The sequence below is a fragment of the Ruegeria sp. BHSC223 genome, from assembly GCF_059613025.1.
Window position 1 is genome coordinate 53,429 of sequence record NZ_JBXWRR010000003.1, and the last position, 110,247, is coordinate 163,675.

The 110,247-nt window shown below is 62.7% G+C and carries 111 protein-coding genes, 4 tRNA genes and 1 pseudogene (2 of these 116 only partly in view); 51 read left to right on the forward strand and 65 right to left on the reverse strand.

The annotated features are described in order from the left end of the window. From AC2FNY_RS07945 to AC2FNY_RS07965, 5 genes are all read left to right on the forward strand, one after another. A protein-coding gene (locus tag AC2FNY_RS07945; protein ID WP_234166965.1) for a hypothetical protein crosses the window boundary here: on the forward strand, positions 1-180 show its 3' end. The gene continues 879 nt to the left of window position 1, outside the view; only the last 180 of its 1,059 coding nucleotides appear in the window; its start codon lies off the left edge, out of view; the stop codon is at positions 178-180. A gap of 341 nt (positions 181-521) precedes the next feature. Continuing rightward, positions 522-1,589: a surface lipoprotein assembly modifier gene (locus AC2FNY_RS07950; protein WP_496802125.1), complete on the forward strand. Its 1,068-nt coding sequence runs from the start codon at positions 522-524 to the stop codon at positions 1,587-1,589. A gap of 66 nt (positions 1,590-1,655) precedes the next feature. Next, the gene (locus AC2FNY_RS07955) at positions 1,656-2,084 is read left to right on the forward strand and encodes a VOC family protein (RefSeq protein WP_011047011.1); all 429 of its coding nucleotides are present in this window, start codon (positions 1,656-1,658) and stop codon (positions 2,082-2,084) included. Continuing rightward, positions 2,084-2,773 carry a DUF1194 domain-containing protein gene (locus AC2FNY_RS07960; protein ID WP_496802126.1) on the forward strand — a complete coding sequence of 230 codons (690 nt, stop codon included), beginning with the start codon at positions 2,084-2,086 and terminating at the stop codon, positions 2,771-2,773. The genes AC2FNY_RS07955 and AC2FNY_RS07960 overlap by 1 nt, the downstream gene beginning before the upstream one ends. After that, positions 2,770-3,534: a DUF1194 domain-containing protein gene (locus AC2FNY_RS07965; protein ID WP_496802127.1), complete on the forward strand. Its 765-nt coding sequence runs from the start codon at positions 2,770-2,772 to the stop codon at positions 3,532-3,534. The genes AC2FNY_RS07960 and AC2FNY_RS07965 overlap by 4 nt, the downstream gene beginning before the upstream one ends. On the opposite strand, the gene AC2FNY_RS07970 is transcribed toward AC2FNY_RS07965, so the two are convergent. The 3 genes from AC2FNY_RS07970 to AC2FNY_RS07980 form a co-directional block, all read right to left on the reverse strand. After that, positions 3,528-4,019 (reverse strand): MarR family winged helix-turn-helix transcriptional regulator, encoded by a 492-nt coding sequence (locus AC2FNY_RS07970; protein WP_430539070.1) that lies wholly within the window; start codon positions 4,017-4,019, stop codon positions 3,528-3,530. The two genes, AC2FNY_RS07965 and AC2FNY_RS07970, sit on opposite strands and share 7 nt — an antisense overlap. A gap of 83 nt (positions 4,020-4,102) precedes the next feature. Next, positions 4,103-4,360 (reverse strand): succinate dehydrogenase assembly factor 2, encoded by a 258-nt coding sequence (locus AC2FNY_RS07975; protein WP_234137757.1) that lies wholly within the window; start codon positions 4,358-4,360, stop codon positions 4,103-4,105. Next, positions 4,357-4,749, reverse strand: a complete 393-nt coding sequence (locus tag AC2FNY_RS07980) for a helix-turn-helix domain-containing protein (protein ID WP_496802128.1) — start codon at positions 4,747-4,749, stop codon at positions 4,357-4,359. The genes AC2FNY_RS07975 and AC2FNY_RS07980 overlap by 4 nt, the downstream gene beginning before the upstream one ends. A gap of 92 nt (positions 4,750-4,841) precedes the next feature. On the opposite strand from AC2FNY_RS07980, the gene AC2FNY_RS07985 reads away from it, so the two are divergent. Continuing rightward, positions 4,842-6,044, forward strand: coding sequence for a pyridoxal phosphate-dependent aminotransferase (locus AC2FNY_RS07985; protein WP_234137755.1), 1,203 nt, complete (start codon positions 4,842-4,844; stop codon positions 6,042-6,044). 16 nt (positions 6,045-6,060) lie between these two features. Further along, entirely contained in the window at positions 6,061-6,462 is a 402-nt protein-coding gene (locus AC2FNY_RS07990; RefSeq protein ID WP_234166971.1) for a hypothetical protein, read from the forward strand. Between the two features lie 109 nt (positions 6,463-6,571). On the opposite strand, the gene AC2FNY_RS07995 is transcribed toward AC2FNY_RS07990, so the two are convergent. Next, positions 6,572-7,912: an MATE family efflux transporter gene (locus AC2FNY_RS07995; protein WP_496802129.1), complete on the reverse strand. Its 1,341-nt coding sequence runs from the start codon at positions 7,910-7,912 to the stop codon at positions 6,572-6,574. A gap of 122 nt (positions 7,913-8,034) precedes the next feature. Here AC2FNY_RS07995 and AC2FNY_RS08000 point away from each other — a divergent pair, with 122 nt between their 5' ends. The 3 genes from AC2FNY_RS08000 to AC2FNY_RS08010 are packed head-to-tail and all read left to right on the forward strand — an operon-like array spanning position 8,035 to position 10,174. After that, the gene (locus tag AC2FNY_RS08000) at positions 8,035-8,670 is read left to right on the forward strand and encodes a TIGR02453 family protein (protein WP_234166973.1); all 636 of its coding nucleotides are present in this window, start codon (positions 8,035-8,037) and stop codon (positions 8,668-8,670) included. Further along, the gene (locus tag AC2FNY_RS08005; RefSeq protein WP_496802130.1) at positions 8,667-9,566 is read left to right on the forward strand and encodes an alpha/beta fold hydrolase; all 900 of its coding nucleotides are present in this window, start codon (positions 8,667-8,669) and stop codon (positions 9,564-9,566) included. Before AC2FNY_RS08000 ends, AC2FNY_RS08005 begins: the two co-directional genes overlap by 4 nt. Continuing rightward, complete coding sequence (locus tag AC2FNY_RS08010) at positions 9,563-10,174, forward strand: glutathione S-transferase (protein WP_234166975.1); 612 nt, start codon at positions 9,563-9,565, stop codon at positions 10,172-10,174. The genes AC2FNY_RS08005 and AC2FNY_RS08010 overlap by 4 nt, the downstream gene beginning before the upstream one ends. 27 nt (positions 10,175-10,201) lie before the next feature. Here the strand turns inward: AC2FNY_RS08010 and ppk2 are convergent, their stop codons facing one another. Continuing rightward, entirely contained in the window at positions 10,202-11,098 is an 897-nt protein-coding gene (ppk2, locus tag AC2FNY_RS08015; protein ID WP_234167786.1) for a polyphosphate kinase 2, read from the reverse strand. A 345-nt stretch (positions 11,099-11,443) separates the two neighbouring features. Next, positions 11,444-12,052, reverse strand: coding sequence for a carboxymuconolactone decarboxylase family protein (locus AC2FNY_RS08020; protein ID WP_496802131.1), 609 nt, complete (start codon positions 12,050-12,052; stop codon positions 11,444-11,446). A gap of 151 nt (positions 12,053-12,203) precedes the next feature. Between AC2FNY_RS08020 and parE the strand changes: the two genes are divergently transcribed. The 3 genes from parE (at position 12,204) to AC2FNY_RS08035 (ending at position 15,563) form a co-directional block, all read left to right on the forward strand. Next, on the forward strand, positions 12,204-14,162 hold the full coding sequence (gene parE / locus AC2FNY_RS08025; protein ID WP_496802132.1) for a DNA topoisomerase IV subunit B: 1,959 nt from the start codon (positions 12,204-12,206) through the stop codon (positions 14,160-14,162). An 8-nt stretch (positions 14,163-14,170) separates the two neighbouring features. Continuing rightward, positions 14,171-15,136 carry an MrcB family domain-containing protein gene (locus tag AC2FNY_RS08030; RefSeq protein WP_496802133.1) on the forward strand — a complete coding sequence of 322 codons (966 nt, stop codon included), beginning with the start codon at positions 14,171-14,173 and terminating at the stop codon, positions 15,134-15,136. A 301-nt stretch (positions 15,137-15,437) separates the two neighbouring features. Continuing rightward, positions 15,438-15,563, forward strand: coding sequence for a hypothetical protein (locus tag AC2FNY_RS08035; RefSeq protein WP_255700019.1), 126 nt, complete (start codon positions 15,438-15,440; stop codon positions 15,561-15,563). 106 nt (positions 15,564-15,669) lie between these two features. On the opposite strand, the gene AC2FNY_RS08040 is transcribed toward AC2FNY_RS08035, so the two are convergent. After that, positions 15,670-16,398, reverse strand: a complete 729-nt coding sequence (locus tag AC2FNY_RS08040; RefSeq protein WP_234137747.1) for an FkbM family methyltransferase — start codon at positions 16,396-16,398, stop codon at positions 15,670-15,672. Between the two features lie 189 nt (positions 16,399-16,587). Between AC2FNY_RS08040 and AC2FNY_RS08045 the strand changes: the two genes are divergently transcribed. Beyond that, positions 16,588-17,331, forward strand: a complete 744-nt coding sequence (locus AC2FNY_RS08045; RefSeq protein ID WP_496802134.1) for a hypothetical protein — start codon at positions 16,588-16,590, stop codon at positions 17,329-17,331. Here AC2FNY_RS08045 and AC2FNY_RS08050 read toward each other — a convergent pair. Genes AC2FNY_RS08050 through AC2FNY_RS08070 form a run of 5 tightly spaced genes read right to left on the reverse strand, consistent with a single transcriptional unit; the run spans position 17,328 to position 22,302 of the window. Continuing rightward, on the reverse strand, positions 17,328-17,885 hold the full coding sequence (locus AC2FNY_RS08050) for a PqiC family protein (protein WP_234137745.1): 558 nt from the start codon (positions 17,883-17,885) through the stop codon (positions 17,328-17,330). The genes AC2FNY_RS08045 and AC2FNY_RS08050 overlap by 4 nt on opposite strands. A 3-nt stretch (positions 17,886-17,888) precedes the next feature. Continuing rightward, a complete protein-coding gene (locus AC2FNY_RS08055) occupies positions 17,889-20,303 on the reverse strand; it encodes an MlaD family protein (protein WP_496802135.1) in 2,415 nt (804 codons plus the stop codon). Next, positions 20,296-20,898, reverse strand: coding sequence for a paraquat-inducible protein A (locus AC2FNY_RS08060; RefSeq protein ID WP_234143384.1), 603 nt, complete (start codon positions 20,896-20,898; stop codon positions 20,296-20,298). Before AC2FNY_RS08060 ends, AC2FNY_RS08055 begins: the two co-directional genes overlap by 8 nt. Beyond that, on the reverse strand, positions 20,895-21,563 hold the full coding sequence (locus AC2FNY_RS08065; RefSeq protein ID WP_496802136.1) for a paraquat-inducible protein A: 669 nt from the start codon (positions 21,561-21,563) through the stop codon (positions 20,895-20,897). Before AC2FNY_RS08065 ends, AC2FNY_RS08060 begins: the two co-directional genes overlap by 4 nt. 58 nt (positions 21,564-21,621) lie before the next feature. Further along, positions 21,622-22,302: a TIGR04283 family arsenosugar biosynthesis glycosyltransferase gene (locus AC2FNY_RS08070; RefSeq protein WP_496802137.1), complete on the reverse strand. Its 681-nt coding sequence runs from the start codon at positions 22,300-22,302 to the stop codon at positions 21,622-21,624. 79 nt (positions 22,303-22,381) lie between these two features. On the opposite strand from AC2FNY_RS08070, the gene ygfZ reads away from it, so the two are divergent. After that, complete coding sequence (ygfZ, locus tag AC2FNY_RS08075; RefSeq protein ID WP_496802138.1) at positions 22,382-23,116, forward strand: CAF17-like 4Fe-4S cluster assembly/insertion protein YgfZ; 735 nt, start codon at positions 22,382-22,384, stop codon at positions 23,114-23,116. A gap of 55 nt (positions 23,117-23,171) precedes the next feature. Then, positions 23,172-24,077: an ABC transporter transmembrane domain-containing protein gene (locus AC2FNY_RS08080; RefSeq protein ID WP_234177164.1), complete on the forward strand. Its 906-nt coding sequence runs from the start codon at positions 23,172-23,174 to the stop codon at positions 24,075-24,077. Between the two features lie 60 nt (positions 24,078-24,137). Here the strand turns inward: AC2FNY_RS08080 and efp are convergent, their stop codons facing one another. Beyond that, on the reverse strand, positions 24,138-24,701 hold the full coding sequence (efp, locus tag AC2FNY_RS08085; RefSeq protein ID WP_234137738.1) for an elongation factor P: 564 nt from the start codon (positions 24,699-24,701) through the stop codon (positions 24,138-24,140). A 220-nt stretch (positions 24,702-24,921) separates the two neighbouring features. On the opposite strand from efp, the gene AC2FNY_RS08090 reads away from it, so the two are divergent. Together AC2FNY_RS08090 and AC2FNY_RS08095 are read left to right on the forward strand one after the other, a co-directional pair. Next, a complete protein-coding gene (locus AC2FNY_RS08090) occupies positions 24,922-25,239 on the forward strand; it encodes a DUF6280 family protein (RefSeq protein ID WP_044028028.1) in 318 nt (105 codons plus the stop codon). A 227-nt stretch (positions 25,240-25,466) separates the two neighbouring features. Next, the gene (locus AC2FNY_RS08095; protein ID WP_496802139.1) at positions 25,467-26,924 is read left to right on the forward strand and encodes a cobyric acid synthase; all 1,458 of its coding nucleotides are present in this window, start codon (positions 25,467-25,469) and stop codon (positions 26,922-26,924) included. Here the strand turns inward: AC2FNY_RS08095 and AC2FNY_RS08100 are convergent, their stop codons facing one another. The 3 genes from AC2FNY_RS08100 to AC2FNY_RS08110 form a co-directional block, all read right to left on the reverse strand. After that, on the reverse strand, positions 26,925-27,833 hold the full coding sequence (locus AC2FNY_RS08100; protein WP_496802140.1) for a hypothetical protein: 909 nt from the start codon (positions 27,831-27,833) through the stop codon (positions 26,925-26,927). It lies immediately after the preceding gene. Between the two features lie 75 nt (positions 27,834-27,908). Then, complete coding sequence (locus AC2FNY_RS08105) at positions 27,909-29,327, reverse strand: TolC family outer membrane protein (protein ID WP_496802141.1); 1,419 nt, start codon at positions 29,325-29,327, stop codon at positions 27,909-27,911. A gap of 97 nt (positions 29,328-29,424) precedes the next feature. After that, positions 29,425-30,078, reverse strand: coding sequence for a protein-L-isoaspartate O-methyltransferase family protein (locus AC2FNY_RS08110; protein WP_234137734.1), 654 nt, complete (start codon positions 30,076-30,078; stop codon positions 29,425-29,427). A 284-nt stretch (positions 30,079-30,362) separates the two neighbouring features. Here AC2FNY_RS08110 and AC2FNY_RS08115 point away from each other — a divergent pair. Both AC2FNY_RS08115 and AC2FNY_RS08120 read left to right on the forward strand, forming a co-directional pair. Then, a tRNA-Cys gene (locus AC2FNY_RS08115) sits at positions 30,363-30,436 on the forward strand. Positions 30,437-30,536: 100 nt separating this feature from the next. Then, entirely contained in the window at positions 30,537-31,742 is a 1,206-nt protein-coding gene (locus AC2FNY_RS08120) for a DUF6538 domain-containing protein (RefSeq protein ID WP_496802142.1), read from the forward strand. 79 nt (positions 31,743-31,821) lie between these two features. Here AC2FNY_RS08120 and AC2FNY_RS08125 read toward each other — a convergent pair whose 3' ends face one another. The 4 genes from AC2FNY_RS08125 to AC2FNY_RS08140 are packed head-to-tail and all read right to left on the reverse strand — an operon-like array spanning position 31,822 to position 38,103. Further along, positions 31,822-33,066, reverse strand: coding sequence for an HNH endonuclease family protein (locus AC2FNY_RS08125; protein ID WP_496802143.1), 1,245 nt, complete (start codon positions 33,064-33,066; stop codon positions 31,822-31,824). A 51-nt stretch (positions 33,067-33,117) separates the two neighbouring features. Further along, entirely contained in the window at positions 33,118-33,402 is a 285-nt protein-coding gene (locus AC2FNY_RS08130; protein ID WP_496802144.1) for a hypothetical protein, read from the reverse strand. A 54-nt stretch (positions 33,403-33,456) separates the two neighbouring features. Next, on the reverse strand, positions 33,457-37,680 hold the full coding sequence (locus AC2FNY_RS08135; protein ID WP_496802145.1) for an Eco57I restriction-modification methylase domain-containing protein: 4,224 nt from the start codon (positions 37,678-37,680) through the stop codon (positions 33,457-33,459). A 6-nt stretch (positions 37,681-37,686) separates the two neighbouring features. Beyond that, positions 37,687-38,103 carry a helix-turn-helix domain-containing protein gene (locus tag AC2FNY_RS08140; protein ID WP_496802146.1) on the reverse strand — a complete coding sequence of 139 codons (417 nt, stop codon included), beginning with the start codon at positions 38,101-38,103 and terminating at the stop codon, positions 37,687-37,689. A 340-nt stretch (positions 38,104-38,443) separates the two neighbouring features. Between AC2FNY_RS08140 and AC2FNY_RS08145 the strand changes: the two genes are divergently transcribed. Continuing rightward, positions 38,444-38,752 (forward strand): hypothetical protein, encoded by a 309-nt coding sequence (locus tag AC2FNY_RS08145; protein ID WP_496802147.1) that lies wholly within the window; start codon positions 38,444-38,446, stop codon positions 38,750-38,752. 333 nt (positions 38,753-39,085) lie between these two features. On the opposite strand, the gene AC2FNY_RS08150 is transcribed toward AC2FNY_RS08145, so the two are convergent. Further along, positions 39,086-39,253, reverse strand: a complete 168-nt coding sequence (locus AC2FNY_RS08150) for a hypothetical protein (protein ID WP_496802148.1) — start codon at positions 39,251-39,253, stop codon at positions 39,086-39,088. A gap of 232 nt (positions 39,254-39,485) precedes the next feature. Between AC2FNY_RS08150 and AC2FNY_RS08155 the strand changes: the two genes are divergently transcribed. Together AC2FNY_RS08155 and AC2FNY_RS08160 are read left to right on the forward strand one after the other, a co-directional pair. After that, entirely contained in the window at positions 39,486-41,066 is a 1,581-nt protein-coding gene (locus AC2FNY_RS08155) for a hypothetical protein (protein WP_496802149.1), read from the forward strand. A gap of 376 nt (positions 41,067-41,442) precedes the next feature. After that, positions 41,443-42,075, forward strand: coding sequence for a recombinase family protein (locus AC2FNY_RS08160; RefSeq protein ID WP_496802150.1), 633 nt, complete (start codon positions 41,443-41,445; stop codon positions 42,073-42,075). A 55-nt stretch (positions 42,076-42,130) separates the two neighbouring features. Here AC2FNY_RS08160 and AC2FNY_RS08165 read toward each other — a convergent pair whose 3' ends face one another. The 4 genes from AC2FNY_RS08165 to AC2FNY_RS08180 all read right to left on the reverse strand — a co-directional run bounded on the left by AC2FNY_RS08165 (position 42,131) and on the right by AC2FNY_RS08180 (position 46,290). After that, positions 42,131-43,249, reverse strand: a complete 1,119-nt coding sequence (locus AC2FNY_RS08165; protein ID WP_496802151.1) for a hypothetical protein — start codon at positions 43,247-43,249, stop codon at positions 42,131-42,133. A gap of 302 nt (positions 43,250-43,551) precedes the next feature. Further along, on the reverse strand, positions 43,552-44,577 hold the full coding sequence (locus AC2FNY_RS08170) for a CBASS cGAMP-activated phospholipase (protein WP_496802152.1): 1,026 nt from the start codon (positions 44,575-44,577) through the stop codon (positions 43,552-43,554). Then, positions 44,567-45,043 carry a type II CBASS E2 protein gene (locus tag AC2FNY_RS08175; RefSeq protein WP_496802153.1) on the reverse strand — a complete coding sequence of 159 codons (477 nt, stop codon included), beginning with the start codon at positions 45,041-45,043 and terminating at the stop codon, positions 44,567-44,569. Before AC2FNY_RS08175 ends, AC2FNY_RS08170 begins: the two co-directional genes overlap by 11 nt. Further along, on the reverse strand, positions 45,040-46,290 hold the full coding sequence (locus tag AC2FNY_RS08180; protein ID WP_496802154.1) for a nucleotidyltransferase domain-containing protein: 1,251 nt from the start codon (positions 46,288-46,290) through the stop codon (positions 45,040-45,042). Before AC2FNY_RS08180 ends, AC2FNY_RS08175 begins: the two co-directional genes overlap by 4 nt. Positions 46,291-46,485: 195 nt before the next feature. Between AC2FNY_RS08180 and AC2FNY_RS08185 the strand changes: the two genes are divergently transcribed. Both AC2FNY_RS08185 and AC2FNY_RS08190 read left to right on the forward strand, forming a co-directional pair. Further along, complete coding sequence (locus AC2FNY_RS08185; protein ID WP_496802155.1) at positions 46,486-46,806, forward strand: helix-turn-helix domain-containing protein; 321 nt, start codon at positions 46,486-46,488, stop codon at positions 46,804-46,806. Continuing rightward, positions 46,794-47,696, forward strand: coding sequence for an ImmA/IrrE family metallo-endopeptidase (locus AC2FNY_RS08190; RefSeq protein WP_496802156.1), 903 nt, complete (start codon positions 46,794-46,796; stop codon positions 47,694-47,696). The genes AC2FNY_RS08185 and AC2FNY_RS08190 overlap by 13 nt, the downstream gene beginning before the upstream one ends. Before the next feature lie 197 nt (positions 47,697-47,893). On the opposite strand, the gene AC2FNY_RS08195 is transcribed toward AC2FNY_RS08190, so the two are convergent. From AC2FNY_RS08195 to gstA, 21 genes are all read right to left on the reverse strand, one after another. Further along, positions 47,894-49,579, reverse strand: a complete 1,686-nt coding sequence (locus tag AC2FNY_RS08195) for a chloride channel protein (RefSeq protein ID WP_234137733.1) — start codon at positions 49,577-49,579, stop codon at positions 47,894-47,896. Between the two features lie 100 nt (positions 49,580-49,679). Beyond that, positions 49,680-51,329 carry a DNA repair protein RecN gene (gene recN, locus AC2FNY_RS08200; protein ID WP_496802157.1) on the reverse strand — a complete coding sequence of 550 codons (1,650 nt, stop codon included), beginning with the start codon at positions 51,327-51,329 and terminating at the stop codon, positions 49,680-49,682. Between the two features lie 39 nt (positions 51,330-51,368). Then, positions 51,369-52,223, reverse strand: a complete 855-nt coding sequence (locus AC2FNY_RS08205; protein ID WP_234137731.1) for an outer membrane protein assembly factor BamD — start codon at positions 52,221-52,223, stop codon at positions 51,369-51,371. Positions 52,224-52,373: 150 nt separating this feature from the next. Beyond that, entirely contained in the window at positions 52,374-53,294 is a 921-nt protein-coding gene (gene lpxC / locus AC2FNY_RS08210; RefSeq protein WP_234137730.1) for a UDP-3-O-acyl-N-acetylglucosamine deacetylase, read from the reverse strand. A 212-nt stretch (positions 53,295-53,506) separates the two neighbouring features. Continuing rightward, positions 53,507-55,138, reverse strand: coding sequence for a cell division protein FtsZ (gene ftsZ / locus AC2FNY_RS08215; RefSeq protein WP_234137729.1), 1,632 nt, complete (start codon positions 55,136-55,138; stop codon positions 53,507-53,509). A gap of 336 nt (positions 55,139-55,474) precedes the next feature. After that, positions 55,475-56,527, reverse strand: coding sequence for an acyltransferase family protein (locus AC2FNY_RS08220; protein ID WP_496802158.1), 1,053 nt, complete (start codon positions 56,525-56,527; stop codon positions 55,475-55,477). A 29-nt stretch (positions 56,528-56,556) separates the two neighbouring features. Then, positions 56,557-57,891 carry a cell division protein FtsA gene (gene ftsA, locus AC2FNY_RS08225; RefSeq protein ID WP_234138086.1) on the reverse strand — a complete coding sequence of 445 codons (1,335 nt, stop codon included), beginning with the start codon at positions 57,889-57,891 and terminating at the stop codon, positions 56,557-56,559. Between the two features lie 8 nt (positions 57,892-57,899). Then, positions 57,900-58,907, reverse strand: coding sequence for a cell division protein FtsQ/DivIB (locus tag AC2FNY_RS08230; protein WP_496802159.1), 1,008 nt, complete (start codon positions 58,905-58,907; stop codon positions 57,900-57,902). Next, positions 58,895-59,815: a D-alanine--D-alanine ligase gene (locus AC2FNY_RS08235; RefSeq protein WP_234143371.1), complete on the reverse strand. Its 921-nt coding sequence runs from the start codon at positions 59,813-59,815 to the stop codon at positions 58,895-58,897. The genes AC2FNY_RS08230 and AC2FNY_RS08235 overlap by 13 nt, the downstream gene beginning before the upstream one ends. A 109-nt stretch (positions 59,816-59,924) precedes the next feature. Continuing rightward, positions 59,925-60,842 carry a UDP-N-acetylmuramate dehydrogenase gene (gene murB / locus AC2FNY_RS08240; RefSeq protein WP_234166999.1) on the reverse strand — a complete coding sequence of 306 codons (918 nt, stop codon included), beginning with the start codon at positions 60,840-60,842 and terminating at the stop codon, positions 59,925-59,927. 68 nt (positions 60,843-60,910) lie between these two features. Next, positions 60,911-61,192 (reverse strand): hypothetical protein, encoded by a 282-nt coding sequence (locus AC2FNY_RS08245; RefSeq protein ID WP_496802160.1) that lies wholly within the window; start codon positions 61,190-61,192, stop codon positions 60,911-60,913. Further along, entirely contained in the window at positions 61,185-61,553 is a 369-nt protein-coding gene (locus AC2FNY_RS08250) for a hypothetical protein (RefSeq protein ID WP_496802161.1), read from the reverse strand. The genes AC2FNY_RS08245 and AC2FNY_RS08250 overlap by 8 nt, the downstream gene beginning before the upstream one ends. Then, positions 61,460-61,705, reverse strand: a complete 246-nt coding sequence (locus tag AC2FNY_RS08255; RefSeq protein WP_234137723.1) for a DUF2484 family protein — start codon at positions 61,703-61,705, stop codon at positions 61,460-61,462. Before AC2FNY_RS08255 ends, AC2FNY_RS08250 begins: the two co-directional genes overlap by 94 nt. Continuing rightward, positions 61,702-61,953, reverse strand: a complete 252-nt coding sequence (locus AC2FNY_RS08260; protein WP_496802162.1) for a DUF2484 family protein — start codon at positions 61,951-61,953, stop codon at positions 61,702-61,704. Before AC2FNY_RS08260 ends, AC2FNY_RS08255 begins: the two co-directional genes overlap by 4 nt. Continuing rightward, the gene (locus AC2FNY_RS08265; protein ID WP_496802163.1) at positions 61,950-63,137 is read right to left on the reverse strand and encodes an APC family permease; all 1,188 of its coding nucleotides are present in this window, start codon (positions 63,135-63,137) and stop codon (positions 61,950-61,952) included. The genes AC2FNY_RS08260 and AC2FNY_RS08265 overlap by 4 nt, the downstream gene beginning before the upstream one ends. A gap of 114 nt (positions 63,138-63,251) precedes the next feature. Then, a complete protein-coding gene (gene murC, locus AC2FNY_RS08270) occupies positions 63,252-64,649 on the reverse strand; it encodes a UDP-N-acetylmuramate--L-alanine ligase (RefSeq protein ID WP_234167004.1) in 1,398 nt (465 codons plus the stop codon). After that, the gene (locus tag AC2FNY_RS08275) at positions 64,646-65,743 is read right to left on the reverse strand and encodes a UDP-N-acetylglucosamine--N-acetylmuramyl-(pentapeptide) pyrophosphoryl-undecaprenol N-acetylglucosamine transferase (RefSeq protein ID WP_234143365.1); all 1,098 of its coding nucleotides are present in this window, start codon (positions 65,741-65,743) and stop codon (positions 64,646-64,648) included. Before AC2FNY_RS08275 ends, murC begins: the two co-directional genes overlap by 4 nt. A gap of 13 nt (positions 65,744-65,756) precedes the next feature. After that, entirely contained in the window at positions 65,757-66,920 is a 1,164-nt protein-coding gene (gene ftsW / locus AC2FNY_RS08280) for a putative lipid II flippase FtsW (RefSeq protein ID WP_496802164.1), read from the reverse strand. 166 nt (positions 66,921-67,086) lie between these two features. Continuing rightward, a complete protein-coding gene (locus AC2FNY_RS08285) occupies positions 67,087-67,293 on the reverse strand; it encodes a tautomerase family protein (protein ID WP_234137717.1) in 207 nt (68 codons plus the stop codon). A gap of 63 nt (positions 67,294-67,356) precedes the next feature. Beyond that, positions 67,357-67,743 (reverse strand): nuclear transport factor 2 family protein, encoded by a 387-nt coding sequence (locus AC2FNY_RS08290; protein WP_234137716.1) that lies wholly within the window; start codon positions 67,741-67,743, stop codon positions 67,357-67,359. After that, the gene (gene gstA, locus AC2FNY_RS08295) at positions 67,740-68,354 is read right to left on the reverse strand and encodes a glutathione transferase GstA (protein WP_234137715.1); all 615 of its coding nucleotides are present in this window, start codon (positions 68,352-68,354) and stop codon (positions 67,740-67,742) included. Before gstA ends, AC2FNY_RS08290 begins: the two co-directional genes overlap by 4 nt. Before the next feature lie 127 nt (positions 68,355-68,481). On the opposite strand from gstA, the gene AC2FNY_RS08300 reads away from it, so the two are divergent. From AC2FNY_RS08300 to AC2FNY_RS08310, 3 genes are all read left to right on the forward strand, one after another. Next, a complete protein-coding gene (locus tag AC2FNY_RS08300; RefSeq protein ID WP_234177124.1) occupies positions 68,482-68,844 on the forward strand; it encodes a winged helix-turn-helix transcriptional regulator in 363 nt (120 codons plus the stop codon). Positions 68,845-68,943: 99 nt separating this feature from the next. Further along, a complete protein-coding gene (locus AC2FNY_RS08305) occupies positions 68,944-69,828 on the forward strand; it encodes a DMT family transporter (RefSeq protein ID WP_234216298.1) in 885 nt (294 codons plus the stop codon). 53 nt (positions 69,829-69,881) lie between these two features. Beyond that, positions 69,882-71,066, forward strand: a complete 1,185-nt coding sequence (locus AC2FNY_RS08310; protein WP_234137712.1) for a BaiN/RdsA family NAD(P)/FAD-dependent oxidoreductase — start codon at positions 69,882-69,884, stop codon at positions 71,064-71,066. A 133-nt stretch (positions 71,067-71,199) separates the two neighbouring features. Here the strand turns inward: AC2FNY_RS08310 and murD are convergent, their stop codons facing one another. Both murD and AC2FNY_RS08320 read right to left on the reverse strand, forming a co-directional pair. Continuing rightward, positions 71,200-72,600 carry a UDP-N-acetylmuramoyl-L-alanine--D-glutamate ligase gene (murD, locus tag AC2FNY_RS08315; protein WP_496802165.1) on the reverse strand — a complete coding sequence of 467 codons (1,401 nt, stop codon included), beginning with the start codon at positions 72,598-72,600 and terminating at the stop codon, positions 71,200-71,202. A 66-nt stretch (positions 72,601-72,666) separates the two neighbouring features. Further along, positions 72,667-72,915, reverse strand: a complete 249-nt coding sequence (locus AC2FNY_RS08320; protein WP_496802166.1) for a tetratricopeptide repeat protein — start codon at positions 72,913-72,915, stop codon at positions 72,667-72,669. Between the two features lie 37 nt (positions 72,916-72,952). Between AC2FNY_RS08320 and AC2FNY_RS08325 the strand changes: the two genes are divergently transcribed. Continuing rightward, positions 72,953-74,131, forward strand: a complete 1,179-nt coding sequence (locus AC2FNY_RS08325; RefSeq protein WP_496802167.1) for a hypothetical protein — start codon at positions 72,953-72,955, stop codon at positions 74,129-74,131. 223 nt (positions 74,132-74,354) lie between these two features. On the opposite strand, the gene mraY is transcribed toward AC2FNY_RS08325, so the two are convergent. Genes mraY through mraZ form a run of 7 tightly spaced genes read right to left on the reverse strand, consistent with a single transcriptional unit; the run spans position 74,355 to position 81,996 of the window. Next, a complete protein-coding gene (gene mraY, locus AC2FNY_RS08330) occupies positions 74,355-75,437 on the reverse strand; it encodes a phospho-N-acetylmuramoyl-pentapeptide-transferase (protein ID WP_234137709.1) in 1,083 nt (360 codons plus the stop codon). Positions 75,438-75,452: 15 nt separating this feature from the next. After that, positions 75,453-76,847, reverse strand: coding sequence for a UDP-N-acetylmuramoyl-tripeptide--D-alanyl-D-alanine ligase (locus AC2FNY_RS08335; protein ID WP_496802168.1), 1,395 nt, complete (start codon positions 76,845-76,847; stop codon positions 75,453-75,455). Beyond that, entirely contained in the window at positions 76,844-78,325 is a 1,482-nt protein-coding gene (locus tag AC2FNY_RS08340; RefSeq protein ID WP_496802169.1) for a UDP-N-acetylmuramoyl-L-alanyl-D-glutamate--2,6-diaminopimelate ligase, read from the reverse strand. Before AC2FNY_RS08340 ends, AC2FNY_RS08335 begins: the two co-directional genes overlap by 4 nt. A gap of 18 nt (positions 78,326-78,343) precedes the next feature. Then, positions 78,344-80,131, reverse strand: a complete 1,788-nt coding sequence (locus tag AC2FNY_RS08345) for a peptidoglycan D,D-transpeptidase FtsI family protein (protein WP_496802170.1) — start codon at positions 80,129-80,131, stop codon at positions 78,344-78,346. After that, a complete protein-coding gene (gene ftsL, locus AC2FNY_RS08350) occupies positions 80,128-80,496 on the reverse strand; it encodes a cell division protein FtsL (RefSeq protein WP_234137705.1) in 369 nt (122 codons plus the stop codon). Before ftsL ends, AC2FNY_RS08345 begins: the two co-directional genes overlap by 4 nt. After that, entirely contained in the window at positions 80,493-81,488 is a 996-nt protein-coding gene (gene rsmH, locus AC2FNY_RS08355) for a 16S rRNA (cytosine(1402)-N(4))-methyltransferase RsmH (protein WP_496802171.1), read from the reverse strand. Before rsmH ends, ftsL begins: the two co-directional genes overlap by 4 nt. Positions 81,489-81,492: 4 nt before the next feature. After that, entirely contained in the window at positions 81,493-81,996 is a 504-nt protein-coding gene (mraZ, locus tag AC2FNY_RS08360; RefSeq protein WP_234137703.1) for a division/cell wall cluster transcriptional repressor MraZ, read from the reverse strand. A gap of 934 nt (positions 81,997-82,930) precedes the next feature. Between mraZ and AC2FNY_RS08365 the strand changes: the two genes are divergently transcribed. From AC2FNY_RS08365 to AC2FNY_RS08375, 3 genes are all read left to right on the forward strand, one after another. Continuing rightward, positions 82,931-83,155 (forward strand): DUF1127 domain-containing protein, encoded by a 225-nt coding sequence (locus AC2FNY_RS08365; RefSeq protein ID WP_234137702.1) that lies wholly within the window; start codon positions 82,931-82,933, stop codon positions 83,153-83,155. Between the two features lie 430 nt (positions 83,156-83,585). Next, positions 83,586-84,362: a phosphodiesterase gene (locus tag AC2FNY_RS08370; protein ID WP_234163000.1), complete on the forward strand. Its 777-nt coding sequence runs from the start codon at positions 83,586-83,588 to the stop codon at positions 84,360-84,362. Continuing rightward, positions 84,363-85,226: an EamA family transporter gene (locus AC2FNY_RS08375; protein ID WP_496802172.1), complete on the forward strand. Its 864-nt coding sequence runs from the start codon at positions 84,363-84,365 to the stop codon at positions 85,224-85,226. An 18-nt stretch (positions 85,227-85,244) separates the two neighbouring features. Here AC2FNY_RS08375 and AC2FNY_RS08380 read toward each other — a convergent pair whose 3' ends face one another. After that, positions 85,245-87,641: an ATP-dependent helicase gene (locus AC2FNY_RS08380; RefSeq protein ID WP_234143350.1), complete on the reverse strand. Its 2,397-nt coding sequence runs from the start codon at positions 87,639-87,641 to the stop codon at positions 85,245-85,247. Positions 87,642-87,899: 258 nt separating this feature from the next. On the opposite strand from AC2FNY_RS08380, the gene AC2FNY_RS08385 reads away from it, so the two are divergent. From AC2FNY_RS08385 to AC2FNY_RS08415, 7 genes are all read left to right on the forward strand, one after another. Beyond that, positions 87,900-89,642 carry a sensor domain-containing diguanylate cyclase gene (locus AC2FNY_RS08385; protein WP_496802244.1) on the forward strand — a complete coding sequence of 581 codons (1,743 nt, stop codon included), beginning with the start codon at positions 87,900-87,902 and terminating at the stop codon, positions 89,640-89,642. A gap of 96 nt (positions 89,643-89,738) precedes the next feature. Further along, positions 89,739-90,893 carry an alpha-hydroxy acid oxidase gene (locus tag AC2FNY_RS08390; RefSeq protein WP_496802173.1) on the forward strand — a complete coding sequence of 385 codons (1,155 nt, stop codon included), beginning with the start codon at positions 89,739-89,741 and terminating at the stop codon, positions 90,891-90,893. 137 nt (positions 90,894-91,030) lie between these two features. Continuing rightward, positions 91,031-94,468, forward strand: coding sequence for a pyruvate carboxylase (locus tag AC2FNY_RS08395; RefSeq protein ID WP_496802174.1), 3,438 nt, complete (start codon positions 91,031-91,033; stop codon positions 94,466-94,468). A gap of 174 nt (positions 94,469-94,642) precedes the next feature. Continuing rightward, positions 94,643-94,717 (forward strand) — tRNA-Gly (locus tag AC2FNY_RS08400). A 33-nt stretch (positions 94,718-94,750) separates the two neighbouring features. Further along, positions 94,751-94,825 (forward strand) — tRNA-Gly (locus AC2FNY_RS08405). Positions 94,826-94,986: 161 nt separating this feature from the next. Then, positions 94,987-96,339, forward strand: a complete 1,353-nt coding sequence (locus AC2FNY_RS08410; protein WP_234137696.1) for an aminotransferase — start codon at positions 94,987-94,989, stop codon at positions 96,337-96,339. 18 nt (positions 96,340-96,357) lie between these two features. After that, complete coding sequence (locus AC2FNY_RS08415) at positions 96,358-97,167, forward strand: vWA domain-containing protein (protein WP_496802175.1); 810 nt, start codon at positions 96,358-96,360, stop codon at positions 97,165-97,167. Here the strand turns inward: AC2FNY_RS08415 and AC2FNY_RS08420 are convergent. Beyond that, positions 97,154-97,393 carry an Lrp/AsnC ligand binding domain-containing protein gene (locus tag AC2FNY_RS08420; protein WP_234167790.1) on the reverse strand — a complete coding sequence of 80 codons (240 nt, stop codon included), beginning with the start codon at positions 97,391-97,393 and terminating at the stop codon, positions 97,154-97,156. The genes AC2FNY_RS08415 and AC2FNY_RS08420 overlap by 14 nt on opposite strands. A 160-nt stretch (positions 97,394-97,553) precedes the next feature. Between AC2FNY_RS08420 and hisB the strand changes: the two genes are divergently transcribed. Beyond that, complete coding sequence (gene hisB / locus AC2FNY_RS08425) at positions 97,554-98,141, forward strand: imidazoleglycerol-phosphate dehydratase HisB (RefSeq protein WP_234143345.1); 588 nt, start codon at positions 97,554-97,556, stop codon at positions 98,139-98,141. Further along, a complete protein-coding gene (gene hisH / locus AC2FNY_RS08430) occupies positions 98,141-98,779 on the forward strand; it encodes an imidazole glycerol phosphate synthase subunit HisH (RefSeq protein WP_234137693.1) in 639 nt (212 codons plus the stop codon). The genes hisB and hisH overlap by 1 nt, the downstream gene beginning before the upstream one ends. 88 nt (positions 98,780-98,867) lie before the next feature. Here the strand turns inward: hisH and AC2FNY_RS08435 are convergent, their stop codons facing one another. Then, a complete protein-coding gene (locus tag AC2FNY_RS08435) occupies positions 98,868-99,584 on the reverse strand; it encodes a helix-turn-helix transcriptional regulator (RefSeq protein ID WP_496802176.1) in 717 nt (238 codons plus the stop codon). A 93-nt stretch (positions 99,585-99,677) separates the two neighbouring features. Between AC2FNY_RS08435 and AC2FNY_RS08440 the strand changes: the two genes are divergently transcribed. Next, entirely contained in the window at positions 99,678-100,217 is a 540-nt protein-coding gene (locus AC2FNY_RS08440) for a peroxiredoxin-like family protein (RefSeq protein ID WP_496802177.1), read from the forward strand. A gap of 46 nt (positions 100,218-100,263) precedes the next feature. Here AC2FNY_RS08440 and AC2FNY_RS08445 read toward each other — a convergent pair whose 3' ends face one another. Further along, positions 100,264-100,662 carry a DUF2147 domain-containing protein gene (locus tag AC2FNY_RS08445; RefSeq protein WP_234137690.1) on the reverse strand — a complete coding sequence of 133 codons (399 nt, stop codon included), beginning with the start codon at positions 100,660-100,662 and terminating at the stop codon, positions 100,264-100,266. Positions 100,663-100,794: 132 nt separating this feature from the next. Between AC2FNY_RS08445 and hisA the strand changes: the two genes are divergently transcribed. From hisA to AC2FNY_RS08470, 5 genes are all read left to right on the forward strand, one after another. Further along, a complete protein-coding gene (hisA, locus tag AC2FNY_RS08450; RefSeq protein WP_234143342.1) occupies positions 100,795-101,517 on the forward strand; it encodes a 1-(5-phosphoribosyl)-5-[(5-phosphoribosylamino)methylideneamino]imidazole-4-carboxamide isomerase in 723 nt (240 codons plus the stop codon). A 76-nt stretch (positions 101,518-101,593) separates the two neighbouring features. Then, positions 101,594-102,088: a DUF2867 domain-containing protein gene (locus tag AC2FNY_RS08455; RefSeq protein ID WP_234137688.1), complete on the forward strand. Its 495-nt coding sequence runs from the start codon at positions 101,594-101,596 to the stop codon at positions 102,086-102,088. A gap of 33 nt (positions 102,089-102,121) precedes the next feature. Continuing rightward, on the forward strand, positions 102,122-102,883 hold the full coding sequence (gene hisF / locus AC2FNY_RS08460) for an imidazole glycerol phosphate synthase subunit HisF (RefSeq protein WP_011046902.1): 762 nt from the start codon (positions 102,122-102,124) through the stop codon (positions 102,881-102,883). Next, the gene (locus AC2FNY_RS08465) at positions 102,880-103,197 is read left to right on the forward strand and encodes a phosphoribosyl-ATP diphosphatase (RefSeq protein WP_234137687.1); all 318 of its coding nucleotides are present in this window, start codon (positions 102,880-102,882) and stop codon (positions 103,195-103,197) included. The genes hisF and AC2FNY_RS08465 overlap by 4 nt, the downstream gene beginning before the upstream one ends. A gap of 60 nt (positions 103,198-103,257) precedes the next feature. Beyond that, the gene (locus AC2FNY_RS08470) at positions 103,258-103,818 is read left to right on the forward strand and encodes a hypothetical protein (protein WP_234137686.1); all 561 of its coding nucleotides are present in this window, start codon (positions 103,258-103,260) and stop codon (positions 103,816-103,818) included. Here the strand turns inward: AC2FNY_RS08470 and AC2FNY_RS08475 are convergent. From AC2FNY_RS08475 to rlmB, 4 genes are all read right to left on the reverse strand, one after another. Beyond that, positions 103,815-104,285, reverse strand: a complete 471-nt coding sequence (locus AC2FNY_RS08475; protein WP_234137685.1) for a CoA-binding protein — start codon at positions 104,283-104,285, stop codon at positions 103,815-103,817. The genes AC2FNY_RS08470 and AC2FNY_RS08475 overlap by 4 nt on opposite strands. A 199-nt stretch (positions 104,286-104,484) precedes the next feature. Further along, positions 104,485-104,937, reverse strand: coding sequence for a YHS domain-containing (seleno)protein (locus AC2FNY_RS08480; RefSeq protein WP_234167030.1), 453 nt, complete (start codon positions 104,935-104,937; stop codon positions 104,485-104,487). A 96-nt stretch (positions 104,938-105,033) separates the two neighbouring features. Next, positions 105,034-105,267 carry a hypothetical protein gene (locus tag AC2FNY_RS08485; RefSeq protein WP_496802178.1) on the reverse strand — a complete coding sequence of 78 codons (234 nt, stop codon included), beginning with the start codon at positions 105,265-105,267 and terminating at the stop codon, positions 105,034-105,036. Between the two features lie 80 nt (positions 105,268-105,347). Beyond that, a complete protein-coding gene (gene rlmB / locus AC2FNY_RS08490) occupies positions 105,348-106,121 on the reverse strand; it encodes a 23S rRNA (guanosine(2251)-2'-O)-methyltransferase RlmB (protein ID WP_234167032.1) in 774 nt (257 codons plus the stop codon). 116 nt (positions 106,122-106,237) lie between these two features. Between rlmB and AC2FNY_RS08495 the strand changes: the two genes are divergently transcribed. Next, positions 106,238-106,321: transfer RNA gene (locus AC2FNY_RS08495), tRNA-Tyr, on the forward strand. A 68-nt stretch (positions 106,322-106,389) separates the two neighbouring features. Here the strand turns inward: AC2FNY_RS08495 and AC2FNY_RS08500 are convergent. Next, a pseudogene (locus AC2FNY_RS08500) lies at positions 106,390-107,322 on the reverse strand (IS5 family transposase). Between the two features lie 78 nt (positions 107,323-107,400). Next, on the reverse strand, positions 107,401-108,057 hold the full coding sequence (locus AC2FNY_RS08505; protein WP_496802179.1) for a GntR family transcriptional regulator: 657 nt from the start codon (positions 108,055-108,057) through the stop codon (positions 107,401-107,403). A 139-nt stretch (positions 108,058-108,196) separates the two neighbouring features. Here AC2FNY_RS08505 and dctP point away from each other — a divergent pair, with 139 nt between their 5' ends. The 3 genes from dctP to AC2FNY_RS08520 all read left to right on the forward strand — a co-directional run. Continuing rightward, positions 108,197-109,183 carry a TRAP transporter substrate-binding protein DctP gene (gene dctP / locus AC2FNY_RS08510; protein ID WP_234167035.1) on the forward strand — a complete coding sequence of 329 codons (987 nt, stop codon included), beginning with the start codon at positions 108,197-108,199 and terminating at the stop codon, positions 109,181-109,183. 65 nt (positions 109,184-109,248) lie between these two features. After that, a complete protein-coding gene (locus AC2FNY_RS08515) occupies positions 109,249-109,800 on the forward strand; it encodes a TRAP transporter small permease (protein ID WP_234167036.1) in 552 nt (183 codons plus the stop codon). Continuing rightward, on the forward strand, positions 109,800-110,247 hold the start of the coding sequence (locus AC2FNY_RS08520) for a TRAP transporter large permease (RefSeq protein WP_234167037.1). It continues 869 nt past the right edge of the window; the window shows 448 of its 1,317 coding nt (coding positions 1-448); the start codon lies at positions 109,800-109,802; the stop codon falls past the right edge of the window. The genes AC2FNY_RS08515 and AC2FNY_RS08520 overlap by 1 nt, the downstream gene beginning before the upstream one ends.

Genomic DNA, 110,247 nt, shown 5'->3' on the forward strand with positions numbered 1-110,247 from the left:
ATGACCAGCTATTACGTGGACAACGAAGGTAGAGCGCAGCTGTTCGAGGAAGGCAACTATTACGCCATCATCTCGGGCGACAACGCTGACGAAATCGTCGGGGTGGTCGTTCTGGAAACGAAGCGTGACCCGGTTGCTCCATCGGTCCGTGAAACCGGCGGCTTCATCGTCTACAACTGAGGCCGGTAATGCGGCTACCGCCAAAGATACGCCGCCCGGTTGCTGTTCTGGCCTTAATGGCTGGTTTTATCCAGGCACCTGCCCTTGCGCAGGGGCCCGCCCGGTTGAGCCCCGACGAATTGCGCGCCACCGCCGTTCAGGCGCTCCGCATCGGAGCACCTGAGCAGGCCTACAGCTATGCTAGAGCCTTGGTGCAACGGGATCCAGCGGACCGTCAAGCGCTGCTGGTGCATTCCCGTGCCGCGCGGTCTCTCGGCCGCTTTGACGAAGCCCGAGAATCTGCCCGGCAGGCTTGGCGACTATCCGAGACTGACGAGCAAAAATACGCAAGCTCGATGGTCATGGCTCAGGCACTGGCATCGGATGATCGGCGCACCCTGGCGCAATGGTGGCTGCGCCGCGCCGTCGAACATGCCCCCTCCGAGGAGTTGAGCCGGATTGCCGTGCGCGATTTCCGCTATGTGCGCGCTCGGAATCCGTGGCTGACGCGGCTGTCCTTTGCGATCACCCCGGACAGCAACATCAACAACGGCTCGTCACAACGATCCTCGTTTCTGAACTACAAACTGTCCGAAGTGCTCTATGGTCAGCCGGTGGAATATCAGCTGGGCGGATCGGCGCGGGCGTTGTCGGGGGTCGAATACGCGCTCGGGCTGACAACGCGATACCGATTTCGCGAGTTGCCGACCCGCGCGCATGACCTGATCCTGTCGGTCGATCTGCGCGCCTATTCGCTGTCTTCCGAGGCCAAGGCACTCGCCCCCACCGCCCGTGCCAGCGATTTTTCCTTCGCCTCCTACACGCTGGGCTATGGCCAGCGCGGCATCAATTTCGACCGGCGCGGCGAATACCGTTTCTTTGTCGATGTCGGGCAGAGCTGGTATGGCGGCAACGAATATGCCCGCTTTGCGCGGCTCAGCCTGGGGCAAAGCTACAAGCTGGACAGGGGGCGCCAGATCAACGCCCGCATCGCCACCGAACGGCAATGGGGTGTCACCCGCAGTGATCAGGACACGATACGCGCAGATCTGTCCTATACCCTGCCGCTCGCGGGGGGGACGACGCTGTGGACCAATCTGACCGGGGCGGTGGCGACCTCGAACCTGGCCGCAGACGAGTTCGACGAAATCGCGCTGCGGGCCCAGATCACCTTTGCCAAACCGATCCTTGGCGCCACCGCGCAACTGGGTCTCTGGGCCCGCAGCCGCGACTACGATGTCTCTCCGCATGATCGCAACGGCCGGCAGGAAGACAAGTACGAGGCGGATTTCACGCTGATCTTCAACAAGATAGACTATTACGGCTTCAACCCGACCATGCGCATCAGCGCCTCGCGCACCGAAAGCAACATCGCGCTTTATGATGCGCGCCGTTTCGGGGTGAATTTCGGCATCCAATCCGCGTTCTAGGCAGTCTCGACATTGCCGGCCACTGCGCTAGGCTTCGTCTCGACACCCAGCACAGGAAAACAAGCGATGCCGCTCAAATATCTGCATGTCATGGTCCGCGTGAAGGACCTGGAAAAATCCATGGCCTTCTACGAATTGCTCGGTCTGCGCGAAATCCGCCGCTACGACAGCGAAGAGGGGCGGTTTACCCTCGTCTATCTGGCCGCACCCGGGCAGGACGAGACGCCGCTGGAGCTGACCTATAACTGGGATGGTGACGACGGGCTGCCCAGCGACAGCCGCCATTTCGGGCATCTCGCCTATGGGGTCGACGACATCTATGCCACCTGCGCGATGCTGCAAGAGAACGGTATCACCATCAACCGGCCACCGCGCGACGGGCGCATGGCCTTTATCCGCTCGCCCGACAATATCTCGATCGAGCTGTTGCAGAACGGTGCCGCGCTGGACCCGGCCGAACCCTGGGTCAGCATGGACAGCACCGGCCACTGGTGATGCGCCGAGGCGCCGCTGCCTGTCTGCTTGCACTGCTGGCAACGCAGGCGTCGGCTGTGGAATGCCGCCTGGCCCTTGCCCTGGCGCTCGATGTATCGCGCTCGGTCGATGCCCGCGAGGATCGGTTGCAACGACAAGGGCTGGCGACGGCGTTGCTGGCCCCCGAAGTGGTGCGCGCGGCCTTGTCGACCCCGCAGCCGGTGGCACTTGCCGCCTATGAGTGGAGCGGGCCGACCGACCAGCACCTGCTGGTCGACTGGGTGCTGATCCGCTCGCGCGCCGATCTGGAGAGCGCCGCCGCCCTGATTGCGGCGTCTCAGCGCGCCACGACCGAGGCGCCCACCGCAATGGGACACGCACTGGCCTATGGCGCGGCGCTGCTGGCGGGCGGTCCCGACTGCCTGTTCCACACGATCGACCTGTCGGGCGATGGCGAGAATAACGAGGGCTTCGGCCCACGCGCGGCCTATGCCACACCAGCGTTTGACGGGATTACCGTGAACGGGCTGGCTATCAACGGGGCCGAATACGAGACCGAGATTCAGCTGATCCCCTATTTCGAGACCGAGGTGCTGCATGGCCCCGGTGCCTTTCTCGAGGTGGCGCAAGGCTTTGCCGATTTCGAACGCGCCATGCGGCGCAAGCTGGAACGGGAACTGTCCGGGCTGGTGATCGGGGGGCTGCGATGATCCGCGTGTTGACGCTTCTGGTCCTGCTGCTGCCCGCGCCCGGCTGGGCCGGGTGTCGGCAGGCGTTGGCACTGGGGCTCGACGTATCCGGCTCGGTCGATGCGCGCGAATACCGGTTGCAACTCGACGGGCTGGCCGCCGCACTGCTGTCGCCCGCGGTTCAGTCGCGCCTGCTGGCGATGCCCGGCCACCCGATCCGGCTGGCCGTCTATGAATGGAGCGAACCGGGGTTTCAGCGCCTGATCCTCCCCTGGCGGCAGATCGGCACCACAGCCGATCTGGAGGCGGTCGCGGCCACCCTGCGCGCCACCCGCAGAGCTGCGGCGCCGCCGGGCACGGCCGTCGGCCCCGCGATGCGATACGGGGCCACCCTGCTGGCCCAACAGCCCGATTGCTGGAAACGCACACTCGACCTGTCCGGCGATGGCAAGCACAACATGGGTCCGCATCCGCGCGCCGTAAAGGCCGCGCTGGAGGGCACCGACCTGACCGTCAACGCGCTGGTCATTGGCGCGGACAGCATGACCTCCACGGACCTCCGCCAGACCCAGATTGGAGAGCTGTCGGCCTATTACGGCGCCTGGGTGATCCTGGGACCCGGCGCCTTTGTCGAGGTGGCGCTGGGATATGACGATTATCAGGCCGCAATGGAGCGCAAACTGCGGCGCGAGCTGGAGGGGCTGGTTCTCTCTGCCCTTCCCGCCCGCACCGCGACGCAGCTACACGCGCCTGTTCTGCCTGGGCCTGTCCTGCCTCAATAAATGTACCGGATCTGATCGGTCCAGTACCGCTCCACCCGTTTCAGCGCCGAGGTGATCTCCTCGATTCCGTCGGGCCCCAGCACGCCCCGGCTTTGCAGCCCCTCGGCATGGCGCATGAACAGCTCGGCCACCACATCGCGGATCTCGCGCCCGCGCTGGGTCAGCCTGACCCGAACCGACCGGCGGTCGATCTCGCAGCGCTGGTGATGCATATAGCCCATCTCGACCAGTTTCTTGAGGTTGTAGCTGACATTGCTGCCCTGGTAATAGCCGCGGCTTTTCAATTCGCCCGCAGTCACCTCGTTATCGCCGATATTGAACAGCAAAAGCGCCTGTACCGCGTTGATTTCCAGCACGCCGACCCGCTCGAACTCGTCCTTGATGACGTCGAGCAGCAGCCGGTGCAACCGCTCGACCAGAGACAGCGCCTCCAGATAGTTTGCCATGAAGCCTTTGGCGCCGGCCTGGGCGATCTGCCTCTCCATACTCATCCGTCTCTCCGACTCGCTGCTGCTTGCCGAACACTCTGAGACGAAAACCCAAAGAATCAGTTAAGTTGAAAACTGTGTTATTTTTGAAACGTTTGCGAGATATCCGCGATCAGATCCCGATAGCGGTCCGGGGCAGAAACCTGCCCCGTGACCCATTGATAGAGATCCTGATCGTTCTCGTGCAGCAGCGCGTCGTAAAGATCGAGCGCGCCCGCATCCATCGCCTCGATATTGCGGTCGGCATAGGCGGACAGGATCAGATCCATCTCCTTGATCCCGCGCCGCATCGACCGCATGCGCATCCGTTTGATCCGGGTTTCGCGGCTTTCGCTCACTCGGTTTGCTCCATGATCTGGCGCAGCTGCTTCTCCAGCCGCGCGGCGCGTTGGCCGCTGGCCTGAAGATCAGCGCGAAGGCTGCGCAATTCGGTCAGCAAGGCCGCCATGTCGCGGGCGGTCTCGTCGGTCTCGGTCAACACCTCGCCGCCCTGCCCCTCGCCGGTGATCAGCCAGACGATCGAGACATTCAGCAGCCCCGCCAGCATCGACAGACGATTGGCGCGCGGCTCGGAGAGGTCGTTTTCCCAGCCGCTGATCGTGCTCTTTTTTACCCCAAGACGGCGGGCCAGTTGCGCCTGGGTCATGTCCGCGGCCTCGCGCGCCGCAGCCAGACGGTCGCCAAAGGTCGCGGCCTCGGGTCCGTACCAATCGGTTTCGTCGCTCATAGCGGTCCTTTCCGGTTGCCTCCGCAACCTGCTTGATCGTCGGTTGGGCGCACCCTATGACAGGGACGCGCAACATTCAAACCGAGGCCGCCATGAGTTTCCTGTCTGCGACATTGTCCCGCGTCAAACCCTCGCCCACCGTTGCCATGACGGCCAAGGCGGCCGAACTCAAGGCCGAAGGCCGCGACATCATCGGGCTGAGCGCGGGCGAGCCGGATTTCGACACGCCGCAGAACATCAAGGATGCCGCAACCGCCGCCATTGCGGCGGGCAAGACCAAATACACCGCACCCGATGGCATCATCGAGCTGAAACAGGCGATCTGTGCCAAGATGCAGCGCGATCACGGGCTGACCTATACCCCCGCCCAGGTCTCGGTCGGCAGCGGCGGCAAGCAGACCCTCTATAATGCCCTGATGGCGACACTGAACCCGGGTGACGAGGTGATCATCCCCGCCCCCTATTGGGTCAGCTATCCCGACATGGTGCTGCTGGGCGGCGGCACACCGGTGGTGGTGGAAACCGCGCTGGAGACCGCATTCAAGCTGACACCGGCGCAACTTGAGGCCGCAATCACGCCGCGCACGAAATGGTTCATCTTCAACTCGCCCTCGAACCCGACCGGCGCGGGCTACAGCCGGGACGAGTTGAAGGGGCTGACCGATGTGCTGATGCGTCACCCGCATGTCTGGGTGATGTCGGACGACATGTATGAACATCTCGCCTATGACGGGTTCGAATTCTGCACCCCCGCACAGGTGGAGCCGGGACTGTATGAGCGCACGCTGACCTGCAATGGCGTGTCCAAGGCCTATGCGATGACCGGTTGGCGCATCGGCTATGCGGCGGGCCCGGTCGAACTGATCGCGGCCATGCGCAAGATCCAGTCGCAATCCACCTCGAACCCCTGCACCATCAGCCAATGGGCAGCGGTCGAGGCGTTGAACGGCACGCAAGAATTCCTGGCCCCGAACGCAACGCTTTTCAAACGCCGCCGCGACCTGGTGATCTCGATGCTGAATGCCATCGACGGCATCGAATGCCCCACCCCCGAGGGCGCGTTTTATGTCTATCCCTCGATTGCCGGCCTGATCGGCAAGACCACGCCCAGCGGTACCGTGATCGACAGCGACGAGACCTTTTGCACTGCATTGCTGGAAGAGGCCGACGTGGCGGTGGTGTTTGGCGCGGCCTTCGGGCTTTCCCCGAATTTCCGCGTCAGCTACGCTGCCTCCGATGCGGCCCTGACCGAGGCCTGCACCCGCATCCAGCGCTTCTGCGCGTCACTGACCTGAAACGGGAGACACCGGAATGGGCGCCGAATTGCCAGACTATTACTTCCGGGTCCGGGAAAACGGCGCCTTTGTCTTTCGCGTCGACACGGAAAACCGCCAGCGCCGGATCGAGATGGATCACATTGCCGTCGTCAACGTCAAGAATGGCGATATAAAGCCCCAAGGCGGGCGCACGCTCAGCCCCGAGGATCTGCGCGAGATCAAGCGCTGGATGGCCGAGCGCACCAACCTGCTGGCGCGGCGCGATATCGACGATATCCACCGGGCGGTGGATTACCTGAACCTGACCACGCATTGGGTGCAATCCAAGGCGAGCGACGCGCAGCTGGAAGAGGTCACCGACGCCCTGTTACTGGCCATGCACGACCTGCGTTCGGTGCTCGTCCGTAAGAAGGCGGACCGGCTGATGAAGGGTTGAAGGTCGCCCCCTTTCGGCAAACAGAATTTCAAAGAAATTCTGCCAAAGAAAATCTCATTTTCTTTGGACATTTTCTTTGCAAGAAAATGTGCCTGAACCGCGCGTGCGGCTAGTTCAACAAGCGGATCGAGCGGCACCAGAACCGGGTCATCAGCAAGCTTCCCGCGCAAGCGAGCCCCAGGGAAAGGCCGGCCCAGACGCCGATCCCTTCCCAGTGCAGCACGAATCCCAGCATGTAAGAGGCCGGGATGCCGACCAGCCAGTAACTGACCGCGGCCATGATCATCGGCACGGTCGTATCCTGCACCCCGCGCAACAGGCCCAGCGCCATCACCTGTGCACCATCGACCAGCTGGAACAGCGCCGCCATCGCCAGCAGCCCGACTCCGATGGCCAGGATCTCGGGCCGGTTCGGGTCGTCCGGCTCCATGAAGAGCGAGATCAGCGGCTCGGCGCAGGTCAAGAACAGCGCGATCGTCACCAGGGACATCATCAGCGACATCGCGATCACCACCTTGCCGCCGCGCGCCATCCCTTCGCGGTCGCGCCGGCCATAGGCATTGCCCGCCCGGATAGTCGCGGCATTCGACAAGCCCAGATGCACCATGAACGTGGCCGCAGCCAACTGGATCGCGATCCCATGGGCGGCCAGCGGCACCGCCCCCAGCCAGCCCATCATCACGGCAGAGGCGGAAAACAGGCTCACCTCGGCCAAATTGGTCAGGGCAATTGGGACCCCCAGCCGCACCACGCGCCGGAACATCTCGCCATCCGGTCGCCAGAAGCGGCGGAACAGCGTGTGCTGCGGAAGGACCCACAGCGCATAGGCCACCACCGCCACCAGCGACACCATCTGGGTGCAGATCGAGGCAATCGCCGCCCCGGTTATTCCCAATTCCGGCGCCCCCCAATTGCCGAAGATCAGAGCATAGTTGGCAGCTGCGTTGGCAAAGACCGACAGGACCGTGATCCAAAACACGACCTGCGTCCGCTCCAGCGCCGCGAGATAGGATTTCAGAACCATCACCGTCAGCGCCGGCATCATACCCCAGCCCGCGACTCGCAGATACTCTGCCGCCATGGTGGCAATCTCGGGCTCCTGCCCCAACGCCAGCAGGATCGGCTGCGACCAGATCAACAGGGGCAAGGCCAGCACCGTAAAGATCAGCGAGGCCCAGAGCCCCATCCGAGTCGCCCGCCGGATGCTGGTCTCGTCCCGCTCGGCGGCAGCGGCGGCCACCATCGGCATCACCGCCCAGCCAAAGCCCGCGCCCATCAGGAACAGCACGAAGAAATAGCTGCTGCCCAGCGTCACCGCCGCCAGCGCCTCGACCCCATACCAGCCCAGCATGACCGTATCGGTCAGCCCGATGGCGAATTGCGCCAGATGCCCGCCGATCAGCGGCAGGCCCAGCACCGCGATTGCCCTTGCATGGCCGCGATATGTCATCACCTTGGTCATCCGGTCAGGCTTAGGTGCGGGCAGAGGTGAGGGCAAGTACCATCTTCGCCGTTTGCGCCACCGTCCTATCCTGATAGCCTGACAGAGTCTCCTCAACTAAAGAGGGTGCGATGCCAGACCCGTTCGACCGATTGATCCCCGAAGCCCGCGCCTTTTTGGCTGAGTTGGCGGCCAACAACAGCCGCGACTGGTTCACGGCGCGGAAAGCACGTTACGACGCAGAGCTGAAACGCCCTGCAGAGTTGTTGCTGGATCAGGTGGCGGCGCGATTGGGGCCGGGCACCGCGACCAAACTGTTCCGAACGCAGCGCGATGTGCGGTTTTCCAAGGACAAGACGCCCTATAACACCCATCTACACCTGCTCTGGACCACGCCGGAGGGGGCGCAATGGTTCTTTGGCGTCTCGCCCGACTATGTCACCGCAGGCGGCGGGCGGATGGGGTTCGACACGGCCACGCTGGCCCGCTATCGCGCCAGCCTGCCCGAGCGGGGCGAGGTGCTGCGCGCGGCACTCGCGGCGCTGATGGATCAGGGGCTGCGCCTGTCCGAACCGGAACTGAAACGGCCCGCGCCCCCAATCGCGCCCGGGGATGCGCTAGCCGATCTGGCCCGGCGCAAGTCGCTGACCGCCTGGATCGACCTGCCGCCCGAAGGGAGCGACCTGCTCGGGCGCATCGTGGTGGCATTTGACCGCCTACGCCCGATGCAGGCGGCAATGTCCCAGTTGCTGGAGACGAGCAAATGACAATGCAGACAGAGACGATTGATCTGAACGACAACCCGTTCTTTTTGCGCCGCTGGGGCGATCCGGCGCTGCCGCCGCTGCTGATGCTGCACGGCTTTCCAGAATTTGGCGGCGCCTGGGCCGACCTCGCGCCGCATCTGGCCCACCACTTCCACTGCATCGCCCCCGATCAGCGCGGTTATGGCCAGAGCTGGGCGCCCGAGGGCGTCGCGCATTACGCCACCTCACATCTGGTTGCGGACATGGCTGCGCTGGCCGAAACCCTCGGTGCGCCGCTCACCGTGCTGGGGCATGACTGGGGCGCGGCGGTGGCCTATGGGCTGGCCATGTTCCGCCCCGAACTGGTCGACCGCCTGATCATCGCCAATGGCGTTCACCCGGTGCCGTTCCAGCGCGCGCTGGCGGCGGGCGGCGCGCAATCGGCGGCCTCGCAATACATGAACGCCCTGCGCGCGCCCGAGGCGACCCAGCATTTCGCCGCCGATGACTACAAGGCACTGACCGGTTTCTTCACCCGCTACATGGGCGGGCAGGGCTGGCTTAGCCCCGCGCGGCTGGCGGACTACAAGGCCGAATGGGCACGCCCCGGCAGGCTCGACGCCATGCTCAACTGGTACCGCGCCTCGCCTCTGGTGATCGCCGCCCCCGGGCAACCGCGCACCGATCTGCCCGACCTGCCGCTCGACCGGTTACGGGTGCGCTGCCCGCATCTGCTGCTCTGGGGGCCGGACGACCGCGCGCTGTTGCCCGAGGCGACCGAGGGGCTCGAGGATTTCGCACCAAAGCTCACCCGCATCACCATCCCCGGCACCGACCACTGGCTGTGCCATCAGGCGCCCGACCGGGTTGCCGCCGCCATCCTGAACTGGATGCCCCAACCGGAGACCACCTCATGATCACCGTCCACCACCTCGCCCAATCCCGCTCGCTGCGCATCCTCTGGCTGCTCGAGGAGCTGGGCCTGCCCTACGACGTCATCCGGTACGAGCGCGACCCCAAGACCCGCCTCGCCCCGTCCGAACTGCGCGCCATCCACCCGCTGGGCAAATCGCCGGTGATCGAGACCGACGGTATCCGGCTGGCCGAATCCGGCGCCATCGTCGACTACCTCTGCACCCGCCACGCGCCGCAGATGATGCCGCCGCAGGACAGCCCCGCCTGGGCCGAACACTTGGAACTGATGCATTTCGCCGAAGGCTCGGTGATGACGCCGATCCTGCTCAATCTCTATGTAGGCCTGTTGGGCGAGGCAGGCGCGCCGCTGCATCCGCGCATCCAGTCGGAACTGACCAGCCATTTCCGCTTCATGGAAAAGAGCCTGCGCCCCTCGGGCCATTTCGTACTGGATGGGCTCAGCGCCGCCGACATCCTGCTCAGCTTTCCCGCCGGCGTGGTGGCGCGGCTGGGCCGTGCGGCAGAGTTTCCCCGGCTCGCCGAATTCGCCGCCACCATGGCCGCGCGCCCGGCCTTCCAGCGCGCGCTCGCCGCGGGCGGCGGCGACTAAAGCTCCCGCAGGTGGCGGCGACCGAGATCAGTCCTGCTTCGCCCGCTGGTCGGGGTGCAGGGCGGTGCCCAGGATATGCTCGGACTTGTGGATCACGTGATGCGCGTGGCCCACGATCAGCGGGTCAGGTGCGCCGACCACCTCGATATCCTTGCCAGGATAATCAAGGGTCGACAGGAAATGCCGCATGCAGTTCAGGCGGGCACGTTTCTTGTCGTTCGACTTGATGATGGTCCAGGGCGCATCGGCGGTGTCGGTGTAAAAGAACATCGCCTCCTTGGCCTCGGTATAATCGTCCCACTTGTCGAGGCTCGCCTTGTCGATCGGCGACAGTTTCCACTGTTTCAGCGGGTCGGTCTCGCGACTCTTGAAGCGGCGCTGCTGCTCGTCCTGAGTGACCGAGAACCAGTATTTGTAAAGCCGGATGCCCGAGCGCACCAGCATCCGCTCCAGGTCCGGCGTCTGGCGCATGAACTCCAGATACTCATTGGGCGTGCAAAAGCCCATTACCCGTTCGACACCCGCGCGGTTGTACCAGGAGCGGTCATAGAACACCATTTCACCCACCGTGGGCAGTTCCTGCACATAGCGCTGGTAGTACCACTGGCCCTTTTCCTCCCAGGTGGGCTTGTTCAGGGCGACCACGCGGGCCTGGCGCGGGTTCAGGTGTTCCATGAACCGTTTGATGGTGCCCCCCTTGCCGGCAGCATCGCGACCCTCAAACAACAGCACAAAGCGTTCGCCGGTTTCTTGCGCCCAGAGCTGAACCTTCAGCAACTCCGCCTGCAACATCGCCTTTTCCGCCTCGTAGGGGCGGCGGGACATCTTGCGGCTATAGGGATACTTGCCGCTTTCAAAGGCATGACGCACGCTCTCCGGGGTCGGCATCCGCCGGTTCCGCGCCGATCGCGGCCCCGCCTCCATCAAGGGCACGGCCACGGTTTCAACCTTGGCATCGGCAGCCGGGTCTTGCGCGCCGACCACCTTGACGACGGGATCGGCGGCACCCGCGCCGTTGGCCTTGCTGTCTTTTTGCGGGGCGATGGGCTTTGCTTTCTCCAAGAGTTCTGTCTCCTCGTTTTCCGTTCTTTCCGATCTGGGCGCGACTTTAGCCGCCCCGCAGTGTCGCCGCGTTGATCCGTGTCAAGAAAACGTTACAAATTGGCAGATCTTTCCATGGCAGGTCCCGCCTCCACCCTTCACTTTGCTGCAAATACTCCGGGGGAGGTGACAAAATTCTGCGAATTTTGCACCGGGGGGCAGCGCCCCCTAGCGGTGCCCCCAGTCGTCGGGATCTTCGGAATTGCCCGGCGACAGCCCCAGAACATCGCCCGCGGTCGAACAGCCCAGCCCCAGCACCGTCCGGTTGGCATAAGCGAAATAGGCGCAGACCTGGTTTATTTCGAGGATCTCGCCATCGTCCCAGCCTGCCGCGCGCAGAGCCGCGACATCAGCCTCGAACATGTCCGCCGGTGCCTCGGTCAGCTTGCGCACGTAGACCATCGCGGCCCTCTCGCGCGCCTCAAGCGGCGCTTGTTCGGGCGCCCCCGCCTCGATCGCCGCCCGGATCGCATCGCTGCGAGCCGGGTCGCTCAAAAGCCGTACCAACCCTGCGAAATGATGCTCGACACAGTAAACGCAGCCATTCAGTGAACTGACCCAGACGCCTAGCACTTCGAGAAACCACTTGGGAATGCTGTTGCCCGTGTGGTGCAGCACATTCTCATACAGCGCCATATGCCCTTCCATCGAGTGAGGCCTGAGCGAATGCACCATCATGATATTGTCCACATTGCCCCCCGGCCCGGTCACGCGGTCATAGAGTCGGCGCAGCTTGCCCGTCGCCTCTGTAAAGGGGATGGTTCTTATCCAGCTCATGCGCGCATTCCCTTCGTATCGCTTCCCAACAGAGGAGCGCAGCCCCGACACAAAGACAAGCGCGGAGTTGTCCACAACCCTTAGCGTCCCTCTTTCCCCCGACCACATCACCTGCCATAATGCAGGCCAACCCAAGAACATGAGCAGCCCCATGCCCGAAGATCTTCTCAGCGGAGCCAACACCGCCACCTACGACGCCTCCTCGATCGAGGTGCTCGAAGGGCTGGAACCCGTTCGCAAACGTCCCGGCATGTATATCGGCGGCACCGACGAGCGCGCGCTGCATCACATGGTGGCCGAAATCCTCGACAACTCGATGGACGAGGCGGTGGCCGGGTTCGCCAACCGGATCGAGGTGGAACTGCACGCCGATTACGCGCTCACCGTGCGGGACAACGGCCGCGGCATCCCGGTCGACCCGCACCCGAAATTCCCAGGAAAATCAGCGCTCGAGGTCATTCTCTGCACCCTGCACGCGGGCGGCAAGTTCTCTGGCAAGGCCTATCAGACCTCGGGCGGCCTGCACGGTGTCGGCGCCTCGGTCGTCAATGCGCTCTCGGATTCCATGGTCGTGCAGGTGGCCCGCGACAAGCAGCTTTATGAGCAGCGCTTCTCGCGCGGCCTCCCCCTCGGACCCGTGGAACAGATCGGCGCCGCCCCCAACCGGCGCGGCACCACCGTCACCTTCCACGCCGACGAAGAGATCTTCGGCCACCACAGGTTCAAGCCCGGGCGCCTGTTCAAATCCATCCGCTCCAAGGCCTATCTCTTCTCGGGCGTCGAGATTCGCTGGAAATCGGCCATCGACGATGGCGAAACGCCGCTTGAGGCCACCTTTCACTTCCCCGGCGGCCTGGCCGACTACCTCAAGGAGACGCTGGGCAGCGCCTCGACCTATGCCGAGCAGCCCTTTGCCGGCACCGTCGACTTCACCGAGAAATTCAACACCCCCGGCAAGGTCGAATGGGCGATTAACTGGACGCCCTCGCGCGACGGTTTCATCCAGTCCTATTGTAACACCGTCCCCACGCCCGAGGGCGGCACGCATGAGGCCGGGTTCTGGTCCGCCATCCTCAAGGGCATCCGCGCCTATGGCGAGCTCATCAACAACAAGAAGGCCGCCCAGATCACCCGCGAGGATCTGCTGACAGGCGGCTGCGCGCTGGTCTCCTGCTTCATCCGCGAGCCGGAATTCGTGGGCCAGACCAAGGACCGCCTCGCCACCGTCGAGGCGCAGCGCCTGGTCGAAGGCGCCGTGCGCGACCATTTCGACAACTGGCTCGCCGCCGATACCAAATCCGCGGGCGCCATCCTCGACTTCCTCGTGCTCCGCGCCGAGGAACGCATCCGCCGCCGTCAGGAAAAGGAAACCCAGCGCAAATCGGCCACCAAGAAACTGCGCCTGCCCGGCAAGCTGGTCGATTGCTCCGCCACCGCGCGCGAGGGCACGGAACTGTTCATCGTCGAAGGCGACAGCGCCGGCGGCTCGGCCAAGATGGCGCGCGACCGCAAGACACAGGCGCTGCTGCCGCTCAGGGGCAAGATCCTGAACGTTCTGGGCGCGGCCTCGTCGAAACTCGGCTCCAACCAGGAGATCAGCGACCTGACCCAGGCGCTGGGGGTCGGGCTGGGGACACGGTTCAACGTCGACGACCTGCGCTATGACAAGATCATCATCATGACCGACGCCGATGTGGACGGCGCGCATATCGCCTCGCTGTTGATGACCTTCTTCTACACCCAGATGCGGCCGATGATCGACGCGGGGCACCTCTATCTGGCCTGCCCGCCGCTCTACCGCCTGACCCAGGGCGCCAAACGGGTCTATTGCCTGGACGAGGCCGAACGCGACGAATGGCTGGCCAAGGGTCTGGGCGGCAAGGGCAAGATCGACGTCTCGCGCTTCAAGGGTCTGGGCGAAATGGACGCCAAGGACCTGAAAGACACCACCATGAACCCCGAGACCCGCAAGCTGATCCGCGTCACCATAGACGAGGACGAACCCGGCGAGACCGGCGACCTGGTGGAACGGCTGATGGGCAAGAAACCCGAATTGCGGTTCCAGTATATCCAGGAGAACGCGCGGTTCGTGGAGGAGTTGGATGTTTAGGAGGCTTTATGCTTCACGAGATGCTGTCACGACTCGCTCGTGAGTATGTGTTTGAAAGAGGAAAGCACTTTGCAGGAAGCGAGTTCGGAAACTATGTAAGACATGATATCGCACTAGAAGCCAAGAAAAGGCTCATTTTCCTCCCTTATGATTTGAAAGTTAGATCAAGTGTTGGCACCGGAAATTGGGCTGCAGTTCCGTGGCTGGCTTTCTTTGACCCTTTGATTACCACTTCTGCAACAACTGGATTTTATGTCGCTTATTTAATCAACGCGCAAACTGAAGAAATAATCTTATCCCTTAATCAGGGCACCACTGAAGTATATCGAGAATTTGGCGAAAACGAAAAGGGGCGCGAAATTCTAAAGCGAAGAGCAATTGATTTGGCGGAAAGAGTTCCAGAATACTCCAAGAAATTCGAATTGGATAGCATTGATTTAGGATCAGTCGATAAGCTTCCAGCCGGATACGAAGCCGGTCATGCATTTGGACGCCGCTATCGAGCAGGTCATATTGATCCAAACCGTTTTTATCGTGATTTCGAAACAATGCTTTCCGCCTACAAAGCTTTGGTTGACCGTGGAGGACGGACCCCTATTGACGCAATGATGGAGGAATCTGGAACCACTGATATTCAAGAAACAAGATCCTATATACTTTCTAGGCGCATTGAAAGGGCAGGAAACGTACGCGTATCTGTCTTGGAACGTCGAGGAGTCATTTGCGAAGGTTGCGGCCTAGACCCTCTTGAGCACTATGGTTACAAGGGACCATTCAAAAACACGCCCCTGGAAGTGCATCACTGCAAACCAATTAGAGAGTTGGCAGAGGGCGAAAGTCGGCGCTACAAAATTCCAGATGATTTCTTGGTCCTTTGCCCGACTTGCCATCGAGTTATACACCATCAACTTGATGTTTCAGACCTGAATGCATTAAAAGAATCAATACGCTTTCGGGTAGTTAAAAGAAACTGATGCCAAGCCTTTGTTTTATATTGGAGAACGTCTCAAGTAGGGTGGGCAGTCCTGCCCACCGCCCACACATCCCCATAAAAATACCGCCCCCATCACCCGTCACCCCTCTTGCGGCACCCCAAACCCAAGCATAGATTCTCCCATGCAGGCGGCGGTTGACCGCAAGGCCCCGCGCCCCTGCTGCGTCGAAAGTCTCATCGCCCTGACCCCTTTGGGTCAGGCAACCCTGACACCCAGAGCAACGGCCAAGCTACCCCTCTCGGCAGGCATGGTGCCCGCCGGACCCGTCAGGAGAAAACCCATGTCCAAGGAAAAGAATCGCGGCAACCGCGAGGCCAAGAAACCGAAGAAGGAAAAGCCCAAGGTGCTGGCCACTGCCGGATTGGCGAAACCCGCCCCCGTCGCCCCCCGCGCCAAGGGCAAGTAACCTCCCGTTTCCCCCTCGGTCTTTAGCAACAGGGGGGCGGGGTCCAACCCGCCCCCTCGGCTGATCTGGACAATCTCCCGACAGCCGGGGCCATTGCGCCGGTCTATCAGCGCCGGACGTGAATGTCGTAATGCGTGCCCTCACCCTGCCGGTCGAAGCGCGTAAAGCCACGCGCGCGCAACGACGTCTCGATCCGTTGTGGCGAAATCCAGCTTTCGTTGCACTCATAGAACAGGTCGGTAACCCGGTCGAAAAAGGCGCATTGCATCAGTTGCGCCAGCACCACCTCTTCGTGCCCCTCGACGTCGATCTTGACGATCACGCGGGCCCTGGGCGTACCGATCTTTCTTTGCAGCTCTGCCGCTGACAGGGTCTTTATCTCGATCACCCGGCCGGGTTCGTCGAGCTTGCGGCCATTCATACCTTCGAGAGAGGCCGCGCCGGAATGATCCTGTCTCAGCGTGATCTGCGCCGTTCCCACGTGATCGGATACCGCCGCACGATGCACCCGAACGGATCGGCACCGGTTCAGGCGCAGATTGCGCTTGAGAAAGACCGCCGTATCCGCAACCGGTTCGAAGGCATGCACTTTCCTGCAATTGGGGTTGAGCGCGGCTATCACCGCATAAAGACCCTGGTTCGCACCGATATCGAGAAAGACAAAAGGCTCGTCCACCGATTTCAGATAATCCGAGAAATAGAACCCGTACGATCCTCTGACATAAAACTTGTATGTCCAGTCCCCGGTGTTCTCTGCCAGCTTGATCCCATATGCGGAGTCGACACTGGGAATGGCCGGAAAGAACCGGCGCGCGAGATCGTTAAACAAGGTCATGGCTCTCCTGACGTCAGATCTGTCGTCCATGACTGTAACCGCGCCTAGACTCTACACAACCGGCAAAAGCCCGTCCTGCCGCTACAAGGGTTCCGCCTGGCGAGAGGTATCGCCGCCCGTCTCACAGCTATTCACAAGAATACTGCGCTGCCATTGCAGGATCGCAGGTGCTTACCCTAACTTCGGTGCATGAACGTCCTCACAGATAACCAACTGCCACTGATCCTGTTCTGTTTTCTTGCCGGCTGTTTGGGCACGGGCTGGTTGCTGTTGTACAAGCCCGCAGGGCATCGGGCGTGGAAAATCGCCGATCTGGTCTGGGTCGTACTGGGCGGTGTTGGCGCGCTGGTGGCGGTGCTGGCGGGGCTGTACAAGGCCGATCACTCGCGCCTCGACCGCCAGATCGACATCGCCTATGCCGCCACCGCCGCATTCGACCGCGACGCGGCGCGCTTCCGGCTGCGATTCTGCGACCCGGCCTATGACGACGACATCGCCGTCCTGTGCGAGAAGGTCGAGTTTCTGTCTGCCTCGACCGCCAGCAATGCCGATCTGCCGCTTTTCATCGCTGTCACCGGCGAGGTGGCGCCGCTGGCCGGTCTGCACCTGCTGTTCGGCAGTCCCGGCATGCGCGACATGTCCGATCAGGTCGAGTCCTTTGCCGTCGACGAGTTCCTGGTCTTTACCACGCTCGATGCCCCGACCGAGATGGCGCTCGAGGCGATGCGCCGCAAGGTTCCGCTGATCGCGGGCGATTTCCAGATCCTCGCGCGCGCCTATGAGGACCTGATCGCGCAGATCGGCAAGCTCAAATCGGAATGGGAGTATCTACAGGCCAATGCCCATATCCTGCTGGTGCAGGTGCTGGCACTGTGCCTGGTCAGCTTTGCCGCGCCTTTCCGGCTGGGCAAATCCATCGTCGAGCTGCGCTAGCCCCGTGCAATGGTTTTCGCGATCTCATTGACCAACAGGCGCAGTGCCTCGGTCTGGGCGGCGGCAAAGGCGGGGATCGTGGCCTCGTTCATCGGCACCGAATAGGAAAACCGCCGGGCGCGCTCCAGATTGCCATGCGCGGGTGAGGTCAGGAAATACTGCCCGGAAAAGGCCAGCGCCTGCCCCGGCACGCCCGACAGGCGGTGCACCTTGACCGCGACCTGGATATCGGCCAGCCCCTCGAACGGCCAGGGATCGGCGGCGACCGAGGCGGTCAGCGCCTGATCCAGCCCCGCCGCCAGCATCTCGGTCAGGGCTCGTTCGGGCTCATCCGCCCAGAACCCGGTCTTGGTGGGCCGCAACACGCCATCCTCGCCCAACAGCGTGATTTCGCTGTCGCTGACATAGGCGGGCAGGTCCATGCGCGTCACCTGGATGGTACGGGCGCTGCTGCGATAGGTCTCGACCCCGGTGATCTCGGGCAGCAGATAGCGTTCCTCGGGGCCGGCGCAAGCGGCCAGCGCCAGAAGAGCAAGGGCAAACAGTCGTCTCATGGGTCAGCGTCCTACGAGCAGGGAATTGGGTTTGCGCCGGATCGCCTGAACCAGCGCGTTGAGCGAGCGTACGGTGGCGCGCAGATCGCCGATGGCGGCCTGCACCTCGCGGTTGACGGGCGAACCGGGGCCATAGGCGCCGATGGTCGCCTCGGCGCTGTCGGCCAATGCGTCGAGCCGCGCCGCAAGATCCGGCAGGGTCTGCACCGCCAGGGCAACCGAGTCCGCCGCCGTGCTGGCGGTTTCCAGCGTTCGGTTGAGGTTTTCAACCGCGCCGCCCTGCCGCAACTCTTCCAGAGCGCGCTGGGCCTCTCCCAGCGCACCGGCCAGCGCGCCGGGCACCTTGTCCATATCCTCGTTGCGCAGGAAGGCGTCGGCAGATTGCAGCACCCGGTCGGCCGAGGCAGTCACATCGGCCAGCGGCAGCGCATTGGCGGTCTCGATCAGCCGGTCGATATCGGCGACCAGCTGCGGCAGCTCGGCGCTGGCGGTTTCGACATTGGCGGCAGCGGTGCGCATATCGCCCAGCGCATCGACCAGGGTCTGGGCGACCTGTTTCTCTTCAAATGTAGTGAGCGTGTTGTTGACCGACCCGGCGGCATCGCGGATCGACACCAGCGTCTGTTCGGCCTGCTCCAGCGCCGCGTTCAGCGCGGCGGGCACCCGTTCCACGTCTTCACTGCGCAACAGCGTATCGGCGGATTGCAGGACCCGGTCGGCCGAGGCCACGACCTCCTCCAGCGGCAAGGCATCCGCCTTGGCCACCAGCGCGTCGATATCCCGGACCAGCGCGGGCAGTTCGGCGCTGGCCGCCGAAATACCGGTCGCGGCGGTCCGCACCCCCTCAAGCGCGGAAACCAGTTTCTGCGCGCCCTCCTCCGCCTCGAACCGTGCCAGGACTGCATTGACCGAGGCCAGCGCCTGGCGCAGGTCGTCGGGCAGCTTCTGCAGGCTTTCCGACCCCGCCACCGCATTCACATTGCCCAGCATGTCGCGCAGATCGGCGGGGATCCGCCGGGTATCGCCGTCGGCCAAGATGACGTTGACGTTTTCCAGTGTCTCGATTGCGCGCTGCATCAGTTCCTCGACCGGCAGCGCCGCCACCCGGTCCAGCACATTCTGCGAGGCCACCGCCAGCGTGTCGGGCGGGGTCGGCAACGAGGGCATGACCGGGAAGGGCGTCGCCTCGCGATCCAGCGTGGCGGCGGGCGCATCGGGGTTTTCCTGCAACTGCACCACCAGCCCGCCCGAGAAGAACGAGGCCGGCATCAGCTGCGCCCGCACGCCACCGCGCTCGACCATCGTGGCCAGCAGCGACAGGGTATCGTCGGGTGTCGAGACATCGTGCAGACCCAGTCGCCCCGGCTCGATCGTATAGATGACCTGCATGCGGATATCGGGCCTGCCCCCCGCACTCTCGTCGATCTCGGCCGAGAGATGACGCACCTGCCCGACCTTTACGCCCCGGAACATCACTTCGGACCCGATCTTGAGCCCGCGCACCGACCCTTCGAAACTCGACATCACCTCGACGGTGGCTTGCAGGCTGTCACCCAGCAGGCTGTCCCGGGCAGACTCTTCGGTGGCATAAAGGTCAAAGATCGGCCGCTTGCCCAACGCCTTGCCACCCGAGATGGCGGTGTCGAAGGCAATGCCTCCCTGCAACAGCGAGGCAAGGCTGTCGACCTTGAGCTGGATGCCACCCTCGCCCAGTTCCAGCCCCGCGCCCGACACGTTCCAGAATCGGGTGGCCGAGTTGATCAGCTTGTCATGCGGCGCCTCGATGAAGCCGGTCAACAGGACCGAGCCGCTGAGCGCGTCATAGCGCACGGCGGCGATCTTGCCCATCTGCACGCCCTTGTGCAGGATCGGCGCCCCCACCGAGACCGAGCCGCTGTCGGGCGCGATCAGCACCACCGCCAGCCCCTTGGTGCCCGGCGGCACGGCGGGCGCCTCGGCCTCGGCGACGAAATCACGTTCCGCCTCGCCCTCGACCGCGTCCCAGTCGGCGGCGATATAGGCACCCGAGAGCAGCGTGTTCAGCCCGCTGATACCGCCCGGCCCCACCCGGGCCGTGACCCGCCAGAACCGTGCATCGCTGTCCAGATATCGTTCCAGTTCGCGGTGGATCTCGGCCTCGACGATCACGCGGCTCAGATCCTCACTGAAGCGCATGCCGCTGACCCGGCCCACCGAAACCTCGCGAAAGCGGATCTCGGTCTTGTCGACCTCGATCCCGGTGGCATCGGCAAATTCGATCCGGATGGGAATGTCGCGGTTGGAATAGTTCTGCCCGACCAGCGCAAGCGCGCCGGCCACGGCGGCGACCGGCACCAGCCAGACCAGCGACAGGCCGCGCCAGCCGCGCGCCACGCGCGTTTCGATATCCGGTTGCCGCAGCTGCGGAGCGTCACTCATCCCGATCGTCATCCCAAATCAATTTGGCGTCCATGGCCTGCGCCGACAGCATGGTACATATCACGGAGAAGGCGAAACACACCGCTCCCAATCCCGGCAGGAACGACAGGATCGCCCCCAGATGAACCAACCCGGTCAAGAGCGCCACCACAAACACGTCGATCATCGACCAGCGACCGATGAATTCGACGAATTCATAAAGCAACAGCCGCCTGCGCCGGTCCATCTGCCAGTCGAAATGCACCGACCAGGCCAACAGCGCAATCACCACCACCTTGACCACCGGGATCACGAAACTGGCCAGAAAGATCACCCCGGCCACCAACAGATCACCCGAGCGGGCAAACAGAACGATGCCTTCGAGGATGGTATGCCCCTCTTCATGGCCGAAAATCTCGTTGCTGAGCAGCGGATAGAGATTGGCGGGAATCAGGAACAGCACCCCGGTCAACAGCCAGGCCCAGACCTTTTGCAGGCTGTTGGGCAGGCGTGCATGCAGCACCGCACCGCAGGTCCGGCAGCGGGACGGCCCGGGCGCGTGCACCGCGCCGCAGTTGTGGCAACCGATCCAGCCCATGTCGGCGGCGCGGGTCATCGGCTTTTCTCGCGCATCAGCGCCCAGATGGTCCAGCGGCAGACCGAGGCGTTCTTCAGCGCCAGCACCAGAACCATGACGCAGAAGAGCCAGAAGGCGGTGCCGAAATCGACCCGTGCCAGGCCCGCCACCTTGACCAGCGCCACCCCGGTCCCGATGATGAACACCTCGGTCATCGCCCAGGGCGCCACCGCCTCCGCCAGGCGGAAGATACGGCGCGAGGCAGGCGCCAGCCGGGGACGCCGCAGCGACCAGACCACATAGACCAGCGCCGCTGCCCTCAGCATCGGCAGGGCGATCACGAACAGCCCCACCACCAGCGCCAGCAGCAGGTACCAGCCATGGGCCAGCCCGGTGACCATGCCCAGGATAGAGACCTCGTGGCTCAGCCCCTGCCGCGACAGGGTCAGAAAGGGAAAGCCCAGCATCGCCACCATCAGCACCGCCGAAGTGAGCGCCAGCGCCAGCGTGCGGTTCAGCGTGTCGCGGCGCGGCGCGATCAGGGTGAAATGGCAGCGGGTGCAGCGCGCGATCTGGCCCGGCGCCACCGGTGTGGCCACATGCAGCCGGTCGCAGGCGGGACAGGCGATCACCCCGTCCGGGTCGCGCGCGAACAGCGCCGCCCACGCGGCCTGTTCCTCTGACTTCCTGTCCGTTTCAGTCATCCCGTCCGGTCCCGGCGTTGTAATCGCATTCTTGCCCATACCACGGCGAGGGCAAGTGCTATCTCCGGTAAGCCCGGGCCAGAACCTCGGGATCGGTGCCCGCAAAATAGCGCATCAGCGTCCAGAGGTTGCGCGTGCCCCGGCGCAGCCAGCCGCCGTGCAGATAGCGTTCGGCACCGGTTACTGCCCGGTGCGGCAAAAGCACGGGCGCACGGGCCAGCGCACGCACCAGATGCACATCCTCCATCAGCGGCTGGTCGGGATAGCCGCCCGCCGCCTCGTAATCGTGCCGCCGTATCAGCAGCCCCTGATCGCCATAGGGCAGACCAAACAGTCGCGTGCGCAGATTGGCCCAGCCCGCCACCCAGACCGCCGCCAGACCGCTGGCGCGAAAGGCAAGCCGGAAACAGGCCACATCCTCGCTGGCCGCGATGTGATCCGCCACCACCTCGGCCCAGCCGGGATCGGGCAGCGTGTCGGCATGCAGCACCAACAGCCAGTCGCCCCGCGCCGCGTCGCAGCCGCGCCGCAACTGCCCCCCGCGAGAGGGCGGGCCGATCAGTACCTGCGCGCCTGCCGCCTCGGCAATTGCACAAGTCGCGTCCTGCGAGCCGCCATCGCTTGCGATCACCTCGCGGATCAGGCCGCTTGGCAGCCCCTCGATCAGCGCCTCCAGCAGGCGCGGCAGGCCGCTTTCGGCCTGAAGGGTCGGGATCACGATGCTGAGCGGTGCGGGCACGGGCGGTCTCCTGCGGCCTCTGGTCAGGCGGTGCGCTTCTCCTATATCACGGGGTCGAACATGATGACGAGGACCCCAGATGCCCAGCCGCCGTATCCTGCGCCTGAGTGGTGCCGACACCGACAGTTTCCTTCAGGGGCTGGTCAGCAATGACATCCGCAAGCTGGATCAGGGGCTGGTCTATGCCGCGCTGCTGACGCCGCAGGGCAAGTATCTGGCCGATTTCTTTCTGTGCCGCGATGGCGACAGCGTCCTGCTCGACATCGCCGAGAGCCTCGCCGACGCAACCCTCAAGCGCCTGAGCATGTACAAGCTGCGCGCCGCAGTCGAGATCAGCGACAGCGGGCTGCACCTGCAACGCGGCACCGGTCCCGCCCCGGCGGGCGCCCTGCCCGACCCGCGCCATCCGGCGCTCGGCTGGCGCTCTTATGCAGCAGCGCCCGAGAGCGATGACGGCAGTGACTGGGACGCAATCCGGGTCGCCCATTGCGTCCCCGAGACCGGGATCGAACTGACCCCCGACAGCTATCTTCTGGAATCCGGGTTCGAGGCGCTGAACGGCGTCGATTTCCGCAAGGGGTGTTATGTCGGTCAGGAAGTGACCGCGCGCATGAAACACAAGACCGAGCTGCGCAAGGGGCTGGCCCGCGTCGCCATCGACGGCCCCGCTGAACCGGGCACCGAGATCACCGCCGATGGCAAACCAGTGGGCGTGCTGCATACCCGCGCGGGCGACCGCGCCATCGCTTACCTGCGCTTTGACCGGGCAAGCGGCGAGATGCAGGCGGGAGAGGCACACTTGCGCAGGCTCTGATTGATCTTGTCCCGGCGCCAAGGCAGTGTTGGCGCAAAACCACGAGGGACGGGACATGCTGCAACTCTATGCCGCGATCTGGCGGGTCAGCGGGCGTCGGCAGGTGATGCTGATCGTGCTGTCGCTGGCGATTGCCACTCTGGCGGCGGTGCCGCTGGAGTTTCAGCGCAACATCGTCAACCTGCTGACCGACGAGGCGATCGACGCTGGAAACCTGTTCCTGCTGGGCGCCGGTATGGGCGTCGCCATCCTGGCCAGTCTGGTGCTGAAATTTCTGACCGGTTTCCTGTCCGGCACCCTGGGTGAGCATGTCATCCGCCTGATCCGCATGCGTCTGGTCACCCGCGCTGCTGAAGGGGGGAACAACCTGCATCAGGGCACGCTGACCACCGCTGTCAGCGCCGAAGCCGAGGAGCTGGGCAAATTCGCAGGCGGCGCCTTTGCCGATCCGGTGGTGCAGATTGGAACGCTGGTCAGCGTCATCGGCTATATCTCGTCAACTCAGCCGGGTCTGGGCCTGATCGCCCTGTTGATGATCCTGCCCCAGATCGCCATCGTGCTGCTGTCTCAACGCCAGGTGAACCGGTATGTGGCGCGACGGGTGAAGCTGTTGCGCGCCGCCGGCAACCGGCTGAGCGAGGAGGACATCGCCGCGGCGGTCACAGAGGTCGAGCAGACCTTTGACGAGATCTATGCCACTCGCCGCAACATGTTCCTGTGGAAGCTCTCGACCAAATTCGTGATCAGCGCCATCAACGGCGCCGGTACGGTGGCGGTGCTGATGCTGGGCGGCTGGCTGGTGCTGCATGGACGCACGGATGTGGGTACCGTGGTCGCGGCGGTCAGCGGGCTGGGCCGCATTCAGGCCCCCACCGCCTTTCTGATCGCCTTTTACCGGCAGGTCAGCGCCAACCGGATCAAGTTCGAACTGCTGCGCGAGTTGTTCGCGGAGCGCGCATGAGCCCCAAAAAGCAGCGGGCCGCCCTCTTGGGACGGCCCGTATCGCGCAAACGACGTGACGTCACGCGCGTTCGGAATATTCCATGGTTTCGGTGTTCACCACGATCATTTCGTCCTGCCCGATAAAGGGCGGCACCATCACCTTGACCCCATTGTCCAGCAGCGCGGGCTTGAACGAGTTGGCGGCGGTCTGACCCTTTACCACCGGCTCGGTCTCGACGATCTTGCAGGTCACCTTTTGCGGCAGCGTGGCATTCAGTGCCTCGCTCTCGTAGAACTCGACCAGGATGGTCATGCCGTCCTGAAGGAAGGGGCGACGCTCGCCCAGTAGGTCGGCGGGCAGTTCGATCTGCTCATAAGTCTCTGCATCCATAAAGACCAGCATCCCATCGGATTCATAGAGAAATTGCTGATCCTTCTGCTCCAGACGCACGCGCTCGACCTTGTCGGCGCTGCGAAAGCGTTCGTTCAGTTTCGAACCGTTGCGCAGGTTGCGCAGCTCGACCTGGGCAAAGGCACCGCCCTTGCCGGGCTTGACGTGATCGACTTTCACAGCCGCCCAAAGCCCACCATTATGCTCCAGCACATTGCCGGGGCGAATTTCGTTTCCGTTGATCTTGGGCATGACATAATTCCTTCACACGACGGTTGATGCACCCATTTGCGCCCCTATATCTGGCGGGACGGCCCCAGGCAAGACAACGAAACCTAGTGCTGCATCCGCAGCGAGCCATGCAAAATTTGCAGCACACCCATGCAAATTAAAGGTACCCGAATCGTGCCCGATCCGTCATAAGGAACGCCACGCCGAAAATTGCAAGAGCAAGAACAACAAGGAAGACGAGATGAAAGATTTCGTTGACGGCACCGCCTTTAACAACGAGCAAGGCAACCGTGCACGTAAACTCTTCGCGGCCGTTGTGTTGGCCGCACTCGACGATGCCATCGCCGACGACAAGAAATATGGCAACGGTCCCGAGCAGATCGCCCGTTGGGCCCGGTCGCGCGATGGGCGCGAAGTGCTGAGCTGTGCCGGCATCGACCCGAACGAGCGGGTTGTGCGCGGCCTGATGGAATTCGTGGGGCGCGGTGTGCGCACCTCGGTCGCGCTGTCGCGCGAGGAAAGCGAGCGTCGCAACGCCGCCCAGGCCGAAGCCGCCTGAGACCGGCCTTGCCACATGCAAAGACGCGCCCTGTTGTCGGGCGCGTTTTTTGTTGCCCGACGCCGGGCACGGCTTTGTTGCCCGACGCCGGGCACGGTTTCGTTGCCCGCTGGCGGGCAGGTGATCGTTGCTTTCATCCGCGCCGCAACCCGCCCGTGACCTGCCGCGCGGGGACTATCCAGCCGACCCGGAATCGGGTCATCTGAGCCAAACGGAAAGGGCCGCGCATGGTTCGGGCGATCATGATCCAGGGCACCGGCAGCAATGTCGGCAAGTCGATGCTGGTGGCGGGGCTGGCCCGCGCGTTCACGCGGCGCGGGCTGCGGGTGGCGCCGTTCAAGCCGCAGAACATGTCCAACAATGCCGCCGCCACCGAAAACGGTGGCGAGATCGGGCGCGCGCAGGCGCTTCAGGCCCGCGCCGCACGTCGGGTGCCCCATACCGACATGAACCCGATCCTGCTGAAACCCGAGACCGATACCGGCGCCCAGATCGTGGTTCAGGGCAAGCGCGCGGGCACCATGCGCGCGGGCGATTACCGCAAGAACAAGGCGCATCTGCTGGAGAAGGCTCTGGAAAGTTTCGACCGGCTTTGCGGCGACGCCGATCTGGTGCTGGTCGAGGGTGCCGGCAGCCCGGCCGAAACCAACCTGCGCGCGGGCGACATTGCCAATATGGGTTTTGCCTGCGCGGCGGGGGTGCCCGTGGTGCTGGTCGGCGACATTCATCGCGGCGGTGTGATTGCCCAGATCGTCGGCACCCGGGCGGTGCTGGAGCCGGGCGACCTGGCCCAGATTCGCGGCTTTGCGGTGAATCGCTTCAAGGGCGATATCACGCTGTTTGACGAGGGCCGCGACGATATCGCCCGGCGCACCGGCTGGCCCTGCCTTGGCGTGGTGCCCTGGTTCAACGACGCCTGGCGCCTGCCTGCCGAGGACATGATGGACATTCGCTCGGCCCCGGGTGGCGCCTGCAAGGTGGTGGTGCCACAACTGGAGCGGATGGCGAATTTCGACGATCTAGACCCGCTGGCGGCCGAGCCGGGGGTCAATGTGGAGATCGTGCCGGCGGGCCGCCCCCTACCCGGCGATGCCGATCTGGTCCTGTTACCCGGCAGCAAGTCCACCGTGGGCGACCTGGCCTATTTCCGCGCCCAGGGCTGGGATATCGACCTCTACGCCCATGTACGGCGTGGCGGGCATGTGCTGGGCCTGTGCGGCGGCTATCAGATGCTGGGGCATAGCATTGACGACCCCGACGGGATCGAGGGGCGTCCGGGCCGGACCGAGGGGCTGGGCCTGCTCGACGTGCATACGGTGATGACCGGCGACAAGCAGGTCACCCTGCGCCATGCCACCGCCCTGCCTGGCCGCGAACCGGTCACCGGGTACGAAATCCATATCGGTCGCACCGATGGTGCGGATTGCGCTCGTGCCTGGCTTGAGATCGACGGCAGGCCCGAAGGGGCCGCCTCGCCCAACGGGCGCATTCGCGGCAGCTATCTGCACGGGCTGTTCGCCTCGGACGCATTCCGCGCCCGCTATTTGGGCGAGTTGGGACACGAGGCTCTTGTGGGCTATGAGGACGGGGTCGAACAGGTGCTGGATGCGCTGGCTGAGCATATCGAGGCCCATATGGACCTCGATATGCTCTTGTCCCTGGCAGAACCGCCTCAGCGGCGCTGATCAGTCAAGTTCCTGTGCAGTCAGCGCCCGGTGGATCTCGCGTCGGACCAGCTTGCGCACGTTGCGAGTGATTCGCTCCCCCAAGGCTCCCTGCAATTCCTCGCGCACAATATCGGCCACCAGTTCGCGCAGGCTGTCTTCATCCAGAAACGCTTCGTCTGGCGACAGGATCGACGAGTCCTCTACCACATCCCCCTCAGGATCCGCAGTGGCGTGGACACCAGGAGCGAAATCCTCGTCCTGTGGGGCGTGATCCTGCCAAGTCATCGCCTCGACGCTCGTGCCCGAATAGGCATCCGCGCTCAGGCCATCTGGCTCCCAATCTTCCTCGGCCTGGCCGATCATGGTTTCTAGGACCTCGATCCGCGCAGTCAGGCTCTCTTCGGTCAGAACATCTTCGCCGCTATCCTGTTCTGCAACGGAAAACGCATCGGTCTCCTGGAACACAGTCTCCAGGTGGTGGTCAGCCACTTCGGCGTCGGGTAGTTCGAAGACGCTTCCACCTTCGGAACCGCGGGCCTCCATCTCTGGGTCTGCATTCTCGGCCAGTGTCTCGGGCTCGAGTGCGTCCGGCGCCGCTTCTTCGTCTGGCTCCGGCTCTTCAGCCGTGCCTGCCTCGGCAGGCATTTGGCCCGCGGCGGTGGCAGCTGAATACAGGGTCGCCTCTGGATCGGTCCAAGGTGCGTGATCAGCCCGGTCAACAGTCGTTTCTGGCTCGGATAGAGTTGCGTTTTCGGTCGGCTCGACTGTTTCCGCAACCCTCAATGCCGGGGTCAGCACCAGCTTGCCCGGTTTCGGAGCACTCGACGGCACCTCGGGCCGCGCCGCTGCACGCCCCTCTTCGCTTACCAACCGCCGGATCGAAGACAGGACATCTTCGATCTCTACGTTCTTTGCAGGATCAGACATTTGGTATTACCACTCTTGGCCTCGACCAGGAGTGTAGCGAAATTCCGCTGCTCCGACAACAGACGGTGCGAATTGTCACTTCTTGCCCAGTGCCTCGAGCACACGATCCAGATCGCGGCTACGTTTCGAGATCGCTGCAGGCGCGTCCTTGACCATGTTGTAATAGAGAGTCGGGTCATAGATTTGCACGGCCAGGCCCAGCCGTTCGGCGGTCAGCAGGCCCTGCGAGGCCAGCAGTTGATAGGCCGCCAGCGAGCGTTCAGTCCGGGCCGAAACACGGGCCAATTGCGCATCAAGCAGGTCCTGCTCGGCGGTCAGGACGTCCAGCGTGGTACGAGCACCCAAGGTTGCTTCTTCGCGGATACCGTCGAAGGCGACCTGTGCGGCGCGCACCCGCTCGTCCGAAGCGGTAAGGCTTGCATCGGCGGTCTGATAGCGCACATAGGCGTCGCTCACATCTTGGGTAACGTCGCGCTGCACATTCAGGAGGTTGGCACGCGAAGCATCGCGCTGCGCCATAATACGACGCACAGTGGCGGCTAAACGCCCACCGGCATAAAGCGGCTGCGAGTAGATCATCCGCGCGGTTGCGGATTCGTTGAAATTGCTGCCTCCGAAATCGTCGGTCAGGCCGAGATCCGCCTGGAAGCGGACGTTGGGGCCAAGATTCGCCCGCTGTTGTTCGACGCCCAGTTCTAGCGCCCGCACCTGATGCTGCGCCGAAAGCAACGCGGGGTGATTGCGCAAGGCCAGCGCCACCGCATCCTCCTCGCTCCGAGGCAGCCCCGGCATCGACGGCTGTCCAGCGGTGCGACCTGGATGGCGCCCCACCGCATTGATATATTCGGCATGTGCGGTTGTCAGTGCGCCATTGGCATCGGCCAGATTGGCCCGGGCGTTGGCCAAACGCGACTGCGACAAAGCGACGTCCGTGCGGGTGACTTCACCAACTTCGAACCGATCCTCCGAAGCACGCAGTTCCTCACCGAGAAGACGCACGTTGTTCTGGCGGATACCAACTGCTTCCTCCTGCAGCAATACGCTCAGATAGGCAGTGACAGCGCGCAGCAGAATTTGTTGTTCGACCTGTACCAGCGATTGACGTGTGGCCAGTACCGTTTCCTGCGCCGCCTGCTTTCCCAGCCGCGCCGCACCGCCGTCATAGATCAGCTGGTTCAACTCCAACCCGGTAAAGAATGTGTCGGGCGAACTGCTGGTCGAAGTCAGTCCGTTGCCGGATTTGGTGTAGTCGCTTTGGATCCGGGCAGTCCAGTTAACGATCGGCCGCAAAGCGGATAGGGCAATGGCAACGTCTTCGTCTGCTGCCCTGAGCAATGCGCGGTTCTGTTCCAGAAGGCCACTGGAATTATAGGCCCCGATCAACGCATCGGCGAGATTGTCTGCAACCGCCGGCCGAGGAGCAGTGGCGAGGACTGCCACACTCGCAGCTAACGCTGCCATCTTCGACAGTCGTCCCGTAAATGTCCGCAACATATTTTCCTGCCTCCAAATGCTCAAATCAGTTTTTGCCCTCTCGCAGAAGACGCTCTTAGACCCGCAAACGCAAGCGTGCTCATTGCGTCGCGCCTGCTCAAAGGCTGAACGCGCGTTCTCGCTCGAATCCCGGCAGGACCGGGGCCGTTGCGTTGAAAGCCTGCCGCCAAGACAGTCCGGAGGCGGATTTGCGCCCGATCCGAACCGTACCCAAGGCACCTTCCATGAAAACCGCGACAATTCGCCCGCCTTCTTTCAGTTGATCCGTCAGCACGTCCGGTACCTGCTCAACCCCACCCTGGATCAGGATCACGTCATAAGGGCCATGTTCGGCTGCGCCTTGAGCCAATACACCCTGATGCAGCACGGCGTTGTCCGCACCGCTATCCATCAGCAGAGTCTGCGCCTCTTCGGCTAGTTCCGTGACCTCTTCGACGGCGACAACCAGTTCTGCCATCCGCGCGGCAAGCGCCGCCGAATAGCCCAGCCCCGAACCCACATCCATAACCACCTCATCGCTGCCGATCGCAGCGGCATCGAGCATCTTTGCCAGCGTTCGCGGCTCCAACATCGTACGCCCTTCGCCCAGGTCGACCATCGTATCGGCATAGGCCACATCACGCTGCGCATCGGGAACGAAGACCTCGCGCGGGACGCTTAGCATCGCCTGGATGATGGGAAACTTGGTAACGTCCGAAGGGCGGACCTGGTTGTCCACCATCATGCGGCGGCGGGTGGCGAAATCGGTCATGGTCTGGCTCACTTGTAGATCGCTTACCGGCTTTTGCCACAACCATACCGCCCCGGCAACGTCCCATCGCGGCAAAACCGGCTTGGGTGGCCCGAATGCCCGGCGAGAATTGACGCAGAGACCGCGCATGCGGACCGGCGAGGTCTGCGCACCCGCAGCGTATGCAGGCGACCAGGGCGCGAATGAAAGTGAAGCGGGCGCAAAATCAATACGGCAGCGGTCTTGCGCTTCACGCTTGCCAATGCTAGATCGCCGCTACACCGCAAGGGCTTATGCCCTGCCGAGGCGAGTTGGCGGAGTGGTGACGCAGCGGATTGCAAATCCGTGTACACCGGTTCGATTCCGGTACTCGCCTCCATTGACCTCTTCCGCACCAATATTGTAAGAAAACAAAGGTCTGGCCACCGCCAGAACCCTACTTCGGACCCTATTTTGGACCCTACCTGGCTTGGAAATCCATGAACTACCACCCCTCAAAACTCGTCCCGCTCAAGGCGAAGGGAGGAGTCTGGTACGTGCAGGTTACCAAACCTCCAGAACTTCAAAGGGGAAAAGACAAACAAATCAGGCGCTCCACGGGAACCACGGACAAAAAGGAAGCGGAGCGGCGGCAGCACAGGATCACCGAAGAAATCTATGCGGGATTTGATGCTGAGCTTGAGCGCCTAAACCCCCAGCCAAAGGTTACGTTCAATTACGTGGTAGAACCACCTGACCCTCTTTTGGCATGGCGGCCCAAACCCGAAATTCCCAAGCAGAACATCGCCCTAAGGATGTCCAGAATATGGCCCAGGTACATTGAAAACCGAAGATGGAACCGGGAGAAGACCAAGAACGGCGTTGTGAGCCACTTGAAGGAGTTCATTTCGGTGGTAGGCGACCTTCAGATCGACCAACTGAAGAAGAAACACGGATACCAATACGCCCGGTACCTCGATCAAAGCGGCTACTCCAGTAGTACTGTCGGCTCACGTGTTCGAGCCGTGGGTACGATGCTGACTTGGTGTGAAGAACACGGACTTATAGATGACCATAGCCTTCGAAACCTTCGACTATCGGACTATGGGTACCCTGGACGACCATGGAAGCCATTCCCGTCGGAAGACCTAGTCAAGATTTTTTCCCAAGAGCTACCCGCTCAGGAACGTCTGTGCATGTCGTTGCTGGCAACGACCGGAGCAAGGTTGGACGAGATCGCATTGCTTCGGTGGAAACAGGTGAAACAGCAGGGTGAAATCACCTATATCGATCTTACGGAAGCGATCATTAAGACACCAGGCTCACAACGATATGTTCCGCTTCACCGGCAACTGATATTGCCGGAACGAAGCGAAGGGCGATTGTTCGACTACCCCGAAGGTCAAGACGGCAAATCCCAGAACAATGCATCTCGCGCAATGATGCCGTTCATCCGCTCGGCAGTTGGAGACGATGATCGCAAGGCGCTTCATTCGTTCCGGGGAACGTTGAAAGATATGCTTCGAAACGCTGGGGTACACAAGGAACTGAATGACTTCTTTACTGGCCATGGTCCCGGCGATACGGCAGGCAAATATGGCGAAGGCCACAGCCTGGAAAAACGATATGAAGCTATCAACAAAATCGATATCTCGTTCTTGGGGCCGCACCTATTGCGACCCCAGCAGGGTAGTCATACCCATTGATCAACACGAGAAATCTGGGATGCGTGTGCCTGTAGACCTGAAGATCACCCTCTCAGCACTCTCTCGATGAACATCTCATTCATCCACCGCCCTTGGCCTGATTGCAGGCCGGGCATGCAATCTGTCCGTTGGATACGACCGTCTTCCCACCCTTGGAATGTGGAACAATGTGGTCGGCATGCCATTCGCCCCACCCCAGTTTTCCACCGTCGCAGTGGGTTGCGATCTGGCAAAGGCCACCGCCACGGCGGAAAATGGCCAGCCGCTGTTCGGGTGAGAAGGATCGAACCTCATCCTTCGGCTCAATGTCCGGGAAGGCAGAGAAGAACAACCGCTCAACATACTCCAACCGGCCCCGTATCGATTCCTCGGCGTCGGTCGAGTAGCTGGTGAGCCGCTTGTATTCGATCAAACTGGGGTCGCGTTGTTCCTCTTCCAGGTCATCATTGGCCCTGCGATTGGTTTCGAACTCGATGAACCATGCGGCAAGGCCAGCCTCCGTCCCCTGGTGAACGTAGCCCTCGATCAGGGTCGAGGCCAGGCAGTAGAGCGTGATCGCATTGTAGCGTTCCAGTTCCGGTGTCTTCTCGGGGAAGCACCGATGCAGATAGTCGAGCACACGACGCACCTTCTTGGCGAGTTTCCCATTGGCGTCGAACTGGGTGTTGTCCCGGTACATCCGGTTCAGGTCGCTATCCCTGACGCTGGCGGGGCCACCGGCCATCTCAAGGCAGATCATTTGGGACGCGACGTGGTCGAACGTGAAGCGGGAGTTGGAGAACTTGCAGCTTTCGAAGAACGAATGCCCGGCGATGGCCTTCACGAAGTCCCGCATCTGCCCTGGCATCGCATTCCGCTTCTCCTGGGCTTTCAACGTTGTTCCGTTCTGGAGGCGTAGGAACATGTCCCGTACCTCATCCTCTTCGTCCGTCTGAACGGCATCCTCGACGATAACCACATCGACCGGATAGGAATCGAAAACCATGCTGATCTCCATGTCGAGATCATCATAGCGTTGACCAGCGCAGGCGATTCCCTGGATCGGATCAATATCCCTGGGGAGCGGGTACTCGCCGTCCCGAAACTCCCAGATCGCCCGTAGCCGCTGTTGCCCGTCGATCACCTCGAACTTCACGCCATCGTCCCGTTCGACGGCCCGCCAATACATCTTCGGGATATCGTATTCCCGGAGGATCGAGTCGATCAGAAGTTGCTTCTGCTTCCGGCTCCACGCCGGTGGGCGCTGATAGTCGGGCGTCGGGTCGATCTGTTTCTGCCGGGCGCACAGGGTGGAAATCGGATAGGGTTTCTTGTTCATTTTCATGGTACCGATCTCCTGACTGGTTCACGCTCACGCATTGGCGGTATTCATCTGCTATTTCCGAGGGAACGAAAACTTCGTCCCTCCACAACTCAGGGTTACCATCTCGGCTCCGATTGAGATACCAACGTTTTCCTGCCGTCCGACATGGCTGCGCAGCACCTTCAGGATCGATGGCATCGGCTTGACATCGAAGGTGATTTCCTCGTCCAGCCGACCCTCGGTGATCCAGACGAAATGGGACCCGCCAGGCATCTCGACACGCATGCCACCCACGGCGGGCACGAACGCTCCGAACCGGAGGCCCGTGCTACGGGCACCAGCAGGGGCCCGCTTCATCTTGGTAGACCGTTCCAGGGCTTCGATCAGTTCTACCAGCCCGACCTGCACGGCCTACACCTCGGGCTCGGCGTCCGGGTGACCGGCGGCGAGGGAGTTGCAGTAGGCCAGGGCCAGGTCGCGGGAGAGGTAGCGGCCATGGGCCTTCATCTCTTGCCGTTCGACGATGGGGAAGCTCGCGTAGACAAAACGGATATCGTCGCGGCTCTGTTCGCGGTTGGTGGGATCGAAGAGGCCGTAGAGGTGGAAGAACACCGCGTCGAGCTTGGCCTTGAGACGCAGGCGGCGGGCCTCGTCCCAGGGGAACGGGGGCAGCACATCGCCTTTGTCATCGACATGGCCCATGTCCCGGGCGAAGGGGGCCATGTCATGGGCGGTGTAGGTGAGTTCGAGGACGGCAGGCTTGATGATCTCGGCGGCGGTCTTGGGGCCGAAGCGCCGAGTGAATTCTACTGGTGGAACTACCGGCAATTGCTCAACGATGAACCAATTCAGATGCTGGCCTTGGACCTTTTGCCGGGCAACAAAATCGAAGACCAACGCATTGAGGTTTGCGAGTAACAAATGTGCTCGTTCCTTGAATTCCCGAATAATCCGATCCCGCTCCTGGTCATCGCAGTCGGTGGGAAACTTCGGAAGAAGAATGGGAAGGGTGTTACCAACCCCTGTAAATGGGATGATAGTGGAAATCATCGTTCGGACATTGGTTGGAGCGGTCACGTCTTTGTAGCCGAGTATCCATTCCAGTTCGGAAACGCTGGGCACGTCGGAGCGCCTGATCCAGTATTGAGGGTCAGGAACCCAACTTGGGTCACTCGACTGTTCAAGCGTTGCAGGTTGCGGCTGGGCAGGACGATGCTGGTTCTCGGGATTGACAACGATATCCGCTGCGCGATGGTCATATGCTTGGACCATCTTGCCTTCATAGAGCGGTAACCATCTCCCTTCTCGGCTTTCCCATACGTTGCCACCGACATGCCACGCCCCTTCCTTTCCCTCCAATTCCTGCTTGTTCCGGAATAGCTTGGAGTCGCTGGTCATGTTGACCATCTGCTCGTAGTTTACCGGCCACACCGGTTCCGGCTTCAGTTGAGATCGATCTACAAGAACGGGTAGCCGGTTGTAGATTCCACGAGTGAGTTCAGCATCACGACGCGAGCGAAAGATTGGTGCTGTTCCCGTGTTCGGGTTCACCCTGGCAAAATCATCTGCTGCCAACGGGAAGCATCGACTGGGGTCTTCGATCTCCAAAACGGATTGGAGAAAGAAGGCACATCGAGTCTCGTCAAACGTCCTCACTCGCGAGCATATGAATGCCGAGAACTTGAAGCGAGTATCAACATCGGGGAAAAACGGTCCGAGATCGTATCGCCCCCTGCGGTTCTCAAAGTCAAACAGCGACTTAATGCGGCCAGTGGTTGCCACTGCCCGAAAAAACTTCGCTGAGGACATATCTCCAGATAGACCCGACGGCACCAAGAGGCCGCAAATTCCTTGTTCGTTCAAAAGACCGAAGCTTCGTTCCACGAACAACTTGTAGAGATTCAGTTTTCCCGAACTCAGTAGCTCGTATTGTCCGGACTTGCGAGCAATGCTGGTGCCCGAGACAACACGTTCGGACGCCTTCTGGAACTCATTCCATAGGCTTGGGTCCGTCGTCGGCAATTCTTTGATCAATCGCTTTCTGGCTGCTCCAGACGACGCCAAGGCAACCGGACGAGATCGATCCGCAAACCAATGAACTTCCTCGAATTCATACCGATCCCAGGGCGGGTTGCCGACGATGGCATCGAAGCCGCCGGTCCTCTCTCCGTCCCATTGCCGCCAGACGCCCGGAAAGGCGACTTCCCAGTTGAGGAACCGTTCTTCCTCGATCAGCGTCAGGGCGTCCCTCAGGATGGCGGCAAAGCGGCTAACCTCTTCCCGGGCGGGTGGAGTGGCCGGAGCCATCAGATCGGCCTGTGTGGGCCTCCCAGAGGGTATCAGCGCCTCTTGGGTGGGGGCCGGGGGTGTCACGGCGATCCGGCCCCGGGCAATCTCGATGGGATCGCCGAATTGACCGTCGAGCCAGGCTTGAACGGCGGCTTTGTCCTCCTTCTCGGTCAGGCCGAGCCAGTCGATGGCGTGGATCAGCTTCATGAACCGATCCAGCGGGTGGGTCATGGCAACGACGCCTTCGAAGATTTCCGCCGACCGGTGGGCCTCGGCGATCTCGGCGTCGGTCAGGCCCTCGATGGTCTGCATTGAGGCGGCGGAGGAGCGGGCCTTGGACAGGGCGTCACTGATCAGGAGTTCCTGCCCGGCAGCGTTGAGGCGTTTCAGCACCCGACCCACGGTTTCCCCGAACAGGCTGTCCCCACAGCGCAGGTGGTGGTCAAGGAAGGACAGCGGGGCCCCCACGGTGAAGGTGTGCAGCCAGAGCGAGACCTTGGCCAGTTCGACGGCCATCTGGTTCTTGTCCACGCCGTAAACGCAGCGTTTCAGCACCATGCGGCGGATGATGTGCCGGTCATCGAGTTGTTCGATATCGACGGTCCAATTGTTGGCGTCAGCGTTGGTCTTGATGGTGGTGCGGATGTCGGCGATGCGGTCGGCCAGAGGCGAGGTGTAGGGCTCTTCGGCCCAATCGACGATGCTGGTGACCTCGGCCAGGGTCTCGATCACCGTGTCGGCCAGGTAGTCCACCAGGTTGACCAGGAAGTGGCCGGAACCCATGGCGGGGTCGCAGATGCGCAGGGTCAGCAGGGCTTCGGCGGGATCGACCTGGCGAAGCTGGCTGATCTTCTCGTCCTCGTCGATATCCGCCTCGGCCAGTTCGACGGCCTTGTCCTTGAAGGCCGAGAGCTTGTCCTTGATCAGGGGTTCCAGGGTTTCCTTGAGGATCAGGCCGACGAGTTCGTCGGGCGTGTAGTAGGAACCGCTGGATTTCCGGGCGAAGAGGTTGGGCCGGACGACCAGACCCTCCTCGGGGTCACGCTTGATCTCGAATTCCAGCAGGCGTTCGTAGATCGAGCCCAGTTGCTGGACGCTGAGATCGCGATAGTTGATGTATCGGCGTTGCCCGTCACGGCGCTCGTAACTGAGCAGATCGACAACTTCGGCCATCACGCTGTCCGGGATGTGAACCCCATCGAGCAGCGGAGTGGCCTTCCGATTGAAGAGCCCACCGTTGTACGGCGGCAGGCCGATGGAGGTGTCGCCTTTGTCGATGGCACGGGACAGGCCGTCGATCACCGACCAATACCGGTCCTGGAGCGAAGAGAAGGTGTCGTTCTGGTCCTTCCGCCTTCCAACGTCGCCCCTGACCTTATCCCTGAGCCCATAGTCGTCATATCGTTCGTCACGAACCGGGAGCAGGTTCCGATCCTCGGCATAGAGCAGAAAGAGGAGCCGGTAGAGCAGGATCAGGGCTGCATGGCGAACGTCACCGAGGCTGGCTTCGGGCTTATCCGCCGCAATGGCCTTGGCCAGGGCCGGGAACACGGTCTGGAAGACGACATCGGACAGGTTCTTGGCAACCCGTTCCTCGTAGAACCGACCTTCCTCCAGGGCTCGGATGTGGAACGTCCGGGGGTCGGTGGTTGACGGAGCGAATGACTCACGTCGGAACATCAAGGCAAAAACCCGGAGCCAGTGATCGCGTTCAGCCTGGCCTTCCTCGGTATCGTCGGCGTCAAGCAGATCGCCACGGACCCGAAGGAGTGACGCCAGATCGATCTCGAAGAACTGCTCGGAGACCGACCGGGCCCCCTGGTAGTACAGCCGCCAGACCGCCCCGTTCGTCAGGAACCCCCATCGGAGATCACCACTGGTCAGGTCATCGACACGTCGCAGATACCGGAGCATCTGGGTCGATGGGGCCGTGGCCTCGTCCTTCTTCCTGAGGCCACGGTCCAAGGGGCGTCCCCAACGTTTCGATTCAACGAGAACGACGCCGTGCTGGTATTTTTTCCAATGTTCCCAATGGGTGTTGGCAGTCGCCTTGGTTTTTTCGTCAAGAAACAAGACTCCGTCAGGGATATTGTCCCGGCCTTTCGGTGCCAGATTGACCTGACGTTCGGAGTGTTCCCAGCCGAGGGCGACCAGGATTTTCCAGATAAGATCGTCCTCGGTCTTGGCTTCGGACGGTGATTGCTCGGTCGGGAAATCGTCAAAGATCGGCTTGAGTGACCCGGCAAGTTCGGAAGGGTCAATCGAAGCGTATTCCGGCTCACTGGTAATCGCGTCGGTCAGGTAATCACGGGTAAATAACGAGCCTGCGAGATAACTGGAGTCCATGCCCATCTACTTTCTGAATATTTCTTGGACCAAGCCATTGTACCGTCCCGGATCAAATGCAGCCCCGGTTGTTTCAATCACCCGTGCGGTCTCCAATCGCAGGACTTCGACGACCGCCGTGCGTACCTGACCGGGGGTTGGCCGAGACCCCTGGGTCTGGATCAGTCCTTCGATATGCTCCACCACCAGTCCGAGTCGATCAAAGTCGGTCTGTGAAGGGCTCGTCACCAAGTTGCCCTCCAACGCCTCTGCGATGGAAAAACCGTAGGAGGCAATGAGATCGACGAACCTCTGGGCTGTGACCGTGCCCTTGTCGTTTTCCAGTCGCCAGACGGTGGTCTTGGGCAACCCGACCAAAGTGGCCGCGTCCTGAAGACTGAGTCCCTTCCTTTCCCGGGCGTCCCTGAGGATGTCGGCGAACATATGGCTTCCTTCATGATCTCCCTCCCAGTCATTCCACATTGCGGAACGAAACGGAAGCAGCGTCCACCAAGTGTGTCTGGTTTTTGTTGCGAATCGTTCCAAATCCCGGAATATAGGAACGATGGAGTTATCGGAATACCTCGACCGTAATCGTCTCAGCTTGTCGCGGTTCGCATCTCAATGCGGAACTTCGGCCAGCACCATGCTGCGGGTACGCGACAGAGTAGTTGCTCCATCGACTAGGGTAATGACCGCTATCTGGGCGGCAACCTCTGGCGAGGTCTGTCCGAATGACGTGTTCGGGCTCCACCCCCCGGAACGCGAATAACAGGAGAAGACCATGAAACACATGATACTGGCCATCCTGGCCGCAATGCTGGGAGGAAAAGCATACGCCGATGCTGATCCCCGCTTCGCCGATCCAGCGGTGATCCTGTCTGAACTTCAACAACTGCGAACCGACTGTGCCGCGCTTGCCGACGGGCAATCCGTCGAAGAGATTTTCGGCATCGTTTTCGTTCGGAATGGCCGCGTCTGCCAACTCGGCTCCGGCGACGTGGACCAGCACGTCCAGGAATTCTTCCAGACACGGGACCTCGGATGGGCCGGGCTTGACGGCGGTTCCATCTGGGTGCGCATCGGGGATTGAACGCCTTCCGCATCATTTCGTGCCAATAGGTGTTTTCCGTTCACCAGCGAGAAAAACCTCTGGCACTTGCACTGCCAAAGCGCCGAAGACCTTCGGTTCCCCAACGTATCGGTTTCTCCGAACCAAGTGTCCAAGTCCATAACTTGAAAATGCCGCCAGGCTGACTACTTCTCAATCTAGGCAGACATTGTGGTCAAATGCGCACCACTCAGGGGTCCGAGCCCCCAGTGTCATGACTGAAAAGTGAGAAGAACGATGTATACCGCCACCTCAGTTTCTGAGGAATGGGGCACTGCACCACTTGGGCAGTGCCGCCGTCGTTCTGGGTGGCACTCAAGCAGCTTGTTCCCATGCTTCGTCATCCTCGAACTGGGAGAGGTACTCGTCGAGACATCGGTTGATCAGTTCCCCCAGGGTTTGCCCGGTTTGAAGTGCGTGAATCCGGGCCTCAAGGATCAAATCCTTATCCAGCTTCCGGATCGAATGTTTGTGGCTGTCCATGATCGCCCCTCCATATCGTTCATGCCGTTATTTAGGGGCCCACTGCCAGCCTTGGAGGCACTTGGTGGTGATGTCGGACATGCCGGATCGGTCCGGCATGTAAATACGGTCATGCCGGTCTCCCTTGACCGAACGACTGGCGTGAAACGAACAGACTTGGAGGTGATCTCAGGTGTGGCGGTATGAGCAAAACACACCTGTTCCTTCGCGAAGGGAACTAGAACTTGGAGCCATGGCTTCCCACGGGCCGATGGATCAACGGTTCTCGGCCTGCCGTGAAATCCTCAGCTATGACCCGGTCAACTGGGACATGCTCAATCGATGCAGAAAATGTGGCGATCCATATCCTTGCGACATCAAATACTGCAATAAGTGCTTCGACGGTCCTTTGGACCACAACGCATGGCGTGTAGACCCAACCCAGTTTATCTCCGACGACGTACTGAACCCGGTGTTTTATCCACACCGAGTGGGTTTGGGGGCATACAAACAAATCCAACGAACCCTCCGAATGATCGAGCCATTCTACGGCCTACCGATTCGGGAAATTGCGCCTTTCACCGTCAAGTTTTGTTACCTGCAAGGTGGCGAAGACTACGTAGCAGTAAAGGACTTCTATCACCGCTGGATGCGTGAAATTGGGGATGGGTTTCGCCATTGTGTTCATCCCGATGTGAAGTTCACGTATCGGTTCGAGTGTTCGTGGACAACCGCTGGTCAAGCGAAGTGGGACCTGCCCTTCCGTGCACCAGGGGTGGCCGATGTTCAGGACATGCATCCTGACCAGGTTGTTGCCCTGTTTCACGCTCATGGCATCGGCCATTTTCCCGGGTATGACTACTCGGATGTCGGTCAGTTTTTCCGTATGATCTACGATGGCCCATCGCAGGTTGTTGTTTCAACCCCACGTCCCGATACGATCATTGGCCCTGTCGGCGAAGACATCACAACGACTCGCCTCCAACATCCTCCTCATGGCGACTCGCAGCCTCAACACGTTCTTGGTGCCCCTGGCAGCGAGGAAGTTTTTGTAGATACCTGGATTGCCAACCATTACCTGTCGGATTGGACGGCATCCATTGATGATCAACTCGATGCCCTGACCCAGGACTGGTATCTGGAAAAATCAGAAGATCATTCCACCCACTACGATGACCCGATGGCGAGGGCGTCGGGCATGGTGAAATGGGCCAGTTATACGTGCAAGGAGCACCTGCCCAGAGCCGTAAGTCGGTATGACCGGTATGGAAGTCGATCGCGTACTCGAGGTACGTGTGGAAGCAACAGGACACCACCAAACGACGGGGAACAATACGCCGAGGGAACTGACGATCCAAATCTGGTACTGAACCCAGAGCAAATGGTCATCGCATGCCACGCGGATGCTGAGCTTAAACGGGCATTTCATGGCAAGCACCTCATGCATGCCTATGGCACCCGTAGAAGGGCAAAACAAAGTTCGGCAAAACCCACACCCACCTCGAATGTCGGTGCCATCATACCCAGCCCCAAGAACGATGAACAAACCGTCGGTAAGAATCGTACCGGTGACGGGAAGAGTGCCAGTTCATCGACACATGCCTTTACTTTGCCCCGTGGTGAAACTGCGTTGCCTGGGGGCGCTGGCTCGTCTTCGACGACCATGCCATCAGCGCCCCATACTACCAGCATTCTGGTCACCCAAGGCGTCCGTCCAGACTCTATTAGTAAAGAGGACTGGGAAGGAACAACCATAAAGCCCTTACTTCATTGGGTGGGATCACTTACTGCCAAAAAGTTAAGTCTGGGGCTTCGCGTCCTTCGTCCACCCTGACTTCAACGCCCTGCCTTCGTGGGCATCACGTCCATATTTGGGGGCATCACGCTCTCCGATCAACGTCTTCTCGATCTATTCGGGCTTCCACGACGCAGTTCATGCCGCCGAGTGGTGGAGTATTACACGGATATCCGTCGGACGACTTTCTATAACTCGAATACAAGCGATCACATCATTGAACACCAAGAAGCCGCCTTCGAGGTTTCATACCAGCGATACACGACCTAGTAGGTTGGAAGTCTGGCGATTGCCCGCATGGGTATGGTGTAGCGGACAAAGCACTACGGTTCAAAGTAGTGTCCGTATAACTTGCGAATCATAAACGGACACCGGTATCTTCGGACGCGGGTTCAACGGACAGAAGGAGGAGCGATTGGCGGTCATACTATACGCAAGAGTTTCAACAAGGGACCAAACCCTGGAGCACCAGGTCAGCCAGGCAGAAGCGGCGGGCTTTAAGATAGACGAGGTTGTGGCCGACCACGGAGTTTCGGGTGTCAAACATCGACTTAGAGACCGCCCTGAAGGCAGAAGGCTGTATGACAAGCTTCGAGCCGGAGATACATTGGTACTTCGCTGGGTTGATCGGTTGGGGCGCGATTACCGGGATGTCACTGATGCCGTTCGTCATTTCATTCGTTCGGGTGTGACGATCAGGACGGTGATCAACGGGATGACCTTCGACGGGGCAACCGAAGACCCAGTACAACAGGCCGTGAGAGACGCCATGATTGCCTTCTTGGCTGCGACAGCCCAAGCCCAGGCTGAAGCGACCAGAAGTGCCCAGCAGGCGGGCATCGAATTGGCCAAGGACAGGGGAGATCGGTTCCGTGGCCGAAAGCCGAGTTATGACCGAAGCACCTTCAACGAAGTGCGTGACATGGTCGATCTTGGCCACGGAGCCACTGCGGTCTCGAAGCATACCGGTTTGACCCGACAGGCGGTCCTGCGCATCCGAGATCACCCAGAGAAGGCAGAAGAAGCCCTGCAACGTTGGGGCCTTTAACTCCAGTTTCGTTCGAGAGTTATCGTCAGCCGAAATAATTACTGGCCCTGGATGTCTATGAGTTCCTGGTCAAGGACAAGTCATACGGCAAATCGATCCCACTGACTGAACAGATCGTCAATTCGACCGCTGCCAACACGGCTATCTGAAGGAACAAAGTCACTGATCTATACAGGTAGGCTGCATACGTCATCTGTTGTTCCGGACCAGTTCCTCCCTTTCCAGAGCGGTATCGCAACGTCCTACCATCCGCGTCCATCGTGATGCCTTTGTGGTGTGACGCATTCCTGAGTTGATTGTCTTTCTCGGCACACAATGCAGCAAAGGCCACATTTGTTCCGAAAGGGTTGAACTTACTTGAATTATCAAGCTTGCGGTACTGGTCCAAAGTCAGCTTCTCAAACTCATTGAACGCCCGGCCACACTTCACGTTGTTGAGCATGGCCAGGAAATCCACGCTACCGGCGAAGACCTCGAAGGCATCCCCATAAAACGATTTCACCAGGTCGAACTCAACTGATGTCGCGACCATTTCGTCCCCGAGTTCTACACCAAGCCCAGCATGCAGTACCACCTGTGCGAACTGCCCATGCTTGGAGAAGAAATCGGTGTAAATTTCACGATAGCGGCGGAACCGTTCTTGAACCATCGTACCCTTATAGTAGTCGAGAAAGTCGCTGCAGTCGTGGGAATCCGCTATGGAGCGGAACTCATCCATAAGTGCTCTGAAATGGACACCATGCTTTCGACCAAGAAACCTCAGGGTAAACCGGAAGAACCAATCGGACGGACCGGTCAATGGATCATCCGCATAGTGCTCCGCCGTGGCCCAGTCCACCTTCCTGTTGGCCAGCTTCGCCTTCCCGTTCGATGACAAGGATATCGCCTTTTTCAAGTGTCGCCATTCGGATACGTGATCCGCAGTTGGGCGACGCGTAGCTTTGGGGTCGAACTCAACTGTCGGCAACGGCCCAAAGGTTTCAGCGGCATCCATGATGTCGCCAACCTGTGTAAGCCTGGGGAAGGCAACGTCCTGATCTACCATGTCTTCTGGAACTGCAAAGCTGGCATCGACATTGATGACAGGCCCAGTCCCGTACGCAGGGGCCTCTACAATAGAGCAACCTTCTATCGCAAAGACGTTCGTGGAGGTGTGTTCATAGTCCACCGTCATTCCAAATGACATTGGCTCACGGCATTCTCGACAGGAAATTGTGTGTTCTTGTCGTACACCTTGGCCCATTCCAATGCGGACAGTGACCACGGTGTCACAAGTCTCGCACTGAACCGCGCTACGGATAATCATTTTGAACCCCTTCAATCTATAATATCATCGGACACGCCTGCACCAAATATCGTGGATGCGGCGTCACTATCTCCTGGTTTTCTATTCCGTTAGGCCAATTGCGCCAAACAAATCAGACTGAAAACGCCAAAGTGTTGTAATCAGCCGTTGACTGGAATTCATCCCGACTCTCATTGGACGCGATCATGCGACAGGAACAACTCGGCCACCCGGTGTCCGGCACCTTCCACCAATGACCTGGCAACCGGCGGCATCTCGACCAGTGCCCGGCCAACGTCATCCATGCCGATCCGGCTTACCACTTCAGGGGCATCGAGACGGACCATGTTGGATCGACCAATCAACAGTCCCGCCTGACCCAGGGCGTTGTGGGATTGAGCCCGCATTGCCGATGACACGAAGAGACCAGCCCAGACCAGCTTCCCACCGATGCGGTGCCACCAGCGCATCCGGTAGCTTTCCTGACCGCACCCAAGACTCAGGAGCCTGATCTGGGTGCGATCTATGTCGTAGCAGGTCATCGCGTCTACCACCCCGATCATGGCTGGATTATTGGCCCAGATACCGCCGTCGGCGAACACGTAGCCATTCCTCTTCACCGCCGCGAAGATCGTGGGTGCTGCCGCTGTAGAAAGCCCCACGTCAACGAGTCGTTCATATTGGTCTTTCCTGTAATCTGGGTGGTGAGGGGTCTTGAACACATAAGGTTCACCGTACCGACCGTCGAATGACGGAATGCAGGTGGGGATGGTCGAAGACCCGAACAATCCATCACTGAATTCCCGGCGAAGCTCCGTTTCCAGGTTGCCCCGGTCATATGGTGTAAACGCCCAGCCCGCCCAGCCACGGAGCCACCGGGTCAGGCGATTGCCAGGGAAGATGAATCGGCCTCGTTCGACATAGAGCTTGGAAATCTCCTGGGCCGACTTGCCCTGGCCCAGACCCAACGCGATGATCCCTCCGGTCGATGTCCCGACGATCATGTCGAAGTGCTTGCCGATGGGCTCGCCGTCCAGGAAACGTTTTTCGATCTCGGCCAGGATCATGCAGGGCAAAATACCCAGGATGCCGCCGCCATCGATGGACAGTATCTTGAACGGCTTCCCCGTCGGCCATGGCTGGACCGGCCTGAGAGTTTGCCTGGTTCCGTCGGAACGGCGAGGCACGGTGTGATCATACTCGCTGTCACGCGGCATGGTTTTCACCTTTCACGGTCCCATCTTCGTCGTGGCGTCCACCGCCTATCCACCGACCAGTCATTTCCCAGAACTCGTAGGCCACAAGCCACCGAACCGTCCATCCGAAAGTGGTACGGCTGATGAACATGGAAGGGTCCCACTCGCCCGCCTTGGGGTCGAACAGGCACAGCGGCGACAGCCTGATGTCCTGCGCTTCGAAGTAGACGTGAGGCAGAGGGGCTTCTTCTTCGGCATCCCAGTTCGGGACCAGCGAGGGCCTCAGGACTCGTACCACGGGCATCAAACGGTATTGGTCATGTCGCCCAGCCATGGGGAGACCGTATTCAATGCTGACGTGAAACCGCCGCTCCAGCCCCTTCACGTCGCCGAACCAGATCACGGATTGCGGTCCAAGCCCCAGAGACGCCTGGAACTGCGGCCAATCCCGCTGCATGGCGTTGACCTGTGCCAGGAGGGATTTCATGAACGCCTCCACTTGGTGCCATAGAAGGTCGAAGGCTGCACAGCGGGTTTGGCCTTGGCGATGGTAGGGCTCATGGCGAGGCCACCGAGAGCACCAAAGCCGTGCCGACCAGTGCGGATGGCCTCACCAATATCCCGCTCCAGGTCATCCACCACCGATTGGCCGACATCTTCCCCAAACATGGCCTTGAGGGTGTCACGGCGTTCACGCAGGGACCGCCTATCATCCAGAAGGACCTCCAGTTGATCCAGGAACAACCGCATGTCCCCGATCATCGTATCCTGGGCGGCATGGTTTTCCGGCCAGCGGTCCGTAAACACGTCTCCAGGGCATCGCGGGTTTTCGACATGGATCAGTTCCCCGACGCTCTTCGCCCAGAGCAGGCGGTCGAGAATGTGCTGGGCGATGATCCTGAGGTTCTGGCCAATGGTTCGCCCCGCCTCGGCCACTTCCAGCGTAAGGCAACTCAGCATCACGGAAGCGGGCATACGCCCGTCTCGGGTGGCCCACCGTATATTGCGGTTCCTCTTGATCAGTTGCAGTGCCACGGTGACCGCTGATTTTCCACCTACGACGGTGGAGTGTTCGGGCACCGGCAGCGAGTCGGCATCTTTCTGCATCACGATCAGGCCACGGTCGGCCTTGAGGGCCCGACGGGCATATTCCTGTTGGAATGACAGATCGACGGGGCAGGTCGTATTGTACTCGTCGGCGAACCCAAAGCTGTTGGTCAGCACCTTGTGGTCACTGCTGCGGGGCTCTTCGGGCTTCGAATGATAAATGAAGCTCTGACGCGGGTCGAATTCATTGATCAGTTCGGCGGGCGACAGATCGAGGTGCATCCCATCGGCGTAGTGAACGGTGACGCACCGTGTCTGACGTTCGGTCATGTCATAGTAGCGTGATCCCGGCTCCCCCCGCATCGCCTGGTAGAGAAGCTCCAGAGCCTGCCAGGGCGTCAGGCCCGGGGCGATCAGTTCGACGATGATATCGATGTCAAACCCCTCGAACCGAAACTTGGCGCGAATGGTTGCCCCGATGGCCACGGACCCCTGCTGGTAGAAGAGACGGACCTTCCCTTTCAGCGGGCTTCCGTCGCGTTCCAGGTGCTTCTCAATTGCCGCTTTCCGCTCCGCCAGGAGGGCATGCATGCTCGGTGGAAGTTCGATCTTGATGGCGACTGCGGCCAGCATCTGCTCCGATATACTGTCCCACGGAGCGACGGGTAATCCCAGGTGTTTGTTCATCTCTGACCCCTTTCTAAGGTCGCTTAGCCACCCCAACATATTGGTGCGGCCCTTCCTCACTGCCCGATATACCGGAGATCATGCAGACTGGGATCACACGAAATATCGCTACTCTGAACTTAGGGTGCGTCCGCCTGCCGCGTTTGTCAAGAACGAAAAATATGGCTACTCTGAACAAAAACAGGGAGGACCACCATGACCACCCCAATGGGTCAGAGAATTCACGACCGACGAAAAGCGAAGGGCTTCACATTGGAGCAGCTTGCAACAAAGGCAGAGTGTACCAAGGGCTACATCTGGGAACTGGAGAACAAGAACCCGCCGAGACCATCCGCCGAAAAACTTGCGGCAATTGCGTCGGCCCTCGACACCACCGTCGATGTTCTCATTGGAACACCAATCAACACAGAAGATGACCTATCGCCGGAGAACAAGGTCTTCTTCAGGAAGTTTGTCGGCCTGGACCATGACAAACAGGAAACCATGAGGAAAATGCTCGATCTATGGGACGACTGATGCACAGGGAAAAGAGCCCCGAGCGGTGGGCGAATGATCTTTCGATCATGATGACCAAAGTCCTTGGGTCTGCACGCTTCCCAGTGGACGTAAGCAGCTTGGCTCAAGAATACAGCCAGCAGGTCTTTCCCCACGATCCCATAACGCGGGTACGCCAACGGGGCTTCAAGGGCTTCGAAGGGGCACTGATTCCGAACCCTGATGGATCAGGAGAGTGGGGTATTGGGTACGCTGATTCACTACAGTCGAAGGGACGAGTGAACTTCACAATTGCCCACGAGTTTGGGCACTACCTATTGCATCGGAAGAAGTACCCCGACGGCTTCCAATGCCGACCGGAAGACATGGTTCAGTGGGATAGCGAATACAACCGTGTCGAAGCCGAAGCGAACCGGTTCGCCGCCGGGCTCCTCATGCCTTTGGACGATTTCCGGGAACAGATACCAGCAACGCAACAGGCCGATCTGGACATGCTCGGCGCATGTGCGGAACGGTATGAGGTCTCGTTGACCGCAGCTACGCTCAGGTGGCTATCATACACGCAGAAACGGGCAATCCTCGTGGTCAGCAGGGAAGGTTACATCTTGTGGGCGCGGTCGAGTGAACCAGCATTCAAGTCGGGAGCATACATCAAGGTAGCCGGATTGCCGCCTCGTGAAGTGCCCGCCAATTCGTGTGTCGCCCGCAGTCTAGGAACTACTGGTATAGTCCAACCTGGGAACCAGGATGCTGGAGTCTGGCTCAAGGAGCCCGTGGTTGAACATTCACTTATCTCGGAACGCTACGATCTATCGATATCGTTGCTTACCCTTCCGGCGTCCGTTCCAATCGCTGGAATTGAGGAGGAGATGACCGAAGACCTGGTCGAATTACTATCACGCCGGAGCTAGACTACTCCCGATCCGGCGCATCACCCAGACGCCTATCGGACCCTACTTTGGACATTCCTCCAGAATTTTTATTCTTTTATTTCAACATATTGAATGCGATCTAGCAGAGTCCGGTACTCGCCTCCATTTCTCCGAAAGCAGTTCCCCGAAAAGCGCTGACACTGTCCTCAAAGAGGTTCTCGGCGAATGCCCGCTTGTCAGGAATGCTCCTCGGCGGCGGTGGCGGCGAGCGCGCGGGTATAGGCCTTGAGCGCGTCTATATGATAGAGCGCACCGACCGGGGATTCGCTGCCGTCCTCTTCTCGGACTACAACCGGGATACAGGGATGTTCGTCGCGATCGAACCAGGGCATTGCCGCTTCGAGCGTGGCGCTGGCGGGCACGCAGACTCCGTCGGCGATCAGCGCCTCGCAGCCGGGGCGATCCAGACAGCGCGGATCGCCCAGTGGCCGCATCACCGCGCCTGTGCGCAGCATCGCCAGCAGATAGGCCTGTGGACCCGCCGCCAGGTGAACGTCGCGCCGCTCCAGTTGGGTCAGGAAAAAGGACCGGTCCACCAGCCGCGACGCCAGCGCCGTCGACATGCTGACCGAAACCATCACCGCCAGGCCGATCTGCCAGTCGCCGGTCAGTTCGAACACGATCAGCGTGGTCGAGATCGGCGCCCCAAGCACCGCCGCCGCCACCGCCCCCATCCCGGCAAAGGCATAAAGCGCATGGGTCCCCGACACATCCGGCAGCACCCGCGTGGCGATCAGGCCAAAGGCCAGCCCGGTCAGCGCCCCGATCATCAGCGAGGGCGAGAACACCCCGCCCCCCATGCGCCCGCCCATGGTCAGCGCCAGCGCCACCGTCTTGATCACCGCAAACAGGATCGCGGTGCCAAGCGCCATCTCACCGCTAAGCGCCAAGATCGTGGTCTCGTAACCGACCCCGATAATATGCGGGAACCAGATCGCAAGCAGTCCCAGTAGCGCGCCCGATACCGCCGGGCGCAGCCAGCGTGGCATGCGCAGGCTGTTCTGCACATGGGTGCCCAGGTCCTCGGCCAGAAAGATCGAGCGCATCAGCAACAGCGAAACCAGACCGCAGACCAGGCCCAGCAACAGAAAGGCGGGCAATTCCACGTAGAATTGCAGCGCGCCGGGGGTGTTGAGCGCAAATTCGGTTACATCGCCCCGGTCGAGCCGGTTGATCACGGTGCCCGCGACCGAGGCGATGACGATGGGCGCAAAGGCATGCACCGCGAAATGGCGCAGCACCACCTCGAGCGCAAACAGCGCCCCGGCGATGGGGGCGTTGAAGCTGGCCGAAACCGCCGCCGCCACCGCGCAGCCCAGAAGGTCGCGCCCGGTGATCCCGTCGGCATTGATGCGCTGGCAGACCCAGGTCGAGATCACCCCGGCCATATGCACCACCGGCCCCTCGCGCCCTGTCGATCCGCCCGAGCTGAGCGTGATCAGCGAGGCCAGCATCGAGCCGATCCCGGCCCGCATCTCGACCCGGCCATCGGTGAGCGCCGCACCCTCAATCACATCGGCGACCGAACGGACGCGACCATCGGGCGTGGTCTTGTGCAGGATCAGCCCGACCACCAGCCCGCCAAGGGTAGGGATCAGCAAAAGCCAGAACCAGGGCAGGTGTTCCGCATGGCTGTGCAACAGGCGCACATCCTCGTTGCCGTAAAGAACCGACTGCAAAGCATTGATTCCCTTGCGAAAAACAACCGCAGCCACACCGGCCGCCACGCCAATGGCAAGCGCGATGAACCAGAACTGGACCTGACTGGGACCGCGATGGCGCAATACCTGCCAGGCATCACCGATCTCGGCCTTGGCCTGAAGAAACTGCTGCACCAGAACAGTGCGGGTGGATTGGGTCATCACGCACTCGCGAAGGTCTTTTACCCTTACTAGGACACCGGGGACTGTCAGGAAAGGCAAAACCCGTTGAGTCTCACAGGCTTGTGCGCCAGTGTTGCCATCAGGCGTCGAGCAGGGCGCGGGCGGCGGCGCGGGCGGCCTCGGTCACGGTATCGCCCGACAGCATGCGGGCGATCTCGTCCTCCCGCTCGGGCTCCGACAGCGCCACCACGGTCGACAGGGTCGCGCCCGCCTCGACCCGTTTCTGCACCCTCCAGTGATGAGCGCCGCGCGCGGCCACCTGCGGCGAGTGGGTCACCACCAGCACCTGCCCCGCGCCTGCCAGCGCTTCGAGCCGCCGGCCCACCGCATCGGCGGTGGCGCCGCCGACGCCCCGGTCGATCTCGTCAAAGATCATCGTCTTGCCGCCATCATCGCCGCGCAGACAGACCTTGAGCGCCAGCAGAAAGCGGCTGAGTTCGCCGCCCGAGGCGATGCGGTTCAGCGGCCCGGCGGGCGCGCCGGGATTGGTGGCCACCTCGAAGGCGACCACGTCACGCCCCTCGGGGCCGGGCTCGCCCTCGGTGATCCGGGTCTGAAACACCGCGCGCTCCATCTTGAGCGGGGCCAGCTCATGCATCACCGCCGCGTCCAGTTCCCCGGCCGAGGCCTGGCGGGCCTGCGACAGCGCCGTCGCCGCCGCCTCATAGGCGGCCTCGGCCTTGGCCAGCGCCGCGCGTTGCGCCGCCAGATCGGCATCGCCCGCATCCAGTGCCGCCAGCTTGCCGCGCAGGGTGTCTGCAAACGGACCCAACTCGTCCGGGGCGACGCCATGCTTGCGCGCCAGCGCCCGGATCGCGAACAGACGTTCCTCCAGTTCTTCCAGCTCCGCCGGATTGAACTGGAGCGCGTCCAGACAGTCCTCGACCCCCGACTGCGCCTCTCCCAGCTCGATTAGCGCCCGGCCCAGCGCCGCAACGGCGGTCTCCAGCCGACCCTCGGCCCTGTCGGCGATCCCGTCGAGCCAGCGGATCGCGTCGCTCATGGCGCCCTCGGCCCCATCGCTGCCGATCAGGGCAAAGGCGCGGGCGACATCGTCGCGGATACGTTCGGCCCCCTGCATCAGGCGGCGGCGGGCGTCCAACTCGGCCTCTTCTCCCGGTTGCGGGTCGAGCGTGTCGAGTTCTCCGACCGCGTGGCGCAGATATTCCTCTTCGGCGCGTACCGCCTCCAGCGCCGCCTCGGTGGCCGCCACTGTCTTGCGGGCCTTGGACTGTGCGGACCAGGCCGCGCGAACCGCCTCAAGCTCGGCCGTCAGACCGGCATATGTGTCCAGCATCGCCCGGTGGCCGCGCGGGTTCAGCAGGCCGCGGTCGTCATGCTGGCCATGCAGCTCGATCAACGTCTCGGAAAGCGCCCGCAGCACCTCGCCGGAACAGCGGCGGTCGTTGACCCAGGCGGTCTTGCGCCCGTCGGCGGTGTTGACCCGGCGCATCAGCAGCGTGTCACCGCCGGGCAGACCGGCCTCGGCCAGTACCGCATGCACTGGGTGCCCGGGGACCAGATCGAACTCGGCGATGACCTCGCCCTGCTCGGCACCTTGGCGCACCAGTTCGGCCCGGCCCCGCCAGCCCAGCACAAAGCCCAGGCTGTCGAGCAGGATCGACTTGCCCGCCCCGGTCTCGCCGGTCAGCACGTTGAGACCGGGCCGGAAGTCCAACTCCAGCCTGTCGATGATCAGCATGTCCCGGATTTCAAGCGCCCGCAGCATCGTAAGCTCCGCAGGACGGGCCGATGGCCCGTCGCCCTGTTACAACCACTGCCCCTTGATCGACTGCCGGTAAATCTGGCTCAGCCAGTTGTTGCCGACATCGCGCATCTTCAGCCCGCGCGCGGTCAAGAGCTTGTAGCTCGCCTCGTACCATTCCGAGGATTGGTAGTTGTGACCCAGGATCGCGCCAGCCGTCTGCGCCTCTTCCACCAAACCCAGAGACAGATATGCCTCGACCAGGCGGTGCAGCGCCTCGGCGGTGTGGGTCGTGGTCTGGAAGTCCTCGACCACAACGCGGAACCGGTTGATCGCCGCCGAATAATGCTGGCGGCGCAGGTAATAGCGGCCGATCTCCATCTCCTTGGCGGCAAGATGGTCGAAGGCCAGATCGAATTTCAGGATCGCCGAAGTGGCATATTCACTGTCGGGATAGACCTCGATCACCGTGCGCAGCGCCTGCAACGCCTGAAATGTCAGGCCCTGGTCGCGCCCGACCTCGTCGATCTGGTCGTAATAGCTGAGCGCCAGCAGATACTGGGCATAGGCCGCGTCCTCGTCCGCCGGGTAGAAGTCGATGTAACGCTGCGCGGCGGCACGGCTTTCGGGATAATCCTTGCCGGAATGATAGGCAAAGGCCTGCATGATCAGCGCGCGCTTGGCCCAGTTGGAATAGGGATAAAGCCGCTCGACCTCGGAAAAGTAATAGGCCGCGTCGTCGGTCCGCTTGACCGACAGCTCATATTCGCCGCGCTCGAATATCTGTTCCGGCGTATAGCCGTCCAGATTCTGGCTGCGGTCCGCCGCGGTGCGAAAACCACCGCCGTCGCAGGCCGCCAGGAACGTCGCCAAAAGAAGTGCGCCAACCAGTCTGGTACCTGCCCTGCTGCCAATCATACCGCTAGTCCTTGTCGTCTTGCGTGCGAGGTGTATCCCCCGTTTGGGCCTTGGTCTAGCACATTAAATTCCGCTGCAAAACGCCTTATAAGCATCGCCCGGCACGAGGCCGGGCGATCAGAGGTAAGTGCTGGGTGTATCTGGGCTGTTTCAGGCAACCCTGGGGATTTCAGCCCAGACCAGTCCTTGTCCGGGCAGGCGCGCTGCCTGTTCCGGGGTACACAGGACAGGACGAACTGCGCCCGGCGTTTCAAACAATGCCCTCAGCAGGGCGTTGGTCAGGGCGTGCCCGGCCTTCTCACCGACATAGCGGCCCAGAATCGGCCCCCCTGCCATGTAGAGATCGCCCAGCGCATCGAGCATCTTGTGACGCACCGCTTCATCGGCGTGACGCAGCCCCCCTGGCGTCAGGATTTCATCGCCGTCGACAACCACCGCGTTTTCGAGAGTGCCACCCAAAGCCAGACCGTTGGCGCGCATAGCCTCCACATCGCCGCGTCGACAAAAGGTACGGCTGTCGCTCAGTTCGCGTGCAAAGCTGCCGTTGCGCATATCCATGCGGCGGGTCTGGCGACCGATGGCGGCATCCTCGAAATCAATGGCGAATTCGATCTCCAGCCCATCCGACGGCATCAGCGTCGCGCGCGCACCGTCCTTTTCGACGGTAAGGGTCTTCAGCACTTCATAAGCCAAAACGGGAGAGGCCTGCTGCCGCACGCCGCGCGACATGATACCGCGCACGAAGTCGACCGCGGACCCATCCATAATCGGCACTTCAGGCCCGTCCAACTCGATCAGGGCATTATGCACGCCGCAACCCGCAAGTGCGGCCATGATGTGTTCAACCGTCGAGACCGACACTCCGGCGGCGTTCACCAGACGGGTGCACAGCGGGGTGCGGTCGACCAGATCATAGATCGCGGGGATCATCGCATCGCCGATCTCGATATCCGTCCGTTTGAACCAGATGCCGTATCCGGCTGCGGCTGGGCGAAGGGTCATGCGGACGGGTTTGCCCCCATGCAGACCGATGCCCTGGAAGGTGACCGAGGATTTCAGCGTATGTTGCAAGATAGGCCTCTGACGGTTGCCTACAGCCTCAAGGAGCTGTGTTGACCATCAGGTAAGTGAGCCTCGCTCAGGGCTCAACTCAATCTTTGTAACGGTTTGAAACATGCGGAAATCGGATAGGCGGAACCCCGCCTTCGAGAGTTCAACGTGCTGATATGTAACGTAAAAAGGCCGCCCTCAGGCGGCCTTGCTTGCTCTACTTGTGACCGCTATCAGTTGGCTTGACGGCGCAGGAAGGCGGGAATTTCGATCCGCTCTTGATCAGGGTCCACCTCGGAATGCGCGGGTGCCGTTGCGTCACTCGGGCGCATTACCGGCTGCTTTCGCGCTGGTGCGGCGCCTCGTTCGGCAGGCGTATCCGGTGCGTGTCCGGTCATCCGGTCGATCAACCGGTTGAAGCCGAAACGGGGCTTCTCTCCGGCTGGCTGCAACGGTGCCCGTTGCACCTGCTGAGGCGCTGCCGGCGGTACTTTTTGCGCCGCGGCCTGAAGCCGGCGCATCGCCTCGGGCGAAGGTGTGCCGGGTGCGGAAGCGCGCGGTGCAACAAAACTCTCGACCGCTGCTTCTTCTTCCTCGACATAGGCACGCGGTTGGAACGCGGGCACCTGGGGCTGATAGGCCGGCGGCGGCAAACCGTCATCGTCCAGCAGCTCCGGCTCGTCGCTTGTATCCAGGATATCTTCTCCCAGGTCATGGGCAGCGACTTGCTCGACATCCATGCCTTCGAAAAGGCTTGGTTCCTCGGCGACAAGCGCCACGGGTTCCTCGGCAGCAGGCTGTTCCAATGTCAGCGGCGCAGGCTTTTCTTCAGCAGCCACCCGATGCTTGAGCGGCGCATTCATTGGACGGCGCGGTACAGGCATATCATGTTGCACATCCACCGCGTCGATGCCGGTCGCAACGACCGACACCCGCATTGCGCCGTCCATCGAGGTATCCAAGGTCGAGCCAACGATGATATTGGCGTCAGGGTCGACCTTCTCGCGAATGATATTGGCCGCCTCGTCCAGTTCGAACAGAGTCAGGTCATGGCCGCCGGTGATGTTGATCAACACGCCCTTAGCGCCGTTCAGGCTGATTTCATCCAACAGCGGGTTGGCAATCGCCTTTTCGGCGGCCTGCACGGCGCGGTCCTCGCCTGCGGCCTCGCCGGTGCCCATCATCGCCTTGCCCATCTCGTCCATCACGGCGCGAACGTCGGCAAAGTCGAGGTTGATCAGGCCCGGGCGCACCATCAGGTCGGTCACGCCCTTGACGCCTTGATAGAGTACGTCGTCGGCCATGCTGAAGGCTTCGGTAAAGGTGGTCTTTTCGTTGGCAAGGCGGAACAGGTTCTGGTTCGGAATGATGATCAGCGTGTCGACCACCTTTTGCAGCGCGTCGACACCATCCTCAGCCTGACGCATGCGCTTTGCGCCTTCGAACTGGAACGGCTTGGTCACCACGCCCACGGTGAGCACACCCAGTTCCCGCGCGGCCTGCGCGATGATCGGAGCGGCGCCGGTGCCGGTGCCGCCACCCATGCCAGCGGTGATGAAGCACATATGCGCCCCGGCCAGGTGGTCGACGATCTGCTCGATGCTTTCTTCGGCGGCAGCGGCGCCCACTGTGGCTCGCGCTCCGGCGCCCAACCCTTCGGTCACCTTGACACCCAGCTGGATGCGCGAGGGCGCATGGCTCTGCTGTAGGGCCTGCGCGTCGGTATTGGCGACGACGAAATCGACGCCTTCCAGCTGTTTTTCAATCATGTTGTTGACGGCATTGCCGCCAGCGCCCCCGACCCCGAAAACGGTGATCCGCGGCTTCAACTCATCCTGTCCGGGCATCGAAAGGTTCAATGTCATGCTCTGTCCGCCTGTTTTACCCCCGCCTTACACGGGATTTTTCTTACCTATCCACAGATAATCCTACTGATATTGCGACGGCTCGTCACGCCCAAATCGCAAAAAAGCCACAAAATATGGGCAGAAATTTGCCGTCTTTCCCGTTCTGTGGTGGAGATTGGCTATATTTGGTGGATCGCCGCAAAGGATACACTCCTCACGCGCCGTCGCTCTCGCCGCGCGCGGAAAGCGTGCTCGCGCACGCTACTTAGCAAACTTATCTGGGGGCTGCTCTGCCGCCTATTTTTGTCTTTTGCGGGCAAACTACAATCAAGACTTTGAAAAATCAAGGAATCCTTAGGCTACTTGACGCCTCCCATACAGATTTCTGCACTGGCGTCGCATCGGCGCCTCAAAATAGCGATAAGAGGCTGCCGACACGGCGAGCGTCCCGAGCAGACAGGTCAAGAAAAACGGGACCCCACCCCAATCTGTCGCCGGGAACCCGGCAAACTTTGGAAAGAGCGAGTACATGACATGGCGCACCGGCACATGCAGCATGTATATGGAGTAGGACCATAGTCCCAACAAAACGGCCAGCCGCCCGCTTAGAACCAACGAGAGGATACCGCGATCCTGCCAGGTGGCTCCGACCATCAACGCGAAACAGACAACCAGAAGCACCGTATCGTTGCCCCGATGCAGCATCAGCAAGACGCTCACGACCAAGACCATCTGCGCCACCGAAAGCAAGCCACCGGACATGGCGGCGAACGTGTCGCGCAGACGAAACAGTAAGAGCCCGACCGCAAAGGCTGGCAAACCGCGCAGCAGACTAAGGCGTTCGTTCAGTGCCAGATCGTTCCCCGTCACCCACAGATAGCCGAGGCAGAGCGAAACCGATGCCAACAGAAGCAGCGCCGGAACCATCCGTCGTGACATGGTCAGAAAAAAAGGAAAACAAATATAGGCCATCCATTCGGCAGAAATCGACCAAGACGGATAGTTGAACACAAAGCGGTCAACAAACCCCCAAGCCTGCGTCAACGTCAGGTTCTGCACCAGATCTGGCCATTGACTTGCCATGGCCCCTGGGTCGGACCGGATCGTCAGCGCGACCATGATCGCAAGCGTCAGCAGGTGCAGCGGATAAATCCGTGCAAGGCGAAAGACAAGAAAGCGAGCATAGGTGCCTTGGTTCACCCCCCGCTCGAAACTCTCATCATAGACAAGAGCGAGGATAAAGCCGCTCAGGACAAAGAACAGATCGACGAAGACGTACGAGGTTGCAAAAAAACCTGTGTACCCGTCGGGGTCGGCAAAACCATGAAGATCATCGCGAAAATGGAAGATGACCACCAGAAGCGCCGCAATCCCGCGCAGTCCGGTATGTGATCGTATCTCGGTCATCGCCCTATCCCATTCGCCGAACGACCGCCCTACCAGTTATCGCGGAACCACTTGACCGCCCGACGCAACGAGCGCGCGGGATAGCGGTCGACCGGGACCTCGAAATCCCACCATTCGTCCTGCGGGTGGGCGGCAAACAGACTCAACCCCACCACCGAGGAAAACCCCGGCCCGGTGGCCGATTGCGGCAGGCCATGCACCCGCAAGGGACGGCCCAGGCGCACGCGCTGTCCTAGAATGCGGCTGGCCAGCCCATCAAGCCCCATGATCTGGCTGCCTCCGCCAGTCAGCACGATCTGCTGGCTTGGCAGATGTTCGAACCCGGCCGCATCCAGCCGCGCCCGCACCTCCTCAAGGATTTCTTCGACCCGCGGCCGCATGATGCCGATCAGCTCGGCCCGGCTGACGGTGCGGCGGTCATGCTCCCAGTCGCCGGTATCGCCGCCGATGTCGATCATCTCGCGGTCATCGGCGCCGGTGGCATGCACGCCGCCGGAAAAGGTCTTGATCCGCTCGGCGTTGGCGGTGGGCACGCCCAGCCCCATCGAGATATCGCCGGTCACGTGATCGCCGCCCATGCGCACGCAATCGGCATAGATCATGTGTTTCTTGAGAAAGATCGAAATGCTCGTGGTGCCGCCGCCCATGTCGATACAGGCGGCCCCCAGTTCCTGCTCGTCCTCGACCAGCGCCGAAACACCTGAAACATAGGCCGAGTTGGCGACGCCGGCCAGTTCCAGGTCACACCGCTTGATGCAATGGGCCAGGTTGCGGATCGCGGTGGCGTCCACCGTCAGCATATGCATGTCCACCGCCAGGCTCTGACCCAGTTGCCCGCGCGGGTCGATCAGGCCCGAGCGGTTGTCGAGCGCGAAGTTCACCGGCTGCGCATGCAGCACCTCGCGCCCGGCGCCGTATTCGGGCACCTCACAGGCATTCAGCACCCGGCCGATCTCGGCCTCGGTCACCACCTGGGTTTCCAGTTCAACCTTGGCATCCAGCCCATAGGAGCGCGGGTTCGCCCCCGAGAAACAGGCGATCACGTGATCGACCCGGATATCGGCCATCTTCTGCGCCGCCTGCAATGCGGTGCGGATCGCGCGCTCGGTCTCCTGCATGGCGGTGATCTCGCCGAACTGCACCCCGCGTGAACGGGTGGTGGCGGCGCCGATCACCCGGAACCCGGTCTGGCCCGCCATCGAGCCGATGGCGCTGTCATCAGACAGGCGGCTGCTGCCGTCAAAGCGCAGGATCAGGCAGGAAATCTTGGAACTGCCCACATCCAGGATGGCCACCACGCCCCGCTGTATCGCCTGTTGGCGCATCTGACGCATTGCCCGCTGCGACTGATAAAGATCCGTCATCATCTGTCTTACTGCCCGTTTCCGCCCGTATTCCTGACCCGCAACCACTCGGCCGAGGCCGCCTCGGTCATGCGGATCGTGGGGCGTGTGCCCAGCCGCATGTCCACGACCGCGATGTCGCGATCCAGCAATTCCTGCACTTCGTTCACCGCCAGCACCCGTTCCAGCGCCTGCACCGGGCGCTTGGCGGGCAACTGGATCGCCTGCCCCCGGTCCAGCACCAGATCCCAACGCCGTTCGCCCACCCAGACCAGGCCGCGCAACCGGTCGCCCAGCGGCTGGGCGGTCTGGATCAGGCGCAGCGCTTCGGCGACATTGGCATCGGCCCCCTCGCCCGCGATCAGCGGCAGGTCGGGGCGAGCCCCCCGTTCCGGCAGGTCATCCACATGGGCGCCGGTCTCGTCGAGCATCTCGACACCGGCACGGGTGCGCCAGACGACCGCCGGTCGCCGCTCGACCACGTCGACCTGCAACACGCCGCCGGGACGGATGCGCACCGTGGCGCTCTTGACCGGGTCCAGCCCCGCGATCACCTCACGGATTTGCTCGACATCCAGTTCGAACGAACTGATCGGAAAGTCGATCGGCACCACCTCGCGAATATCTGCCGCCAGATGCGTTCCGGCACCGTCGATGGCCATCAGGTTGACCATGAATTCGGGACGCTCCTGAATCGAGGCGCGAATATCGGCGACAAAGGCATTGAGCGCATCGCGCCGCTGTTCGCTGGCCAGAAACGCACTGCCCAGCGCAAAGACCAGGCAGAACGGCACCCCGATCCGCAGGCCAAGACGGATGCCCGGTGTCAGCATCCAGCGCTGAACCCGGTAGCTCAGCCGCGACGGCGCGGGGTCCGAGCGTTTGGGCGCCGGTTTCAGCCGCGACAACCCATCCAGCCGCAGGGCGCTGGCCAAAGGTGCTGCATCGCCCGCGCCGCTGTCAAAGGCGGCGTCCTGCCCGGCAGGCAGTTGTGGATGGAACCGGACCGGCAGCAGGAAGCGGCTCAGCGATCGCACGAGGCATCCTCCACCATCCAGGCGCAGAGCTGGCCGAACGTCATGCCAGCGGCAATCGCCTGTTCGGGCGCCAGCGAGGTGGGCGTCATGCCCGGTTGCGTATTGGTCTCCAGCAGGAACAGCCCATCGGCGCCCCGGCTTTCGTCCCAGCGGAAATCGGTCCGGCTGAGACCACGGCAGCCCAGCGCCTTGTGCGCGCGCAGGGCATAGTCCAGGCACAGTTCGAAGATTTCACGCGGTAGGTCAGCGGGGATCACATGGCGAGATCCGCCGGGGCTGTATTTGGCATGATAGTCATACCAGCCATCGGTCAGGATATCGGTCACACTCAGCGCCCGGTCGCCCAGCACGGTGGTCGACAACTCGCGACCCGGCACATATTCCTCGACCATCAGGGTCGCAGGCAGGTCCGGCGCCAGGACCGGCGGACCATTCGCCGCCTCGGTCACGATATAGACGCCGACCGAGCTGCCTTCGTTATAGGGTTTGACCACATAGGGCGGTTGCATCAGATGGGCCGCCTCGATGGCGCCACGCTCGGCCAGCAGGCTGGCGGCGACCGGCAGTCCGGCGGCGCGATAGGCTTCCTTGCTGCGCTCCTTATCCATCGCCAGGGCCGAGGCCAGAACACCCGAGCTGGTATAGGGGATGCGCAGCCATTCCAGCAGGCCCTGAACGCAGCCGTCCTCGCCCCAGCGACCATGCAATGCGTTAAAGACGACATCGGGCGCGATCGCGCGCAACCGGTCGCAGAGGTCGGGGCCGGCATCCAGCTCCACCACCTCGAAACCTTCTCCCCGCAGGGCGGCGGCGCATTCACGCCCCGATACAAGCGAGACCTCGCGCTCGGCCGAGGGTCCGCCCATCAATACCGCCACCTTGGGGTTTGTCCTGCTCGACATACCCAATTCAGTGCCTCTATGTCATCCGGGCCTTATTTGGCGACCCGCTTTTTGCCCCGGACTCCGCCCCCTGTTTTGGCCTGAAAGGGTTCGCGGTTTCGGGATGTTAGCCGTCTTACGGATCTCCGACCCGCATGATTTCCCACTCTAACGTTATGCCGCTGGTGTCGTAAACCTTTTTTCGCACCTCTTCGCCCAGACCTTCGAGATCCGCCGCCGTGGCGCCACCGGTGTTGATCAGGAAATTCGAATGCATCTCGCTCATCTGCGCGCCGCCGCGCCGGGCGCCGCGCATACCGGCATCGTCGATCACCTTCCACGCCTTCAGATCATGGATATCGTCCGCCTGCCCGGTCGAGGAGAACCCGGCCGGATTGCGAAAGGTAGACCCGGCGCTGCGTTCCCTGGTGGGCTGGGTCTGGTCGCGCTTGTCCAGCTGCGCCTGCATCCGGGCATGCAGTGCCTCGGGGTCGCCCGGAGTGCCTTGCAGACTGGCCGAGACCAGCACCGCGCCCTCGGGCAGGTCGCTCTGCCGATAGCGAAAGTTGAGATCGGCTGACCCCAGCGTCACCAGCTCACCCGAGCGCAGCACCACCTGGGCCGAGCGGAACACATCCGCCGTGTAGCTGCCATAGCAGCCCGCGTTCATCCGCACCGCCCCGCCAATGGAACCGGGAATGGTGCGCAGAAAGGTCAGATCAACGCCCGCATCCGCCGCTCGCCGGGCCACATGCGCATCCAGCGCGGCGGCCCCGGCGGTGACTGTATCCCCCGCCACTTCGATTGCGTTAAAGCCGCGCCCAAGCCGGATCACCACCGCGCGCAAACCGCCATCCCGCACGATCAGGTTCGATCCGACCCCCATGGGGAACACTGCCACTTCGGCAGGCAGCATGCGCAGGAAAGCTTGCAGATCGGCGATATCGGCGGGCTGGAACAGCCAGTCCGCCGGCCCACCCACCCTGAGCCAGGTCAGCTCGGACAGGTCCCGGTTCGGCGTCAGCTTACCGCGAATTGCGCTTGTGTCGATCATGTCCGCCCGTCTTTTCGTCACGTCGGGGGGATGTAACCCGGAAGCACCGGTCGGGACAACGCCAAAGCTCAGCCGCCGCGGCGCCAACCGACCCAGCCGACAAATCCCCCCAGCACAAGACCCAGGATCACCGGACCCAGCCCCAGCGCCGACAGCGCCGCAACGCCGATTGCGGCCCAGGGGTCATCGAGGCTCTGAGCATAGAGCATCAGCCCCGCCAATGCGCCGCTGGCGATCATCGCAAGGCTGAGCACCCGGCGCCAGCCACCGGCGCGGGCCAGCCGGCGCCCCAGATAGGCGCCCCCCAGCCCCAGCAGCGTGGGCACGACATAGAGCAGCAGATTATCCATCGCTACGGCGCCTCAGGCATCCGACCCCGGCGCCCAGCAGCAGGCCCAGCCCCAGTGGCGCGCAGAACAGCATGGCGACGATGCCGGGGCCCATCCCCTCCCATCCGAACCGTTGCGACTGAAAGATCAGCAGCCAGACAGCAATCGCTGCAAGCAACGCCCCCAACAAGGCCCAGAGGGCGGCGCCGATCCGGGCCAGGAACGCTCCCACCACCAGTCCAAGGGCCAGAAGCGCAAGCGGTATGGCAAATTCGGCCTCCATCCCGGTCAGGCGCGCGGTCGCCGCAGCCAGCGCCCCAGATAGATGACAGGCCAGCGCAGCACCGACATGCCCGCCGCCAGCACCACCAGCCCGATCCATGGGCCGTTCTCATAGGTCACATAGCCCAGCAGCGGGATGCCCAGCGCGATCAGCGCATAGGCGCGGCGCCAGTGGTGATCACGGCTGGGCAGCATCGCCAGCACATTGGCGGCCACCGCCCAGAGACAGGCAAGGATCAGCGACAGGGTCATTCGGCGCGCTCCGCCGGACCAAAGGCCTTGCGCCACAAATAGCGCAGTGGGTTGCGGAACATCGACACAAATCCCGCCAGCGCCAGCAAGGCGGCCAGCAGACCGTGCTCATACCCGATGGCGACGATCAGCGCCGGCGCCAGGATCAACAGCATCAGCCCCGGCGCATATTGGCGGCGCATGGGCAAAAGCGCGACCACGGTCGCGGCGATCACCCACAAGGCCCCCAACAGGATTGTCCAGCTCATAGAATTCCCCTTACCGCAACCGACAGCGCCCCCAACGACAGCACCAGCCCCAGAACGGGTACCACCATCGGAACGCGGAACCGCGCCTCGGGCGCGCGTCTTTTTTGGACGATCAAGGCGCCGTTGACCAGTGCAAACACCGCCAGCAGGATCGAGGAGGTGGTCTCGGCCAGCGTCTCGACCGGCACATAGAGCGCGCAAAAGATCACCGCCGCCCCCACCATGATCGTTGCCAGCACCGGCGTGCCGAACCGCGGATGGGCATTGTGAAAGAGCGCCAGCGCCGGGTTGCGCCCGCCCAGGCCGTAAAGCACGCGGGTGGCCATGACGATCTGCGCCAGGATGCCGTTCAGAGCCGCAAACACCGCGATGGCCGACAGAAAGCCCGCGCCGCTGCCGCGCCCATGTTGCCAGACCAGCGCCAGCGGGCTTTCGGATTGACCCAACTCCGCCAGCGGCACCGCGCGCACCGCCGCCCAGGCCACCAGCGCATAAAGCACCGAGGTCACCACCAGCGAGATCAGGATGGCGCGCGGAAGGGTACGCTCGGGCGCCTCGACCTCTTCGGCCATGTTGACGATATCCTCGAAACCGATGAAGGCGAAGAAAGCCAGAACGCCGCCCAGCCCGATGCCGGTCCAGACCGGCGGCGCCGGGACGACCCAGTCGGGCGAGGGGTCGGCCCCCAGCCCGGCCCAGACCACCAGCGCCAGCCCGGCCAGTTCGACCACGGTGAACACCGCCGCCAGCGCCAGGCTTTCCAGCACGCCGACGATGGCCACCAGCGTCAGCGCGCCGCCGATGCCGATCATCGCCCAGACCGGGTCGATCTCGGTCACGGCGGTCAGATAGCCGACCCCGCCGCGCAGCACCGCCCCGGCCGAAACCGTGCCCGCCACCACAACGGCAAGACCCACCAACAGCGCCAGAGATTGGCTGTTCAGTCCGGTTCCCACATAGGCGGCCTCGCCCGCCGCCTCGGGCAGGCGGGTGGAAAACTCGGCATAGCTGAGCGCGGTGGGCGCCGCAATGAGACCGGCCAAGAGAAAAGCGATCGGCGCCCAGACACCGGCATCGCCCGCCACGGCACCCACCAGAACATATATTCCCGCGCCCACCATGACACCGATGCCATAGGCGGTCAGCAGGCCCAATCCGATCCGTCGTTTCAGTGGCGCGGCCATGATCCTCTCTCCTGCGCTCTACCGGCCCGTTCCTGCCGGTCCGGTCCCTACCCTACAGTGCATTAGGAGAATGACAGCCCGACCCGTCGCCGCATGAGCGGCGCGGGCGCGGGCCTATCCCTTCAGCCGATCGGGCAGGCCGTTGGCCCAAGCGCTGATCGTGCCGGCACCCAGACAGACCACCATGTCGCCCGGACGTGCCTGTTCGCGCACCAGCCGTTCCAGGTCATCCTCGCTGAGGATGGCGCGGGCATGGCGATGGCCATGCCGGATCAGCCCGGCGACCAGCGAGTCGCGGTCGGCGCCGGCGATCGGCGTCTCGCCCGCGGCATAGACCTCGGCAATGGCAACCACATCGGCCTCGTTGAAACAGGCGCAGAAATCGTCGAACAGGTTGGACAGGCGCGAATAGCGGTGCGGCTGATGCACGGCGATGACCCGGCCCTCGCTGGCCTGGCGCGCCGCTTTCAGCACGGCGGCGATCTCGACCGGGTGATGGCCGTAATCGTCGATGATGGTGACGCCGTTCACCTCGCCCACCTTGGTAAAGCGGCGGTTGACGCCACCAAAGGCGGCCAGCGCCGCGCGGATCTCGTCGGCCTTCATGCCAAGATGGCGGGCCACGGCCACCGCACTCAGCGCGTTCGACACGTTGTGATCGCCCGGCATCGGCAGGGTGCAGCCCTCGATCACCATCTCTTCGTGCTGAAGCTGGATGTCGAAATGCGCCACCCCGCCCTTGTAGGTCAGGTTGATCGCGCGCACGTCGGCCTGGGCATTGAACCCATAGGTGCGCACGCGGCGGTCGGTGATCCGGCCCACCAGAGATTGTACCTCGGCATGATCGGTGCAGCAGACGGCGATACCATAGAACGGAATGTTCGAGACAAAGTCATAGAACCCCTGCCGCAGCCCTTCGATCGAACCCCAGTGCTCCATATGCTCGGGGTCGATATTGGTGACGATGGCCACCGTTGCCGGCAGCCGGTTGAAAGAGCCGTCACTCTCGTCGGCCTCGACCACCATCCATTCGCCCTGCCCCATCCGCGCGTTCGAGCCATAGGCATGGATGATGCCGCCATTGATGACGGTCGGATCAAACCCGCCCGCCACCATCAGTTCCGCCATCATGGTGGTCGTGGTGGTCTTGCCATGTGTACCGGCGATGGCGATGTTCGATTTCAGCCGCATCAGCTCGGCCAGCATGTCGGCACGGCGCACAACCGGCAGGCCCTGCGCGCGGGCGCCGTCGAGTTCCGGATTGCCCGGCTTGATCGCGGACGAGATCACCACCACGGCGGCCCCGTCCAGGTTCGCGGCACTCTGGCCTTCGAAAATCTCGGCGCCCAGCCCAGCCAGTCGCTCGGTGATCTTCGAGCCCTTGAGGTCGGACCCCTGCACCCGGTACCCCAGGTTCAAGAGCACCTCTGCGATGCCCGACATGCCGATCCCGCCGATGCCGACAAAATGGATCGGGCCGACATCCTGCGGCAGTTTGGTGGCGGGGGTCATGGCGTCTCCTTCTCGGCCAGCTGTTCGACCAGTCCGACCAGGCGTTCGGTCGCATCGGGGGCGCCGGCGGACAGCGCCGCGTTGGCCATTTGCAGCGCCGCGTCCGGGTTGGTCAGAACCGCCACGATCTGCTCTGCCAGCGCGGCGCTGTCAAGGGCACGCTCGGGGATCAGGATCGCCGCATTGGCGCCGGTCAGCGCGCGGGCATTGGCGGTCTGGTGGTCGCCTGTGGCCGCCGCATAGGGGATCAGGATCGAGGGTCGCCCGATCACGCTGATATCGGCAACGCTCGAGGCGCCCGCGCGGCTGATCACCAGCTGCGCCTCGGACATCCGCCGGGGCACATCGTGAAAGAAGGGTTCGACCTCGGCGTCGATACCATGGGCGGCATAAAACTCACTCACCCGCGCGCCATCCTCGTCGCGGGCCTGATGGGCAATTCGGATATGCTGGCGCAACGCCTCGGGCAGGGCCGCGATGGCGCCGGGCACCACATCGCTCAGGATGCGGGCGCCCTGGCTGCCCCCCATAACCAGGATCGACATCGGATAGGGACCGGGCGGGATATAGGCAGCCCCGGCGCGTTCAAGCACGGCGGCCCGAACAGGATTGCCCACATGTACGCCCTGGGCGCCCTCGGGCAGGTCGGTGGGCCAGACACCGCAGGCAACACAGGCAACCCGGCGGGCAAACACCTGGTTGACCCGGCCCAGCACGCCGTTCTGTTCATGGATCATGCGCGGCAGCCTGAGCAGCGTTGCCGCAGCCAGCGCCGGGATCGAAGGGTAACCGCCGAACCCCACCACCACGTCGGGGCGGTCGCGCCGCATCTGCATCGCAGTCGACGCGATACCCGCCGCGATGCGGGGCGCCACCATCGCCTTGGCCAGAACCCCGCCACGGGCGAAGGTCGCGCTGGACACTTGCGTGATCTCGGTGGTGTGCGGGAACCCCCCGGTATAGCGTGCACCACGGGCGTCGGTGGACAGGCGCACCCGCCAGCCCTTGCGTAACATCGCCTCGGCCAGGGCCTGGGCGGGGAACATGTGCCCCCCGGTCCCACCCGCCGCGATCATCAGGTATTTCCGCGTCATCCCAACCGCCTGTCTATCCGCGCCCGCGCAACAGATCGCCAAGCTCTCCTTGCGGGCGGGTGCGGGTGAAACACAGAAGCATGCCCACCGCAATACCGCCCGCGATGAGCGACGAGCCGCCGTAGCTGACGAACGGCAAGGTCATGCCCTTGGCCGGCAGCAGACGCACCGCGACGCCCATGTTGATCATCGCCTGCACGCCAAAGGTACAGGCCAGCCCGGTACCCGCAAGGCGCAGGAACATGTCCCGTTCACGCATCAGCCGCAACAGCGAACGTACAACGATCGAGGCATAGAGCGCGATGATGATCAGAACCAGAACCAGCCCGTATTCCTCGGCCGCCACCGCGATGATGAAATCGGTATGAGCATCGGGCAGCGACCATTTCACCTGACCCTCGCCAACACCGACACCGAACAACCCGCCCTCGCGGATGGCATTGCTGGCATAGCCCAGCTGGGTTGTGGGATCGACATCGGGGTTCAGAAACCCGTCGATGCGGCGGGAAAAATGCTCGGAACTGGAATAGGCGATCATGCCTCCCAGCACGACCACGCCGGCCATCGCCATCAGCAACAGCATCGGCGCTCCGGCCACGAAATACATCACCCCCCAGCCGAACAGCACCAGACAGGCCTGTCCGAAATCAGGCTGCATCACCAGCATCAGCACGATCGCCACGCAGAGCGCAAAGGACCACAGCCGCCCCGGCGGGCCGTTGATTTCCTGCGAGGCAGCAAACAGCCATGCCGCGACCACCATGAAACCGGGCTTGAGAAACTCGGAAGGCTGCACCGAGGCGAAGCCCAGCGAATACCAGCGCACCGCGCCCTTGCCGAAATCGGTGCCAAAGATCGGCAACAGCGCCAGCGCCACGAAGGCACCCAGAAAGCCCAGCACCGCAAGGCGGCGCACCAGCACCGGCGACATCATCGAGGTTAACAGCATCGCCACGATGGCCAGCCCCCCGAAAAATGCCTGCCTTTGCACGTAGTGGAAGGGCTCAAACCCGTTGCGCGCGGCCAGCGGCGGCGAGGCCGCAAGGCCCAGCAGCAGCCCGATCCCGAACAGGATCAGCACGCAGGACATCGACCATTTGTCGAGTGTCCGCCACCATTTGGGAAGAATCGGTTCGCCGCCCCGCTCGGGGACCGCGCCATATACCATCTCGGTCATGACACCACTGCCGCTTGCTGCCTCGTTCGCGCCCCTGTTCGGGGTCTTGATGTCCGGTTCGTGCCGGATCTGGAAACAGAGTACTGCAAAGGCGTCCATCCTGCCAGAGGCTTTGTCTCGTGCAGGCATTTCTCCGCCCCGGCGAACACGAGGCGGAGAAGCGGGTTCAGTCGGCCTTGCGCCTGCGGTATTCGGCAACCGGCAGACCGCCGATCCCCCAATGATCCATCTCGACCTCGTCAATGACGACAAATGTGGTCTCGGGATCCTTGTTCAGCACCTGTTTCAACAGGTCGGTGACACCCGCGATCAGTTCGGCTTTCTGCGCGGGCGTGGCACCCTCGCGGGTTATCTTGATGTTGACATACGGCATGCCGGGTTCGTGTCCTTTCACAATCAAGCGTCCGGCGCGCGGCGGGTCGCGCGCCGGATCGGGTTAAAGCGGTTCCGAATGGAACACCTTGGCCAGGATCTGCCAGCGTCCGTTCTGCCGCACGAAGGTCAGGAAATCGGTGAAATAGCTGTCACCGATGGCGCAGTTCACCACCGCCCGCGCCGTATCCGGCCCGGCAAAGTCGATCGACTGGATACGATCCCGCCGCGCCTCGCCCTTGCTGGCGGGCGACACCCGCTGGTCGACCACCGCGAAATAGGTCTCCATATCGCGATAGAGCCAGTCGCCGCCGCTGGCACAGGCATAGATCGCCTGCGGGTGAAAGACCTGCCGCAAGCGGATGCTGTCGGCATGGTGCAGCCCGTCGAAATAGGTCCCGATCACCGCCTGAACGGCGGCAAAGGGCGCCTCTTCGGTCGTCATGCTCATCCCAACAGCCCCTCGGCCTGCATCGCCGCGCGGGTCGCGGGGCGCTCGGCCACACGGGCGACCAGCGCCTTGAGGTTGGGCACCGCGTCCAGCGACAGGCCCAGGAAATTGGCCCAGTTGGTAACCACGAACAGATAGGCATCGGCCACGCTGAATTGCGCCCCGTTCAGGTAGTCGCGACCATCCGCCAGCATCGCCTCGACGATCTGCATCCGGCCATTGACCCGCTCGACCGCCGCGTCGCGCGCCTCGCCTTCCAGCGGCTTGCCCGAGAAGAACGGCCCAAACGCCTTGTGCAATTCCGAAGCGATGAAATTCAGCTGCTCCTGCACCCGCGTACGACCCAGCCCACCGGCCTGCGGCAGCAGCCCCGCGTCCGGATTGCGCTCGGCGATCAGTTGCAGGATAGCCGAGCCCTCGGTCACCGTTTCGCCCTCGTCCAGCACGAGCGCGGGCACATAGCCCTTGGGGTTGATGGCGCGGAAATCGCCGCCCGAGGCGGTGGTGCCGGCAGCGGTGTCCACCTGCTCAAGATCAAAACTCTCGCCCGCCTCGATCAACGCGATATGGCTGGCCAGCGAACAGGCACCGGGTTTGTAATAGAGTTTCATCCGTTCCATCTCCTTTTGTCGGATTGCTCTGATGCGCTGGAGGTAGTCATCCAGTTACCGAAGTAAACTTGATTTCTTTTTGTTACTTCTTTATCCGGTTACCCCAAGGTTACCAGGTGAGAATTCGATGGCACTCAAGATCACCCGAAACAAGGCTGCCCCCCTGCCCGGCCGCTGCCCGCTCAGCGAATGCATGAAGCTTTTGGGCGGCGCCTGGACCCCGAACGTGATCTGGTATCTCAGCGGCGGCGCACGACGGTTCAACGAGCTGCGGGTCGATATCCCCGGCATCTCGGCCAAGATGCTGACCGCGCGCCTGCGCGAGTTGGAACACAAGGGCGTGGTCCGGCGCGAGGTGCGCCCGACCTCGCCGCCCTCGGTCGAATACAGCCTGACCGATCTGGGCCAGGACCTGGTTCCCGCGATCTTGGCGATCGTCGATGTGGGCCATCGGCTCAAGAACCGGGATCAGTGTTCCGCAACCTCCTGACGCGCCCGCGTTTTGCGGCGCGTCACGTCGCGAACGGAACAGACGCGCCCCCGACCCGCCGCCACCATCGCCCCGTTACCGGGGCAAGGGGCAAAGGGCATGCGCTATTCGACAGGGGTCATTTTGGTGGCAACCGCCGCGCTGCTCTGGTCGCTGATGGGCCTTGCCATCCGCGAAATCGAAGTGGCCGGGACCTGGGCGATCCTGTTCTGGCGCTCGGCGGCGATGGTGCCCACGCTTCTGGCCTTTTTCGCCTGGCGCAGGCGCAAACCGATCCTGCCCGCCCTGCGCGCCACCGGGCGGGCCGGGCTGATGGCTGGCTTCGGCCTGGTGGTGGCCTTCGCGGGCGCGATCTTTGCCATCCAGTCCACCACCGTGGCCAATGCCGTCTTCCTGTTCGCCGCCTCCCCCTTTCTGGCTGCCGCGCTGAGCTGGGTGGTGCTGCGCGAAAGCGTGCGGCGCGCCACCTGGGCCGCCATTGCCATCGCTCTGGTCGGCCTGGTGGTGATGGTGCGCGAAGGGCTGGCGCTGGGGGCGCTGGCGGGCAATCTGGCGGCGCTCGCCTCGGCCATGGGGTTTGCGCTTTTCACCCTGTCGCTGCGCTGGGGGCGGCTGGGCGACATGATGCCCGCCGTCGCCATCGGCGGCATGCTGTCGATGATGGTGGCGCTGGGAATGCTCGGGCTCACCGGCCAGCCGCTCCTGGTGCCCGCGCGCGACATCGCCATTGCCATGGCGATGGGCGCGGGCCTGCTGGCGGTGGGCATGGCGCTCTATACGATGGGCAGTCAGGTTGTGCCCGCCGCCGAACTGACGTTGATCACCATGATCGAGTCGATGCTGGCGCCGGTCTGGGTCTGGCTGCTGCTGGGCGAAGAGGCCAGCGCAGGCACCCTGTGGGGCGGCGCGATCATCCTCGCCGCCGTGGTTCTGAACGCAGTCAGCGGCATGCGGCGCAAGCCCGCTATTCCGCCGATCATCTGAGCCCTTCACCTGCCCCCCTTGCCAAATCGCGCGTGGTGCGGCACCCCCGACACATGCAGTTGAACACGATCATCCTGGGCGCTGGCGCCGCCGGCATGATGTGCGCGGCCCATGCGGGACCGGGCACGCTGGTGCTCGATCATGCGCGCGCTCCGGGGGAAAAGATCCGCATCTCCGGCGGCGGCCGCTGCAACTTCACCAATATGTACGCAGGCCCCGAAAATTTCCTGTCGCAGAACCCGCATTTCTGCAAATCGGCGCTGGCCCGCTACACCCAATGGGATTTCATCGACCTGGTGAACCGCCACGGTATCGCCTGGCATGAAAAGACGCTGGGCCAGCTCTTCTGCGACAGCTCGGCCAAACAGATCGTCGCCATGCTGCTCTCGGAGATGGAGCGCGCGGGCGCGACCCTCTGGCTGAACACCAGCCTCAAGGACCTGTCCCATGCCGATGGGCGCTTCTGCCTGATGGTCGAACGCGAGGGCAAGACAGAACGGCTCACCGCCCGCAACCTGGTGCTGGCCACCGGTGGCAAGTCGATCCCCAAGATGGGCGCCACCGGGTTGGCCTATGACATCGCCCGGCAATTCGGCCTGACGATCACTGAAACCCGCGCGGGCCTTGTCCCGTTCACTTTCCCCGAGGGTCGTTTTGCCCCGCTCGCCGGGCTTTCCCTGCCCGCCCGCCTGTCGAACCAGCGCGCCTCGTTCGACGAGGCGCTGCTCTTCACCCATCGCGGTCTGAGCGGGCCAGCCGTGCTGCAACTCTCCTCCTATTGGCGCGAGGGCGAGGAGATCGGCGTCGACCTCGCCCCCGACCTCGATCTCTATACCGAACTGCGCGACCAGCGGCGGACCACGGGTCGCCGCGACCTGACCACCGAACTTGCCCGCCTCCTGCCAGCTCGCCTGGTCGAGTTCCTGGCGCCGAAACTGGGCCTCAAGGGCCGCCTCGCCGACCAGTCAGACAGCGCCTTGCGCGGTCTCACCGACGCCCTGCACGACTGGCGCCTGACGCCCTCGGGCACCGAGGGCTATCGCACCGCCGAGGTCACGCTTGGCGGCATCGACACGGACGGGCTCGACGCCCGCACGATGGCGGCAAGATCCCTACCCGGTCTCTACGCAATCGGCGAGGCGGTGGACGTCACCGGCTGGCTCGGCGGCTATAACTTCCAATGGGCATGGTCCTCGGGACACGCCGCAGGCACCGCGATTGCCAAGGCACAGCGCTGATCGCAAGCGCCGATGCGAGGCGCTGCCTCGCGCTCCGGAGTATTTGAGACGAAATGAAGGAGCAGGCCTTCGCTCGTTCCTCTTGCTTGAAATATCCCGGGGGAGGCACCGAAGGTGACGGGGGCAGCGCCCCCTACCCGGCCAGACGTTTCTGCACTTCGGCCATGAAATCTTCGCCACGACGTTCGAAATTGTCATACTGATCGAAGCTGGCCGCCGCCGGGGCCAACAGCACGGTATCGCCGGGCTCAGCCTCGGCCATGGCGCGGGCGACCGCCTCGTCCATGGTGGTGCAGACCTCGCTCTCGACCTCCAGTTGCAGCGCGAAGCCGGCAGCCTCGCGTCCGATCACATAGGCCTTCAGTACCTCGCCCAGTCCGTCGTTCAGCGCCGCGATGCCACCCTCTTTCTGCAAGCCGCCGCAGATCCAGCGGATCCGCTTGAACGCGCCCAGCGCCTTGAGTGCGGCATCCACATTGGTGGCCTTGCTGTCGTTGACATAAGTGACTCCGCCCGCCTCGGCCACGATCTGACTGCGATGCGGCAGGCCGGGATAGCTGCGCATTCCCGCCTCGATCACGCGCGGGCTCAGCCCCAGCGCCCGGCAGGCGGCATAGGCAGCACAGGCGTTCTGGTGGTTATGCGCCCCCGGCAGGCCGCGAATGTCGCGCAGGTCGATCGACCCCGCCTGCCGCCCCTTGCGGTACTCGCTCAGATACCCCTTGCGCGCAAACACCTGCCAGCCCGGCCCGGTCAGCTTGCGGCTGACCGACACCCGGATCACCCGGTCATCCGCCGGCCCTTCCGACATCTGGCCCGCCAGATACAGCCCCTCGGCCTCGTCCACCCCGATCACCGCGCGGTCCGGCCCGCCCTCGGCAAAAAGCCGGCGCTTGGCCGCGAAATAGCCACCCATGCCGCCATGCCGGTCCAGATGGTCAGGGGAGAGATTGGTGAACACCGCCACATCCGGCGTCAGCGCGCGGGCCAGATCGGTCTGATAGCTACTCAGTTCCAACACCACGACCGACCCCTCCTCTCCCGGCTCGATATCCAGCACCCCGCGCCCGATATTGCCCGCCAGTTGCGCGGGCCGCCCGGCCTCCCTCAGGATGTGGTGGATCAGCGCCGAGGTGGTCGACTTGCCGTTCGACCCGGTCACCGCCACCACGCGGGGCAGCGTGTCCATGCTGTTCCATTCGGGTCCCGCGAAGGAGCGGAAGAAGAGGCCGATATCATTGTCTACCGGCACCCCTGCCTCCATCGCGGCGGCGATCACCGGGTTGGGTTCGGGGTAAAGGTGCGGGATGCCCGGCGACACGATCAGACAGGCGGTATCGTCCCAGACGCCCTGTTTGCGCAGATCGCGGATGAGGAAGCCCTCGCCCTCGGCCGCCTCGCGCGCGGCGGGGTTGTCGTCCCAGCAAAGCGCCTCGGCGCCCCCCGCCCGCAAGGCCCGCGCCGTGGCCAGCCCCGACCGGCCCAGACCCAAAACCGCCACCCTGGCGCCCGCAAACCCTTTGACCGGGATCATGCCTGCTCTCCCTCAAACCCGTTTCGCGCCACCCTGTACCGAGGCTCTGGCGGATTGCAAGCGGGGTCAGGTGGGGTTTTGGGAGAGGAGCAGCGCCAGATTTTGCCGCGCGGTCTGCGTATTCGGATGTGCCGCCCCCAGCGACTTCTCATACATCTCCAACGCCTCAGCATAGAGCGCCTCGGCCTTGGTATAGCGGCCCTGCGCCTGCACCACCCCGGCGAGGTTGTTGAGGCGGGTGGCATAGTCCGGATGCCGCTCCGCCTTTCGCAGCAGGCCGAAGTAATGCAACCTGCTTGAAAGTTCGGATTGCACCCATCAAGCTGCTTTTCGTAGCGTGAGGAAAAAATTAATGACAATTTTGATCATTACCCGTGAGCCTGGAAAGGTAGTCTGCTACTCTGACTCTCGGGTAACACATCGACCAAACGATAAGATCAAACCCGTTACAGACCATTTCTCGAAATTATTAGTGTTGCCGTTCAGAGCTTCGATAGGGGTAGTAAGCAAGGGCAACCTCAAGGAAATAAGAGGGGAATTTGGATTCGCTTTCGCGGGGGATATACTCTTCGCAACGGCGCTTTACTCAATGGCATCGAACATTTTCTCCAACTTGCACAAAGAAGACGCAAAGCAAGCCCCCGACTTTGTATCATTTGTCGACGCATTGACCCGCCTCGCCAATCTTCTCTTGGATGATGGCATCTTTGACGCAAAGAATCGACAATACACGGTGCTGCTGTTTGGTCCTTGTCCACGCACCAAAGAACTGAAGATTTACGAGATCGGCATTGATGAGGGCCTGACGCCTTGGCGCTATGCGTACTCTGAGGTGACGATTGAGGACACCGGACTGAGAATTTTGGGTTCTGGCGCGAAAAGCTTCCTCAAGCACGCTCGCATGAATCCACACAAAGTTGCATCAGCGCCATATGCGGAAATTCTTCTCGATACTATCAATACAGAAGGCGACCCAACCATTGGCGGGAACCTACAACAATGTGTCGCCACAGCGGAAGGCGTTAGAATTGTGCCGATCATCCATCCAATCAACGATGGAGAAAATCTTGACATACACATATCGGGAATTAGCTCCAAGGAGTTCGGAAACGTTGGCGATTTCGGTGTCGGTTACGAAGCGATTGGTTTCAGAACCCTCGAAGTGATGACAACTCAATGGCTTATGAACAATGGGCATTCAAAAAATCGCATGAAAAATCCTGACTATGTAAACGAAACAGCAGAATTGATGGCAAATTTACAGCATTGGCAATCGAGCGATGGAAAATCTGCGGGCATTCATTCGTTTGTGAAATTTCTTTCACCAGCGAAGATCGAGCCAGAAAAGCACTATTTCTTGGCTCGGTGCAACGAATGCAATCGACCTTGTCCGGTCTTGGAGGATCCAAGTGGCGGAAAAAAACCTGAACCGTTTTTTGGCAAGGGCGGCATTGTAGGGACCTGTTGTTATTGCGGCAGCGAAGTGCGTGTCCAGGTTTCCAGATTGAGGTCGAGGCGCGGAAGCAAGTAACCGGAGCTTCGTGATCCTATTCCGGCAGATCTCACCACTGATCGCCCCAAGCTTCACTTATTGCCCCCTTTGCTTCCCGGTTCAATCGCCTCAAAACCGCGACCTGCACGACAAACATAAGATCAACAATGCCAGAAACGCCCCCTACCACCCCGTACAAAACGGTCAATCCCCCTCCGGGAGCGGGTACAAAACGGTCAATTCGGTGTACGAAAGGCCCGCCTCAGCGGACCTTGAGTGTGGCCAGCCCGATCATCGCCAGGATCAGCGAGATGATCCAGAACCGGATTACGATGGTGGGTTCGGCCCAGCCCTTTTTCTCGTAATGGTGATGGATCGGGGCCATCAGGAACACCCGTTTGCCGGTGCGCTTGAAATAGAGCACCTGGATGATGACACTCAGCGCCTCGACCACAAAAAGCCCGCCGACGATGGCCAGCACCAGCTCGTGCTTGGTCGCCACCGCGATGGCGCCCAGTGCGCCGCCCAGCGCCAGCGAACCGGTATCGCCCATGAACACCGCCGCAGGGGGCGCGTTATACCACAGGAAACCCAGCCCGGCGCCAAAGAGCGCCGCGGTGAAGATCAGGATCTCTCCGGTCCCCGGCACGTAATGCACGTCGAGATACTCGGTAAAGTCGACCCGCCCCACCGCATAGGCGATGACGCCCAGGGTCGAGGCCGCGATCATCGCGGGCATGATCGCCAGCCCGTCCAGACCATCCGTCAGGTTGACCGCATTGGCCGCCCCCACGATGACGCAGATCGCAAAGGGCACATAGAGCAGGCCCAGATTGATCAGCGTGTCCTTGAACACCGGCAGCGCCAGCTGGTTCTGCAATTCGGCGGGATGGTTGTAGCCTGCCCAGAGCGCGGCGATCACCGCGATGATGATGCCTAGCGCCAGCCGCATCTTGCCCGACACGCCCTTGGTGTTCTGTTTCGACACCTTGGCATAGTCGTCGGCAAAGCCGATCAGCGCATAGGCCAGCGTCACGAACAGCACCATCCAGACAAACGGGTTGTCCCAGCGCGCCCAGAGCAGCGTCGAGGTCAACAGCGCCCCCACGATCAGCAGCCCGCCCATGGTCGGCGTGCCCGCCTTGGAGAAATGCCCCTCGGGGCCGTCGTCGCGGATCGGCTGACCCTTGCCCTGCTTGCGGCGCAGCACGTTGATCAGGGGACGTCCGAACAGGAACCCGAAAATCAGCGCCGTCATGAAGGCCCCGCCCGCGCGGAAGGTGATGTAGCGGAAGAGGTTCCAGACATCCCCCCCGTCCGACAGGGCAGTCAACCAGTAAAGCATGCGACGGCGTCCTTGTTACGTTTCCGACTGTTTCGATCCGGCCCCATGGCCCATTTCACGCAGCCCGTCAACAAGATGGGCCAATCCCATGCTGAGCGAGCCCTTGACCAGCACCGTATCGCCCGGTGCGACCAGCGCGGGCAGATCGGCCAGCATCTGGGCACCGGTCTCGGTCCAGCGCCCGCGTTTGGCCTCGGGCAGAGCCGCGTGCAGGGCGCGCATCAGCGGCCCGATGCAATGGACCCGGTCGATGCGCGCCATCGCCGGCAGCGCGGCCAGACCGGCGTGCAGCGGCAGTTCCTCGGGGCCAAGCTCCTTCATGTCACCCAGAAAGGCCACGCGACGGCGACCCGAGGCGCTGGCCAGCACTTCGAGCGCAGCCCCGACCGAGGTCGGGTTGGCGTTATAGCTGTCGTCGAACAGGGTCAGCGTCCCGCCGGGCAGGGTCACGATCTCGCGCGCGCCGCGCCCCTTGTAGGGGGTCCAGCGCTGCAACCCTTGCAGAGACGCCCCCGCATCGGCGCCCAGCGCATCGCAGCAGGCCAGAGCCCCCAGCGCGTTCATCGCGAAATGCGTTCCCGCCGATTGCAGGGTGAAACTGACGGGGCCAGCCGGTGTGTCGGCGCGGGCATGGGTCATCCCATCCGCCACATCGACCCCGGTCAGGCGATAGTCTTGCGCGGCACGCCCGAAGGAAACCTGCCGGGCGCCTTGAGCGGCGGCGCGCAGGATATCCGCCTCGGCGATATCGGCGTTCAGAACCGCCACACCGCCGGGCTCCAGCCCCTCCATGATTGCGGCCTTTTCGCGCGCGATACCGGCCACGTCGTCAAACGCCTCCAGATGAACCGCCGCGACGGTGGTGACCATCGCCACATGCGGGCGGGCCTGGCGGGCCAAGGGCGCGATCTCGCCGGGATGGTTCATGCCGATCTCGATCACCGCAAATTCGGTATCCCGCGGCATCCGAGCCAGCGTCAGCGGCACGCCCCAATGGTTGTTGTAGCTGGCGACGCTGGCATGGGTGCGGCCCTGAACGCCCAGCATGGCGGCCAGCATTTCCTTGGTAGAGGTCTTGCCGACACTGCCGGTCACCGCCACGACGCGTGCCTGTGTGCGGGCACGACCGGCGCGGCCCAAAGCTTCAAGCCCGGTTTGCACGTCTTCGACCAGCAACAGCGGCGCGTCCGGGGCCACCCCCTCGGGTATGCGCGAGACCAGCGCGGCGCCCGCGCCCTTCTCCAGCGCCTGCGCCACGAAATCATGGCCGTCGCGGGCGGCGGTCAGTGCGACGAAGAGGTCACCCGGCGCAATGGTGCGGGTGTCGATCGAGATGCCGGTGACTTGCCAGTCGCCCATGGCGCGGCCTCCGGTGGCCTCGGCGGCTTCGGCTGCGGTCCAGAGGGTCATGCCAGCCGTCCTTCCAGTGCGGCCACCGCGATGCTGGCCTGTTCCACATCATCAAAGGGCAGCACCTGGTCGCCAACCACCTGCCCCGTCTCATGCCCCTTGCCGCAAATCAGCAGCGCATCGCCCGGTTCCAGCGTGTCGACACCGCGCAGGATCGCCTCGGCCCGGTCGCCCACTTCGGTGGCACCGGGGGCGCCCTGCATCACGGCGGCGCGGATCAGCGCGGGATCCTCGCTGCGCGGGTTGTCATCGGTGACAATGACGATATCGGCGTTTTCCACCGCCGCCTTGCCCATCAGCGGGCGCTTGGTCGCGTCACGATCGCCACCGGCGCCGACAATGGCCACCAGCCGGCCCATCACATGTGGGCGCAGCGCCTTGAGCGCGGTCGCCACGGCATCGGGGGTATGGGAGTAATCGACAAAAACCGCAGCGCCATTGGCGCGGGTCGCGGCCAGCTGCATCCGCCCCCGGACCGTGCCCAGATGCGGCAGGATCTCGAACACACGTACCGGGTCCTCGCCGCAGGCGACGACCAGCCCGCAGGCCAAAAGGATATTTTCCGCCTGAAAACCGCCGATCAGGTCAAGCCGCGCCTGATAGGCCTTGCCCCGCCACGAAAACAGCATGTCCTGACCGGTGGCGTCAAAGCGCTGGTTGGTCAGGCTCAGGTCACAGGGGCCACGCCCCACCGTCAGCACGTTCTGGCCGCGCGCGGCGGCAATCGCGCGCATCTCGGGGCCCTTGGGGTCATCCATGTTGATGACCGCCACCCCGTCAGGTGGCAGCACCCGGCGAAAGAGCCCCGCCTTGGCGGCGAAATAGGCCTCGAAGGTGGCGTGGTAATCCAGATGGTCCTGGGTGAAATTGGTGAACCCGGCGGCCTTGAGCACCACTCCGTCCAACCGCCGCTGTTCCAGCCCGTGGCTGGAGGCCTCCATCGCCGCGTGGGTGACGCCGTTTGCCGCCGCCTCGGCCAGACAACGATGCAGGGTGATCGGTTCCGGCGTGGTATGGGCCAGCGGCGCGGTCCAGGCGCCCTCGACCCCGGTGGTGCCAAGATTGACGGCAGCATGGCCCAGCTCGGTCCAGATCTGGCGCACGAAGGTCGAGACCGAGGTCTTGCCATTGGTGCCGGTGACCGCGACCATTGTGGCGGGCTGCGCTCCGAACCACAACGCGGCCGTCAGGGCCAGCGTCTGGCGCGGATCCTCGACCACCACCAGCGCCGCCTGCGAGGCGTCCAGTTCGGCGGCCGCGATGCGGGCGCCCTCGGCATCGGTCAGGATGGTGCTGGCGCCCATCCGCAGGGCGTACTGGATGAACTCGCCGCCATGCACCCGGCTGCCGGGCAGCGCCGCGAACAGGAACCCGTCGCGCACCTGACGGCTGTCGACGGCCAGCCCGGTGATTTCAGGGTCACGCCCGCCCCGGGCGGTCAGCGCCAGATGGCTTAGTCTTCGTGCCGAGTCACCCATGGCGCCCTCACCTCATGTTCAGTTCGAGGTGAGCGTATAGCCAGACCCCTGAGCGGGCTCAAGCTGTGGCCTGAGACCCAGAAGCGGCGCGACCCGGCCGATCAGTTCGGCTGCGACCGGCACCGCCGTCCAGCCGGCGGTGCGGCGCTTTTCGCCATAGGCCAGGATCGAGGGTTCATCCAGCGTCACCACCAGCACGTATTTCGGGTCCGAGGCCGGGAACATGCTGGCGAATGTGGCGACCACCTTGTCATCGTAATAGCCGCCGCGCGGCTTGGGCTTGTCGGCGGTGCCGGTCTTGCCGCCCACCTGATAGCCCGGCACCTCTCCAAAGCTGGCGGTGCCGCTGGTGACCACCTTGCGCAGCATCGCCCGCGCCTGCCGGGCGGCGCTTTCCGACATCACCCGGGGGCCATATTGCGGGCCTTTCTGTTTCAGCACCGTCGGGCTGACATATTGCCCGCCATTGGCGATGGCGGCATAGCCCGCCGCCAGATGCATCGGGCTGGTCGACAGGCCATGGCCATAGGAAATGGTGACGGTGCTCAACTCGCCCCAATTCTTGGGCTTGAGCGGCTGTCCGCCCGAGGCCTCGACAATCTCGAACGGGGTCGGATCGAACATGCCCAGACTGTTGAGAAAGGCCTGCTGCCGCTCGGCCCCGATCTGAAGCGCAAGCCGCCCGGTCCCCCGGTTCGAGCTGTGCACGATCACGTCGGCGATGCTGATCTTGCCGTAATTCTTGTTGTTGAATTCGCCGATCGGAAACTTGCCGATCCGCATCGGCCCCGAGGTGTCGATGATGGTATCGGAATTGACCAACCCCAGATCGACCGCCTGCGCGGCAGTGAAGATCTTGAAGACCGAGCCCAGCTCGTACACCCCCTGCACATAACGGTTGAACAGCGGGCTGTCCGAAGGGTCAAAGCCGCTGGTGGGCGGGCGTGGCCGGTCATTGGGATCGAAGGAGGGCAAGGAAGAGGCGGCAACCACCTCGCCCGTATGCACATCCATCAGGACGGCCGAGGCGCCCTTGGCGCTCATGATCTTCATGCCGCCGTCCAGCACCTGCTCCATCGCCGCCTGCACCGTCAGATCAAGAGACAGCTGCAAGGGCTTGGTCCCGTTGGCCGGGTCACGCAGATAGCCGTCGAATTGCTTTTCGACACCGGCAACGCCAATCACTTCGGCGGCGTCCACCCCTTCGCGGCCGAACCCGGCACCACCCAGGACATGCGCGGCAAGCCGGCCATTGGGATAAAGCCGCATCTCGCGCGGGCCAAACAGCAGGCCGGGGTCACCGATATCATGCACCGCCTGCTTCTGCTCGGGGCTGATGCGTTTCTTGATCCAGATGAACTTGCGCTTGCCGGTAAAGTCGCGCACCAGCCGGTCGCGGTCCAGATCGGGGAAGATACGGACCAGCCCCTCGGCGGCGGCGACGGGGTCGACCATCTGCGGCGGCTGGGCATAAAGCGAATGGGTCTCGAAATTGGTGGCCAAGAGCCGCCCTTCGCGATCGACGATATCCGCGCGCTGCGCCGCGATGGTGGCCCCGGGGGCACTGGCCATCGGCTCCTGCGCCTCGGACGAGGCCAGCATGCCCATGCGGGCGCCGACCACCGAAAAGGCACAGAAGAAAAAGACACCCAGCACCAGCAGCCGCCCCTCGGCGCGGGCGCGCGAACGGTCCTGCATCTCTTCATGGCGCAGGCGAATGTTCTCGCGTTCGATCAGATCGGGGTTCTCACCCTTGGCACGGGCATGCAGGACACGGGCAAGCGGGCGCAGAGGGGTGCGGATCATGGCTGTTGCTCCGGCGGCAGGGTTCCGGCGTCCGAGAAATTCGACACGTCGATCCCGTTGATGATCGGCAGGGCGGGATCCTCGGCATACATGATTTCCGAGACCCGCCCGAACTGGTCGGCACGCATGGGCAACAGGCCCAGACGCTCGAAATTCAGGTCAGCAAGTTCGCGCAGGCGGTCGGGACGGTTGAGATAGGCCCATTCGGCGCGCAGCACGTTCAGCCGGACCTGTGCCTCGCCGATCTGGCGTTGCAGGCGCTGGGTATCCTTCAACACCTCCTGGGTGCGGTAATTCTCCTGATAGGCCCAGAGCGCCAGTCCCAGAACCGCCAGCGCGGTCAGCACATAGATCACACTTTTCACCGCGATCCCCCCCTGAGTTGCGGCATGCCGATGGATTTGGCGTCTACCGTACCGGCCGGCGCGTCGGTGCGGATCGCGACGCGCAGCTTGGCGGAGCGCGCGCGCGGGTTCTCGGCCAGTTCCTGATCATCGGGTCCGACGGCCTTGCGGGTCAGCAGCTCGAACCGCGGTGCGTCCTCGACGGTTTCAGGAGCATAGCGGTTGGCCCGCCCGCTGCGCCCGGCCCGCGCCTGAAGGAAGCGCTTGACCATCCGGTCCTCGATCGAATGAAAGGTGACAACCGCCAGCTTGCCGCCGGGCTTCAGCGCCCGCTCGGCCGCCATCAGCCCTTCGAACAATTCGTCGTATTCGGCATTCACCGCGATGCGCAGCGCCTGAAAGCTGCGGGTGGCGGGATGCGACTGTCCCGGCTTGGGCCGGGGCAGACAGCTTTCGACGATGGCGGCCAGTTGCAGAGTCGTCTCGATCGGCGCGTCGGCGCGCGCCTTGACGATGGCCCGCGCGATGCGGCGGCTGGCGCGCTCTTCGCCATAATGAAACAGGATATCGGCCAGTTCGGCCTCGGTCGCGGTATTGACCAGATCGGCGGCACTCGGCCCCTCCTGGCTCATCCGCATGTCGAGGGGGCCATCCTTCATGAAGGAAAACCCGCGCTCGGCGAGGTCAAGCTGCATCGAGGAGACCCCGAGATCGAGCACAACTCCATCCAGATCGCTGGCATATTCGTCCATGCGGGAAAACACGCCCTGCTGCATCACCAGCCGGCCGCCATATTCACCGGCCCAATCCGCCGCCAGTTCAAAGGCCAGCGGATCGCGGTCCACCGCGATGACGCGGTCAGCCCCGGCGGCCAGCAGGCCGCGGGTATAGCCACCAGCACCGAATGTACCGTCCAGCCAGACCCCCGACACCGGCGCAACCGCCGCCAGAAGCGGGCGCAGCAGAACGGGAATGTGAGGATCGTCGGGAGAGGGGGCAGCGGTTCCGGACATGATCTCAGCTGCCCCCGGCCCCGTCGAGATACTGCATCGGATCGAAATCCTCGGGCAGCTCGTCCAGCCATTCCTCGGCGGCGGCCAGCTCTTCCTCTTCATAGGTGGCCGGGTTCCAGATCTGGAACGTATCACCCGCCGCGATAAAGAAGGCCTCGTCGCCAAGCGCGATCTTGGTGCGCAGCTTCGCGGGCAACACCAGGCGCCCGGTCTCGTCGACGCTGGTGGGAAAGGACTGACCGTGGAACATGCGCTGAAGCATCTTGCGTTCCATCGAGCCGCGCGGCAGCGCGTCGATCTTGGCATCGACCTCGTCGATCGCCTCCATCGTGTAGCATTCGAGGAACTTGCGACGGTGATCGCCATAGACGATCACCAACTCGGGATTACCACCGGATTGCCAGTTCGGATCGCCCGCCTCCAGAACACGGCGAAACGAGGCGGGAATGGACACCCGCCCCTTGCTGTCAACCTTATGGTTGCTTTCGCCTCTGAACCTGCGCGCCAAGCCGACTGTCCCTTTCGCCTGCGCCCCCGTTGAATTTCCGCCCCCAGAAACGTGAAAACGGCGGGTTGATCTGCTGCCACTGATCAACCCGCCGCCTTAGCCCGCTTTGCGGGGTGTCCGACTGCGCGCGCCACCTGGGGGGATGTCTGCTCGCTCGCGCGCCGGATCTCTTGGTTCGATGAAAGCGAAGTGCCTGTATGAAACCTTGTTTTTCTTGGTTGGGGTCGTTTGGTGCCCCTGTCGCCTCGTCCTCATCGGATGAACAAGGGATGCCATGGGAAATTATGGAAATCAACACCAATCTATGGACATACAGCAGGGCGCCACTTGAACGAAGCAAGAACACATCAGAAGGATCGAGCACCCACGCACGACATACAGACAGAGAGTTACACGAAACAACTATATATGGACATATTTGCTCCATCCCAAAATTTCCCCCGATTTCCCAAAAAAATTCTACATCTAGCGATACTCATCCCTATGTTTTCTTTTTGTTCTCAATTCTGACCGCGAATCACGCCCCGCCCCCCATGAAATGGAGATCACGTCGGCGACCAGATACATCCGTCCCACGATTTCCCATATCCGCCGGTCAAATCGGCAACCACTCAAGATCGCCCAGCCGCGAGTCAGCGCGGCAGCGGCAGCGTCCGTTTTTTTCGTGCTCAAAATAAAATCACGTTGCGTAAGTCTCAGACGTTCGCTCTTGAGTGGTTCTCGACCGAAAAAGAGCGGCCAAATGCGTCGGATCAGAAAACCTCAATAAAATATGGCGCTTTTAGCGATTCTCGAACTTATCCAAGTAATCTATGCACTTGCTGCATAGCAGCATTGAATCGAAGAGCTATTGTGCACCTGCAGCAATCGCCTATCTTCAGCCTCAAGCAAGCGCCACAACACGGTGCGGACGAAACGGATACGGATGAGAACGATGGCTGTGACAAGCGAACATAGCACCCTGAAAGGCCACCACGGTCTTGGCGTTCTGGCGCTGATCGAGGCCGCGCGGAGCCGGTTTGCCGAGCATCGCATCTATCGCCAGACGGTGAACGAACTGTCGGCGCTTTCGGGACGGGAACTGGCCGATCTGGGCCTGCACCGGTCGATGATCAAGCGTGTCGCCATGCAGGCGGCCAAGGACTACACGGCGCGCTGAGCGCCACGAATTTTCGGGATCAGGCCCTTCTCCTCCTCCCTAGGGCCTGAGACGACGCGGCGGCATCCTCCTCCTCCCTGATGCCGCCGCACCAATACCGGCAAAGACAGCCGGACGCGGATACACCGGGCTCTCCTCCTCCCTGTCCGGTGTAGAAAGCGCGCGGCGGTGCTCTCCTCCTCCCTGCACCGCCGCGACCCTCATACCGGGCGTCGATCCCGGGTTCGGATACATCGGGGCTTCTCCTCCTCCCTGCCCGGATGTTGCAATGAACGGCGGTGCCCCTCCTCCTCCCTGGGCGCCGTCGTTTTTTGTGTGAACGGCCGTCATGTCGCGGACAAAGGCACCCTGTGACGCATTCCGACGCTTCGACAATCTCGGTTGCTGGTTCTATCCTGAGCAGGAAGACCCCATATCGAGGCGCATCAGCATGAAATTCATCCACCTGAGCGACATCCACCTGATGCCCCCGGGCCAGAGCCTGAGCGGCAGCGATCCCATCGAAAAACTGTCAAAGGTGCTTGAGGACATCGCCACATGGCATTGCGATGCCGAATTCTGCGTCATATCGGGCGATCTCGCCGATCTGGGGGACAGGGAGTGCTACGAGTGGCTGCGCGAGCGGCTGGCGCATTTCCCGGTTCCGGTCTTCCTGATGCTGGGCAATCATGACGTGCGCGAGACTTTCCTGAGCGTCTTTCCCGACCATCCGCGCGATGCAAACGGGTTCATCCAGCATGGCCATACGGCTGGCGGCGCCCGGTTTCTGTTCCTCGACACGCTGACCGGCGGACCGGATATCCATGACGGAGAGCTGTGCGACGACCGGCTGGCCTGGTTGGCGGCCGAGCTTGAACGGGCGGGCGACATGCCGGTCTATGTGTTCCTGCATCACCCGCCCTTTGACATCGCGATTCCCTATGTCGACGAGATCAAGCTACGCCAGCCCGACGCGTTCCACGCCACATTGCAGGCAGGACGCAACATCCGCCACGTCTTCTATGGTCACGTACACCGCACCACCTATGTGAACTGGCGCGGCTATCCGTTCACTTCGCTGCCCAGCACCAACCACCAGGTGCCGCTGATCCCCGAGCGTGAGGGGCAGGAACACAGCGCCGAGCCGCTGGCCTATGGCGTTGCCACCATCGAGGGCGATCAGTTCACCCTGCATGTGGACAGTTACCTGGGCAAGCCCGGCGCCTAGATGGAACTTGTGTGGATCCTGATGGTCCTGCTGTCGGCGCTGACCCATCCGTTGCGGGATCTGACGCTGAAGGGGGTGGCCCATCCGGTCTCCTGCTATACCGGCGTCTGCCTGTCCTGGATGGTTTTTGCCGGGGCACATATGGCGCTTAGCGGACAGGGTCCCGCCCTGCCCGCGCGGGTCTGGCCGCTGGTGGCGGTCTCTGCGCTGGGGCTGACGGTCTATTACTACGGCACCCTGTCGGCGCTGCGGCGCGGCAACCTGTCGGCCTATTACCCGATCGTGCGCTCCTCTCCGCTCGCAATCGCCGCGATCAGCTGGCTGGCATCCGGGCAGAGCTATTCCTGGGCGGCGTTGTCGGGCATGGCGCTGATCATCCTGTCCGGGCTGATGATCCAGCGGGGCAACGGGCGGCTGCTGGACGATCCGCGCGCCTTTGCCATGGCGCTGTTGGCCATGCTGGGGTCGGCCGCCTATTCGATCTCGGACGCCACCGCGATGCAGGACACCACCAGCGCGCCCTTCCTGTTCTGGACCTATGCGCTGGTTACGCTGGCAATGGCGGCACTGCGCGCGTGGGAGGATCGGGGCACCTCGGCGCCGCTTTTGGGGGTGGTGCGTGGATGGGCGCAAAACCCCTGGCGCATCCTGTTTGCCGGGCTGTCCTCTTACCTGTCCTATCTGCTGATCCTGCGAGTCTTCCAGCTGGGCGCCGAGGCGGCGGCAGTCAGCGCGGTCCGGCAGGTGTCGGTCCCGGTTTCGGTAATTCTGGCAGCGCTGGTACTGAAAGAGCCGCGCGGCCTGCACCGCCTGGGCTGGGCGGTGCTGATCGCCATCGGAATCGCAATGATCGCGCTGCAATAGGCGGCAGGCCGCGCGCGACTAGAACGGAACATCGTCCTTTGCGGAGAGGAAGCGGGCAACGACCTTCTTGAGGCCCGCCTTGTCGAAATCGACTTCGACCTTGTCGCCCTCGATGCCGATCACCTGTCCATAGCCGAACTTCTGGTGAAAGACGCGCTCGCCCAGTGTGAAACTGGCCACCGCGTTGAGGTCGATCACCGTGGTGCGGCTTTCGCGCGGTTGCGACAGACCGTGTTGCCCCTGCCGCGCCTGAAGTCGCTTCCACCCCGGGGAGTTATAGCCATCCGCCGCCGCCGCGCGGCTTTCGATGCCGGGGGAGGACATGCCACCGCCATAAAGGCCCGGAGGCGTCAGCACCTCGACATGATCCTCGGGCAATTCGTCGATGAACCGCGAGGGCAGCGCGTTCTGCCACTGGCCGAACACCCGCCGGTTGGCGGCAAAGGAGATGGTACAGACCTCTTCGGCGCGGGTGATGCCCACATAGGCCAGCCGCCGCTCCTCTTCGAGTCCCTTGAGGCCGCTTTCATCCATCGAGCGTTGCGAGGGGAACAGCCCGTCCTCCCACCCCGGCAGGAAGACGGCGGGAAATTCCAACCCCTTGGCCGCGTGCAGGGTCATGATCGAGACCTTGGCCCCGCCGCTGTCCTGCTCGTTGTCCATCACCAGGCTGACATGTTCTAGAAACCCTTGCAGGTTCTCGAAATTGTCGAGCTGGTTGACCAGTTCCTTGAGGTTTTCCAGCCGCCCCGGCGCCTCGGGCGTCTTGTCGTTCTGCCACATGGCGGTATAGCCGGACTCGTCCAGGATCACCTGCGCCAATTCGATATGCGACATTTCGGGCGCACCGAATTGCATCGGGGCGGTGTCATCGTCCACAACCGACTCGTCGTCGATCTCGATCCGCGGGCCGCGCGTCAGGGCAGCCCAGCGGGCCAGACCGTCTGTCAACTCGCCCAGCGCCTTGCCGCCCTTCCCCTTGATCAGGCCGTTCTCCACCGCGATCCGGGCACCTTCGACCAGCGACACCCCGTTTTCGCGCGCGACCGCGCGAATGGCCTGCTGCGCCTTGTCGCCAAGGCCGCGCTTTGGGGTGTTCACGATCCGCTCAAAGGCGAGATCGTCCTCAGGGCTGGTGACCAGCCGGAAATAGGCCATGGCATCGCGAATCTCCATCCGCTCGTAAAAGCGCGGGCCGCCGATCACCTTGTAAGGCAGGCCGATGGTCAGGAACCGGTCCTCGAACGCGCGCATCTGATGCGCCGCGCGCACCAGGATCGCCATTTCATCCAGCGAGACCGGGCGCACGCCCCGTGTGCCGCCCTGCATCGCCTCGATCTCTTCGCCGATCCAGCGGGCCTCTTCCTCGCCATCCCAATGGCCGATCAGGCGGACCTTTTCGCCCTCTTGCGCATCGGTCCACAGCTCCTTGCCCAACCGCCCCTCGTTGCCGCGAATGACATTGGATGCGGCGGCCAGGATATGCGGGGTCGAGCGATAGTTCTGCTCCAGCCGCACCACATGGGCACCGGGAAAATCCTTTTCGAACCGCAGGATATTGCCCACTTCGGCACCGCGCCAGCCATAGATCGACTGGTCGTCATCGCCCACGCAACAGATGTTGCGATGCCCGCCCGCCAGCAGCCGCAGCCACAGATACTGGGCGATATTGGTATCCTGATACTCGTCCACCAGCACATAGCGGAACCAGCGCTGATACTGTTCCAGCACATCCGGGTGGGTCTGGAAAATTGTGACCATATGTAGCAGCAGGTCGCCGAAATCGACCGCGTTCAGCTCGCGCAGGCGGGTCTGGTACTGGGCATACAGTTCGGGCCCGCGATGGTTATAGGCGCCAGCCTCGGCAGCGGGCAGCTTGTCGGGCGTCAGCGCCTTGTTCTTCCAGCCGTCGATGATATTGGCCAAGAGCCGCGCGGGCCAGCGCTTGTCGTCGATATTGGAAGCCTGCACCAGCTGCTTGAGCAGGCGCAGCTGGTCGTCGGTGTCGAGAATGGTGAAGTTCGACTTCAGGTCGACCAGTTCCGCATGCCGGCGCAGCAGCTTGACACAGATCGAATGGAAGGTGCCGAGCCAGGGCATGCCCTCGGCCGGTTGGCCCAGCATGCGGCCGACGCGGGTCTTCATCTCGCGCGCGGCCTTGTTGGTAAAGGTCACGGCCAGAATCTCGTTGGGCCGGGCACGGCCCGTCATCAGCAGATGCACGATGCGCGCGGTCAGCGCCTTGGTCTTGCCGGTGCCCGCGCCCGCCAACATCAGGACGGGACCGTCCAAACGCTCCACCGCCTCGCGCTGAGCGGGGTTGAGGTCATCCAGATACGGCGTGGGGCGCGCCGCCATGGCGCGCGCGGAAAGCGAGACGCCTTCAAAGGCGTCCATGTCGTCATAACTGCTCATGGGGGCAAATTACGCCGGAACGGGGCCGAGGGAAAGGGTTTGTTCACGGCTTGTTCACAGGTTATTTCGGTTCTCCATCACGTTTTGCAGCAAGTTTAACGATTTTGGCGGAGCGCCGGGGGAATCTGTTAACGGCTTTGTAAACTCGCGCACCCAGCCTTGAGACGGTTTGGGCGAGCGCGGGAGAGAAGCTTGGGACACAGGGCCTCCGTCAGTTGGCAACTAAGATGGGTCGGCCTGGCCCTGTTTCTGAGCGCGATGGTGGGTGTTGCCGCCTGGTCGGTGTTTCGCCTGCCCACCCCGGTCGTCGACCGGATGATCGAGTCCGATATCCGCAAACAGGCGCAGCTGTGGACCCGCGGGATCACGATGCATCTGGAGCATCTGCCCGAGATCTTTGCCAGCGGCGAGCTTGACGAACATGACATCGAATTTCTGATGTTGATGCCCAGTACCTCGGATGCCTACCGGCTCAAGCTGCTGAACGCAGAGGGGCGGGTGATCTGGTCTACCCGCGGCGCCGAGCTCGGCACGCTTACCCCGGATGCCCCATTCTTTGACGTGGTGGCACGCGGAGGAACCCACTATTCTCTGGTCGAGCGACCGATTACCGAGGTTGACGGCTCCATGCCCGCCGCGCGGGAGGGACAGCAGGACGACGCGCGTTGTATCGCCGAGGTCTATACCCCGGTGATCGTGGACGGCCAGTTTCTGGGAGCGCTGAAATTCTATGCCGATGTCAGCGAGCGCCGGCAGACCTTTGCCACGCGGTTGCAACTGGTGCTGGCGGCGCTCAGCAGCTTTGCCCTGTTGACCATGTGCGCGACGATGCTGGTGATCTACCGCACCAACCGAGCCCGTTTCGCGGCGCTGCAATCGCGCACAGCGACCGAGCGCTCGCTGATGGACGAACAGTTGCGGCTGGCGCGCGAGGTGCGTCTTCTGGGCGAGTTGAACGAATGGCTGCAGTCGTGTCGCGCGCTGGAAGAGCTGTTCGCGATGGTGTCCCGTTTCATGGAGCATATCCTGCCTGATGCCGAGGGCAGCCTGTATGTCTATTCCAACTCGCGCGATGTGCTGGATGGCAGCGCTGGCTGGAACGGCGGGGTGTTCAAGGATCACATCCACCCCGAGGCCTGCTGGGGCCTGCGTCGGGGGCGGTCCTATGAATACGGCGCCTCCGAGGTGGATTTCGTCTGCGACCATGCCGAACCGCATGACGGGCGGCCCTATTTCTGCTTTCCGATCCTGGCTCATGGCGAAACCGTCGGGCTGATGCATCTGCGGGCGCGGGCCGGGGCCGAGGCGGATTTCTCGACCAGCAAGCGGTTGGCACAGATGTGCGCCGAACAGATCAGCATGGCGATTGCAAACGTGCGGATGCGCGACCAGTTGCACGACCAGTCGGTGCGCGACCCGCTGACGGGCCTGTTCAACCGGCGCCACCTGACCGAGACCCTGCGCAAGCAGCTGCTGCATTGCCAGACCCGTGGTGGCAGGCTCAGCCTGATCGCGGTCGACGTGGATCATTTCAAGAAGTTCAACGATATTCATGGCCACGATGCCGGCGACATGGTGCTGCGCGCGGTCGGAGCAGCATTGGAACAGGCCTGCGACCGGGACGAGGTGGCCTGTCGCATCGGCGGTGAGGAGTTCATGCTCGTGCTTCCCGACTGCACACCCGACGATGTGATGAAACGCGCCGAATTGCTGCGCCAGTCGGTCGAAGAGGTCACCGTCCGCTATGGCGAAAAGACCCTGCCGCGCGTAACCATCTCGGCCGGGGTGGCGCATTACCCCCGCCACGGAACCATGCCACAGGACCTGATGCGCGCCGCGGATGACGCGCTGTACGAGGCCAAGGGAATGGGGCGCAATCAGGTGCGGGTGGCGCAATCCGCCGGTGCCGATCAGCGCGAACCGTCCGAACCGAAACCCGCAAAGACAGCCGCGCCCCCTGACGATCCACCTCGGGCAGAGGGGAGTTTTGCCGCGGAATAGACCGGGGGCGGGTGAACACCCGCCCCGCCGCAGCGCAGAAAAATCTTGGGCAAATGGCATATCCGGGACTAGACTTTTCCCTAACGTCACCCATTAATGCGCCGCATGGATTTGCACAGTGCGTTTCCCGGTATCATGGACCTGAAATGGCGTGCCAAGCGGCGCCTGCCTCGCTTCGTCTGGGAGTATCTGGACAGCGGTACCGGGGTCGAGGCCACCAAGGCCCGCAACCGGGCGGCGCTTGATCGCATCGGGTTTCTGCCCTCGGTCCTGCATGGCCCGCTCGAACATGATCTGACCACGACGCTCCTCGGCATGACCTACGACCTGCCCTTTGGCATTGCACCCGTGGGGATGTCCGGTCTGATCTGGCCCGATGCCGAAGGCCATCTGGCCCGCGCCGCCGCCCGCGCCAACATTCCCTATTGCCTGTCCACCGTCGCGGCGCAAAGCCCAGAGGACCTCGCCCCCCATATCGGGCCGCAGGCCTGGTTCCAGCTCTACCCGCCCAAGGACCCGGATATCCGCCGCGACCTGGTCGAGCGGGCGCGGCAAGCCGGGTTCAAGACGCTGGTCCTGACGGTTGATGTGCCGGTCGCCTCGCGCCGCGAGCGGCAGGTCCGTTCGGGCCTGACCCAACCTCCGAAACTGACCCCGCGCCTGCTGGCACAGGTGGCCATGCGCCCGGCCTGGGCGATGGGCATGGCGCGGGCGGGCATGCCCCATATGCGCACGCTGGACAAATACAGCCAGGGTCTGACCAATCTGCCGCCCACCGCCCATATCGGCTATCTGCTGCGCACCTCACCCACCGAGGATTACGTGGCCTGGCTGCGCGATGCCTGGCAGGGGCCGTTTGTCGTCAAAGGCGTCCTGCGCCCCGAGGATGGCGAACGGATGGAGCGTCTGGGCGTCGATGCGCTCTGGGTTTCGAACCATGCCGGGCGCCAGTTCGACGGTGCCCCGGGCGCGGCCGAGATGTTGCCGCAGATCCGCGCCGCGACCAGTCTACCGCTGATCTTTGACAGCGGCGTCGAGGGTGGGCTCGATATCTTGCGCGCGCTGGCGCTGGGGGCCGATTTCGTGATGCTGGGCCGGGCCTTTCATTTCGCGCTGGCGGCACTTGGCCCGCAGGGCGTCGCCCACGCCATCGACATCCTGCAAAAGGACATCGAATCGAACCTGGGCCAACTGGGCGCCGCGCGCACCAGCGACCTGCCGCCCACCCGCCCCCTGAGCGCCGCACAGTGACCCTCTCTGCACCCGGTCATATCGAAATGCGGCGGATGCGAGCGATAACATGCCGGTTCTACCCAGAACTACCAATATCACTGCGGCTATTGTCCGCGTAAACCCCACTGCCAACTGACCAATTACCGGGACCTGCCATGACCGAATTCAAGAAGATCCTGATTGCCAACAGGGGCGAGATCGCCATCCGCGTGATGCGCGCCGCCAACGAGATGGGCAAGAAGACGGTTGCCGTCTATGCCGAAGAGGACAAGCTGGGCCTGCACCGGTTCAAGGCCGACGAAGCCTATCGCATCGGCGAGGGCATGGGCCCGGTCGCCGCCTATCTCTCGATCCCCGAGATCATCCGGGTGGCCAAGGAAAGCGGCGCCGATGCGATCCACCCGGGCTATGGCCTGCTCAGCGAGAACCCTGATTTCGTCGATGCCTGCGTCAAGAACGGCATCACCTTCATCGGGCCGCGCGCCGAGACCATGCGCGCGCTGGGGGACAAGGCAAGCGCCCGCAAGGTGGCCATCGCCGCCGGTGTTCCGGTGATCCCCGCGACCGAGGTTCTGGGCGACGACATGGAGGCGATCCGCGCCGAGGCCGCCGAGATCGGCTATCCGCTGATGCTCAAGGCCTCGTGGGGCGGTGGTGGACGCGGCATGCGCCCCATCCACAGCGAAAAGGAACTGGCCGAAAAGGTCATGGAGGGCCGCCGCGAGGCCGAGGCCGCATTCGGCAACGGCGAGGGCTATCTGGAAAAGATGATCATCCGCGCCCGCCATGTCGAGGTGCAGATCCTGGGCGACAAGCATGGCGAGATCTACCACCTGTGGGAGCGCGACTGCTCGGTCCAGCGCCGCAACCAGAAGGTGGTCGAACGCGCCCCAGCCCCCTATCTGAGCCAGGCCCAGCGCGAGGAACTTTGCGACCTCGGCCGCCGCATCTGCGCCCATGTGAATTATGAATGCGCCGGTACCGTCGAATTCCTGATGGATATGGACAGCGGCAAGTTCTATTTCATCGAGGTCAACCCGCGTGTGCAGGTCGAACATACGGTAACCGAAGAGGTGACCGGCATCGACATCGTGCAGGCCCAAATCCTGATCGCCGAGGGCAAACCGCTGGCCGAGGCCACCGGCAAGGCCAGCCAGGACGAGATCGCGCTGAACGGCCACGCGTTGCAGACCCGGATCACCACCGAGGATCCGCTCAACAACTTCATTCCCGATTACGGCCGCATCACCGCCTATCGCTCGGCCACCGGCATGGGCATCCGCCTCGATGGCGGCACGGCCTATGCGGGCGGTGTGATCACGCGCTATTACGACTCGCTCTTGACCAAGGTCACCGCCTGGGCCCCAACCCCGGAAAAGGCCATCGCCCGGATGGACCGCGCCCTGCGCGAGTTCCGCATCCGCGGGGTCAGCACCAATATCGCCTTTGTCGAGAACCTGCTGAAACACCCGACCTTCCTGTCGAATGAATACACCACCAAGTTCATCGACACGACGCCGGACCTGTTCCAGTTCAAGAAGCGGCGCGACCGGGGCACCAAGGTGCTGACCTATATCGCCGACATCACCGTGAACGGGCATCCCGAGACCCGCGACCGCCCACTGCCCGCAGCTGAGGCCCGGATGCCGAAGCCGCCAGCCAAGCGGGGCGAACCCCGCATGGGCACCCGCAACCTGCTGGAGCAGAAGGGCCCGCAGGCGGTGGCCGACTGGATGAAGGCGCAGCGCCAGCTGCTGATCACCGACACCACCATGCGCGACGGTCACCAGTCGCTGCTGGCGACCCGGATGCGCTCGATCGACATGATCCGGGTGGCGCCCGCCTATGCGGCCAACCTGCCACAGCTGTTCAGCGTCGAATGCTGGGGTGGCGCGACCTTTGACGTGGCTTACCGCTTCCTTCAGGAATGCCCCTGGCAGCGCCTGCGCGACCTGCGCGAGGCGATGCCCAACCTGATGACCCAGATGCTGCTGCGCGGTGCCAACGGGGTGGGTTACACCAACTATCCCGACAATGTGGTGCGCGAATTCGTGCGCCAGGCCGCCACCGGCATCGACGTGTTCCGCGTCTTCGACAGCCTGAACTGGGTCGAAAACATGCGCGTCGCCATGGATGCGGTGGTGGAGCAGAACAAGATCTGCGAGGGCACGATCTGTTACACCGGCGATATCCTGAACCCCGAGCGCGCCAAGTATGACCTCAAATACTATGTGGCGATGGGCAAGCAGCTGCGTGACGCGGGCGCCCATGTGCTGGGGCTCAAGGACATGGCGGGCCTGTTGAAACCCGCGGCCGCCAAGGTGCTGATCCGCGCCCTCAAGGAAGAGGTGGGCCTGCCCATCCACTTCCACACACACGACACCGCCGGCATCGCTTGCGCCACCATCCTTGCCGCCTCCGAGGCCGGGGTGGACGCGGTCGATTGCGCGATGGACAGTTTCTCGGGCAATACCAGCCAGGCGACGCTGGGTACCGTGGTCGAGGCGCTGCGCCATACCGACCGCGACACCGGGCTGGACGTCAAGGCGATCCGCGAGATCAGTGATTACTTCGAAGCGGTGCGCGGGCAATACGCGGCCTTCGAAAGCGGGCTTCAGGCCCCTGCCTCCGAGGTCTATCTGCACGAGATGCCCGGCGGCCAGTTCACCAACCTCAAGGCGCAGGCGCGCTCGATGGGGCTGGAGGACCGCTGGCACGAAGTGGCGCAGATGTATGCCGACGTGAACCAGATGTTCGGCGATATCGTCAAGGTGACCCCCAGTTCCAAGGTGGTGGGCGACATGGCGCTGATGATGGTCAGCCAGGGCCTGACCCGTGCCCAGGTCGAGGACCCGAAAAGTGACGTCGCCTTCCCGGATTCGGTCATCGACATGATGCGCGGCAATCTGGGCCAGCCGCCGGGCGGTTTCCCCACCGCGATCCTGTCCAAGGTTCTGAAGGGCGAGGCGCCCAATACCGAGCGCCCGGGCGCGCATCTGCCGCCCGTCGATCTGGAAGCGGTCCGCGCCCAGGTTTCCAAGGAGCTTGAGGGCAAGGAGGTCGATGACGAGGACCTGAACGGATATCTCATGTATCCCAAGGTGTTCATGGACTACATGGGCCGGCATCGCCAATACGGCCCCGTCCGCACCCTGCCCACCCGCACCTTCTTTTACGGGATGGAACCGGGCGAAGAGATCGCCGCCGAGATCGACCCCGGCAAGACGCTGGAAATCCGCTGCCAGGCCATCGGCGAAACCGATGAGAATGGCGAGGTCAAGGTGTTCTTTGAACTCAACGGCCAGCCCCGCGTGATCCGGGTGCCGAACCGGCTGGTGAAATCCACCACCATGCAGCGGCCCAAGGCCGAGCCGGGCAATGCCAACCACCTGGGTGCGCCGATGCCCGGCGTGGTGGCCACCGTCGCGGTGCAGGCCGGGCAACAGGTCAAGGCGGGCGATCTGCTGCTGACCATCGAGGCGATGAAGATGGAGACCGGCATCCACGCCGAGCGGGACGCTACCGTCAAGGCCGTGCATGTCCAGCCCGGCGGCCAGATCGACGCCAAGGACCTTCTGGTCGAGCTGGAATAGGCCCGAGGCCCATCCCGACACACAGGCCGCGTCCCCAACCGGGCGCGGCTTTTTCATACCTGCCCCTGCCCGTGCCACGGCCCGGAAAACGGGGCAAAGAATTTTCCGCCCCGCCCGCATTTTCCTCTTGCAGGCATCGGCAGTAGTTTATATCTCCCTCCTCACTCAAACGGGGCGGGCGTAGCTCAGGGGTAGAGCATTACCTTGCCAAGGTAAGGGTCGTGAGTTCGAATCTCATCGCCCGCTCCAGATTGAGACCTCAGGCCGGATGGCCAAACGGATGCGGGCGTAGCTCAGGGGTAGAGCATTACCTTGCCAAGGTAAGGGTCGTGAGTTCGAATCTCATCGCCCGCTCCAGATACTCGAACAGGCCGCCCAATGGGCGGCCTTTCGCGTTTCGGGAGGGTTATCCACCGCACCCTCATTTTGATCAAAAATTTTGACGCCGCCCGCGATCTGCGGCAATGCTTGGCGCAACTGACTCGCCGCCCCGTGCGGCTAACCGGAGGTATCTGGCCATGGCCCCTGTGATCTATCCCACCACCAACCTTGCCGCCACCGAACAGCTTGTGCTGGACCATGGCAAGGGCATCTATGTCTACGACGCGGACGGCAACGAGTATATCGAGGGGCTGGCCAGTCTCTGGTGCACCTCGCTGGGCTATGACAATGCCGAAGTGATCGGAGCGATCACCGATCAGCTGAACAAGCTCCCCTTCTCGCACACCTTTGGCGGCAAGACCCATGAGCCGATCATGAAGCTTGCCGAAAAGCTCAAGGCGATGGTGCCGGTCGAGGATGCCTATTTCTTCTTCGGCAACTCGGGCTCGGATGCCAACGACACCCATTACAAGATGCTGCGCTATTACTTCAACGCCATCGGCAAGCCGGAAAAGCGCAAGATCATCACCCGCGAGCGCGGCTATCACGGGGTGACCGTGGCCGCCGGTTCGCTGACCTCGCTGCCCGCGAACCTGGCGCATTTCGATGCGCCGGTCGAGGCGCTGCATATCCTGCGCTCGGATGCGCCGCATTACTATACCGGGCGTCAGGGCAACGAGACCGAGGCGCAGTTCGTCGACCGTATCCTCGACAATCTGGAGAAACAGATCCTGGCCGAGGGCGCCGATACCATCGCCGCGATGATCGTCGAGCCCATCACCGGCGCCTCGGGCGTGATCGTCCCGCCCGAGGGCTATTACGAGAAACTCCAGGCGCTGCTGCGCAAGCATGACATTCTGGTCTGGGCGGATGAGGTGATCTGTGGCTTTGGCCGCACCGGCGCCGATTTCGGCTGTACCACCATGGGGATCAAGCCCGACCTGATGACCTTTGCCAAGCAGCTCAGCTCGGCCTATTTCCCGATCTCGGCCTCGGTCATCCCCGGATGGATGTATGAAAAGATGATCGCGCCGTCGGCGGCGGTCGGCGTGTTCGGCCATGGCTATACCTATTCCGGGCATCCGGTGGCCTGCGCCGCGGCACTGAAAACGCTGGAGATCTACGAGCGCGACAAGATCTTTGACCATGCGGCCGAGGTGGGCGCCCATATGCAGGAGCAGCTGCGCGCAATCTTCACCGATCACCCGCTGGTGGGCGAGGTGCGCGGCAAGGGGCTGATCGCGGCGTTGGAGCTGGTGTCGAACAAGACCACCGGTGCGACCATCGAAAAAGGCGCGGGCGGCGCCACCGTACAGCGGCTGGCACAGGAAAACGGGCTGCTGATCCGCGCGGTCGCGGGGAACTCTGCCGCGCTCTGCCCGCCGCTGATCATCACCAGGGACGAGGTGGATGAGATGCTGCGCCGCCTCAAGAAAGCCGTCGACGCCGCCTATGCCGAGTTGAAGGACAAGGGGCTGCTCGCCGCCTGACCCTTCGACCTTTGGCGCATGGACAGATCGCCCGTGCCTCGGCCAAGCTGGGGCATGGAGCGCGACTCTGACATCCCGGCATCCGGTCGCACCGGACGCGCCGCCCGCGTGGCGGCGCTTCTTGTTGCGGGTCTCGTTCCCGCGCCCGCAATCGGCGAGGCCGATTGCACCAGCGATGCGATGATCGTGTTCGACGCCTCCGGCTCGATGGCCGAGATGGGGTATAATGGCCTCGACCGGCCCCGTATCCTGGACGCGCGCGAGGCGATGCATGACACCCTGCCCCGGATTGCCACCCTGCGCCGGCTGGGTCTGGTCACATATGGTGCCGCCATGGACGGCGCAGCGGACGGTGATCTGTGCAAGAGGGTCTCGATGCCCTTCGCCCCCAGCCCCGATGCAGCGGGGCCGATCCTGAAGCTCATCGACGGGATTGAGCCCGATGGCAACACCGCATTGACCGATGCCGTCGACCTGGCCGCCCGCGTGTTTGACCAGCCGCCCCGCCCTGGCGTCATCGTTCTGGTCACCGATGGCGAAGAGACCTGCGGCGGTACGCCATGTGCGCTGGCGACCGATCTGGCCCGTACCGCGCCGGGCCTGACCGTGCATGTGATCGGGTTCCGCGTGCGTTCGCAATTCTTCGGCTGGGAAGGGGGCGACGGCAACCCCACCGTCCCCGAGACGATCAGCCCGGCCGAATGCCTGGCCCAGGCCACGGGCGGGGAATATGTCTCGACCGAGACCGTCGAAGAGTTGATCCGCGCCCTGAACCAGACGCTGGGCTGCCCGCTCTACGGCGCGCTGGCGCCGCTCAGAACGCCTTGAACGTCATCGTGGTCAGCGAGCGTTCGATATTGGGGATCACCAGCAGGTGGTCGTTGATGTATTTGCCCACATCCGCGCCCGCCGGGACGTAGAGCTTCATCAACAGGTCGTATTCGCCGCTGGTGGAATAGAGCTCGGAATGAATCTCGCGCAGCGCGATATCCTCGGCCACCTTGTAGGTGCTGCCGGGCTTGCAGCGGATCTGGATGAATACGCAGGTGGTCATGCCGCCTCTCTCATGCTTGTTCGGCCAAAGGCTGACACGCGCCGCCACCGGGTGCAATCCCCTGTTTTCGCGCAACAGATCGCAGCGCCCGTGTCGCGGCACTCTGGCATTTGCACGCGCCTCGTGCCAAAAGCCAGCCGAGATCAGAAGGAACCCGCCCATGCGCCGTGCCAGCATCAGCCGCCAGACCGCCGAGACCGAGATCTCGGTCGAACTCAACCTCGACGGGACCGGAGCCTATGACAACCAGACCGGCGTCGGCTTCTTCGACCATATGCTGGACCAGCTGGCGCGCCATTCGCTGATCGACATGACGATCCGCGCCAAGGGCGACTATCACATCGACGACCACCACACGGTCGAGGATACCGGCATCGCGCTGGGTCAGGCGCTGAGCGCCGCGCTGGGCGACAAGCGGGGCATCCGCCGCTATGGCGAATGCCACTTGCCGATGGACGATGCGCAGGTGCGCTGCGCGCTCGACCTGTCGGGTCGGCCTTTCCTGGTGTGGAACGTGGACCTGCCGACAGCAAAGATCGGCACGTTTGATACCGAGCTGGTGCGGGAGTTCTTTCAGGCCTTCAGCACCCATGGCGGCATCACCCTGCATGTCGACCAACTGCACGGGCTGAACAGCCACCACATTGCCGAGGCCGCGTTCAAGGCAGTGGCGCGTGCCCTGCGTCAGGCGGTCGAGGCGGACCCGCGCAAGGGCGACGCCATCCCCTCGACCAAGGGCACGCTCTGATGCTCACCGCCATCATCGATTATGAATCGGGCAACCTGCACTCGGCCGAAAAGGCGTTTCAGCGCATGGCGCGCGAGACCGGCGCGGGCGAGGTCGTGGTGACCTCGGACGCCGATGTGGTGGCCCGCGCCGACCGGCTGGTGCTGCCGGGCGACGGCGCCTTTCCCGCCTGCGCGGCGGAACTGCGCGGCCACAAGGGGCTCTATGACGCGATGGTCGAGGCTGTCGAGCAGAAGGGCCGTCCCTTTCTGGGCATCTGCGTCGGCATGCAACTGATGGCCACCACCGGCCACGAATACGAAGAGACACCCGGGCTGGGCTGGGTCGCGGGCGACGTGGTGCGCATCACGCCTGCGGATGCGGCGTTGAAAGTGCCGCATATGGGCTGGAACGATCTGGTGATCGAAACGGAACACCCGGTCTTTGACGGGATCAACAGTGGCGATCACGTCTATTTCGTGCATTCCTATCACTTCCGGGTCACCAACCCCACCGAACGGTTGGCGCATGTGGACTATGGTGGGCCTGTCACTGCTGTGGTCGGACGCGACACCATGGTTGGCCTGCAATTCCACCCCGAGAAAAGCCAAGCCATCGGCCTGCGCATGATCGGCAATTTCCTGACCTGGCGCCCCTGAAAGGGAGGCCGTTTTCCGGCACGGAAAACGGGTCGGAAAACAGATGTTTTCCGGGCCGGAGTTCTCGCAGAACTCCGGCATCCCGGCCTCACGCACTGCGCAGCGCGATCGGCGCCGCCCCATATGCGCGGCGAAAGGCGCGGGCAAAGGCCTCGGGCGAGCCATAGGCATAGCGCCGTGCCACCCGGTCGACCCGATCGCCGCGACCGAGGTCCTGCGCCGCGAGGATCAGCCGCCAACGCCTGAGATAGCCCATCGGGGTCTCGCCCACCTGAGCGGCAAACAGCTCGGCAAAACGCGACAGCGACAACCCCGCCTCAGCCGCCAGATCGCCATTGGTCCAGACCCGACCCGGATGGTCATGCATCGCCACGATGGCCCGACTGAGGCGCGGATCGGCGAGCCCGGCCAACAGACCCGGGCGGGTCGCCCCCTGTGCGATCTGGTCCCTCAACAGACGCACCATCAATACCTCGCCCAGCCGCTTGATCACCGATTGCGCCCCGCAACGACGCGCCGCCACCTCGCCCCGGATCAGTTCCACCACCGCGCGCGCCTCGGGATCGGCGCTCAGATCGAACCGGACCACTTCGGGCAGCGCGGCCAGAAACGGGTTGCTCTCTCCCGACCAACTCACGCGCGCCGCAAACAGCGGATCGCCCAGCTGCCCAGTGCCCGCAGGATAGAACAGCAATTCACCCGGCCCCCCGTCAGCCCCAGCCAGGGCCAGTAGATTGGCTTCCTCCGGCGCGGCGGCCTCGACCCGCAGCTGGAACCGCTCCATCAATGTCGTCAGCCTGTCCATGCCAATATCGGAGCCTCTGTCAGAAAATTCGGATTTCCCGAACACTAAACCCTGCGACAAGGCGGGGCAATTCACATCCCAAGGAGATCTCCGATGCTGATGCCCCGTCAGACCACCCCGCCCCTGTCGCTGCCGCTGGTGGGCGGTGGCCGGTTCGAACTAAGTGCCGAAAGCTCGACGCGCGGCACGCTGATCTGTTTCTATCGCGGCCTGCATTGCCCGATCTGCGCCAGCTATCTCAAAGAGCTGGAGAAGCGGGTGGCGGATTTCGCCGAACGCGGCGTGTCCTGCGTCGCGGTCAGCTCGGACAGCGAAGAACGCGCGCAGGCGATGGCGGAAAAGGTCGGCGGCGAGCGCGGTTTGCGCTTTGCCTATGACCTGCCCCTGGCCGAGGCGCGCGACTGGGGGCTCTATATCTCGACCTCGCGCGGCAAGACCTCGATCGGGATCGAGGAACCGGCGCTGTTCTCGGAGCCGGGCCTGTTCCTGGTCACGCCCGAACGCACACTCTATTACGGCGCGGTGCAGACCATGCCCTTTGTGCGTCCGCATTTCGCGGAACTGGTGGCGGCGCTGGATTTCGCGATCCCCAACAACTATCCCGCGCGCGGTGAATATACCGGCGCTGTCTGAGCGCGGGGACAGGCGGCAGGGGCCCAGCGCCCCTGCCCCATCTGGCTTAGTTGACGCGTTTCCAGGCCTGGCCACGGCAGATCAGGCCACCGGCGACGCAGCCTTTGACGGTCAGTGTATTGCCCGCAAGCGACATTTTCGAACCATAGGTCTTGCCGGAATCCGGTGCCCAGATCTGGCCCCCGGCATAAGAACCGTCGCCACCGGGTTGCATGTCCCACAACATGCGCTTGCCGGCATGTTCATAGTCACTCTGTTTGGCGCCGTTCTTGTCATAGGCGGCCTTGATGGTGCCGCAGACCTGCGCGCCGCAGGGCGCGATGGCTACATGCAGATAACCGCCGGTATCGCCCGGCTCGGTCTGCCAGGTACCTGCGGCAGGATCTGCCACCGCCATGCCGGCCAGAGCCAGGGTCGCACTTGCGGCCAGAATCAATCTCTTCATCCGATATCCTCCCACTTTTGCGCCACTGTGACGCGGGCTGCGCATTTTGGGCAAGCCTGACCTCGGGTCGCGTTGCCTAGCAGCGCATGACATGCCATATCGCGCGCGACTGTCAGCAGAAAGCCGCTCAACATGATCCTCTACCCCGCAATCGACCTCAAGGATGGCCAGGCCGTGCGTCTGGTGCATGGCGAGATGGACCAGGCCACCGTGTTCAACGACAATCCCGCCGCGCAGGCGCTGGAGTTTGTCGCGGCAGGCTGCGAATGGCTTCATCTGGTCGATCTCAACGGCGCCTTTGCCGGTGAGCCGGTCAATGCCGCCCCGGTCGAGGCGATCCTTGAGCAGTGCAAGGTACCCGCGCAGCTGGGCGGCGGCATCCGCGACATGGCCACCATTGAACGCTGGCTGGACAAGGGTCTGGCCCGTGTGATCCTCGGCACCGTGGCGGTCGAGAACCCCGATCTGGTGCGCGAGGCCGCGCGCGCCTTTCCCGGCAAGGTGGCCGTGGGCATCGACGCCCGCAACGGCCGCGTCGCCACCAAGGGCTGGGCCGAAGAGACCGACGTGATGGTCACTGATCTGGCCAAATCCTTCGAGGATGCAGGGGTTGCGGCCATCATCTATACCGACATCCTGCGCGACGGCGCCATGAAGGGGCCGAATATCGAGGCAACTGCCGATCTGGCCCGTGCCGTGTCGATTCCGGTCATCGCCTCGGGCGGGGTCTCCTCGCTGGAGGATCTGATCGCGCTGCGCGATTGCGGCGCGGCGCTGAACGGCGCGATTTCGGGCCGGGCGCTCTATGACGGGGCGCTCGACCTGAAACAGGCGCTGAGCGCGCTCAAGGGCTGAGGACTGCGACACCGCGCCCGGTTTCAGGACCGGGCGCTTTGCTGTGTGATCCGGGCAAACCGCAAGGGGAACGCATATGACCCGCAGCTATGCTGTTGTCGAAAAGACCCCGCTGCCCGCAACCGCGCAGCTTTGGCAGGCGGTGCAGCCTGGCGATTTCATCGACGGCTACGCGGTAGAGAGCCGGATATCTCCACGCGAGGCGGCAGAGATCGGGCTGTCCCTGCCCGGCTGGGCCAATGCCCTGCTACGCCTGCGCAACTGGATCGTGCGGCCGCTTGGCCTCAAGACCGAGGTTTCCGACACTGGCGACAAGGCGATCTTTCCGGTCACCTACGAGGATGCGGACGAGCTGATCCTGGGCGCCGATGACAGCCACCTGAACTTTCGCATCTCGCTGGTGCAACAGGCCGGGCGGCTGCACATGGCGACCTGGGTACATCGCAACAACCTGCTGGGGCGGGTTTATCTGGCGGTGGTGATGCCGTTTCATATCCTGATCGTGCGCGGGGCCATGCGCCGCATCACCCGGCACGGCGGCGCGATTGCATCCGCGCCGGGGGCACAGTAAAGACGGGCGACCCCGGCAACCCGCGAGGCCGCCATGCTGAAGACCCGCATCATCCCCTGTCTCGACGTCGCCGATGGCCGCGTGGTCAAGGGCGTGAATTTCGTCGGCCTGCGCGACGCGGGCGACCCGGTGGATGCCGCCCGCGCCTATGACGCGGCGGGCGCGGACGAGATCTGTTTTCTCGACATCCACGCCACCCATGAAAACCGGGGCACCATGTTCGATGTGGTCAGCCGCACCGCAGAACAGTGTTTCGTGCCGCTCACCGTGGGCGGCGGCGTGCGCACCCATGCCGATGTGCGCGCGCTGCTGCTGGCGGGCGCCGACAAGGTCAGCTTCAACTCGGCCGCGGTGGCCAATCCGGATGTCATTGCCGAGGCCGCCGACCGGTTCGGCAGCCAGTGCATCGTCTGCGCCATCGACGCCAAGACGGTAGAGCCGGGCCGCTGGGAGATCTTTACCCATGGCGGGCGCAAGCCCACCGGGATCGACGCGGTGGAGTTTGCCCGTCTTGTCACCGCCAAGGGGGCCGGAGAGATCCTGCTGACCTCGATGGATCGCGACGGCACCAAATCGGGCTTCAACCTGCCCTTGACCCGCGCCATCGCCGATGCGGTCGACGTGCCGGTGATTGCCTCGGGCGGGGTCGGCACGCTGGATCACCTGGTCGAGGGCGTGACCGAAGGGCATGCCAGCGCGGTGCTGGCCGCCTCGATCTTTCACTTTGGCGAATACACCATCCGCGAGGCCAAGGAACACATGGCCGCCGCCGGCATCCCGATGAGGCTGACATGAGTATCCTGCACGATCTTGCCGCCACCATCGAGGCCCGCAAGGGTGCCGACCCGGACAGCAGCTGGACCGCCAAGCTGCTGGCCAAAGGGCCCGAGAAATGCGCCGAGAAATTCGGGGAAGAGGCGATAGAGGCGATCATCGAAGCGGTGAAGGGCGACCGGGCCAAGCTCACCTCAGAGGCGGCGGATGTGCTGTACCACTTCCTCGTCATGCTGGCCGCCCGCGACGTGGCACTCAACGATGTGCTGGCCGAGCTGGCCCATCGCCAGGGCCAGAGCGGCATCGCCGAGAAGGCGGCGCGGCCCAAAGGTTGACCCCTCCGCGATGAGCGGTACGATCCAACCGAGAAAACCGACGACCAACCGAGGCATCCCATGACCAAATTCCGGGCCTTGCTCGCCACCTTGGCGGTGGTGCTGATCGCCGCCTGTAGCGACACGCAAACCTTCAGCCAGAAGGAGGTGAACGCGCTGGCGCAACAACTGCGCGCGCTGGGTCCCGACGTCGACCCCGCCGAGGCGCAACGCGCTGCCGAGATCTCCTATAGCTATGGGCGACAACTGGCGCGCGAATATAACGTCACCAGCAGTCCAATCGTGCATAACGCCAAGGTTCTCAACGGGTTCCGCGAGCGTGGCCTGTGCGTGCACTATGCCCAGGACATGCAAAAGCGCCTGAATCAGGAGAACTTCCGCACTCTGGTCGTGCATCGCGCCATTGCCGATCCCGACAGCATATGGCGGATCGACCACAGCACCGCCATCCTCAGCCGCCGGGGCGATGACATGTTCGACGGCATCGTGCTGGATCCCTGGCGCTATGGGGGAGACCTGTTCTGGGCCCCCACCCGCGAGGACACGCGCTATAACTGGCGCCCGCAGCGCGAGGTGCTGGAGAAGAAAGCTGCCGAGAAACTGGCGCGCCAGCCCTCTTAAAGCTTGGACGAGATGATGCCGGTGGCGAAACCGCCCATGCGCAATTCGCCAAAGAGCCGTTGATATTCGATCTTGGGGCAGCGGTTCTGGATCACGTCGATCCCGCGCGCCTCGGCCTGCGCCGCAGCCTCGGCATGCTCGACCCCGATCTGCATCCAGATCGTCTTGAGGCCGGGAAAAACCTCGAGCGCCTCCTCGACGATGGCCGGCACCGCATCAGAGCGGCGAAATATATCGACCATATCGACCGGTTCGCTGATCTCGGACAGACCTGCGCGCACCGTCTCGCCGAACAGGCGCTGGCCGGCATGGCCCGGATTGACCGGAATCACCCGGTACCCTTTCAGCCCCAGATAGCGGGCCACGTAATAGCTGGGGCGGACCGGGTTCATCGATACGCCAACCACGGCGATCACCTTGGTGCGCTTTAGGATCTGTTTCAGATGATCGTCGGAATAGTCTGGCATGACCGAACCCTAAACCACCCGGAGACAAGAAAAAAGCGCCCAAGTCATGCTTGGGCGCCAGGTACGGAACGAGGGACAGTGAAATGACGCACGGCAGTTCCGGTCCGCGGTCATTGTGACATTTAGGCACTCATATTCAGAAAAAAAGGGGGAGATGCCAAAATTGTGATGACAAGAATTCACAGCTGACTCGAGATTGCTACCGGTCCAGCACAGCGGGCCAGTTCTTGCGCGCACCGGCGATGTTCCCGGCGACATCCTCGACCCAAAGCCGAGCGACCTCGGCCGAGTGGATGAGGTAGAGTTCGCCGTCGACGATCTGCCAGGCGGTCGGATCGGTGTCGGAGGTGTAGCCGCGCGAAACCGCATAAGCGCAATAACCGCCGAATTGGGGCGCAAAGGCGCGTGGGTTGGCCTCGAACGCCGCACGATTTTCTTGGCTGGCAAAATGCCAGACCGCCCCTTTCCACATCACAGCGATTGTGGGTGCGCCCGGCACCGGGGCGCCTTCGGTGAAATAGGCCACTGTGTCATAGCCACGGATGGCAGCCCCGTTTTCAGTATAGAAAACGGACGCCTCAGCCCAAAGCGGCGGCGCTGTTAGGATCAGGGTACCGGCAAGACCGGAGATAAGGTTACGTCTGTTCAGCATCGTCACGCGTCTTGATGTTGTCTCACTCCAATGTGCCTCTCTCAAGGCCGTAAAGAAAGACGGCTGACACATATGTGATTAAAACGTGTGCCGCAATCAGTCGAAAATGTCTTCGACCTTGTCCCAGACCTCTTCCAAGGCGCGCGAAATGAGCCCCTTGCGTTTTTTCCTCTTCTTGTTCTTCTTCGCGGGCACTTCCTCGCACCCTGCCCTGCGCCATTCGGCAACCGGCTCGACTGCAACCGCCACACGCACGGGCTTAGGTCGGGTCGCCGGGTCAGCCGAGCCCATCTGTTGGATAGGCGCACCGCAGGCATCGCAAGCCAGCATGCCCGAGCGATCCGCTTCCAGTCTGGAGCGGGCACCGCAGTAACAACAGATGACAAGCCTTGGCATGGGGTCCGTTCCGTTTAGTGCACCTTAGATGCATATAGGGCAATCGCGGCGGCATTCGAGACGTTGAGCGAGCCGAAACCGCCTGCCGCGTCGATCTTGACCAGCTTGTCGACCGTTTCCTTGGTCTTTTGCCGCAATCCCGGTCCCTCGGCCCCCAGCACCAGCGCCACCGCACGGTCGCGTTGCCCGGCCAGCGCGGTCTCGATCGTCTCGTCGGCCTCGCCATCCAGCCCCAGCACAAGATAGCCCATGCCCTGCAACTCGGTGATCGCATCGGCCAGGTTGCGCATCCGCAGATAGGGCTGCCGTTCCAGCGCGCCACTGGCGGTCTTGGCCAGGGCGCCGGTTTCGGGCGCCGAATGGTGGCGGGTGCCGATCACGGCGCTGGCGCCCAGAACCTCGGCCGAACGCAGAATGGCACCGACATTATGCGGGTCGGTCACCCGGTCGAGCAGAATCAGGCGCGGGCTTGCCGCCCCGATCGCCACCTCGGCCAGGCTGCCCCAGTTGAGCGGCTTGACCTCAAGCGCCGCGCCCTGATGGACCGAGCCGGGGTCGATCGGCGCGGTGAACTTGCGGGCATCGGCCAGTTCCGGTTCGATCCCCGCCGCGTCGATGGCCTCGGCCAGTTTTTCCCGCGCGTTCAGCGTCACGATCAGGCGCAGTTTTTCGCGTTTCGGGTTCATCAGCGCATCGCGCACGGCATGCAGACCAAACAGCCAGACCGTCTCGGAGGCGGACGCTTTTTTGGCCTGTTCCTTCTCGACCACCCATTTCGGTTTCTTCATGTTCAGCGCCCTCCGGGTGCGGCAAAAGTTTCCTGCGCCAAAGCGGATTTTTCCTGTTGACGCTCCATTGGGACGCTAGTAATCACGCCTCCACGTCAGGCGCAACGCCTGACAGTGGGCGACAGGCCGCAAGGTGTGGCAGGGGACTGTAACTCCCTCGCGGAGACGCACGCCTGGTTCGATTCCAGGGTCGCCCACCACTTTCCCCGATCAAGGCATTGTTAGAGAATAGTTGCCTGAGGCGTGACTGCCCCTTTCGCCTTCAGGTTCAGGCCACGCGGACGGTGTCGGCGGCCCCGAGGGGATTGAAGCGGTTGATGAGTGCGACGCGGATGTGAATTTCGGCGGTCTGGCGCTCGGGACCTCTTGCAGCGATGCGTTCTCCAAAGGACTTGAGGCAGCTCATCTTGGCTTTGGCACGGCTGCGGGCGTGGTATCCGGCCCACCGTTTCCGGAGCACACTGCCAGTGTGGCGTGTGGCGCGCAAAGCTTCGTTGTGCGCCAGGGCTGATCGACAGTCTTCCTTCCATGGTCGACCGTTCTTGCGGATCGGGATGAATGGCGTGGCGCCGCTTGCGATAATGACACTGTGGCAGCGGCGGATTTCGTGGGCGCCATCTGCGTTTACGGTGTCGATGTATTCGTCGCTCGGGATTTGGTTCAGGAGGTCCGGCAGGTCGGGGCTATCGCCTTCCCGGCCAGGGGTGAACTCGACCGCGCGGATGTTGGATGTGGCGGAGTCCATGGCCAGATGGACCTTGCGCCATTGGCACCATCCCTGAACGCCGTGCTTTCGGGCTTGCCACTCGCCATCGCCAAGGAACTTGATGCCGGTGCTGTCCATCAGCAGGTTCAGTGACCCACCGGTACGACGATAGGGTATCTGCACCGTTAGGGTCTACTGCCTGCGGCTCAAGGTCAATTGGTCTGGAACCGGCTATTCCAGACCTGCAAGGCGCAGAAGGCTGGCGACCATGCCGGCTGTCTGCCGCTGCAGCAGCCTGAACAGCACCTTGATCGACAGACAGAACTGAACCGCGGCATCGGAGAAGCCCGGTGGGCGGCCGAGGCACCCCTCATGCGGCGCGTGCCAGGGCATCTCCTTATCCAGCCAGATCAACAACGACCCGTGCTTGTGGAGTGTCGTGTTGTGGGTTGACCCGTTAGTGGTGCGGAAGCGCGCGGACTCGGGCTTGCTCATGCCCCGTCTAACCACATGGATTCGTGTTGTGGCTCCCTCATCGCGAGAGTTCTGAAACAACGCCGTTGACTCAGGGACCTATTCCGCCGCGTTCTTCAGGGATGCCAGCAGATTATAGAACTTTTCACCTTGAATTGCGACATGCCCGCGCAGCGCGTTGGCCGCCGCCTCGGAATCGCCCTTCTCAAGTGCATCCAGGATTGCCCTGTGTTCTTCCATCGACTGTGCCATACGACCCCGCAGCCGCAGTTGCTGGCGCCGGAACGGTTGCAGGCGCCGATGCAGGTTCCGGGTTTCGGTGGCAAGGAAACCGTTACCCGACTCGCGATAGATGATCTTGTGAAAACGCTCGTTCTCGACGTAATAGGAATCAGGGTCCAGCGCCTCGACGGCTATCTGACATTTGTCATTGGCGTCATGTAGGTCGGCCAGCGCCTCGTCTGATATGCGTTTCGCGGCAAGCCTGCCGCAAACTGCCTCGAACTCTGCCATAACCTCGAACATCTCCATCAGTTCGACCGGACCAGGCTGACGCACAAAAGCGCCGCGCCGGGGCACTAGCTCGACCAGACCGGAACGTGCAAGCCTTTGTAATGCCTCTCTGAATGGAGTTCTGGAGACGCCAAATTGCTCAGCCAACCTGACTTCGTCCAGCCGGTCTCCGTTCTGATACCGACCGTCGAAAATTCGCTCTTCGATCTCTTCGGCAATGATGTCTGCGCGGCGTTTGTCCATTGTTTTGCATTAGCAAAGGAAGTTATGAAATTCAATATCTGAGTTATTGTATACAAAACATTTGACTTGAAAAACACGAGATGGGTACCCTGAGGACATTCCCGGTATGTCCAATACCGGAACTCGCAGGGAGGACCACATGAAAACCATTCTGAAATCCGCCGTAGCCGCCTTGGCGCTCACGTCAGTTGGCATCGCTGCAAACGCCACCGAATTGCGACTTTCGCACCAATGGTCGAACAAGGATATCCGCCACCAGGTTGCCCAGATTGTCGCCGACGAAGTCGCCGCCGCCGGCGTCGGCCTGGAAATCAAGATCTTCGGCTCAAAGTCGCTCTTCAAACCACGAGAACAATACAAACCGCTGAGCCGCGGACAGCTCGACATGACCGTATTGCCGCTCAGTTATGCTGGGGGCCAGCAACCGGCCTATAACCTGACCCTGATGCCCGGTCTGGTTAAGAACCACGACCACGCAGCGCGCCTCTCCAACTCAGCCTTCATGGAGGCGCTTGAGGCCAAGATGGCCGAGGATGACGTGATGGTTCTGGTGCATGGGTATCTTGCCGGCGGCTTTGCCGGCAAGGACAAGTGCATCACCAAGCCAGAAGATGTGGCCGGACTGCAAACACGCGCCGCCGGCAAGTCGTTCGAGCAGATGCTGGCCGGTGCCGGCGCCTCGATCGCATCGATGGCGTCCTCGGAAATCTATAACGCCATGCAGACCGGAGTTTTGCAGGCGGCCAACACCTCGTCCTCCTCGTTTGTCAGCTACCGCATCTACGAGCAGGTCAGCTGCTACACCCCGGCAGGCGATGTTGCGCTGTGGTTCATGTACCAGCCGCTCTTGATGAACAAGAGTACCTTCGAGGGTCTCAACGGGGATCAGCAGGCCGCGCTTCTAGCCGCTTCGGCGAAGGCCGAAGCCTACTATCTGGAAGAGGCTAAGAAGCAGGACGCCGCCTCGACCAAAGTATTTGCCGACGCTGGTGTCGAAATCGCGCAGATGAGCGCCGAGGATTTCGAAGCGTGGCGCAAGCTGGCGATGGAAACCTCCTACAAGGCCTTCGTCGAAGAAGTTGCCGACGGCCAGCAACTGCTGGACATGGCGCTGGCCGTCGATTGACGCGCGCCGGGGCAGCTACTGAGCTGCCCCGGACTCGGTAACAAATCAAACCAAGGGAGGCGATCATGGCCGGAGGGCATAGCTCTGCAGCAGTTGCGCATACCGGGAAGAACCCGTTCCTGAAAATCGTGGCTGCGGTGTCGACCTTTGCAGGATGGTGTTCCGCCGGGATGATCGTCGCCGCCGTTGCGATTACCTGCCAGATGATCGTGGTGCGCTTTGTGCTGAACGGATCAACGGTGTGGCAGACCGAGGCGGTCATCTATCTGGTCATCGCCGCGACGTTGGTAGGCTTGCCCTATGTCCAACGGCTGCGCGGACATGTGAATGTCGACCTGATCCCGCTCTCGCTCGCGCCGCGACCCAGGTTCCTTATGGCGATCCTGACCTCGGCCCTGTCAATCGTGATCGTCGGCGTCATGTTGGTCTACGGCTACGAATACTGGCACTTTGCCTGGGAACGTGGCTGGCGCTCAGACACTGTCTGGGGTGTGCGCCTTTGGATTCCCTATCTCGCCATCCCCGTTGGTTTTGGACTGCTTCTGCTGCAACTCATCGCAGACCTGATCGCCGTGCTGACCGGCGTCGACAAGCCATTTGGCCTGGAGGACATCTGATGGATCCGCTGCTGCTTGGAGGGATTGTAGCGATTGCGACAATCCTGGTTCTCTTCTCCGGTGTCTCGGTGGCGATCGGCCTGCTGATCGTGTCCGCCGGGTTCCTGATCATCTTCGATGGGCCACGATCGCTTGAATTGATGCCGGAGATCCTGTTTGGCAAGCTCGACAATTTCGCGCTGCTGTCGATCCCGATGTTCATCATCATGGGGGCATCGATTGCCTCCACCCGGGCCGGGGCGGACCTTTACGAGGCGCTCGATCGCTGGCTGACTCGCATTCCGGGCGGGCTTGTCATTTCCAATCTCGGGGCCTGTGCGCTGTTTGCCGCGATGTCGGGGTCGAGTCCTGCGACCTGCGCGGCCATAGGCAAGATGGGTATCCCCGAGATGCGCAAGCGCGGCTACCCCGACGGAGTTGCCGCGGGCTCGATTGCAGCAGGGGGCA

Excerpts from the sequence above, each read along its gene's own strand:
- AC2FNY_RS08055 (WP_496802135.1), bottom strand. The coding sequence starts at position 20,303 with ATGAGTGACGCTCCGCAGCTGCGGCAACCGGATATCGAAACGCGCGTG.
- AC2FNY_RS08255 (WP_234137723.1), bottom strand. The coding sequence starts at position 61,705 with ATGACCCTGTCGCTGATCCTTGCCTGTCTCTGGGCGGTGGCCGCCAAT.
- murD (WP_496802165.1), bottom strand. The coding sequence starts at position 72,600 with ATGATCCCGGTCAAAGGGTTTGCGGGCGCCAGGGTGGCGGTTTTGGGT.
- AC2FNY_RS08275 (WP_234143365.1), bottom strand. The coding sequence starts at position 65,743 with ATGACGCGGAAATACCTGATGATCGCGGCGGGTGGGACCGGGGGGCAC.
- AC2FNY_RS08445 (WP_234137690.1), bottom strand. The coding sequence starts at position 100,662 with ATGAAGAGATTGATTCTGGCCGCAAGTGCGACCCTGGCTCTGGCCGGC.
- AC2FNY_RS08185 (WP_496802155.1), top strand. The coding sequence starts at position 46,486 with ATGACCACCCCAATGGGTCAGAGAATTCACGACCGACGAAAAGCGAAG.
- AC2FNY_RS08420 (WP_234167790.1), bottom strand. The coding sequence starts at position 97,393 with ATGACCACCTGCGTATTCATCCAGATCCGCTGCAAGCCCGGCAGCACC.
- parE (WP_496802132.1), top strand. The coding sequence starts at position 12,204 with ATGCCCGAAGATCTTCTCAGCGGAGCCAACACCGCCACCTACGACGCC.
- efp (WP_234137738.1), bottom strand. The coding sequence starts at position 24,701 with ATGCCCAAGATCAACGGAAACGAAATTCGCCCCGGCAATGTGCTGGAG.
- AC2FNY_RS08265 (WP_496802163.1), bottom strand. The coding sequence starts at position 63,137 with ATGGCCGCGCCACTGAAACGACGGATCGGATTGGGCCTGCTGACCGCC.
- AC2FNY_RS08435 (WP_496802176.1), bottom strand. The coding sequence starts at position 99,584 with ATGGACAGGCTGACGACATTGATGGAGCGGTTCCAGCTGCGGGTCGAG.
- AC2FNY_RS08120 (WP_496802142.1), top strand. The coding sequence starts at position 30,537 with ATGAACTACCACCCCTCAAAACTCGTCCCGCTCAAGGCGAAGGGAGGA.
- AC2FNY_RS08005 (WP_496802130.1), top strand. The coding sequence starts at position 8,667 with ATGACAATGCAGACAGAGACGATTGATCTGAACGACAACCCGTTCTTT.
- AC2FNY_RS08340 (WP_496802169.1), bottom strand. The coding sequence starts at position 78,325 with ATGGGTGACTCGGCACGAAGACTAAGCCATCTGGCGCTGACCGCCCGG.
- ftsZ (WP_234137729.1), bottom strand. The coding sequence starts at position 55,138 with ATGACATTGAACCTTTCGATGCCCGGACAGGATGAGTTGAAGCCGCGG.
- AC2FNY_RS08065 (WP_496802136.1), bottom strand. The coding sequence starts at position 21,563 with ATGACTGAAACGGACAGGAAGTCAGAGGAACAGGCCGCGTGGGCGGCG.
- AC2FNY_RS08370 (WP_234163000.1), top strand. The coding sequence starts at position 83,586 with ATGAAATTCATCCACCTGAGCGACATCCACCTGATGCCCCCGGGCCAG.
- AC2FNY_RS07970 (WP_430539070.1), bottom strand. The coding sequence starts at position 4,019 with ATGGAGAGGCAGATCGCCCAGGCCGGCGCCAAAGGCTTCATGGCAAAC.
- AC2FNY_RS08385 (WP_496802244.1), top strand. The coding sequence starts at position 87,900 with ATGGTGGGTGTTGCCGCCTGGTCGGTGTTTCGCCTGCCCACCCCGGTC.
- AC2FNY_RS07980 (WP_496802128.1), bottom strand. The coding sequence starts at position 4,749 with ATGAGCGACGAAACCGATTGGTACGGACCCGAGGCCGCGACCTTTGGC.
- AC2FNY_RS08465 (WP_234137687.1), top strand. The coding sequence starts at position 102,880 with ATGAGTATCCTGCACGATCTTGCCGCCACCATCGAGGCCCGCAAGGGT.
- AC2FNY_RS08345 (WP_496802170.1), bottom strand. The coding sequence starts at position 80,131 with ATGATCCGCACCCCTCTGCGCCCGCTTGCCCGTGTCCTGCATGCCCGT.
- AC2FNY_RS07965 (WP_496802127.1), top strand. The coding sequence starts at position 2,770 with ATGATCCGCGTGTTGACGCTTCTGGTCCTGCTGCTGCCCGCGCCCGGC.
- dctP (WP_234167035.1), top strand. The coding sequence starts at position 108,197 with ATGAAAACCATTCTGAAATCCGCCGTAGCCGCCTTGGCGCTCACGTCA.
- AC2FNY_RS08150 (WP_496802148.1), bottom strand. The coding sequence starts at position 39,253 with ATGGACAGCCACAAACATTCGATCCGGAAGCTGGATAAGGATTTGATC.
- AC2FNY_RS08390 (WP_496802173.1), top strand. The coding sequence starts at position 89,739 with ATGCGCCGCATGGATTTGCACAGTGCGTTTCCCGGTATCATGGACCTG.
- AC2FNY_RS08195 (WP_234137733.1), bottom strand. The coding sequence starts at position 49,579 with ATGACCCAATCCACCCGCACTGTTCTGGTGCAGCAGTTTCTTCAGGCC.
- rlmB (WP_234167032.1), bottom strand. The coding sequence starts at position 106,121 with ATGAAGAAACCGAAATGGGTGGTCGAGAAGGAACAGGCCAAAAAAGCG.
- AC2FNY_RS08010 (WP_234166975.1), top strand. The coding sequence starts at position 9,563 with ATGATCACCGTCCACCACCTCGCCCAATCCCGCTCGCTGCGCATCCTC.
- AC2FNY_RS08220 (WP_496802158.1), bottom strand. The coding sequence starts at position 56,527 with ATGACCGAGATACGATCACATACCGGACTGCGCGGGATTGCGGCGCTT.
- AC2FNY_RS08105 (WP_496802141.1), bottom strand. The coding sequence starts at position 29,327 with ATGTTGCGGACATTTACGGGACGACTGTCGAAGATGGCAGCGTTAGCT.
- AC2FNY_RS07955 (WP_011047011.1), top strand. The coding sequence starts at position 1,656 with ATGCCGCTCAAATATCTGCATGTCATGGTCCGCGTGAAGGACCTGGAA.
- AC2FNY_RS08175 (WP_496802153.1), bottom strand. The coding sequence starts at position 45,043 with ATGAAATCCCTCCTGGCACAGGTCAACGCCATGCAGCGGGATTGGCCG.
- AC2FNY_RS08000 (WP_234166973.1), top strand. The coding sequence starts at position 8,035 with ATGCCAGACCCGTTCGACCGATTGATCCCCGAAGCCCGCGCCTTTTTG.
- AC2FNY_RS08145 (WP_496802147.1), top strand. The coding sequence starts at position 38,444 with ATGAAACACATGATACTGGCCATCCTGGCCGCAATGCTGGGAGGAAAA.
- AC2FNY_RS08050 (WP_234137745.1), bottom strand. The coding sequence starts at position 17,885 with ATGAGACGACTGTTTGCCCTTGCTCTTCTGGCGCTGGCCGCTTGCGCC.
- AC2FNY_RS08250 (WP_496802161.1), bottom strand. The coding sequence starts at position 61,553 with ATGGATCGGGCTGGTGGTGCTGGCGGCGGGCATGTCGGTGCTGCGCTG.
- AC2FNY_RS07995 (WP_496802129.1), bottom strand. The coding sequence starts at position 7,912 with ATGACATATCGCGGCCATGCAAGGGCAATCGCGGTGCTGGGCCTGCCG.
- AC2FNY_RS08505 (WP_496802179.1), bottom strand. The coding sequence starts at position 108,057 with ATGGACAAACGCCGCGCAGACATCATTGCCGAAGAGATCGAAGAGCGA.
- AC2FNY_RS08180 (WP_496802154.1), bottom strand. The coding sequence starts at position 46,290 with ATGAACAAACACCTGGGATTACCCGTCGCTCCGTGGGACAGTATATCG.
- AC2FNY_RS08060 (WP_234143384.1), bottom strand. The coding sequence starts at position 20,898 with ATGACCCGCGCCGCCGACATGGGCTGGATCGGTTGCCACAACTGCGGC.
- AC2FNY_RS08475 (WP_234137685.1), bottom strand. The coding sequence starts at position 104,285 with ATGCCAGACTATTCCGACGATCATCTGAAACAGATCCTAAAGCGCACC.
- AC2FNY_RS08470 (WP_234137686.1), top strand. The coding sequence starts at position 103,258 with ATGACCAAATTCCGGGCCTTGCTCGCCACCTTGGCGGTGGTGCTGATC.
- AC2FNY_RS08245 (WP_496802160.1), bottom strand. The coding sequence starts at position 61,192 with ATGGATAATCTGCTGCTCTATGTCGTGCCCACGCTGCTGGGGCTGGGG.
- AC2FNY_RS08300 (WP_234177124.1), top strand. The coding sequence starts at position 68,482 with ATGGCACTCAAGATCACCCGAAACAAGGCTGCCCCCCTGCCCGGCCGC.
- ppk2 (WP_234167786.1), bottom strand. The coding sequence starts at position 11,098 with ATGGAGGCGGGGCCGCGATCGGCGCGGAACCGGCGGATGCCGACCCCG.
- AC2FNY_RS08515 (WP_234167036.1), top strand. The coding sequence starts at position 109,249 with ATGGCCGGAGGGCATAGCTCTGCAGCAGTTGCGCATACCGGGAAGAAC.
- AC2FNY_RS08095 (WP_496802139.1), top strand. The coding sequence starts at position 25,467 with ATGGTTCGGGCGATCATGATCCAGGGCACCGGCAGCAATGTCGGCAAG.
- ygfZ (WP_496802138.1), top strand. The coding sequence starts at position 22,382 with ATGCCCAGCCGCCGTATCCTGCGCCTGAGTGGTGCCGACACCGACAGT.
- AC2FNY_RS08305 (WP_234216298.1), top strand. The coding sequence starts at position 68,944 with ATGCGCTATTCGACAGGGGTCATTTTGGTGGCAACCGCCGCGCTGCTC.
- AC2FNY_RS08100 (WP_496802140.1), bottom strand. The coding sequence starts at position 27,833 with ATGTCTGATCCTGCAAAGAACGTAGAGATCGAAGATGTCCTGTCTTCG.
- mraY (WP_234137709.1), bottom strand. The coding sequence starts at position 75,437 with ATGCTTTACTGGTTGACTGCCCTGTCGGACGGGGGGGATGTCTGGAAC.
- rsmH (WP_496802171.1), bottom strand. The coding sequence starts at position 81,488 with ATGTCCGGAACCGCTGCCCCCTCTCCCGACGATCCTCACATTCCCGTT.
- AC2FNY_RS08040 (WP_234137747.1), bottom strand. The coding sequence starts at position 16,398 with ATGACCTTGTTTAACGATCTCGCGCGCCGGTTCTTTCCGGCCATTCCC.
- AC2FNY_RS08030 (WP_496802133.1), top strand. The coding sequence starts at position 14,171 with ATGCTTCACGAGATGCTGTCACGACTCGCTCGTGAGTATGTGTTTGAA.
- AC2FNY_RS08020 (WP_496802131.1), bottom strand. The coding sequence starts at position 12,052 with ATGAGCTGGATAAGAACCATCCCCTTTACAGAGGCGACGGGCAAGCTG.
- hisA (WP_234143342.1), top strand. The coding sequence starts at position 100,795 with ATGATCCTCTACCCCGCAATCGACCTCAAGGATGGCCAGGCCGTGCGT.
- AC2FNY_RS08260 (WP_496802162.1), bottom strand. The coding sequence starts at position 61,953 with ATGAGCTGGACAATCCTGTTGGGGGCCTTGTGGGTGATCGCCGCGACC.
- AC2FNY_RS08205 (WP_234137731.1), bottom strand. The coding sequence starts at position 52,223 with ATGATTGGCAGCAGGGCAGGTACCAGACTGGTTGGCGCACTTCTTTTG.
- AC2FNY_RS08285 (WP_234137717.1), bottom strand. The coding sequence starts at position 67,293 with ATGCCGTATGTCAACATCAAGATAACCCGCGAGGGTGCCACGCCCGCG.
- AC2FNY_RS08090 (WP_044028028.1), top strand. The coding sequence starts at position 24,922 with ATGAAAGATTTCGTTGACGGCACCGCCTTTAACAACGAGCAAGGCAAC.
- AC2FNY_RS07990 (WP_234166971.1), top strand. The coding sequence starts at position 6,061 with ATGGGCGCCGAATTGCCAGACTATTACTTCCGGGTCCGGGAAAACGGC.
- AC2FNY_RS08110 (WP_234137734.1), bottom strand. The coding sequence starts at position 30,078 with ATGACCGATTTCGCCACCCGCCGCCGCATGATGGTGGACAACCAGGTC.
- AC2FNY_RS08140 (WP_496802146.1), bottom strand. The coding sequence starts at position 38,103 with ATGTTCGCCGACATCCTCAGGGACGCCCGGGAAAGGAAGGGACTCAGT.
- AC2FNY_RS08455 (WP_234137688.1), top strand. The coding sequence starts at position 101,594 with ATGACCCGCAGCTATGCTGTTGTCGAAAAGACCCCGCTGCCCGCAACC.
- AC2FNY_RS08290 (WP_234137716.1), bottom strand. The coding sequence starts at position 67,743 with ATGAGCATGACGACCGAAGAGGCGCCCTTTGCCGCCGTTCAGGCGGTG.
- AC2FNY_RS08375 (WP_496802172.1), top strand. The coding sequence starts at position 84,363 with ATGGAACTTGTGTGGATCCTGATGGTCCTGCTGTCGGCGCTGACCCAT.
- AC2FNY_RS08415 (WP_496802175.1), top strand. The coding sequence starts at position 96,358 with ATGGACAGATCGCCCGTGCCTCGGCCAAGCTGGGGCATGGAGCGCGAC.
- AC2FNY_RS08440 (WP_496802177.1), top strand. The coding sequence starts at position 99,678 with ATGCTGATGCCCCGTCAGACCACCCCGCCCCTGTCGCTGCCGCTGGTG.
- AC2FNY_RS08125 (WP_496802143.1), bottom strand. The coding sequence starts at position 33,066 with ATGAAAATGAACAAGAAACCCTATCCGATTTCCACCCTGTGCGCCCGG.
- recN (WP_496802157.1), bottom strand. The coding sequence starts at position 51,329 with ATGCTGCGGGCGCTTGAAATCCGGGACATGCTGATCATCGACAGGCTG.
- hisF (WP_011046902.1), top strand. The coding sequence starts at position 102,122 with ATGCTGAAGACCCGCATCATCCCCTGTCTCGACGTCGCCGATGGCCGC.
- AC2FNY_RS08130 (WP_496802144.1), bottom strand. The coding sequence starts at position 33,402 with ATGAAGCGGGCCCCTGCTGGTGCCCGTAGCACGGGCCTCCGGTTCGGA.
- gstA (WP_234137715.1), bottom strand. The coding sequence starts at position 68,354 with ATGAAACTCTATTACAAACCCGGTGCCTGTTCGCTGGCCAGCCATATC.
- AC2FNY_RS07950 (WP_496802125.1), top strand. The coding sequence starts at position 522 with ATGGCTCAGGCACTGGCATCGGATGATCGGCGCACCCTGGCGCAATGG.
- AC2FNY_RS08380 (WP_234143350.1), bottom strand. The coding sequence starts at position 87,641 with ATGAGCAGTTATGACGACATGGACGCCTTTGAAGGCGTCTCGCTTTCC.
- AC2FNY_RS08325 (WP_496802167.1), top strand. The coding sequence starts at position 72,953 with ATGACAATTTTGATCATTACCCGTGAGCCTGGAAAGGTAGTCTGCTAC.
- AC2FNY_RS08310 (WP_234137712.1), top strand. The coding sequence starts at position 69,882 with ATGCAGTTGAACACGATCATCCTGGGCGCTGGCGCCGCCGGCATGATG.
- AC2FNY_RS08395 (WP_496802174.1), top strand. The coding sequence starts at position 91,031 with ATGACCGAATTCAAGAAGATCCTGATTGCCAACAGGGGCGAGATCGCC.
- hisH (WP_234137693.1), top strand. The coding sequence starts at position 98,141 with ATGCTCACCGCCATCATCGATTATGAATCGGGCAACCTGCACTCGGCC.
- AC2FNY_RS08045 (WP_496802134.1), top strand. The coding sequence starts at position 16,588 with ATGAACGTCCTCACAGATAACCAACTGCCACTGATCCTGTTCTGTTTT.
- AC2FNY_RS08190 (WP_496802156.1), top strand. The coding sequence starts at position 46,794 with ATGGGACGACTGATGCACAGGGAAAAGAGCCCCGAGCGGTGGGCGAAT.
- AC2FNY_RS07960 (WP_496802126.1), top strand. The coding sequence starts at position 2,084 with ATGCGCCGAGGCGCCGCTGCCTGTCTGCTTGCACTGCTGGCAACGCAG.
- AC2FNY_RS08080 (WP_234177164.1), top strand. The coding sequence starts at position 23,172 with ATGCTGCAACTCTATGCCGCGATCTGGCGGGTCAGCGGGCGTCGGCAG.
- AC2FNY_RS08480 (WP_234167030.1), bottom strand. The coding sequence starts at position 104,937 with ATGCTGAACAGACGTAACCTTATCTCCGGTCTTGCCGGTACCCTGATC.
- hisB (WP_234143345.1), top strand. The coding sequence starts at position 97,554 with ATGCGCCGTGCCAGCATCAGCCGCCAGACCGCCGAGACCGAGATCTCG.
- AC2FNY_RS08035 (WP_255700019.1), top strand. The coding sequence starts at position 15,438 with ATGTCCAAGGAAAAGAATCGCGGCAACCGCGAGGCCAAGAAACCGAAG.
- ftsW (WP_496802164.1), bottom strand. The coding sequence starts at position 66,920 with ATGACCGAGATGGTATATGGCGCGGTCCCCGAGCGGGGCGGCGAACCG.
- AC2FNY_RS08165 (WP_496802151.1), bottom strand. The coding sequence starts at position 43,249 with ATGACGGTGGACTATGAACACACCTCCACGAACGTCTTTGCGATAGAA.
- ftsA (WP_234138086.1), bottom strand. The coding sequence starts at position 57,891 with ATGACGGATCTTTATCAGTCGCAGCGGGCAATGCGTCAGATGCGCCAA.
- murC (WP_234167004.1), bottom strand. The coding sequence starts at position 64,649 with ATGACCCCCGCCACCAAACTGCCGCAGGATGTCGGCCCGATCCATTTT.
- AC2FNY_RS08170 (WP_496802152.1), bottom strand. The coding sequence starts at position 44,577 with ATGCCGCGTGACAGCGAGTATGATCACACCGTGCCTCGCCGTTCCGAC.
- AC2FNY_RS08365 (WP_234137702.1), top strand. The coding sequence starts at position 82,931 with ATGGCTGTGACAAGCGAACATAGCACCCTGAAAGGCCACCACGGTCTT.
- AC2FNY_RS08410 (WP_234137696.1), top strand. The coding sequence starts at position 94,987 with ATGGCCCCTGTGATCTATCCCACCACCAACCTTGCCGCCACCGAACAG.
- AC2FNY_RS08485 (WP_496802178.1), bottom strand. The coding sequence starts at position 105,267 with ATGCTGGCTTGCGATGCCTGCGGTGCGCCTATCCAACAGATGGGCTCG.
- AC2FNY_RS07985 (WP_234137755.1), top strand. The coding sequence starts at position 4,842 with ATGAGTTTCCTGTCTGCGACATTGTCCCGCGTCAAACCCTCGCCCACC.
- murB (WP_234166999.1), bottom strand. The coding sequence starts at position 60,842 with ATGATCGACACAAGCGCAATTCGCGGTAAGCTGACGCCGAACCGGGAC.
- AC2FNY_RS08335 (WP_496802168.1), bottom strand. The coding sequence starts at position 76,847 with ATGACCCTCTGGACCGCAGCCGAAGCCGCCGAGGCCACCGGAGGCCGC.
- AC2FNY_RS08155 (WP_496802149.1), top strand. The coding sequence starts at position 39,486 with ATGGCTTCCCACGGGCCGATGGATCAACGGTTCTCGGCCTGCCGTGAA.
- AC2FNY_RS08135 (WP_496802145.1), bottom strand. The coding sequence starts at position 37,680 with ATGGACTCCAGTTATCTCGCAGGCTCGTTATTTACCCGTGATTACCTG.